This is a genomic window from Nonomuraea soli, assembly GCF_013761175.1.
In the GTDB taxonomy this organism is placed as follows: domain Bacteria; phylum Actinomycetota; class Actinomycetes; order Streptosporangiales; family Streptosporangiaceae; genus Nonomuraea; species Nonomuraea soli.
In genome coordinates this window covers 55,964-171,306 of sequence record NZ_JACDUR010000002.1, presented here as the reverse complement: position 1 = coordinate 171,306, position 115,343 = coordinate 55,964, and the positions used below count along the sequence as shown (strand labels likewise).

Below are 115,343 nucleotides of genomic sequence, written 5' to 3'. Positions count from 1 at the left end.
ACCGAGTTCCTCAAGCCGTGGCACACGCTCACCGGCCGCCAGCACTTCTTCCTCGACCATGACTGGATCCACGAGCTCGGCGAGGCGTTGCCGATCTACCGGCCGCCGCTCGACATGAACCGGCTGTTCGGCGAGCCGCGGATCGGCTCCGGCGGCCGGCGCGAGGTGACCGTGCGCTACCTCACCCCGCACAACAAGTGGTCGATCCACTCCGAGTACCAGGACAACCTGTTCATGCTGACGCTCTCGCGCGGCGGCCAGGTGATCTGGATGTCGGTGCAGGACGCCGAGGCCATCGGGGTGAAGGACAACGACTGGATCGAGGCGGTCAACCGCAACGGCGTCGTCACCGCCCGCGCGATCGTCTCCCACCGCATGCCCGAGGGCACGGTCTACATGCACCACGCGCAGGAACGCACCGTCGGCGTGCCGAAGGCCGAGACCACCGGCAAACGCGGCGGCATCCACAACTCGCTGACCCGGGTGATCCTCAAGCCGACACATCTCATCGGGGGGTACGGGCAGCTGAGCTTCTCCTTCAACTACCTCGGTCCGACCGGCAACCAGCGTGACGAGATCACCGTCATCCGCCGCCGCGACCAGAAGGTGGAGTACTGACATGCGTGTCATGGCCCAGATCGCCATGGTCATGAACCTCGACAAGTGCATCGGCTGCCACACCTGCTCGGTGACGTGCAAGCAGACGTGGACCAACCGCTCCGGCATGGAGTACGTCTGGTTCAACAACGTCGAGACCCGTCCCGGCCAGGGCTACCCGCGCCGCTGGGCCGACCAGGAGCAGTGGAAGGGCGGCTGGAAGCTCGACAGGCGCGGCCGCCTGCGCCTGCGCCAGGGCGGGCGGCTGCGCAAGCTCGCCGAGATCTTCGCCAACCCGGTGCTGCCGACGGTCCACGACTACTACGAGCCGTGGACCTACGACTACGCCAACCTGCACGAGGCCCCGCTGGGCGACGACTACCCCGGCGCGCGGCCCCGCTCCCTGCTGTCGGGCCGGCCGATGGAGATCGAGTGGAGCGCCAACTGGGACGACAACCTCGGCGGCGCGACCGAGCTCGGCCCGCAGGACCCGGTCATCCAGAAGATCCGCGAGCAGGTGGGCGAGAAGGTGCGCTTCGCCTTCGAGCAGGCCTACATGTTCTACCTGCCGCGCATCTGCGAGCACTGCCTGAACCCGGCCTGCGTGGCCGCCTGCCCCTCCGGGGCGATCTACAAGCGGGTCGAGGACGGGATCGTCCTGGTCGACCAGGACCAGTGCCGCGGCTGGCGGCAGTGCGTGACCGGCTGCCCGTACAAGAAGATCTACTTCAACCACCGCACGGGCAAGGCCGAGAAGTGCACCTTCTGCTACCCGCGTGTGGAGGTGGGGCTGCCGACCGTCTGCTCGGAGACCTGCGTGGGGCGCCTGCGCTACCTGGGGGTCATGCTCTACGACGCCGACCGGGTGACGGAGGCGGCCTCGGTCGCCGACGACAAGGACCTCTACGAGGCGCAGCTCGGCGTCTTCCTCGACCCGCACGACCCGGCCGTACGGCAGGCGGCCGCGCGTGACGGCGTGCCGCACGACTGGATCGAGGCCGCGCTCAGGTCACCCGTCCACGCGCTGATCTCCACCTACCGGGTCGCGCTGCCGCTGCACCCGGAGTACCGGACGATGCCGATGGTCTGGTACATCCCGCCGCTGTCGCCGATCGTCGAGGCCGTCGCCGAGACCGGCTTCGACGGCGAGGACGCCGACGTGCTGTTCGGCGCCATCGACACCCTGCGCATCCCGGTCGAGTACCTGGCCGAGCTGTTCAGCGCGGGCGACCCGCTGCCGGTGCAGATGTCGCTGGCCAAGCTGGCCGCGATGCGCCACCACATGCGGGCCATCAACGTGGGCGACCCGGTCGACGAGGACGTCGCCTCGGCCGTGGACCTGACCGCCCAGCAGATCCAGGACATGTACCACCTGCTGGCGATCGCCAAGTACGAGGACCGCTACGTGATCCCGACGGCCGCGGCGGGCGACGCCAGGCGCCTGGAGGAGTCGGTGATGCCCAACGAGTGCAGCGTCGGCGTCGTCGAGGGCGAGCCGGGGCCGCTCGGCGACGACTCGGGGCGCAGAAACCTGCCGATGGTCTCCCTGGAGACCTTCCACCTCACCCGCAAACGCCAGACCGCCGACCGCGAGGAGGAGCTGTGACCGGCCACCGGGAGCGCGTGCTCCACCAGGCCGCCTCGCTGCTGCTGGCCTACCCGGGCGGCGACCTCGCGCTCGTGCGCGACGCCCTGGAGGCCGCTCCCAGCAGGCCTGCCCGGCTGGTGCGGCCCTTCCTCGACTTCGCCGTACGGCTGACGCCCGCCGAGCTGGCCGCCCACTACGTCGAGGTCTTCGACTTCAACAACCGCCACAGCCTCTACCTGAGCTGGTGGCAGGACGGCGACACCCGGCGGCGCGGCGTCTCGCTGGTGGCCTTCAAGCAGGCCTACCGTGACCACGGGCTGCGCCTGTCGGGCGAGGAGCTGCCCGACTTCCTGCCGATCGTGCTGGAGTTCACCGCCGCGACGGGCGACACCTCGCTGCTGCTGGAGCACCGCCCCGGCCTGGAGCTGCTGCGCCTGGCGCTGGAAGAGGCGGGCACGCCGTACGCCCACGTGCTGGCCGCCGTCTGCGCCACCCTGCCGGGGCCGTCGCCGAAGGACCGGGCCCAGGCCCGCGCCCTGGCCCGCAGCGGGCCGCCGCGCGAGGACGTGGGCCTGCGGCCGTACGGCCACCTCGACCTGCTGCCCGTCCTGTCACCCGGGAGCACCCGATGAACACCTTCCTCTGGGGCGGCCTGCCCTACCTGGTCCTGGGCATCCTGGTGACGGGGCTGATCTGGCGCTTCCGCTACGACCAGTTCGGCTGGACCACCCGCTCGTCGGAGAGCTACGAGCGCAGGATCCTCCACATCGCCTCGCCGCTCTTCCACTACGGCATCCTGGCCGTCCTCGCCGGGCACATCATCGGGATCTTCATCCCGGCCTCGTGGACGGACGCGGCCGGCGTCAGCGACAAGACCTACCACCTGTTCTCGCTGATCGCCGGGACCGCCGCCGGGATCCTGGCGATCGTCGGCATCGTCGGGCTGGTCTACCGGCGCAGGAGGTACGCGCCGGTCTTCCGCGCCACCACCAAGAACGACAAGTTCATGTACGTCTTCCTGGTGGGCAACATCGCGCTGGGCCTGTGGGCGAAGTTGTCGCACGCCGACTACGACTACCGCTCGACCATCGGCCCGTGGGCGCGCAGCCTGTTCGTGCTGCAGCCCGACGTCGAGCTGATGACCAACGTGCCCACGGCCTTCCAGATCCACGCGCTGATCGGGATGGCGCTCTTCGCCATCCTGCCCTTCACCCGGCTGGTCCACATGTTCAGCGCCCCGGTGAAGTACCTGTTCCGCCCGTACATCGTCTACCGCAGCCGTGACCCGAAGCAGCTGGCCGAGGGCCGGACGCGGCGCGGCTGGGAATCCGTGGAGCCCTGAGCATGCGCGCACTGACCGTCGTCCCGGGCAGCGCGGGATCGCTGGCCGTCACCGACGTGCCCGACCCGGAGGCCGGCGACACCCGTCTGCTGGTCGACGCCATCGCCCTGGGCGTGTGCGGCACCGACCGCGAGATCACCGCGGGCGAGTACGGCTGGCCGCCGGAGGGGCGGGAGCGGCTCGTCCTGGGTCACGAGTCGCTCGGCCGGGTCGGCACGGCGCCGCCCGGCAGCGGCTTCTCCCCCGGCGACCTCGTCGTCGGCATCGTGCGCCATCCCGACCCGGTGCCGTGCGGGGCGTGCGCCCGCGGCGAGTGGGACATGTGCCGCAACGGCCGCTACACCGAGCACGGCATCAAGGAGGTCGACGGCTTCGGCTCCGAGCGGTGGGCGATCGAGCCCGGCCACGCGGTGCGCCTCGATCCCGGTCTCAGCGGCGTCGGCGTGCTCATGGAGCCGACGACCGTCGTCGCCAAGGCGTGGGAGCACATCGAGCGGATCAGCGAACGCGCCTGGTTCGACCCGCGGACCGTCTTGGTGACCGGCGCCGGCCCGATCGGCCTGCTGGCCGCCCTGCTCGGGCGGCAGCGCGGCCTGGACGTGCACGTACTCGATCGCGTCACCTCCGGCGTCAAGCCGCAGGTCGTCGAGGCGCTCGGCGCGACCTACCACTCGGGACCGGTGGACGAGGTCACCAGGGCGCTGCTCCCCGAGATCGTCATCGAGGCCACCGGCGCGACCCAGGTCGCCATGGAGGTCATCGCGACCAACGCGCCCGCCGGCATCGTCTGCCTGACCGGCGTCTCCCCCGCGGGCCGCCGGCTGGTGATCGACGCGGGCGCGTTCAACCGCAACCTCGTCCTGGAGAACGACGTCGTCTTCGGGTCGGTCAACGCCAACCGCCGCCACTACGAGCAGGCCGCCGAGGCCCTGGCCCGGGCCGACACCGCCTGGCTGGAGCGGCTGATCACGCGCAGGCTCCCGCTGGAGCGGGCGCACGAGGCCTTCGAGCCGGGCGACCACGACGACATCAAGGTCGTCATCGACCTCGGCGGCCGGATCGGTTAGGGCACGAAGCGGTAGCCCATGCCCGCCTCGGTGATGAAGTGGGCGGGCCGCGCCGGGTCGCGCTCCAGCTTCCTGCGCAGCTGCGCCATGTACTGGCGCAGGTAGTGCGTCTCCTTGACGTGGTGGCGTCCCCACACCTCGGTCAGCAGGTGGCGCTGGCTGACCAGCTTGCCGGGGTTGCGCAGGAGGATCTCCAGCAACCCCCACTCGGTCGGGGTCAGGCGCACCTCGCCGGAGATCGACTTGGTGTTCAGGTCGATCGTGTGGTCGCCCACCTGGATCCTGGCCAGCTCCTCCTCGTGCAGCCCCACCCTGCGGGTCACCGCCCGGATGCGGGCGAACAACTCCTCGATGTCGAAGGGCTTGGTCACGTAGTCGTCCGCTCCCGCGTCCAGCGCCTCGATCTTGTCCTGGCTGCTGAAGCGGCCGGTCAGCACGAGGATGGGGACGCCCGTCCAGCCGCGCAGGCCGTGGATGACGTCGACGCCGTCGAGGTCGGGCAGGCCGAGGTCGAGCAGGACCAGGTCGGGGTGCGACTCGGCCGCAAGGCGCAGCGCCGTGCCGCCGTCGGGGGCGACGGCGACCTCGTAGTGGCGGGCGGCGAGGTTGATGCGGAGCGCGCGCAGGATCTGCGGCTCGTCGTCGACGACGAGGATGCGCGTCATGGCTGCCTCCGGAGAGAAAGGATCATGGTGAGGCCTCCTCCTGGGGTCTCGTCGGCGACGAGCGTGCCGCCCATCGCCTCGGCGAGCCCGCGCGACAGGGCCAGGCCGAGCCCGACCCCGGTGTGGTTGTCGCGGTCGCCCAGGCGCTGGAAGGGCAGGAAGACCCGGTCGTGCGCCTCTGCCGGGATGCCGGGGCCGCGGTCGATCACGCGGATCTCCACGTGCTCGCCGTGCCGGCTCGCGGTGACCAGCACCGCGGCGCCGGGCGGGCTGTAGCGGACCGCGTTCGCCATCAGGTTGACCAGGATGCGCTCCAGCAGCGCCGGGTCGGCGACCACCTCGGGCAGGTCGAACGGGATGTCGCCGTCGATGCGGTCGCCGAGGTGGCCGAGGTCGTCGACGGCCCTGGGCACGACCTCCTCCAGCGCGGTCGGGTGCAGGACCACCCCGAGCGCCCCCGCCTGCAGCCTGCTCATGTCGAGCAGGTTCTCCACCAGCCGGTCGAGCCGTACCAGCGATTCTCCGGCGGTGGCCAGCAGTTCGCGCTCGTCCTCCTGCGACCAGTCGATCTCGGTGTTGCGCAGCGACTCGACGGCCGCCTTGGCGGAGGCGAGCGGGGAACGCAGGTCGTGGCTGACGGCGGCCAGCAGCGCCGTCCGCGTCCTGTCGGCCTCGGCCAGCGGCCCGGCCCTGTCCGCCTCCTCGCGCAGGCGCCGCTGGTGCAGCGCGACGGCGACCTCGGCGGCGAACGCCTCCAGCACCCGCCGGTCGCCGGCCTCCAGCAGCCTGCCCCGGGCGGCGAGCACCAGGTCGTCGCCGACGACGACGTCGGTGTCGCCCTGGCCAGGGCACAAGACGGGCGGCCCGCCCGAGGTCGCCAGGATGCGCCAGTGCCGCGGTGCGGCCCGGTCGTCGGGCTGGGGCGCGCCCGCGCGCTCCAGCAGGGTGACGGAGGTCAGGCCGAACGTCTCGCGCGTGCGGTCCATCAGCGTGGGCAGCGCCGCCTCGCCGCGCAGCACGTGCCCGGCGAGCGTCGACAGCAGCTCGGCGTCCGCCCCGGCCTGGGCGGCCTCTCTGGTACGGCGGGCGGCCAGGTCGACGATGGTGCTCACGGCGGCGGCCACGAGCACGAAGACGATCAGGGCCAGGAGGTTCTCCGGGTCGGCGATGGTGAACCGGCCGAGCGGCGGGGTGAAGAACCAGTTGAGCAGCAGCGACCCGCCGACGGCCGCGGTGATCGCCGGCCAGGTGCCACCGGCGAGCGCCACGGCGACCACCGCGCACAGGAAGATGAGGATCTCGCTCGGCAGCGACAGGACCTCGCGGAAGGGGCTGAGCCCGGCCGTGAGCAGCGGCATGCCGGCGACGGCCAGCACCCACCCGGCGATCCTGCGCCTGCGGGTCAGCGCCGCGCGGGAGCGGGGGCCGCGGCGGCGTCCCCTCCTGGCCTCGGCATGGGTGATCATGTGGACGTCGATGCTGCCCGAGCGCGCGGTCGTCTCGACGCCCACGCCCCGGGAGAACAGCTGGGCCAGGCGCCCCCGGCGCGAGGCGCCGAGCACCAGCTGCGTGGCGTTGACCCCGCGGGCGAAGTCGAGCAGCGCCCTGGGGACGTCGTCGCCGACGACCTGGTGGTAGGTGCCGCCCATCGACTCCACGAGGGTGCGCTGCCGGGCCAGGTCGGCCGGGTCGGCGCCCGCCAGGCCGTCGGCGCTGGTGACGTGGACGGCCAGCAGGTCGGCGCCCTTGCCGCGGTCGGCGACGCGGGCGGCCCGCCTGACGAGCGTGTCGCCCTCCGGGCCGCCGGTCAGGGCGACCACGACCCGCTCGCGCGCCTCCCAGGTGCCGCTGATGCCGTGCTCGGCGCGGTAGCGGTCGAGCTGCTGGTCGACCTTGCCCGCCACCCACAGCAGGGCCAGCTCCCGCAGGGCGGTGAGATTGCCCTCGCGGAAGTAGTTCGACAGCGCGGCGTCCACCTTCTCCGGGGCGTAGACGTTGCCGTGCGCCATGCGGCGGCGCAGCGCCTGCGGGGACATGTCGACGAGCTCGACCTGGTCGGCGCGCCGTACGACCTCGTCGGGGACGGTCTCGCGCTGCGGGATGCCGGTGATCTCCTCGACGACGTCGTTGACCGACTCCAGGTGCTGGACGTTGACGGTCGAGATCACGTCGATGCCGGCGTCGAGGAGCTCCTCGACGTCCTGCCAGCGTTTGGCGTGCTTCGAGCCCGGCACGTTGGTGTGCGCCAGCTCGTCGACCAGGGCGACCCTGGGCGCCCTGGCGATGATCGCGTCGACGTCCATCTCGGTGAAGCTCGCCCCCCGGTGCGTCAGCAGCGCGCGGGGGACGACCTCCAGGCCTTCGAGCAGCTCGGCGGTGCGGGGGCGGCCGTGGGTCTCGACCAGGCCCACGACCACGTCCCTGCCGCGCTCCCTCGCGCGGCGTCCCTCGCCGAGCATGGCGAAGGTCTTGCCGACGCCGGGGGCGGCGCCGAGGTAGACACGCAGCCGGCCCCTGGTGCTCACGGCCTCGTGTCCAGCGCGAGGTTGAGTTCGAGCACGTTGACGGCGGGTTCGCCCATGAAGCCCAGCGCCCGGCCGGTGGTGTGCCGCTCGATCAGCGCCCTGACCCCGGCCAGGTCCAGACCGCGTTCTGCGGCCACGCGCGGGGCCTGGAGCTCGGCGTAGGCCACCGAGATGTGCGGGTCCAGCCCGGAGCCGCTCGCGGTGACGGCGTCGGCGGGCACGACCGCCCTGACGTCGCCTCGGACGGGGACCGTACGGCCAGCGGCGTAGTCCTCGCCGGGCTCGGCGCACTCGACCGTCAGCCCCTCGTAGGTATCGGTGAACGGCCGGGCGGGGCAGGCCTGGTTGACGCTGACCGCCCGGTCGGGGAAGACCTTCAGCACGGCGCCGACGCCGTCGCCCGTGCAGTACGGCCGGGCGCCGCTCACGCCCTCCAGCTCGCCGACCGCCCGGGAGCGGGCGCAGACCTGGGTGAGCAGCGACGGGCGGTCGGGCGTGTCCAGCACGTCCTCGGGACCGAGGTTGCTCGCGGCGGTGGAGAGCATGTCGTAGCCGTCGCCCGCGGCGCTGGGCCGCGACTGGAAGTACTCCCTGTGGCCTTCGAAGGACTGGCCGACGAGCGCGCTGCCGACGGTCCTGCCGTCCTTCTCGATCAGCGAGCCGTTGGCCTTGCCGTGGAACAGGGCCTGGGCGACACCGGTGGTGACGAGCGGATAGACGAGGCCGAGCAGCACGGTCATGACAGCGACCGCCCGGAGCGCGGCCAGGTGCGGGCGGATCCAGGCGTTTCTCACAGCAGTCCCCCGATCAGCAGGTCGATGAGCTTGATGCCGGCGAACGGCGCGATGATGCCGCCCAGGCCGTAGAGGCCGAGGTTGCGGGACAGCAGCTTCGAGGCGCTGCTCGGCCGGTAGCGCACGCCCCGCAGGGCCAGCGGGATCAGCGCGACGATCACCAGGGCGTTGAAGACGACCGCGGCCAGGATCGCCGACTGCGGCGAGCCCAGGCGCATGATGTTGAGCGCGTCGAGACCGGGATAGACCGCCGCGAACATCGCCGGGATGATCGCGAAGTACTTGGCGATGTCGTTGGCGATCGAGAAGGTCGTCAGCGCGCCGCGCGTGATGAGCAGCTGCTTGCCGATCTCCACGATCTCGATGAGCTTGGTCGGGTTGGAGTCGAGGTCGACCATGTTGCCCGCCTCCTTGGCGGCGCTGGTCCCGGTGTTCATCGCGACACCCACGTCCGACTGGGCCAGGGCGGGGGCGTCGTTGGTGCCGTCACCCGTCATGGCGACCAGGCGGCCGCCCTCCTGCTCCTTCTTGATCAGGGCGAGCTTGTCCTCGGGTGTCGCCTCGGCCAGGAAGTCGTCGACTCCCGCCTCCTCGGCGATGGTCTTGGCGGTCAGCGGGTTGTCACCGGTGATCATGACGGTGCGGATGCCCATGCGGCGCATCTCGTCGAACCGCTCGCGCATGCCCTGCTTGACGACGTCCTTGAGGTGGACGACGCCCAGGACCCTGTCCTTCTCGGCGACCACGAGCGGGGTGCCACCGGAGGCGGAGATGCCGTCGACGACGCGGCCGACCGCCTCGTCGGGGGCGCCTACCCACGCCATCACCGCGGTGGCCGCGCCCTTGCGGATCCGGCGGCCGTCGACGTCGACCCCCGACATGCGGGTCTGGGCGGTGAACGGCACCCACGCGGCGCCCCGCAGCTCCCGCTCGCGCAGGCCGTAACTCTCCTTGGCGAAGACCACTATCGAGCGGCCCTCGGGGGTCTCGTCGGCCAGCGACGAGAGCTGGGCCGCCTCGGCGAGCTCGTGCTCGGTGACGCCCTCGGCCGGGACGAACGCGGCGGCCTGGCGGTTGCCGAGGGTGATGGTGCCGGTCTTGTCGAGCAGCAGGGTGCTCACGTCGCCTGCCGCCTCGACCGCGCGGCCCGACATGGCCAGGACGTTGCGCTGCACGAGGCGGTCCATGCCGGCGATGCCGATCGCGGACAGCAGCGCGCCGATCGTCGTCGGGATGAGGCAGACCAGCAGGCTGACCAGGACGATGCCCGACACGCCGTCGCCGGTCAGGGCGAGGGAGTCGGCGATGCCGGGGTTCTCGGCCTTGGCGTGGATGGCGAACGGCTGCATGGTGATGGTGGCGACCAGGAAGATGATCGTCAGCGCGGCCAGCAGGATGTTGAGGGCGATCTCGTTCGGCGTCTTCTGCCGGTCGGCCCCCTCGACCAGGGCGATCATGCGGTCGACGAAGCTCTCGCCGGGCTTCTGGGTGATCTTGACGACGATCTCGTCGCTCAGCACTTTCGTGCCTCCGGTGACGGCGCTCCTGTCGCCGCCCGACTCGCGGATGACCGGGGCGGACTCGCCCGTGATGGCCGACTCGTCGACGCTGGCGATGCCCTCGATCACGTCGCCGTCGCCGGGAATGATCTCCCCGGCGGCGACCACCACGACGTCGCCCTGCTGGAGCTCGGTCGCGGCGACGGTCGTGCCCGAGCGCAGCCGGGCCATGGTGTCGCGCTTGGCGGCGCGCAGGGTCGCCGCCTGCGCCTTGCCGCGGCCCTCGGCGACCGCCTCCGCCAGGTTGGCGAAGAGCACGGTCAGCCAGAGCCAGGCCACGATCGCCCAGGCGAACAGGCTCGGCTCGACGACGGCCAGGACGGTGGTGAAGACGGCCCCGGCCTCGACGATCAGCATGACCGGGTTGCGCCAGAGCGTGAACGGGTTGAGCTTCCTGAAGGCGTCGAGCAGCGACGCGACAGTGAACATCAGAGCAGTCCTTCGGCGATCGGGCCGAGCGCGAGCGCGGGCAGGAAGGTGAGCGCGACCAGGACGACGGTGACGCCGACGACCAGGCCGACGAACTGCGGCCGGTGCGTGGGCAGCGTGCCCGCCGACTCGGGGACCGGCTTCTGCGCGGCCAGCGATCCGGCCAGGGCCAGCACGAAGATGATCGGCAGGAACCGGCCGAGCACCATGCACAGGCCGAGCGCCACGTCGTACCACGGGGTGTTGACGGTGACGCCGCCGAACGCGGAGCCGTTGTTGTTGGAGGCGCTGGTGAAGGCGTAGAGGATCTCCGAGAAGCCGTGCGGGCCGTCGTTCAGCATCGCCTTGACGCCTTCCGCGTTGCCCATCGCGACCGCGGTGCCGGTCAGCACCAGGAGCGGGGTGACCAGGAAGTACAGCGAGGCCAGCTTGATCTCGCGGGCGCCGATCTTCTTGCCCAGATACTCAGGGGTGCGGCCGACCATCAGGCCGGCGACGAAGACGGTGATCACCGCAAGGATCAGCATGCCGTACAGCCCGGCTCCGACACCGCCGGGGGCGACCTCGCCGAGCATCATGTTGACCAGCGTCATCATGCCGCCGAACGGCGTGTAGCTGTCGTGGAAGGAGTTGACGGCGCCGGTGGAGGTGAGCGTGGTGGCGGCGGCGAAGGTGGCCGAGTTGGCGACGCCGAAGCGCACGTCCTTGCCCTCCATCGCGGCGCCCACCGCCTGCGGCACGGTCGCGTCGCCGGCCAGCTCGAAGACGTTGGTGAGCACGACGCTCGCGATGGCCAGGGTGGACATGACGGCGAGGATCGCGTGGCCCTGCCGCACCTGGCCGACCATGCGCCCGAACGTGCGCGTCAGGCAGATCGGGATCAGCAGGATCAGGAAGATCTCGAACCAGTTCGTCCAGGCGGTGGCGTTCTCGAAGGGGTGGGCGGAGTTGGTGTTGTAGAAGCCGCCGCCGTTGGTGCCCAGCTCCTTGATGACCTCCTGGCCGGCCACCGGGCCGCCGGTCAGGTTCTGGGTGCCGCCGACGAGGGTCTCCACCGAGTGCGGGCCCGTGAAGTTCTGCACCACGCCGCCCGCGACCAGCACCAGGGCGCCGACGAAGGCGATCGGCAGCAGGATGCGCAGGGTGCCACGGACGAGGTCGACCCAGAAGTTGCCGATGGTGTCGCTGCCCCTGCGGGCGAAGCCCCGCACCAGCGCGATGGCCACGGCCATGCCGGCACTGGCCGACACGAAGTTCTGTACGGCCAGCGCGGCCATCTGGGTGAGATGGCCCATCGTGGACTCGCCCGAGTAGGCCTGCCAGTTGGTGTTGGTCACGAAGCTGATCGCGGTGTTCCACGCGATGTGGTCGGGCACCGCGTCGAAGCCCAGGCTCAGGAGGAGCTTGTCCTGCAGCCGCTGCATGCCGTACACGAACAGGACCGAGACCACCGAGAACGCCAGCAGGGCGCGGGCGTAGCCGCCCCAGCGCTGCTCGGTGTCGGGCCGCACGCCGAGCAACCGGTAGACGCCCCGCTCGACCGCCGTGTGCTTGGCACCGCTGTAACAGCGGTACATGTGGTCGCCGAGCGGCCGGTAGACCAGGCCGAGAGCGACGATCAGGGAGAGAATGAAGATCCAGCCCATGGTCAGAACCGCTCCGGGAACAACAACGCGGCGACCATGAAGATCACCAGAACGATCGCGGCGGACAGGCCGATGGCGTTGACAGCGCTCACAGCCGCTCCACCGCCTTCACCACGAACCCGAAGATCACGAAGATCGCGATCGTCAGGGCGACGAAGATGACGTCACCCATGTGCAGCTCCTCAGCTCGATTCGGCCGCCGTGGACAGGCGGTCACAGATCCAGCTAAGTGGGGTTTATGTGGCGTTTGGCCGTTCTTGACGGCTTCCCGACGCCCGCGCCGGAAAAACTGACGCGTTCCATACGCCTCAGGCGCGCAACAGCACCAGCGGCACGGGTCCGCCCGGCCGGGCGTCCTCCGGGACGGCGGCCAGGGCGTCGCCGAGCGCGGCGCCGTTGAGGAAGGCCGGGCGGTCGCCGCCGAGCGGGCGCACGCCGTCGCCGTCCCACACCACAGGGACGATCCGGGTACGGCCGGGCGCCGGGCGCACCGGGACGGTCAGCGGCATGCGCGGCAGCGCGGCGAGCGGACGGCCCGACAACCCCGCCAGCAGCGGGCCGAGGACGGTGTGGGCGGCGGCCAGCGCCGCGAACGGATGGCCCGGCAGGCCCACGACGTACGGGCCGCCGCGCGGGCGCGCCAGGAGCTGGGGATGGCCGGGACGGCACGCCACCGCGTCCACGATCCACTCGGCGTCGTGCGCGGCCAGCAGGCGGCGCAGCCCGTCGGTCGTGCCGACCGAGGTGGAGCCGGTGACCACGACGACATCGGCGTCGCCGGCGGCCTCGACCGCCCGCCACAGGGCCGTCTCCGGATGGTCGGGCACGTGGACCAGCCCGGCGGGCTCGCCCCCGAGGCCGGCGATCAGGGAGGGCAGCAGCGGCCCGAGTGCGTCGCGGACCGTGCCCGGCGCGGGCACACCGGAACGGGCCAGCTCGTCACCGGTGACCACCGCGCGCACCACCGGCCTGCCACGCACGAGAAGCTCGTCGTACCCGCAGGTGGCGGCCAGCCCGATCAGGGCGGGACCGACCGGCGTGCCCGCGTGCGCCAGCCGCTCCCCCGCACCCGCGTCCTCTCCCGCGGCACGCACATGCCTGCCGTCGGGCAGCTCGGGACCGGACACCAGGTCACCCGCCCCGCCACCCGGCCCGCCACCTGCCCCGTCACCCGCCCCGTCACCCGGCCCGCTACCCGGCCCGTCACCTGTCCCGCCACCCGGTCCGCCATCTGCCCCGCCACCTGTCCTGAGGGCGACCTCCACCGGGAGCACCGCCCGCGCGCCGGGAGGCACGACCGCCCCGGTCGAGATCTCCACGGCGCACCCCGGCGCCAGCCGGGCGCCCGGCCACGAGCGGCCCGCCCGCGCGACGCCGACCACCCGCCACGGGCCCGTGCCCGCGACCGCGTAGCCGTCCATCGCCGAGGTGTCGAACGCCGGGAGCGGCGTCGCCGCCAGGAGCTCCTCGGCCAGCACCAGCCCGGCCGCCGCGGCCAGCGGCACCCGCTCGGGCGGGGCGGGCTCGGCCGCGGCGTGGGCGAACTCCCTCGCCGCCGCCCAGGCGACGTCCTGACGGGTACCCGGTTGCGCGGTGGTGACCATGCTCCAGGGTCTCATCCGCGCGTTTCGCCTGCAGGTCGGCACGCTCACCGCCGAGACAGGCGGCGGCTGCCGGTATTTGTACGCGGTGGCCCGATCACCCCTTACCTACGCTTGCCGATCGGTGCACCTCCGTGCCGTGCGACGCCGCCTCCGCCGCCGCGACAGGTGTCAGGTGGTCCGCGCATCCCGCGCGGACGATTCCAGCCTTCCGAAGGGATTCACCATGTCCAACCTGACCACGTACGCCCGCAAGTCGCTGCGCCTGCTCGCGCTCGTCGCCGCCCTCACCGCGGGGGCCGCCGCCCCGGCACTGGCCGACCCCGGCGCCGGTCCCGGCGACGACGCCGGAACCGCGAGAGCCGCCCTGCCGCCCACCGATCCCGGCATGTGGTGGATCATGAACAACGGCTTTCCGCTGCAGGACAACGCGGTCGCGGGCGTACGGCTGACGCAGCTGCCGCCGGGCTCCAACCCGGTGTTCTTCGGAGTCCTGTGGCATTTCACACCCGTCCCCGGCAAGGCGAACACGTACTTCGTGGAGAACCACAACGCCGGCTGCCTCGACATCGCCGACGGCATCTCCCAGAGTGCCGGCGCCGGCATCGAGGTGAACGCCTGCGACGGCACCCTCAGCCAGCAGTGGGTCACCCCGTTCCACGGCGGTGTCCGCTACGGCATGACCAACGTCTGGAGCAACCTGGCCGCCACGGTCAAGGGCTCGCCGGTCCCCAACGCCAAGCTGCACCAGCAGCCGGTCAACGGGTCGGCGGCGCAGAGCTTCGACATGCCGTTCTTCGGTTTCTGACCCGATCCGGGCGATCAACCGGTTTGAAAGGCGGCGGCCCTATGCTTCCCCCATGCGTCTGGCCGCCTCCCTCCCCCTGTTATCCCTGGCTCTCACCGGCCTCTTCCTCACCGCTCCCCTCGCGGGCACCGCCCACGCCGCCACGTGCTCGCGCGGCAGCGGCCCCGACCTGTCCGGTCGCGACCTCACGCAGGCGACGCTTCCCGAGGATCTCAGCTGCGCCAACCTCCGGGGCGCGAAACTGGCCGGGGTGCGCCTGCCGTCCACGCTCGTCAAGGCCGACCTGCGCGGCGCCGACCTCGCCGAGGCCGACCTGTCCGGCGCCGACGCCCGCTCCGCGCTCTTCACCAAGGCCGACCTGCAGGACGCCAAGCTGTACAACGCGCGCCTGGAAGGAGCCGACTTCCGCCAGGCGCGGCTCGACCGGGCGGCGCTCTACTCCGCGCAGCTCGACGGCGCCCGGTTCGAGGGCGCGAGCCTGGTCTCGGCCTCGCTGTACGGCGCCGACCTGAGGAAGGCCGACTTCAGCAAGGCCGACCTCGGCCAGGCCGGCATGTACGGCAGCCTGCTCATCGACACCGTCATGCGCGAGGCCACGCTGACCGAGGTGATGCTCTACACCTCCACGATGACCGGCACCGTCTTCGACGGGGCCGACCTGACGCATTCGCGGCTCGACGGCTCCGACCTCACCGGCGCCACCTTCAAGGGCGCCACCGTCAGCCGCGTGGACCTGCGCGGCTCGCGCGGTCTCGACCTCGCGGGGAGCAAGGGCATGCCCGCCGACCTGCCCGAGGCGCCCGCCGACTGCACGCCGGGCAGCGGCCACGACTTCTCGGGGCAGGACTTCACCGAGATCACCGAATTCCCCGACGATCTGAGCTGCGCCGACCTCACCGGCGCCAAGCTCGACGGCGTCGACCTGTCGTCGATCAAGTTCCGCAAGGCGGTGCTGCGCGACGTGTCGGCCAACGGGGCCTCGCTGCGCTACCTGACCGGCGCCGACCTGAGCGGCGCGCGGCTCGCCGGCGCCCAGTTCGTCAGCGGCAAGCTGGAGGGCGCCACGCTGGTCGGCGCCGACCTCACCGACACGCGCTGGACCAGCGCCGACGCCCGCAAGGCCGACTTCCGCAGCGCCACGCTGATCCGCGCGCGTTTCCAGAGCGCGATGCTCGCCGGCGCCCGCTTCGCCGGCGCCGACGTCACCGACCTCGACCTGGGCCGCGGCGACACCGGCGCCGACCTGTCCGGCTCGCACTCGACCATGTCGCTCGGCTGGAAGATCTTCTGGGGCGTTCTCGGCGCCGTGCTGCTGCTGATCGGCTACGGCATCGTGCGCGGCTCCGCCAGGCGCCGCCGCGCCCTGCGGGAACGTGAGGCCCGCACCGCGGCCAGGCTCGCGCAGGTCAGGGAGGAGCTGGCGGAGGAGGTGACGCGCTTCGGCGAGGCCATCGACGCCGCCGACGGCCGCACCGGCGAAGCGGGCACGGCCGGCGCGGCCGACTGGCACCGGATCCTGGACGCCTACGAGCAGGCCCGGGACCAGGTGGAGAAGGCGAGCGTGATCGGGGAGCTCAACCAGGCGCGCGAGACGCTCAACCGGGGGCGCAAGGCTCTCAAGCGCCTCACGAAGGGCTGAGTCACCAGGTCACGGAGAGCGACTGCACGCCGTACACGGCGCTGAAGGCGCGGAAGGCCACCTTCTCGTACGGCTCGGCCAGCGCCAGCCCGGGGAAGCGCCGCAGCAGGGCGGGGAAGGCGATGCGCATCTCCATGCGCGCCAGCGGCGCCCCCAGGCAGTGGTGGACGCCGTGACCGAACGCGAAGTGCCCGATGGCGCCCCGGGTGACGTCGAGGCTCTCCGGGTCGTCGATGAACAGCGGGTCGCGGTTGGCGGCGGGCAGCGAGACGATCACCAGCGAGCCCTCCGGCAGGATCTGGCCGCCGATCTCGACCTCGGCCGTGGTCGTGCGCGGCGGCATGGTCTGCACGATGGACAGCCATCGCAGGAGTTCCTCCATCGCCGCTTCCATCCGCGCCGGGTCGTCGCGGACCATCGCCAGCTGCTCCGGGTGGCGCAGCAGGGCCAGGGTGCCAAGGCCCAGCATGTTGGCGGTGGTCTCGTGGCCGGCCAGCAGCAGGAGGCCGGCGATGCCGACCAGCTCGTCGGCCGACAGGTCGTCACCGTGTTCGCGCACGAGCATGCCGATCATGTCCTCGCCGGGTTCGGCGTAGGCGCGCTCGACCAGGCTCGCCATGTAGTCGCGGTCCTCGCGCTGGGCGGCCGCGCGTTCCTCCATGGGCAGCGAGAAGTCGACCAGCCGCGACGAGCGTTCGTGGAACTCGGCACGGTCGGCGTACGGCACGCCGAGCAGCTCGCAGATCACCAGCGACGGCACCGGCAGCGCGAAGTGCTCGACCAGGTCGGCCGGTGGCCCGGCGCGCTCCAGGTCGTCGAGGGCCGACTCGACGATCTCGGCGATGCGGGGTTCGAGCCGTTTCATCCGGCGGGCGGTGAACTCGCCGGTGAGCATCTTGCGCAGGCGGGTGTGCTCGGGCGGGTCGAAGCCGATCAGCTGCCCGGCCCTGAGTCTGGCGCGCTCGTCGGGGTCGAGCTTGTCGACGCCGGGGAAGGAGGTCCTGGCGCTGCTGAAGCGCGCCGGGTCGGCGAGCACCTGGCGTACGTCCTCGTGCCGGCAGACGACGTACACGGGCTTGCCGAAGGGCGAGTCGAGCCGCAGCATGCCCTCGCCGTCGCGTACGCGGGCCAGTTCGCCGACCGGTCCGAACCCTTCGCGCTGCATGTGGAGCGGCAGTTCTGGCGTCATCGCCTGTCCACCCATCTGGGAGTCGAGGGACTTTCGCGGCGTGCGCGTTGATGCCCGCGCTTCTCGGGAGGCAAACCGGATCCGGGGTGATCGTCTCGGGCGCGCACACGCCGGCCTCGCGGACGGCCGCGGCCGGGTCCTGCCGCCAGCGGCGCCCTCCAACCAGGTGAGACGGCGCCCTGCCCGGTCCTGAGAAGGTCAGTCGCGCTCGAGCCGGTCGAGGTAGGCCGTCAGCAGGGTGCGGCCGTGCGCGAGCATGGCCGGGTCGCCGTCGCGCGAGTGCTGGAAGGCCAGGCGCAGAGCCACCCCCGCGGCCTCGATGGCCAGCCGCATCGCGCGCAGCGGGTCACGCAGCGGCGGCAGCCCCGCCTCGTCGATCGCGAAGGCGTACAGCCGTTCCGCCAGGATGTCGCCGCCCTCCTGGGTCTGGCCGGCCGGCAGGAAGGAGGCGCCGCCCGGCCGGGTGTCGGCGAAGTCGACGACGGTGAAGCCGGGCACGGTGCGGCGCATGCCGGCCGTCTCCTCCAGGACGATCTCGGCGGCGCGGCGCCAGGTGAGGTCGTGCTCGGCGGCGGCCCTGCGGCGCAGCCGTACCAGGAGCAGGTCGAGGTTGCGCAGCGCCAGGGCGCGCATCATGCCCGGCTTGCCGTCGAAGAACTGGTAGACGGTCGCGGCGGGCACCCGCGCGCGCCTGGCGACCTCGGCCGTGGTGAGGGCGTCGAAGCCGACCTCGTCGAGCAGGCCGGCGCAGGCGTCGAGGATGCGTTCGACCCGCTCGATGCTGCGCCGCTGGACCGGCCTGCGCCGGACGCCGGAATTCTCCATCGCGCTCTTAACATAACACCTCGTCATGTTCTAACGTGATGCTCCGTCATGTTCGCGGAGGCAGCGTGTGAGCGACGTCAGGATCGGTGATCCGCCGAGGGTCTCCTTCGGCTGGATGGCGTTGCTGTCCCTGGCCCAGATGGGCGTCATCATGGCGGCCACGGTGGGCGGCCAGATCCTGCTGCCCTCCCAGGTCGCCGCGATCGACCCGGTGACCAAGGAGGCCTCGCTCGCGGTGGTGCTCGCGGTGGCCGCCGTCTGCACGGCCGTGGCCAATCCCCTGTTCGGCGCGATGTCCGACCGGACAAACTCCCGCTTCGGCCGCCGCAGGCCGTGGATCGTGGGCGGCGCCCTGCTCAGCTCGGCCGCGCTGGCGTTCCTGGCCTTCCAGGAGACGATCGCGGGCCTGGTGGCCGGCTGGGCGGTGGCGCAGCTGGCCTTCACCGCCGCCCTGGCCACAGCCATCGCGACCGTGCCCGACCAGGTGCCCGTCCTGCAGCGCGGCAAGGCCTCGGCGCTGGCCGGGGTGGGGCAGCTCAGCGGGCCGCTGCTCGGCGGGGTGGTGGCCACGGTGCTGCTGACCGGTTCCCGGCCGGCGTTCCTGGCCATGGCGGTGCTGGTGCTCGCGCTGATCCTGCCGTTCGGGCTGTTCACGCGCGAGCCGCGCACCGAGCCGTGCCCGCCGTTCTCGATACGCGACTTCGCCCGCGGCTTCTGGGTCAGCCCGCGCCGCCATCCCGACTTCGCCTGGGCCTGGCTCAGCCGCCTGATGATCACGCTCACCCTCGCGATGGGCATCGGCTACCTGCAGTACTTCCTGCGCGACGCCGTCCACTACCCCGCCGACTCGGTGGAGCAGGGCGTGGTGGTGCTGGTGGCGGTCTTCACGCTCGCCAGCGTGGCCCCGACGCTGCTGGCCGGATGGTTGTCGGACCGCACCGGGCGGCGCAAGCCCGCCGTCTTCCTCGGCGGGCTGACGATGGCGGCCTCCGCCCTCGTGCTCACCGCCGCGACCACCTGGGGCGCCGCGATCGCCGCCGCCGCGCTCCTGGGCGCCGGATACGGCATGTTCGCCGCCGTGGACCAGGCCATGGTCACGCAGCTGCTGCCCGCCGACGCCGACCGCGGCAAGGACCTGGGCATCGTCAGCCTGTCGAACTCCGCGTCGAACACGCTCGGCCCGGTCATCGCCGCCCCGCTGGTCACCTCGGCCGGCGGCTATCCGCTCATGTACGCCGTGGCGGCGGCCTTCGCGGTCGCCGGGGCCTGCCTGGTCTGGAGGATCCGCGGTGTCCGCTGACCGCCCGTGTGACCGCCCGTGTGACCGCCCGTGTGACCGCCCGTGCTGACTCGGTGGGGCCGGGCGCTCGACCCCGATGCCGTGCTGCCCGAATACCCCCGGCCGCAGCTGGTGCGCGACAGCTACGTCAACCTCAACGGCCGCTGGGAGTACGCCTTCTCCTCCGATGACGATGAGGAGCCGGAAGCCTACGAGGGCGAGATCATCGTGCCGTTCTCGCCCGAGGCGCCGCTGTCCGGGGTCGGACGGCAGCTCAGGCCCGGCCAGACCCTGTGGTACCGGCGCACGCTGCGCCTGCCCGACGGCTTCGCGGTCCCGGGCGGGCGCGTGCTGCTGCACTTCGGCGCCGTGGACCAGGAGTGCGCGGTCTTCCTGGACGGCGTCGAGGTGGGCGCGCACGAGGGCGGCTACCTGCCCTTCACCTGCGACATCACCGGCAACCCTGAGGGCGTCCTGGTCGTGAGGGTGCGCGACGACACCGGCGCCGGTGCGCGCGGCAAGCAGAAACTGGAGCGGGGCGGCATCTGGTACACCGCCCAGTCGGGCATCTGGCAGACCGTGTGGGCCGAGTCGGTGCCCGCCGTGCACGTGGAGCGGCTGACGCTCACCCCGGACCTGCCCGGATCGGCGGTCGCGGTGACCGTGCACGCGCCGGAGGGGAACGCCCTGGTCGAGATCTCGGCGCGGGGCACGCCCGTCGCCTCGGCGACCGCGCAGGCGGGCACGCCCGTCGTGGTCCCGGTGCCCGGCGCCCGGCCGTGGAGCCCGGAGGACCCGTTCCTGTACGACGTCACGGTCACGCTCGGCCAGGACCGCGTCCGCGGTTACTTCGGCATGCGTTCGTTCGGGGTGGGCCCCGACGCCGACGGCGTGCCCCGCCTGCTGCTGAACGGCCGGCCGTACTTCCACGCCGGGATCCTGGACCAGGGTTACTGGCCGGACGGCCTGTACACCGCGCCCTCCGACGAGGCGATGATCCACGACATCGCGACCATGAAGCGGCTCGGCTTCACCATGCTGCGCAAGCACATCAAGGTCGAGCCGCTGCGCTGGTACCACCACTGCGACCGGCTCGGCATCCTCGTCTGGCAGGACCTCGTCAACGGCGGCGAGCCGTACCGGCCGTGGGTCGTCACCGCGCCCGTGCTGACCCCGCTGCGGCTCGACGACCGGCGGCACCGCGTGTTCGGCCGCGGCGACGCGGCCGGGCGGGCGCGGTTCGAGTCCGAGGCGCGCGCGTGCGTCGAGCACCTGCGCGACGTCGTGAGCCTCGCGCTCTGGGTGCCCTTCAACGAGGGCTGGGGCCAGTTCGACGCCGCGCGGGTCGCCGCCGAGCTGGCCGCCCTGGATCCGACCCGTCCGGTCGACCACGCCAGCGGCTGGCACGACCAGGGCGCCGGCGACCTGCGCAGCCTGCACGTCTACTTCCGCCGCTTCCGCCCTCCGCGGCCCGACGGGCGGGTGCTGGCCCTGACGGAGTACGGCGGCTACAGCCTGCCCGTCGAGGGCCACGTCTGGGGCGGCGGCCGCTTCGGCTACAAACGGTTCGACAGTGCCGTACGGCTCGGCGCCGCCTTCGCCCGCCTGCATCGCCGCGAGATCCTCCCGGCGATCGCCCGCGGCCTGAGCGCCACCGTGTACACCCAGCTCAGCGATGTCGAGGACGAGCTGAACGGGCTGCTCACCTACGACCGCGAGGTAGTCAAAATGGACGAGGACCTGGTCCGTTCGATCAACGAGAGGCTGAAGCTGGCGTGACCCACGAGCGCGAGATCACCGAACCCGTCGACCTGTGCCTGCCCGGCGGGCGGCTCAACCCGGAGGCGGTCGGCTGGACCAGGCGGCCGCTGCACCGCGCCAACCTGCGCGGCTGGGGCCGGCGCAAGCGCTGGGAGTACTGGGGCATCGTCACCCCCACCCACATCGTCGGGCTGGTGGCGGCCTCGCTCGACTACGCCGGGCTGCACGGCCTGTACGTGCTGGACCGCGCGTCGGGACGGGAGAGCACCAAGGACGTGGTGGTGCCGCTGGCGCGCGGCGCGGTCATGCCGGACCGCAGCGGCGCCGGCATGGCCTCGGTGTCGGGCGGCGGGCTCCGCATCGACCTGGCCGACCATCCGGGCGGCACCACGATCCGCGCGGTCTCGGAGGCGATCGAGCTCGACGTCGAGGTCGGCAGGCCCGGCGGGCACGAGTCGCTGGGCGTGGTCGTGCCGTGGGGCGCCGACCGCTTCCAGTACACCGTCAAGGACCTCGGCCGCCCCGCCCGCGGCACCCTCAGGGTCGGCTCGCTGACGCACCAGATCGTCGACGCGTTCGCGGTGCTCGACCACGGGCGCGGCAAGTGGCCCTACTCCGTCGTGTGGAACTGGGCGGCGGGCTGCGCGCCCGGCCGCGCCATCCAGCTCGGCGGCAAGTGGACCGACGGCACCGGCTCCACCGAGAACGCCCTGTTCCTCGACGGCCGGCTGCACAAGATCGGCGACGAGCTGGAGTGGCTCTACGACCGCCACGACTGGAAGCGGCCCTGGCGCATCACCGGCCCTCGTGTGCAGGCGGAGTTCCACCCCTACCACGAGAAGATCGCCAAGACCGCCCTGCTGGTCGTGGCGAGCGAGACCCACCAGTGCTTCGGCCACTTCACCGGCCGCGCCCGCGCCGACGACGGCTCGTGGATCGACCTCGACGGCCTCACCGGCTGGGCCGAGGAGGCACGCAACCGCTGGTGAGCTAGATCCGTGACAGGGCGCGATCGCTGACGAAGCACAGCAGGCCGAACTCCCGCGCCCTGCGGTGCGCGAACTCCGCCAGCTCGCGGCTGTCGGCGTAGTCGAGCGCGTAGACGTCGACGTCGAGCTGCAGCAGCTTCTCGGCGATCGACGCGTGCGTCTCCAGCACGTCGTCGGGCCAGGGCGCGTAGTGCTCCTTGTCGGTCCAGCGGGCCGAGAACGACTCGAACAGCACCCCGTCGACCAGCTCGGCCAGCCTGGGCAGCAGGGCGAACCCCCGGTTGGCCAGCAGGTAGTCGGGCCTGGCCTCCTCCCTGATCGCCGCGATGAGGGTGAGCAGGTGGGGCAGGTCCTCCGGGTAGGTGTACTCCAGGTTGAGCGTGTCGAGGAAGAGCCCGGCGAACCCGGCCTCCATGGCCCTGCGCGCCTGCCCGATCACGTGCGCGGCCCAGCGCGGGTCGCCGACGTGGACGTAGGCGCCTCCCCAGTCGGGGTTGCGCTCCTGCCGGTGCCAGGGCGCCTGCGGCCCCGGATCCTCCGACAGGGTGAGGTAGCCCAGGGGCCGCACGCCGCGCGAGCGCAGCCACGCCAGCTCGCCCGGGCTGTAGAAGCCGGCCTGCAGGACGACCATCTCGAATCGCGCCAGGCTCTCCAGCCGGTCGGCGCCGTAGTAGAAACCGATGGGCTCCGTCATCCGTGTTCCTCGCTGATCCGGTCCAGGGCGAGCACCGTGACGTTGCCCGCGAAGCCGTACTTCCGGTAGAGGGCCCGCGCCGAGCGCACGTTCTCCGGCCGGACGGCGTAGTCCGTGGCGAGCACGGCCTTGCCCCGGCGCCGCAGCGCGAGGGCCTCGGCGAGGTTCTCCTCGCACCAGTCCTCGACGCAGCGCCGGTCGGTGGCCTGGAAGAACAGCTCCTCCATGCCGATCCCGTCGATGGCCTCGGTGTAGCCGGAGAAGTGCCGCAGCTCGGGCGAGTTCTGCGGGACGATCAGCATGCCCGGCCTGCGGGCCTTGGCGTAGACGCTGATCCTGATGATGAGGTCCGCCATCCGGCGGCCCAGGCTCTCGCGGGTCTCGCCGCGCACCAGCTTCAGGTCGAGCTCCTCGTAGGCGAGGGGCGTGTCGAGGTAGACGCCGTCGAACCCGGCCGCGATGGCCTGGTCGACGCGCGGCCTGACGACGCTCTCCCACCACAGGTTCTCCCAGTAGCGGACGAAGTGCTCGTCGGGCCAGTCCTGCCAGCGGTTGAGCACCAGCCCGGAGTCGCGCACGCCCGGCCACTCGTGACGGAACTCCTCGATGGAGCCGATCTCGAAGTAGGCCAGCACCAGCTTGGCCGAGCCGCGCAGCCGGCCCACCTCGTCCGCGCCGAAGTGGCCGCGCGTGCTCCCGTCGCGGGACAGGTCGATGATCGCGAGCTGGTGGCCCGAACGTTCGAGCTCCTCCAGCCACCCGCTCCCGTACCCCTGGAGCTGGTAGGCGAAGGACGTCACGGAGTCCAGGGCCGGTGGCGGCGGCACGGGCGGCACCGGCGGCACGGCCGGGCCGGTGGAGCATGACATCATCGCGAGGGCCAGCACGCCCGCGGTCACCGAACCCGCTCTCATCTCACCTGGTTCCTCGTGTGGCCGGGTGGCGCCGGGGTTGCGGCGCCGGGATCAGCAGGGTGCGGATCTCCTCGAAGCGCTGGTTGGCCTCGTCGTAGTCGTCGGGGCGCCCGATGTCGAGCCAGTAGCCGTCGTACTCGAACACCCGCGGCGGGTCGCCGGCTGCCATCAGGTCGAGCACGAGCTCGTCGAAGCCGAGCGGCATGCCCTCCGGGTACGAGGCGATCGTCTGCCTGGACAGCCCGTAGACGCCCATGCTGACCAGGTAGCTCAGCAGTGGCTTCTCGCGGAAGGCGGTGATCTTCCCCTGGTGGGTCTCCAGGACCCCGAAGTCGACCTTGACGATGCGCGGGGCGGTGGCCACCGTCAGCGGCGCGCCCGAGCCGAGGTGGTGGTCCAGCACCTCGGCGTAGTTGAGGGTCGTCAGCACGTCGCCGTTCATGACCAGGAAGTGCTCGGGCAGCCGGTCGCGGATGGCGAACAGCGGGCCGATCGTCGACAGCGGCGCGGACTCCTCCGTGTAGTCGACGTCGATGCTCCAGCGCGAGCCGTCGCCCACGAACGCCCTGATGAGCGGGCTGAGGTGGCCGACGGCCAGGGTGGCGCGGGTGAACCCGTAGGCCCGCAGCTGCTGCAGGATGATGTCGAGGATCGCGTATTCCTCGCCGATGGGGACCAGCGGCTTGGGCAGCGCGGAGGTGTATGGGCGCAGCCGTACACCCCGCCCTCCCGCGAGGATGACCACGTGCATGAGGTGCCTCCTGTTAGCCGTATTGCTGGACGTGCCGCAGACTCGCCAGGGCGAATCCCAGCAGGATGAGCAGGAACAGCACGCTCGCGCCGAGGAACACGGCGATGTCCGCGAGCGAGGTGCGCGCGGCCGGCAGGACCAGCCACACCCCCGGATGCGCTGCGAGGGCCAGTCCCTGGGCCACGCAGAGCTGCCGGATCTTGCCCTGGTTGGCCAGGACGAACGACAGGAAGTAGGCACCGCCGACGACCACGTGGGCCACCGCCATGAGCGCCACCTCCGGCGCCACGGGATCGGCCCGCGACAGTACGGCCAGCAGCAGCGCGGCGAGCGCGCCGAGCGCTCCCAGGCATTTCAGCAGCCCGCGTCTGAGCAGCCTCCGGCTGCGCAGGACGAACTGGCGGGGATACCTGACCCGTCCCATCAGCGCCCGCGCGTCGTCCTCGAACCGGTGGGTCCGGTACTCCAGGATGCCCATCCCCAGCACCAGCGGCACGCCGGCGATGGCGATGTCGGCCCGGTCGAGCACGTACCTGGCCTCGGCCTGGAGCAGGAAGACCGCCGAGGCCATGCTGTAGACCAGCGGCAGCAGCATCGCGGCCAGGTCGGCCCCGGCCAGGGGCCGTCCCGCCGTGGCGTCGTCCCCGGCGCGGCGGGTCATGACCAGGGCGGCGACGAAGATCCCGGTGATCGAGCAGATGCCCAGTCCCACCGCCGCCAGCGCGGCGCGCGGTCCCGAGAGGGCGAGGTAGGCCACGCCCGCGATCACGCCGGGGGCCATGAGGACGGCCAGGCGGATCTCGGCCCGGTAGAACAGCAGCACGGCGGAGGCCATCTGGAAGGCCATCTGCCCCATGCAGAGCACGATCAGCCCGGCGCCGCCCCCGTACCACACGGCCAGGGAGCCGATCATGACCATCGCGGCGGCGACCCCGCCCAGCATGGTGATCCGTAACGCCCGCCCCGCCGCCGCGGGCCGTCCCCTGCCGAGCAGCCCGTAGGCCGCCCTGGCTCCCGTGCTGCCCCAGATCCACCCGACGGCCGTGGTCAGCACCAGGCCGGGCATCAGGTAGCGCACGCCCACCAGCGCCGACGCGGCGGGCAGCAGCGCGGCGGGCATGGCGTACAGCAGCCCGTGCGCCATCTGCGCGAACGGCCTGGCCTGACGGGGAGCGGCGTCGGGGACGACGGGACCGGCGACCACGGCGGGCAGCCGCGCGAACGCGGCCTGGGCCAGCTCGAAGACGTCGTTGAAGCCGTAGCTGTCGCGCGCGATCCTGTCGGTCACGCCGTCCGACTCCAGCGCCGCCGCCACCTGCAGGGGCTCGACGGCCCACTCGATCCGCGGCAGCATGCGCCGCACCAGGTCGTCGACGGAGGCCAGGTCATCGGTGAGCGCCGTCATGGGACCAGCTCCCGGTAGACGCGGCGGTAGTCGTCGAGCGACTTCTCCAGCGTGAAGCGCTCCAGCATGCGCTCGCGGGCGGCCTGTCCGAGCTTGGCCCGCAGCTCGGGGTCGCGCAGCAGCGTGAGGCAGGCCTCCGCCACACCCTGCGGGTCGCGGGGCGAGACGATCAGCCCGGCCTCCCCCACCGCCTCGGCCAGCCCGCCCACGTTGGTGGCCACCACGGGCCTGCCGCAGGCCATGGCCTCCACAATCGTGTAGGGGAAGCCCTCGGAGATGCTGGTCAGCACGACCAGGCTGCCGGCGTGGTAGGCGTCCACCGGGTGGTCGACGCGGCCCGCCAGCGTGGCCACCCCCGACAGGCCCAGTTCCCCGATCAGCTCGGCGCAGCTGCGCGCGTAGACGTCGCCCTCGGGATAGCCGCCGAACATGCGCAGCCTGGCCTCGGGCAGCTCCCTGTGGACCAGGGCGAAGGCGCGGATCAGGGTGTGCAGATCCTTGAGCGGGTCGATGCGGCCCATGAACACGATGGTCGGCTCGTGCGGCTCGCCCTGGGCGACGGGGAAGTCCACCGGGTCGACGCCGTTGTACATCGTGCGGATCCTGGCCAGGTCGGCACCGTTGCGCAGCTGCCAGCGGCTGTTGTACGACGAGTGCGGCGCGATCCGGTCGGCCACCTGGTAGGCCGCCCCGACGAGCCGCCGGTAGAAGCCGAGCAGCAGCACCCTGATCCCGTGGGAGACGGGCTCGGCCAGGTACTGCAGGTATCTCTCGCGCAGCCACACCCCGTGCTCCGACAGCACGATCGGGGTGCCGTGCCGCCACTTGGCGGCCATGCCGATGAGGGCGCTCACGCCGTTCATGGCCAGGTGCACGATGTCGGTCTCGACCGGGGTCACGGTCAGCGGGCGCAGCATGCGGCCCATCAGCCGGGCGGCGATCACCGCGTCGTGCAGGCTGATGCCGTCGCCCCTGTTCCAGTACCAGGCGTCCATGAGCTGCGTCAGCGACTCGTTGGTCGACAGGGCGCCGATCAGGTCGCCGCCGTCGTTGGAGTAGCAGAACAGCCGGTGCAGCACCGACAGGAACCGGTCGCTGTCCTCGCCCAGGACGGCGGGCGTGAGCATGACCTCCAGGAAGTCGGCGTAGATGTGATGGAAGGCGTCGCCCGCGTACGGCTTGGCGATCCGTGGCGGAACCGGCTCCCAGATCGGCATGGAGACGACGTTGCGCAGGTTGGCGGGGGCGCTCCAGATCGGCTGCTCGCTGCCGTCGACGGTGAGCGTCACGACGTCCCAGTCGTAGTCGGGCATGCCGCGGATGAGCTGGTCCATCCAGACGCTCACACCGCCCATGGCGAAGGGGTAGGTGCCCTCCGACACCAGGGTCACCTTCACGGCAGCACGCTCGCCGGGACGGTGACGGGGGTGGCGGCCGGCAGCGTCACGGTGGAGATGGAGTCCCCGCCGTAGCTCGCGTATCCGGTGGCCTGGGCGCCGGTCAGGTAGACGGTCCCGGCGGAGGGGGAGGTGACGGTGACGGTCCCCGCCGCCCGGTCGTGAACGGCGTCGGCGCCCGCCGACAGCGCGGCGAAGTGGGCGTTGCGGCTGGCGACGTAGCCGGCCAGGTCGGGCCAGGCGGGTGTCAGCAGCGGCGCGCTGTAGTAGAGGGCGTACTTGTCGAGCACCTTGTTGAGCCAGTCGAAGACCAGGCTCTTCTGGTTGTTCTCGTAGGCGCGCAGGTTGCCCTGGTGGAAGGTGTGCACGTAGACCGAGCCGGTCATGACGTGCTGCAGCGCCACGTCGGACTCGTGGCCGAGTATCTGCGTGTAGGTCTGGTCGGCGGGCCAGTAGGGGAAGCGGCCGTTCGGGCCGTAGTAGGAGTTGTAGAACAGCGTCTCCTCGGCCGGCGTGGTCACGTGGTAGGCCACGTTGGTGGGCCAGTCGGGCACGATGAGCAGGCTCGGCTCGAGCGGGTGGTGGATGCCGCAGTTGAAGCAGCCCGGCTGGTGGCTGCCGAACGACATGTTGCCGTGCAGGTACAGCACGCCGGCGTCCTTGGCGGCCTGGAGCAGGTTCTGGTTCGAGGCGGCCAGGCCGTAGTCGGTGGGCGGGCCGATGTCGTCGTTCGGGTCGGGGTTGTAGACGCCCAGCCCGGAGTACTCCCCGGTCTTCAGCACGGTCGCCGGGACGGGCAGGCCGACGGTGGTGTTGTGGGTGATCTCGTAGTGGCTGGTCGCGTAGTCGGTGAAGTTCATCTTCGGGTGGGTGAAGGTGTGGTTGATCCACCGGAAGTCGGCGGCGCGGCAGCGCGAGTAGCTGGTCAGCCCGTCGGGGTTGGTCGAGGTGCAGGAGTTGGGGGCCAGGGGGTCGTAGCCCTCGCCGTTGTAGGCGAGGTTGAGCCGGAAGTCGGAGGTGAGCGGGCGGTTGCGGAAGGTGTTCTGGGCGTTCCAGGACCGTACGGCGTCCGCGCGGGTCAGCCGGTAGCCCGGGTCGGTCTCCAGGGTGCCGTTGGCGTAGAGGTGGTCGGTGTGGTTGAACCAGTCGTCCACGTCGGCCGACAGGTAGCGGCGGTGCTCGCCGAGGAACAGCCCTCGTGAGGCCCAACGGAGCGCGCCGTACACGAGCAGGTTGGCCTGGAGCAGGTACTGGTTGGAGGTGAAGGTCAGTGCCAGCCGCTCGCGGCCGTCGGCGGAGGTGGAGCGCACGCCGAGCACGTTCGCGCCCGACTGCAGGACGGGGTCGGCGGCGCAGCCGGCCTGGAGGGAGGTCCGGTAGACGTAGGAGTAGGTGATCGGGATCACCGCGGCCGGCTTGACGTAGCCGAAGACGCCTGAGCCCTGTGCCGTGAGGGTGGCGTTCAGCGGCGTGCCCTCGACCCCGCCCTCGCTGACGCCGCGCAGGCAGTAGTCCTCCGGCCAGGTGCCGTAGCTGGTGTAGAGGGAGACCTGGCGCACGGCGTAGTCGCGCTCGTAGGCCCACAGGGTGTTCCACTCGGTGCCGTCCAGGCCGCTGACGTAACCGGAGCCGTCGAAGTAGAGCTGCGAGTGGTTGGTCAGCAGGATGGCGTTGTACTTGCCGGCGCCGCCGGGCCGGATCAGGGTGGCGCCGGTCAGCGGCTCCGTCCTCGTCCTGATCACGTCGTACGAGGCGCCGACGCGGTCGAGCGTGGCCTTCCAGGTGGCCAGGCCGAAGTCGTCGTCGTCGACGGCGACGATCAGGGCGCGCAGGGCGACCTGGTCGGTGGCGGCCGGGGTGGTCAGGGCGGTCGCCGCGGCCTTTCGCTGCGTCTCGACCTTCACCTTGCCCGTCTTGATCGGGAGGCGGCCGGGCGTCGTGGCGGGTCTGTCGGGGGCCACGCGAGCCCGGACGGGATCGCCGTGGGAGTGCCCTGGTTCCGGCTGTCCGGCACCGGTCACCGTCAACAGGAGCGGCAACACCAGGAGGGCTTGGAACGATCTAAGTAACGACGTGCGCTTACGCATTTTCCCACCCCTTGATCGATGACCTCGACCAACAGAGGGAGTCTGAATTAGAGCCGTTTCTTCTTGATTTCTCCTACGTTTCACACAACGCTGATCGTAGACTCGCCCACCGAGGATCCGCCGCGGAGGAACTCATGAACTTCTCCATTCTGGGAGGACTTGAGGTTGTCCGCGAAGGGACGTTAATTCCCATACGTTCCGTGAAACAGAGCATTCTTCTCGCAATCCTTTTGTGTCGAGTGGGCGAGTTGACTCCGACCGATGTTCTGGTCGACGCCCTCTGGGGTCCCGACCACCAGGAGGGCAGCGCCACCCGGCTGCGGCTCCACATCCACCGCCTGCGCCGCCTGCTCGGCGACACCGCCCAGATCACCTACCGGGCGCCCGGCTACGTCCTGCACGTCCCGCCGCAGACCATCGACAGCTGGCAGTTCGAGGCGCTGGCGGGCGAGGCCAGGCGCTTCATCGACACCGGCGACCCCACCCGGGGCAGCGACCTGCTGCGCTCCGCGCTCGACCTGTGGCGCGGGCCCGCGCTCAGCGGGCTGGAGGGGGTGCCGCTGCTCCAGCAGGTCGCGGTACGGCTCGCCGAGAAGCGGATCAGGGCGCTGGCCCTGCGCATCGACGCCGACCTGGCGCTGGGCCGCCATGCCGACCTCATCGGCGAGATCCACGGCCTCGTCCAGGAGTACCCCCTCCAGGAACGTTTCCGGGCCCAGCTCATGACCGCCCTCTACCGCGACGGGCGCCAGCCCGAGGCGCTGCAGATCTACCGCGAAGGACGCGATCTGCTCCGCACCGAACTCGGTTTGGAACCTTCCATCGAGCTGAGCCGCCTCGAGCACGCCATCCTCAACCGCGACCCCTCGCTGCTGCCGCGCGTGACGGAGAGGGAACCCGCCCCGCCCTTCCAGGCCGGATTCGTCGGCCGCGCCCGCGAGCTGGTCGAACTGTCGGTGGTGGTCCGCCGCACCCCGCTCGTCACCCTGGTCGGGCCGCCCGGCGTGGGCAAGTCTAGGCTCGCCCGCGAGCTGGGCGAACGCGAACACCTCAGCTATCCGGGCGGCATCTGGACCGCCGACCTGGCCAACGTCTCCCCCTCGTCGCCGACGTTGTGGGCGACGGCCACCGACCGCGACGGGAACACGCTGCCCCTGGCCGAGCTGCTGTGGCGGTTGTCGGCCTCGCCCGCGCTGCTCATCCTCGACAACTGCGACCCGCTGCGGCAGGAGTTCGCCACGCTCACCCGCGACCTCCACCACACCCTGCCCGAGCTGCGCATCGTGGCCACCTGCCGGCAGCGCCTGCCCGCCGAGGGTCAGTCGGTCTGGCGCGTGGCGCCGCTCGCCCTGCCGTACGAGCAGACCGTGCAGGCCGTGCGCTCCTCGCCCGCGGGCCAGCTGTTCATCGAGCAGGCGTCGTCGGTGGACCGCGAGTTCACGCTGTGCAAGCACAACGCCGCCGAGGTGGCCCGCATCTGCCGGGCCGTCGACGGCATTCCGCTGGCCCTGGAGCTGGCCGGACAGCTGACCGTGTCGATCCCCGTCGAGCAGCTCGCCGTCCGGCTCGACCGGCAGCTCGACCTGCTGGCCAGGTCCGGCGGCGACACGCCGCGGCACGCCTCGCTGCGCGCGGCGATCGAGTGGAGCTACGCGCGGCTCAGCGGCGAGGAGCAGAGGGCCTTCGACCAGCTGTCGGTGTTCACCAGGCCGTTCAGGATGGAGGACGCGCGTACGGCCCTGGCCAGGGGCGGGATGGGCGTGACGGCCGAGCGTATGCGCGATCTCGTGGGCATCTTCATCGAGCATTCGCTGCTGTACGTGGAGCGGGCTCAGGACGGCACGCGGTACCGGCTGCTGGAGATGTTGCGGCAGTACGCGGCCCAGCAGCTGGCCCGCTCACCGGCGGGGTGAGGCACAGGGGCGAGGCCTAGGGCCGCTCCATCGGGAACAGGATCGGGCTGAGGAGGTAACGTCCGCGTTCGGCGGTGGCCGGGTGCGCGAGCCGGGGCACGATGACCTCGCGCAGGTCGGCGATGAGGTCGCGCACCTCGCCGGGGTCGAGCCAGACCGCGTGCTGCCGGTATCCGACGAGGTCGGCCGCCGGGTCGGCGCCCTCGCGCTCGAGATAGGCGTTGAACTCGGCCTGCATGATCGCCATGGCGGTGGCGAATCCGCGCCGGTAGTCGTCGCTCGTCATCGAGGCGACGGCCTCGGCGTCGATCACCGCCCGCTCCTCGCGCAGGCGGTACTGCCGCTCCACGGCGCCGCGCACCCTGCGCTCCTCGGCCACCTCCAGGATCCCGCCCGCCGCCAGCAGGTCGACGTGACGGTAGAGCGTCGCCTTGGAGACGTCGGGGATGCGTTCGCCCAGCTCGGACGTGGTCATGAGGCGGTCACCGCGCATGGCGTGAACGATCCGCAGCCGCACCGGGTGCGCCAGGAGCTCCAGGGTGTCCATGGTTCTATGTTCTCACATCTGCTACCTTTCTCAACTATGAGAAAGGAATGGATCGAGCAAGAGGTGGTCCTGGACGCCGGGCCGCTCGCCGTGCCAGGAACGCTCACATTGCCGTCCTCGGGCCCGGCCGGGGCCGGAGCCGTGCTGCTCAGCGGCGGCGGGCCGTTCGACCGCGACGCCACCGTCGGGCCGAACAAGCCGCTCAGGGACCTGGCCTGGGGGCTGGCCTCGCGTGGCGTCGCCGTACTGCGTTTCGACAAGGCGACCCACCTCGACATCACCCTGATGACCTCGCCGGGCTTCACCATGACCGAGGAGTACGTGCCGCACGCCGTGGCCGCGCTCGACCTCCTGCAGGAGCACGCCCGCCGGGTCTTCGTGGTGGGGCACAGCATGGGCGGGAAGATCGCGCCGCGGGTGGCCGCCGCGCGTCCGGGCGTCGCCGGCCTGGTGACCCTGGCGGCCGACGCGCAGCCCATGCACCGGGCGGCGGTGCGGGTGCTGTCCCACCTGGCCTCGCTCGGCGACGATCCCGCCGTCAAGGAGCTGGCCGAGACCGTCGCCCGGCAGGCCGCCGTCGTCGACGACCCGGGCCTGTCGGCAGCCACGCCCGCCGGGGACCTGCCGCTCGGGCTGCCGGGCTCGTACTGGCTCGACGTGCGCGACTACGATCCGGTGGCCGCAGCGTCCGCGCTGGAGCTGCCGATGTTCATCCTGCAGGGCGGGCGCGACTACCAGGTGACCGTCGCCGACGACCTGTCGTTGTGGAGAGCGGGGCTCGGGCATCGGCCCGACGTCACGATCCGCGTGTACGAGGCCGACGACCATCTGTTCTTTCCCGGAGAGGGACCCTCCACGCCGGAGAGTTATCTCGCGGCCCAACATGTCGATCCCGTTGTCGTCGAGGACATCGCCGAGTGGCTGCGGGAAAACATTTAGGCGAATACAGAACGCTACTCGGTCGTTAAAATGCGCGATAAAGCACTATAAATCCGTCAATTGCCTTACCCGACACCACCCGAAATGCGGGTAAGGATGTCACGGATCGCACGAACGACGTCGCCGGCGCCGCGCCAGGGCAGCGACGCGTGACCGGCCCCGGCAACCGGCCGGTTCTCGCCGCGGGGGACGGAGGCGGCGAACGCGTCGTAGAGCCGTCGCTTGGCGTCGATCTCGGCGAGCATGAGCGCCTCGGACTCCCCCGCCGACACGGCGCGCTTGAAGTCGTCGACGCCGGTCGCGGTCAGCACGATGAGCGGCAGGTCGGGCAGCGGGCCCGCCTTGCCGACCTCGTCGTAGTACCCCTTGACGGCCTTGACCGCGCGGAAGCCGTCCGATAGCCACTCGCGGCCGAGATGTGCCTCGACGAGAGGCTCGCGCACGTCGGGGGGCCAGCCGGCCATCATGCGGCCGAACAGGTCGCGGTAGAAGCCGATGATCTCGGCGGGCAGTTCGTCCGGCAGTTCCATGGCCTCGGGGTCGAAGGAGGCGCGCAGGTCCTGGAGCTCCTGCGGCATGGAGGTGTCGTAGTCCTCGTGGGCGGGATCCATGAGGACCAGCCCCGCCACCTCGCCGGGGAAGCGGATCGCGTAGAGGCGCGCGAACAGCGCGCCCAGCGAGTGGCCGACCAGCACGTACGGCCCGGGGACGCCCGCGACCCGCAGCAGCTCGCGCAGTTCGTCGACGGTCTCACCGGCCTCGGGCAGCCGCCCGGCGGAGCGATCGCTCCAGCCGGTGCCGGAGCGGTCGTAGACGACGGCGGTGGTCAGCTCGGCGACCCGTTGCTGCAGCCCCCAGTAGTCGAGCCCGGCCGCGCCCGCCCCCGCCAGGAACACCACGGACGGAGCCCCTGCGCCCGCGCTCCGCATGTACAGGCGGCGTCCGTTCACTTCGTGATCCATGACCATCCCACCGTTTCCATTCTTGGAAACGGTACCAGATATGGGAATATCAGGGAATGGACCTGCTGGAACTGCTCCTGCACCCCGTTCGCATGCGCATCGTGCACGCCATGTCCGCCGGCCGGACGCGAACCACCACCGAGTTGTGCGCGAGCCTGCCCGACGTGCCCAAGACGAGCCTGTACCGCCAGGTCGCCCTGCTGGCCGAGGGCGGGGTACTGGAGGTCGACGGCGAGCAGCGGGTGCACGGCGCGGTCGAGCGGCGCTACCGGCTCAACCGCGACCGCGCCTCGATCGGCCAGGAGGCGGCGGCCTCGATGTCGCTCGACGACCACCGGCGCACCTTCGCGCTGGCGATGACCGCCCTGATCGCGGACTTCAACGCCTACCTCGACCAGGAGGGCGCCGACCCGGCCGCCGACTCGGTCGGCTACCGGCAGCTCGCGTTGTGGCTCGACCCGGAGGAGCTCGCCGGGCTGCTGGCGACGGTGATCCCGGCGGTGCTCGCCCACGCCCGCAACGGTCCGGGCGAAGGGCGGCGGCTCTACCAGCTCAGCCCGATCATCTTCCCCCTGCGGCGCGAGTAGCGGCGCTCAGCCGAGCGCGTCCACCTTGCGCAGCAGCAGCGTGCGCTCGCGGTCGTTGCCGCACATCCCGGCCGCCCGCTCCAGCTCCTGCCTGGCCTCGGCGGTACGGCCCAGCCGGGCCAGCAGCTCGCCCCGCACGCTCGGCAGCAGATGCGAGCCCGACAGGCGCCCGCCCGCCGCCAGCGCCTCCACCATCTCCAGCGCGGGCAGCGGCCCCTCGGCCATCGCGACCGCCACCGCCCGGTTGAGCTCGACGACCGGCGAGGGCGCCACCCTGCCGAGCGCCTCGTACAGCAGCACGATGCGTTCCCAGTCGGTCCGCTTCACCGATTCCGCTCTGGCGTGGCAGGCGGCGATCGACGCCTGCAGGCCGTACGGGCCCAGACCCCGGCCGAGCGCGGCGGCGCGGCCGAGCGCGGCCTCGCCGCGGCGGATCGCCGAGCGGTCCCACAACCGCCGGTCCTGATCCTCCAGCAGGACGGCCTCGCCGTCGGGACCGGTGCGGGCCGGGAAACGGGCCGCGGTGAGCTCGAACAGGGCCAGCAGCCCGTGCGCCTCCGGCTCGGCGGGCAGCAGCGCGGTCAGCATCCTGGCCAGCCTGACCGCCTCGTAGGCGAGGTCGTGGCGCACGAGATGCTCGCCGGCCGTGGCCGTCGAACCCTCGGTGAAGATCACGTAGAGCACGCTCAGGACGCCGCCGAGCCGTTCCTTGCGGTCGGAGGCCGGGGCAGCTCGAACGGGACGCCCGCCGCGGCGATCGTCTTCTTGCCGCGGGTGCTGCGCGCCCGGATCGTCGGGACCGGCACCAGGAAGGCCGCGCGATCTCCTTGCCGGTGGTCAGGGGCCGTGCGTCCGACCCTCTCACCCCCAGGTCGAAGAGGTCAGCGGCGGATCGACATCGCGCGCGAGAGATTTTCCCGGCCGGGTGGGACCGGCGACGACGCCCCCTTGGCCAGCAGCCGCGGCTGCCCGCCGCCGTCGGCCGCGACCGCCCAGACATCGCCTGCTCTGCCGTACATGACCGTGTTCCCGTCGAGCCAGGCCGCCTGGTCGTCGACCTCGGCGGTCTCGGCGAGCGGGGTCTCGCGCATGGTGGCCAGGTCGAGCAGGTGCAGCCGCCACGCGCCGCTGGACATGCGCTTCTTGAACGCCAGCCTGGTGCCGTCGGGAGCGAGCGACGGGCACTCCACGTTCTGCCGCAACGTCCTGGCCCGCCAGGCGGTGTAGTCGCCCTCGACGAGGTAGGTGCGGCCCTTGGTGGAGACGGTGGCGTAGAAGCGGTTGTCGTCGGCGGCGAAGCTGACGCCCCAGTAGTTGACGTCGACGGAGTAGTGGCGTTTCCCGTCGATGAAGAGCGGGATCTCCTCCATGTTGGTGACGAGGTAGCCGGTCCTGGTGTCGAGGATGCCGGTCCAGGTGGAGAACCCGCCGCTGTTGTAGGAGTCCCCGGTGACGAAGACCGTCCAGGAGACCATGCGGCCGCTGGCCGACACGCGGGCCCTGCTGGGGATGCCCGCGATCCGCACGCGCCGTACCTCGCGCATCTCCGCGTCGAGGATGAGCGCGTAGGTCTTCGGCACCGCTCCCGGCTCGACGACGAGGCAGACCGCCGTGCCCGCCGCCTGGTAGAAGCGGTCGCAGCGCCGGTCGGTGCCGGTGATCATGCCGGAGGCGGTGTCCCTGACCCGGATGGCGTCGACCTCGCGCGGCGCCGGGGCCGAGCGCCACCACGCGTAGCCGGTCACGCCCAGGCCGAGCAGGAGTGCGGTCAGGCTGACGATCAGCAGACGTTTCATCCCAGCACCGTCCAGAGTGCGCCGAACAGGATCGAGGAGAGCATGCGGGCCACCGCCTGGCCGGTCTGGAGCCACGCCAGGCCGCTGGTGCGCGTGGCGTCCGGCAGGAGGGGGCCGGCCGCCGCCATCAGGACACCGTCGGTGGCGGCGTAGAACAGGCCGAGCAGCACCAGGATCACCAGTGCGTGAGCCTGCCACGCGAGCAGGCCGTAGAGGGCCAGCAGGAGTCCGTGGCCGGCCAGGAAGACCGGCATCCTGCCGTACCGGTCGGCCAGCCGTCCGACCGGGACGGCCGTGAGCAGGTAGACCAGGGCGGTGCCCAGGGGCAGGAGCGGGAAGAACTCGGGCGCCACCCGGTCCTGCAGCAGCAGGTAGATGAACGCGTCGCTGAGGGTCAGCAGGCCGAGCAGGCAGGCCAGCAGCAGGATGCGGCGGAAGCGCGGGTCGGCGGGCAGTCGCAGGCCCGGCCGCCGCTCCGACGGTGTCATCGACGGCGTCATCGACGGTGCGGAGGGCGCCACCCCCGAAGGCGCCGCCCCCACCAGCGTCAGCGGCGCCGGGGTGCGGTGGTCGCGCACGTAGAGCACGAGCAGCACCACGCCCAGCAGCCCGAGCGCGAAGCTCGCCACGAAGACCAGGTCGTAGGCGCCGCCCAGGGCCAGCAGGCCGAACGCGGCCAGCGGGCCGAGGAAGGCGCCGATGGTGTCCATCGCCCGGTGCACGCCGAACGCCTGTCCCTGACGCCCCGGCTCGGCGCTGAGCGAGATCAGCGCGTCACGCGGCGCCGTGCGCAGGCCCTTGCCGGCCCGGTCGACCGCCACCGCCGCGCCCAGGGCGGGCACCGAGGCGCCCGCCGCGAGCAGCCCGAGCCGGGACAGCGCCGACAGGCCGTAGCCGATCCCGGCCACGAGCTTGCGCCGCTGCCACCGGTCGGCGGCATACCCCGCGCCCAGCCGTACCAGCGCCGTGACGCCGAAGTAGAGCCCGTCCACCAGCCCGTAGGCCAGCGGGCTGAGCCCCACCACCAGCACCAGGTAGTACGGCAGGATCGCGGTGATCATCTCGGAGGAGATGTCGGTGACCAGGCTGACCGCTCCCAGCGCGGCCACGTTTCCGGGGACGGCCAGGAGCAGTCTGAGCCTGCTCAGCTGCGGTGTCGCAACGTACATCAGTGGCAGGCGTAGGTCGGGCCGGAGTCCTTGACCGAACCGTCCAGGCCGATGAGCTGGGTCTGGAAGGAGTCGGGGCCCAGGTTCAGCTTGACCACGCCGTAGGTGTCGGTCAGGCGCTTGAGGCTGTTGGGCTGGACGTTCTCGATGGCGTACGGCGAGGCTCCGCCGGTGCCGCCGATGATGGACACGATGCCCTGGGTGTCGGAGCCGCCGTTGGCGTTCTGCGGGCCGAACCGCTCGTAGTGGTGGTCGTGCCCGCCGAGCACCAGGTCGGCGCGGGCGTCGTAGAGGGCCTGGAAGGTGGCCCTGGCGACCGGCTGGTTGCCGTGCTCGCCCGAGCTGTACAGCGGGTGGTGCCAGTAGGCGGCGACGCACTTCTTGGTGTTGGCGGCCAGGTCGGCCTTGAGCCAGTTGAGCTGCGTGGAGCCGAAGTCGTTGGAGTCGAGCGCCACGAAGTGCCAGTTGCCGTGGTCGTAGCTGTAGTACGGCTTGCCGTTGGGGTAGGCGATCGACCCGAAGTAGGCCTTGTATCCGGCCAGCGAGCCCGCGGGGTCGTAGGTCTCGTGGTTGCCGGGGCTCGGGCGGGTCTTGCTCTTGAACGCGCCCCACGACTTGTCGTAGTAGTTGCGGAAGTCCGAGATCAGGGCGTCGTCGTACTGGTTGTCGCCCATGGTGATGACGAATTCGGGGTTCATCGCCTGCACGAGGGCGGCGGTCTTGGGGTGGATGCAGGAGCTGGAGCTGGCGGTGCACTGCTGGGCGATGTCGCCCGCCGCGGCGACGACGAAGCTGGTGCCGCCTCCGCCGGTGTCGGGGGTGACGTCCAGGCGGTCGATGTTGGGGCCGCCGTCGGTGCCGGTGGCGGTGGCCCGGACGGTGTTGGCGCCCGCGTTGAGGGTGACGGTGGCGGCCTGGGTGGTCCAGGTGGTCCACGCGCCGGTCGGCGGGAAGGTCAGGGAGGCGGCGTTCGCGCCGTTGACCGTGACCGCGACGGGCCGGTTGCCGGTGGCGGAGTTGTTGGCGTAGCGGAAGTCGAGGCGGTGGGGTCCCGCGGCGGCCGCGGTGACGCTCCACTCGATGTAGCCGCCGGTCGTGTTGACGTAGTCGACGAAGCCGGTGCCGGTGTACCCGGCGTGCTTGGTGTCGACGAACGCCTGGGACAGGGTGGCGTTCTCGGCCTGGTAGCCGGGTGCGGGGCCGGTGCCGCCCTCGCCGTACACCTGCATCTCGTAGAGGGAGTAGCCGTAGGAGGTGCCGCGCTGCGTGCCGTACATGCGGACGTAGCGTGCGGTGCCGGTGACGGCCGCCTCGTCCACGCCGCCGTCGCCGGTGCTGGTGGAGTAGGCGTCGGTCCAGGTGGAGCCGTCGGCGGAGAGCTGGATCCTGTACGTCTTGCCGTAGGCGGCCTCCCACGTGAGCTTGACCCGGCTGAGCTGCCGGCTCGCGCCGAGGTCGACCTGGAGCCACTGCGGGTCGCTGCCTTCGAGCGAGGCCCAGCGGGTCGTGGTGGTGTCGCCGTCGAAGGCGAGGGAGGCGGGGAAGGTGGCGTCCTCGACGGAGGAGGCCGTGGCCGGCTTGCCCTGCGAGAGCAGGGTCTCGGCGGCGGCCGCGGAGGCGGTGCCGCCGTTGAGGAGGGGGACGAGCAGAACGAGGGGTAAGAGCAGTCGTCTCATGAAGGATTCCCGGAAGTCAGGCAGGGGGACTTCAGGGCCGGGGCAGCTGAGACAGCTGAGCACGTCACGTCCCCGTGGGACGCCGCGCCAAGCCCTTCACTCCGCGATCCTGCAAGCACGCCGTGGCGTTGTCAAGAAAGTTAGGAAACATTCCTAACCTGAGGAGAGTTGGGCCTTGTGTGCCGATTCCCCACCCCATACTCTCCGCTGAGAGTTAGGAATCTTTCTTAACTAACCTGGAGAGTCCGTGAAAGTCTTCCTCGCCGTCGCTCTGGCGTTACCGATGCTGGTGAGCGCCACAACGGCCGACCCTCTGATCTCGCGCGGCAAGCCCGCGTCAGCCTCCTCCATCGAGGCCGCCGGCTTCGAGGCGGGCAAGGCGGTGGACGGCAGCACCTCGACCCGCTGGGCCTCGCTGGAGGGCAGCGACCCGCAGTGGCTGCGCGTCGACCTCGGCTCGTCGCACACCATCAGCCGGGTGCGCCTCAACTGGGAGGCCGCCTACGGCAAGACCTACAAGATCCAGACGTCCAACGACGGCGGCACCTGGTCCGACGTCTACTCCACCAGCGCGGGCGACGGCGGCGTCGACGACCTCACGCTCGCAGGCACCGGCCGCTACGTCCGCGTGCACGGCACGCAGCGCGGCACGCCGTACGGCTACTCCCTGTGGGAGTTCGACGTGTACGGCACGCCCGCGGGCGGCTCCGACACCACGCCCCCCAGCACCCCCGCCGACCTGCGCAGCACCGGCACCACGTCGTCCACGGTGAGCCTGGCCTGGAGCGCGTCGACCGACAACGTCGGCGTCACCGGCTACGACGTCTACCGCGGCGGCACCCAGGTGGCCAGCGTCACCGGCACCACCCACACCGACACCGGACTCACCGCCTCGACGTCCTACAGCTACACCGTCAGAGCCAGGGACGCCGCGGGCAACACCTCCAGCGCCGGCAGTTCCGTCACCGCCACCACGCAGCCCACCGGCAGCGGGCCCGCCGTGCCCTTCGGCAGCCACAGCCGGCCCTACGCCTCCGGCATGCTGCGGCCCTCGGGCAGCCAGGCGTCCCTGGACGCCCAGGTCATCGACTACTACAAGCGCTGGAAGGCCGCCTTCGTCCGCCAGAACTGCGGCAACGGCTGGTACCAGGTCATCTCCCCCGACGCCGACCACCCCTACGTGGCCGAGGCCCAGGGCTACGGCATGGTGATCACGGCGACGATGGCCGGGGCCGACCCGGACGCCAAGAAGATCTTCGACGGCCTGGTCAAGTGGAAGATCGACCACCCCTCCTCGATCAACCCCGACCTGCTGGCCGCCGAGCAGAACACCTCCTGCGTCAGCGTCAACGGCACCGACGCCGCCACCGACGGCGACATGGACGTCGCCTACGGCCTGCTCCTGGCCGACCAGCAGTGGGGCAGCTCCGGCACCTACAACTACAAGCAGCTGGCGATCAGGCACATCAACGCCATCAAGAAGGACGAGATCAACCCCTCCACGAACCTGCTGAAGCTGGGCGACTGGAGCAGCTCGGGCGGCGAGCACTACTACATCAGCCGCACCTCCGACTGGATGGCCGACCACTTCCGTGCCTTCCGCAAGGCCACCGGCGACGCCGCCTGGGACACCATCCGCAACAAGCACCAGAGCGTGCTCACCTCGCTGCAGTCCGGCTACGCCTCCGGCACCGGGCTGCTGCCCGACTTCGTGGTCAACACCAACACCAGCCCCAGGCCGGCCCCCGGCGAGGTGCTGGAGTCGGCCAACGACGGCCAGTACTACTGGAACGCCTGCCGTACCCCCTGGCGGATCGGCGACGACGCGGTCACCAGCGGCGACTCCCAGTCGCTCGCCGCGGCCCGCAAGCTCAACACCTGGATCAGGAGCAAGACGGGCGGCGACCCGAACAAGATCGCCATCGGTTACAAGCTGAACGGCACGCAGATCTCCAGCGGCAGCTCGGCGGCCTACTTCGCGCCGTTCGCCGTCGCGGCGATGACCGACACCGGCAGCCAGGCCTGGCTCGACGCGCTCTGGAACAAGATGGTCAGCACCGGCATCGACTCCAGCAGCTACTTCGCGGCCAGCATCCAGCTCCAGGTCATGATCACCGTCACCCACAACCACTGGGTGCCCTGACCTGTCCGCTGCCGTGGCAGGTGCGCGCGGTCGAACCGGTTCGACCGCGCGCACCACGGCTCAGAAGGCGCCCGTGCTGGTGCCTCCCGATCCGGTCGCCGGGGTGGTGACCGTGTTGTTGCCTCCCGGCTCCCACGCGTCGGCCGTGTCGGGGAAGTTCGCCTCCTGCCGCTTGACGCACTTCCACTCGACGGTGGTGTTCGGCGGCAGCTTGGAGATCGTCCCCGTCCACGTCGGGTAGGAGGTCGGCGACAGCTTCACCGCGCTGGCCACCGACCAGGCGCCGAGCTGGGGCACGTTGCCCACCGCGTACACCGACTGCCCGCTGGTGGTGGTGCCGTTGGAGCAGGAGAAGGTGACCGAGACCGGCGCCTGGCCGAGGGTGAAGGCGAAGGTCTTGGCCGAGGTGACCGCCGTCGAGGCCGACTTGGCGACGATCAGGTTGCCGCCCGCGTTGTACCAGCCGCTGGAGGCGGCGTCGAAGGCCGCCTTGGTGGCGTGCTGGGTCAGGGCCGAGCCGTTGAGCGTGACGGCCGACGCCTGGGTGTCGGCGACGAGCTCGACGACGTTCTGCCGCGAGGACGGCGCCCCGGTGTAGGTGCCGCTGGAGGCGGCGACGGTGACCGTGGCGGTCGAGCCGCTGAGCTGCTGGCTCAGCTGCGTGGTCCGTACGGCGCCGCCCTGGTAGGCGGTGCTGGCGCCGTCGTCCTCGTAGAGGGTGAAGCTGCTGGTGCCTCCGGCGTACACCCGCGCGACGAGCTCGTTACGGGTGGTGGCGTCGGTGCGCTTGCCCATGACGTTCATCGTCTTGTCGTCGACGAACATCTTGGGCAGGATCGCCCCGGCCCGCGCGAAGGCGGGCAGACGGAAGGCGCCGTTGACCCACAGCGGCCGGTCGGTGAACCACTGGCCGGTGCTGGTGAGCTTCTCCCCCGTGGCGTAGTCGTACCAGGTGCCGGCGGGCAGGTAGACGTCGCGTTTGCGCTCGCCCGCCCCGGCCACGACGCCCACGAGCAGGTCCTTGCCGATGAGCTTCTGGTGGCCCATCTCCCGCACGTTCGCGTCGTTCTGGTAGTAGTACGCCAGCGGCGGCACCACCGGCTCGCCCGTGGCGTACGCCCGGTGGGCGAGCGAGTAGTAGTACGGCGTCAGCTCGTAGCGTTGCCGCAGGCTGGCCAGGTTGCTGGCGGTGTGGCCGATCTGGTCGGGCGAGGTCTGCGCGCAGTTGCACAGGTTCTCGGTGTGCGGCCTGATCGGCACCTCGAACCAGGCGCCGTTGGCGAACCACTGGGTGTAGAGCTCGTTGAGGTCGGAGTCGAGCATCTCGCGGCGGAAGCCGCCGATGTCGGAGCCGTAGTAGTCGATGCCCGACATCGACATGTGCATCTGCGCGTTCTGCTGCTGGGCCAGGGCGGTCAGCTTGGAGCCGATGTCGGCCGACCACATCGCCACGCCGTGCCGCTGCATGCCGCCCGCGCCCGAGCGGGCCAGCATGAAGGGGCGTTTGGTGCCGGAGGTGTAGCCGCGGGCGATGCTCTGGGCCCACTTGAGGTTGTAGACGTTGTGGTAGTCGGCGTGGGCGTGCTTGCCGGGCAGTACCCCCGCGGTCCAGTCGGCCGCGTCGTACATCTCCGGCTCGCCCAGGTCGAGCCAGTGGCCGAGCACGCCCTGGTTGATGAGCGGCTGGCGCTTGGTGGTGTGCCAGTAGTCGCCCGCCGCGTCCTGCGTCCAGTCGATCATGCCGCCGCGCCCCCACCAGTCGTTGGTGGTCAGGTAGGTGGGCGCGCACGAGGAGCATCCGGCGCGGACCAGGTAGCCGCGGGTGGCCATGTCGGCGTGCTCGGCGTTGTTCTTGCCGATGTACGACTCCTCGATGGTCATCAGCCCGAGGCCCTCGGTGGACGCCAGGGAGGAGATCTTGGTGGCCGGGTTGGGGAAGTTCGCGGTGTCCCACGCCAGCGTGCCCATCCGCGTGTTGTCGGATCCGGCCGTGACGCCGCCGAACCACTGCAGGTCGAGCACGAAACCGTCGACGGGGAACTTCGCGGTGCGCAGCGTGGCCAGCCGGTTGTCGATCTCGGTCCAGTTGTCGTAGCCGAACTCCGACACCCACATGCCGAAGGCCTTCTTCGGCGGCACCGGCGGCCTGCCGGTCAGCTCCATGTAGTCCTTGCGCAGGTCGGGCAGGTCGGCCCCGGTCATCGTGTACCAGCGCACCTGGTCGCCCCAGGTGTCGACGGTCCACGGGTCGCCGGTGAGGTTCCACTCCTGCTTGTAGACCTGGTCGAGGAAGAAGCCGTAGTTGAGGTTGGAGGCGCCGACCGCGAACAGCACCGGGATCTGGGCGTTGCCGACCGGCCCGTTGTCGGTGTCGTAGGCCATGGCGTTGCCGTAGGCGCCGCCGGGTGTGCGGGTGCGGCCCACCCAGTCGCCGTCGGCGCTGCCGCCCATGAAGAACTGCTCGCCCAGGCCGTAGGCGTTCTGGATCGAGCCCTTCGTGATCGACAGGCCCTTCCACGCGGCCGACAGGTTGCGCGGGCAGGCCTCGTACAGCAGCCGGGTGGGGTCGGAGACCTTGACGCAGAGCGTGCCGGCCGTGACCTCGACCTTCATCGAGGCCGTGGTGAGGATGTTGCCGCTCTGGTTGAAGCTGGTGGGTCCTGTGTAGGTGGTCTTGGCCACCTGCGGTGTGGTGAACAGCGGCGACGAGGTGCCGGGGCTGGTGCCGTTGGCCAGTTCGAAGTGCACCAGGTCGTCGTCGAGGAACTCCACGATCAGGTAGGTCGAGCCGCTGGTGAACTGGACCCGCTGCACGGCCGCCTGCGCGGGCTGGGCAACGAGCAGCGGCAGCAGCAGGGCTGCCAGCAGGAGCAGGGTGCGTCTCATGGGCGTGCCACCACCAGGTGGTCGAGGTTGACGCCGCCGCTGCCGTACAGGATCTTGATCGATCTGGCGCCGGCGGTCAGGGTCGCCGGGATCGAGGCGGTGGCCCAGGTGTCCCAGTTGCCCGTCGACGGCATCGAGAGGGTGCCGACGCTGACGCCGTCGACCTGGACGGTCGCCGTGGCGGTGGTGGCGACGCCGTTGGAGTAGCGGAACTTCAGCGAGTGGCTGCCCGCGGCGTCGGCCTTGACGCCGAAGGTGAGCGCGTCGCCGGAGGCGCTGAAGCCGTCGGCGAAGCCGGTGCCGGTGTAGCCGGGGTGGTTGGTGTTGGTCGTGGTGCCGGTGCCGGTGGCGAACTCGGCCTCGTAGCCGGCCTTGTCGACGCCGTTGAGGGTGACGGTCCTGCTGGAGGCGGAGGAGGCCAGCTTGACGTGGGTGAGCTGCTGGACCGGGTCCCACCACCAGCCTTCGGCGGCCGCCTTCAGCGCGGCCAGGCTGGCACGGGCGGTGGCGCCGGTGACGCTGCTGGGCTGGGTGGAGGCGACCTGCAGGGTGCTGGTCGTGGTCAGGGCCGGTACGGTCACCGTCGCGGTGTGCGCGGCCCAGTTCTCGGCCGAGCTGATGGTGCGGTTCACCGCGGCGGCGTCGTCGAAGTAGGAGTAGGACGTCGAGCCGGCCGGGTAGATGCGGAAGACGAGGTTGGTGTAGCTCGTCACGCTGTTGCCGATCGTGCCGCCGAGCTGGTAGTCGGCGTTGAGGTTGAGCGGGATGATCGCTCCCGGCCTGGCGTAGACGGGGATGCTGTCGAGACCGGCGTAGTAGGACTTGGTGACCGGTCCTGTGACACGCCCGCCGTTCCACAGGTCGTACCACTCGCCCGCGGGCACGTAGACGTTCTTGGTCGTGGCGCCCTGGGTGGTGATGGGGGCGACCAGGAGCTGCGAGCCGAACATGTACTGCTGGTCCAGCGGCGCGGCGGTCGAGTCGCCGGGGAAGGCGAAGCTCATCGCCCGCATCATCGGCACGCCCGTCGCCGAGCCGGCCTTGGCCTCGGTGTAGAGGTAGGGGATGAGGTTCATGCGCACGTTGGCGAACTTGCGGAAGGTCGGGATCACGGTGGTGTCACCGGTGCGTGCCTGCACGTTCCACGGCGTGCGTGCCTCGGAGACCGCGGGGTTGGCCTTCTCGGAGTGGTACTGCATGATCGGCGAGAAGGTGGCCTGGGAGGTCGAGCGCAGGAAGAGCTCGGCGCTGGGGAAGGTGCCGGTGAACCCGGCCAGGTCCCACGCGGTGTACGGCACGCCGGACTGCCCGGCGCTGAGCTGGGCGCGCACGGCCTCCTGGAAGGCGGAGAAGCTGGAGTTCTGGTCGCCTGCCCAGAAGATGGAGTACTGCTGCGCCCCGGAGGTCCCGGCCCTGCTGAAGATCGTGTTCTGGGCGTTCTTGCCCTTGACGTAGGTGTTGTAGGCGCTGGTGTAGCTGTTGGGGTAGGCGTTGTGCATCTCGTCGCCCTTGCGCCCGTCGGCGAAGGTGACGTTGCGGCCGAAGATGGCCTCGCTGCCGTCGGTCTTGAAGCCGTCGACGCCGATGTCGAAGAGGTAGTCGCGCTTGCTCATCCACCAGTTGGTGGCGGCGGTGCCGGTGAAGTCGGGCACCAGCGAGTCGCCGAACCACTGCCCGGTGGGGATGCGGTAGTTGGGCACGACGTAGTTCTGCGCCTGGGCGTAGGCCTTGTCGTTGAGGTGCTGCTGCGGCGGGGTGGAGGGGTTGGTGTCGAAGTTCTCCTTCAGCACCGGGATCTGCCAGAGAATCACCTTGATGCCCTGGTTGTGGGCGTTGGTGATCATCTGCTGGGGGTTCGTCCAGGCCGTTCCCGCGGGGAAGGTCAGATCGGAGTAGGCGAGTTTCCCGCTGCCCGGTTTGGCGGTGTAGGTCGCGCCGTGCCAGACGTAGAAGGTGGCCTCGTCGCTCCACTGCTCCAGCACGAGCGCGGTGTGCGGGATGTTGTGCGTGGTGACGTTGCCGAGTTCGGTGGCGACCTCGGCCTGCGTGTTCCACTCGTTGGCCGACATCCACACGCCGAAGGCCCACTTGGGCGGCAGTTGCGGTCGGCCGCTGACGGCGGTGTAGTCGTCGACGATCTCGGCCGGGGAACCGGCGAAGAAGTGGTAGTCGAGCGTGGAGTTGAGCGCGCCGCCCGTGTCGACGGTGAACCCGGCCAGGTCGCTCAGGTGGGTGCCGAGGTTGAAGATCGCGTAGCGGGTGCTGGGCAGGTAGACGCCGTAGCCCGCGGAGTTCAGGAAGAACGGCACGCTCAGGTAGGTGCGGCGGGTCGCGCCCTGGTCGCGGTACTGGTTGTAGACGTAGTTGTGCACGTCGGTGCCGCGCTGGTCGAGCCGGTCGTAGCGTTCGCCGAAGCCCTCGAAGCGCTCGCCCGCCGGTGACAGCAGGTGGTCCTCGATCTTGGTGATCGTGGTGGCGCCGTCGCTGGCCCAGCCGATGTTGCGGAAGACCGCCGGATCGTACTGGCGGGTGATCAGCGTGGTGCCGTCGCCCTTGTAGACCGACAGCCGGTACGGCGTCTTCTGGATCTTCAGCACCAGCGAGCTCGTGGACAGGGTCAGCGTGCTCGCCGAGTTGGTCACCGTGTAGCCGCTCACGCCCGAGATGTTCAGGCCGCTGCCGCTGGGGGCGATCTGGGTACGGAACCGGTCGAGCGCCGGGAAGGCGAAGCGGATCTTCGGCGTGAAGCTGCCCGCGCTGTCGCCGGTGGTGACGTCCACCGAGGTGCCGTTGTTGGTGTAGCCGGTCACGTTGGTGACCGTGCTCCACGACGTGACGGTGAAGGAGAACGGGCCGGTGCTGCGCTGCCCGCCGCCGTTGACGTCGGCGTTGACCGTGTAGGAGATCTGGTCACCCCGGGCGAAGGTGCCCAGGGTGAGCTTCCAGTAGGTGTTGTTGCCGTTGTTGTAGTCGAAGGCGGCGCCGATCGGGGTCTGGGCGACGCCGTTCCTGGTCCACGTCACCCACACCGTCTGACCCGGCTCGATCGGCCACGTCGTGGCCTTGATCTGGACCGATTCCCCGGCCATCGGGTCGCGCGGCGCGCGCTCGGTGGCCTCGGTGGAGTAGAGCTCGTCGATGCCGGTGGGGTTGTGGAAGACGCCGTCCAGCGCGTAGGCCGGGGCGTGGATGAGGGAGGCGAGCAGGACGATGATCGCGACGACGGCGCCGGACCGTAACCGTTTCACGTTGGGGGTGCTCCTCGTTCAGGCGCGGAAGACGGGTGACAGCTCGGGCCAGCGCTCGGCCAGGCAGAGCACCGGCGGCCGGTCCAGGGGCGCGGCGAGCGTCAGGGATCGCCCGCCGGAATGGGTCTCGCCGGTCCAGACGTCCACCCACTCGCCCTCGGGCAGGTAGGCCTCGACCTGGTCGACATCGGGTTCGGTGACGGGCACGACGAGCAGCGCGTCGCCGAGCTTGTACTGCAGCGGGTAGGCCCAGGCGGCCTCGTCGCCCGGGTGGTCGAAGAACAGGGCGCGCATCAGGGGCGCGCCGCCGCGCACGGCCTTGGCCGCCTCGCCCGCCAGGTACGGCACCAGCCGCTCGCGCAGCTTGGCGAAGGCGCGGAACATCGGGATGACGCGCTCGTCGCCGCTCTGCCCGGCGATGTTCCACGGGGTGCGGTCACGCCTGGGCGTGCGGTGGTGGTTGAACTCCGAGTGGTACTGCATGATCGGCATGAACACGCTGGTGCCGGCGGCCCGCAGGTACAGCTCGGCGCCGGGCACCGGGCCGGAGAAGCCGGCCAGGTCCCAGCCCCAGTAGACGATGCCGCAGGCGCCTGCGGTGATGCCGGCCCTGATCGAGGAGCGGAAGGCCTCCCAGGTGGAGTCCTCGTCACCGGCCCAGAACGCGCCGTGCGGCTGCGACCCGGCGAACCCGGCCCTGCTGAAGGTCACCGGCGCCTTGCCCGACTCGCGCAGCAGGTCGCCGAAGGCGCGGGCGTAGTGCACGGGGAACAGGTTGTTGCCGTCGGCTCCCCGCCGGCCGTCGGCGTAGCGCAGGTCGTGGCCCCAGGCGTGCTCGCCGCCGTCGGTCTTGAACCCGTCGACGCCGACCTCGTCGACGAGGTAGCGGCGCTTGGCCGTCCACCACGCGCGCACGCTCGGGCTCGACAGGTCGGGCATGAGCGCCAGCGGGAACCACCAGCCCCGGTTGCGGTAGGGCCGGCCGTCGGCCTCCCTGACGCCGTACCCCCGTTCGACGAGCTGCCGGGCGTCGACGGCGGCCTGATGCGTGGGGTGGGGGCGCGTCTTCTGCAGCGGGATCTGCCACAGCAGCACCTTGATGCCGCGCTCGTGCAGCTCGTCGACCATGCCCTTGGGGTCGGGCCACGGCCCGTCCGCCGGGAAGGTGTAGTCGGCCAGGGTGTGGGGCTCCTCCCCCGGCTCGTACTGCGCGCCACGGAAGGCGGTGAAGGTGCTCTCGTCGCTCCACGCCTCGATGACCAGCGCCCCGACCGGCACGTCGTGCTCGCGGTGGGCGTCCATCTCGGCCATGACGCGAGCCTGGGTGTTCCACTCGTTGCCGCTGGCCCACAGGCCGAACACCCAGTCGGGCAGCTCGGCGGGGCGGCCGACGTCGTCGAGGAAGGCGTCGAGGATCCGCGCGGGGCTGCCCTCGTAGAAGGTGACGTTGAGCTCGTCGCCCTCGGCCTCGACGGTGAGGGTGTCGCCCACGTCGTACCAGGTCCTGCGGGAGGTGGCCACGTGGAAGCCCCAGCTGCGCCCGCCGCCGACGACGATCGCGAACGGCATCGGCAGGTAGGTGCGGCCGTGGGCGCCCTGGGCCTTGTACTGCTCGAAGACGACCGAGTCGAGCGAACGGCCGCGCTGGTCGACGCTGTCGAAGCGCTCGCCGAAGCCGACGACGTGCTCGCCGGGGGCCAGGGCGATCTCGAACCGGCCGCGCAGCACGCCGTCGCCGTCGGCCAGCCAGCGTGCGCTGCCCGGCACGATGCGGTCGGCGCCGCGCGCGGTGAGCTTGCCGCCGCCGTCGTGCCAGCTCGCCGCGGTGACGTCGAACCACCGGCTGGTACGGCCTGCGCCGGTCTCGGTGGTGGCGACGAAGCGGTAGCTGTAACGGTGACCGCCTGCCAGGGGAGGGGTGGTGACGCTCCACGAACCGGAGGCGGCCCGCGCGGCCCTGGCCTGCGCGGCGGCCAGATGCCCGCCGTCGAGCTGCCCTTCCTCCGCGCCGTCCTGCGCGGAACCCGCCCTGGTCAGCCGGAGCTCGGTCTCGTCGCGCCCGTCGACGCGCCACTGGCAGACGATCTCGCGCACCGACGCGGCGGCGCGCACCCGCAGCTCCACCGGCTGCCCGTCGAGGGGGGTGACGGGCAGGCGCTGGTCCTGGGTGTCGGCGTACGGGTGGCCCGAGCCGTACGGTCGATGGGTGATCATGCGCGGACCTCCAGCGCGTCGGCGAGCATCAAGTACATTCCGTGCGACCACAGCAGCGGCTGCGCGACCGGCCCCCACCGCTGCAGCCACTCCTGCAGCCGGGGCGGCGCGAGCAACACGTCGGAGACCTGCTCCGGCAGCTGACCTGCCGCGTCGGCCTGGGCGGCCATCCAGTCGAGGTAGCGCAGCGCCTCGGCGCGGCGTCCCGCCGCGGCGTGGTTGAGGCCCAGGAAGCCCGCCAGCAGCACCCAGCGGCCGCCGCCGTAGAAGGTGTCGGCGCGGAAACGGTGCACGCCTCCGTCGGTGGCGAGCTGGCGCTCCACCTCGGCCACCGTCGCCACGGCCACCGGATGGTCGACCGGGTAGAGCCCGAACGGCGCCACGCAGGCCAGCAGCGAGGCGTCGACGGCGTCGCCGCCGAGCCCCTGGGTGTCGAGGTCGTGCAGGGGCGCGACGGCCTCGCCCGGGTCGACGAGCGCCACCGTTCCCTGCCCGGACGGCAGCCACTTGCGCAGGTGCCCGGCGGGGGCGACGCCCTGCTCGGCCACCAGCGCGGCGATGTCGGCGACCGCCCGCTCGGCGGCGGCCGCCTCCTTGCGGGCGAGCAGGCCGCCGTCCACCGCGGCGCGCAGGCCCGCGTGCACGGCCCCGAGCGTCGAGACGTGCCGCTGGTCGACGTGCTCCTCCCACCAGTCGTAGCAGGGCTGGTTCCAGAACCAGGTCAGGTAGCGGGCGGCGACGCGGACCGCCTCGTCGGCGCCGGGCACGCGGGCCCCGTGCCGGGCGGTGTGCTCGGCCAGCGCCCACAACCACGTGCCGTAGCCGTCGAGCTGGTGGTCCCACCACTCGTCGGCGCCGTCGCCGCCGTCGAGGGTGAACCGGGTGGGCAACATCTCCGCCGCCGACACCGCGAGCCCGGCGCGGGCCCGGGCGATCAGGCCCGCCACCTGGTCGTGGCGGGCGCCGATCACGCGGGCGCACCAGGCGTGGAAGGCGCTCGCGCCGTCGGCCTGCCCTGACCGGCTCATGCCTTCGGCGATGAACGCTCCGTCACGCAGCCAGGCGTAGCCGCGATAGGCGGAGAAGGTGGGACTGGCTGGGTAGGCCCCCGACGGCGACTGATGCGTGCTGATCACATCGATGCTGCGCGCGACGAGCTGCGCCCGCGCCAGGTCGCTTCCTACGATCACTGAGTCAGTTCTCCTGAGTGGTGGGGGTTCAGCCGAGCAGCGCGTCGACCTTGGCCGCAGCCGCGGTCAGCGCTTCCTGCACGGTGGCGCGGCCGGCGGCGGCGTTGCCGAGCTCCTGGGTCACGGCGTCCTGCATCTCCTGCTGGCGCTTGATGACCGGCGGCAGCGCGATCGACTTGAGCGAGTCGAAGACCGCCTGGCGGTTGGCCGGCTTGGGGTCCTTCAGGTAGCCGTCGAGCACGGCCTGGTCGGAGACGGGCGGCAGCTCCCACGACGACTCGATGCGGGTGGTGGCCGCGACGTTCGACGACGCGAGGAACTTCGCCCAGGCGTAGGCCTCCTTGCCGTGCTTGGTGCCGGCGGAGGCGGCCACCGAGTTGTGGAAGACCGCGCTGGCCTTGGTCGCGTCACCGGGCTCGACGACGACGTCCCACTCGAATGGCACGTCCTTCAGGCCCGCGAACTGCCAGATGCCGTTGTGCCACATGGCGAGCTTGCCGGACTTGAACAGGTTGGTGTCGTAGTCGGCGGTGCCGCCGATCTCCGCCTCGGTCGGCATGGTCTTGCCGACCTTCGACACCAGCCAGGTCGCCGCTTTGACGCCCTCCGGGCTGTTGAAGGTCGACTTCTTGCCGTCGTCGGACAGGAACGTCCCGCCCGCCTGCTTGAGCGCCTTGTAGAACTCGAAGAACTGCACAGGCTGGAAGTCGCCGTAGACCTTGGCCTTCTTGTCGGTCAGCTTCTCGGCGGCGGCCTGCTCGTCGGCCCAGGTCCAGTCGGCGGTGGGCAGCGCCACGCCGGCCTTCTCGAACAGCTCCTTGTTGTAGAACAGCACGACGGTCGAGAACGAGGCGGGCAGCGCGAACTGCTTGCCCGCGTGCTTGAAGGAGTTGAGCGACTCCTCGGCGAAGCCGGTCGGCGCGGTGTCGCCGGCGACCGTGCCGAGGTCGAGCAGCGAGCCGGCGCTGGCGTAGGTGACGAAGTTCTCGTAGTTGAGCTCGAAGGTGTCGGGCGCGGTGCCGCCGGCGATGCTGGTCTGCAGCTTGGTGAAGTACTGGTCGTACGGGGCGGTCTCGACGACCACGTCGACCTTCGGGTTCTCCTTCTCGAAAGCCTGGACGATCTTGTCGAGGTCCTTCTCGTGGTCGGGGGCGGCGGAGAAGGTGAAGTAGCGCAGCGTCACCTTGCCGCCCTCGGCCGGGGTGGTGTCGCGGGTGGCGGAACCCTGGGAGCAGGCGGTGGCCAGCACGGCGAGCGCCAGGAGCGCGATGGTCTTCTTCATGGGGGGTGGTCCTTACTTGAGGCCGGACTGGGCGACGGAGGCGATGACGTGTTTCTGGGCGAAGAGGTAGAGGATGAGGATCGGCACGACGCTGACGACCGAGCCGGCCATGACGACGTTCCATTCGGTGGTGAAGCGGCCGTGCAGCTCGGCCAGGCCGAGCGGCAGGGTGAAGAACTCCGGCGAGCGCAGGATCACCAGCGGCCACAGGTAGCTGTTCCAGCTGGCCATGAAGGCGAAGATGGCGAAGGTGGCCAGCGCCGGCCTGATCAGCGGCAGCACCACGAAGGCGAAGATCCGCAGGTGGCCGGCGCCGTCGAGCACGGCGGCCTCGTCGAACTCCCTGGGCACCTGCTGGATGGCCTGCCGCAGCAGGAACACCCCGAACGCCGAGGCGACGGTCGGCGCCAGCACGGCGAAGTAGGTGTCGGTCAGCTGGAAGGTGCGCATCTCGATGAACAGCGGCACGATCAGCACCTGCAGCGGCACCATCAGCGTCGCCAGGTAGACGGCGAACAGCGCGCCCCGTCCCGGGAAGGGCAGGCGGGCGAAGGCGTAGGCCGCCATCGCGCTGGTGATCAGCTGCAGGGCGGTCGAGGCCAGGCCGATCCAGAGGCTGTTGGCCAGGATCCGCCAGAAGGGCATCGCCTCCAGCAGCCGCTCGTAGGCGCCGAGCCCGGCGCCCTCCGGGGTGAAGTCGGGCGGGGAGGCGAGCACCGCGCCGTCGGGGGTCAGCGAGGTGATGACCGCCCACGCGAACGGGAAGAGCATCACCAGCGCGCCCGCCACGACCACCAGGTACTTCAACGCCTTAGCCATAGTTCACCCACCTGCGCTGGCCGCGGACCTGGACGAGCGTGACCAGCAGCACCACGGCGAACAGCAGCCACGACAACGCCGAGGCCGCTCCGGCCCGGCCGTACTCGAAGGTCATCTTGTAGACCTGCTCGACCGCGACCTGGGTGGCGCCCCCCGGGCCGCCGCCGGTCATGACATGCACCTGGTCGAAGACCTGGAAGCCGTTGATGAGCGAGATCACCACGACGAAGAACGTCGAGGGCGACAGCAGCGGCAGCGTGATGCTGCGGAAACGCTGCCAGGCCGAGGCGCCGTCGACGCGGGCCGCCTCGTGGTACTCCCCCGGGATGGCCTGCAGCCCCGCCAGCAGGATGATCATGACGAAGCCGAGGTCCTTCCACGCCGAGGCGAGGATGATCGAGGGCATCGCCCAGGTCGGATCGGTCCACCAGCCGGGCCCGTCGATCCCCAGCAGGCCCAGCGCCCAGTTGACGATGCCGCTGGCCGGGTTGAGCAGCCACTTCCACATCAGCGCCACGACCACCCAGCTGGTGATCACCGGCAGGAAGTAGACGGCGCGGAAGAGGTTGCGGCCCTTCATCGCCCGGTTGAGCAGCATGGCCAGGCCCAGCCCGCCGGCGTACACCAGCGGCAGGTAGCCGGCGATGAAGTACAGGGTGTGCAGGAAGGCGGCCCTGGTCTCCTCCTCGCCCAGCAGTTCGACGTAGTTGGCCAGGCCCACCCACCGCATCGGCTGCAGCAGGTCCCACTCGTGCAGGCTCACCCACAGCGACCCGGCCATCGGGACGAGGGTGAACAGGGTGAGCGGGATCAGGCTGGGCAGCAGGAAGATCGCGACGGTGCCCGCGTACCGCCAGCGCTGTCCGGCCGTACGGCGGGGCGGCGCGGCGTGCCGCCTGACCTGCGGCGGCGCCTGCTCGGTGGCCAGGCTCATGACTGGGCCCCGATCAGCCGGGCGCGCACCAGCCTGCCCTGCTCCCCGGCGGCCCCGGCGGCGTCGAAGGGGGTGGCCAGCACCAGCGCCGCAGCGCCCTGCGCCCAGCTCGTCTCGTCCCAGCCCTCGACCTCGATGGAGATGTCGCGCCTGCCCGGCATGAGCTGGGCGCGCACGGCGCGGTCGAAGCCCGGCTGCCAGAACGGCCAGTGCGACACTCCCTCGCCGAGCACGACCACCACCTCGGGGTCGACCACGTTGATCAGCCCGGCGGCGGCGCGGCCCAGGATCGCTCCCGCCTCGGCGAAGACGTCGAGCGCCTTGCGCGACCCCTCGGTGGCCGCCCTGCCCAGCTCGTCGACCGACGCCGGCCCGGCCGCGCCCAGGTTCTTGGCCGCGGCGGCCGACAGCAGCCCCGACGCGCCTACGAAGGCCTCCAGGCAGCCGTAGGAGCCGCATCCGCAGGGCGGGCCGTCCTCTGCCACCGGCACGTGCCCGAACTCGCCCGCGCCGCCGCGCGCCCCCCGGTACACGCGCCCGTCGGTGACGATCGCGGCGCCGACGCCGCGCCCGATGGTGAGCACCAGGAAGTCGCGGTGCGTACGGCCCCTGCCGTACAGCCGCTCGGCCGCCGCCAGCGCGTTGACGTCGTTCTCGACCAGGACGGGCAGCTTGAGCCTGCGGCGCAGCCGCTCGCCGACCGGCATGCCCTGCCAGCCGAGCGTGGGCGCGTTGACGGTGCCGACCGCCTGGTCATCGACGGCTCCGGGCACCCCGACGCCGACGCCGAGCAGGGGCGGCCCGTCGCTGAGCGAGTCGAGCGTCGTCTCCACCGCCGCGGCCAGCTCGTCGAGCGAATGCGGCGAGGCCGGGTCGAAGGGGCGCTCCCACGAGCCGAGGACCACGCCGTCGAGGCGCACGTCGACCAGCACGAGGTGGTCGGCGGTCACCTTGACGCCGAGGGCGCGGCCCGCCGCGCCGATCAGCCCGAGCAGTTGGGCGGGACGGCCGCCGCGCGAGGGCTTGAGGTCGAGCTCCTCCAGCATGCCCGCGCCGATCAGCTCGCGGGTGAGCTGGGTGACGCTGGCGGGGCTGAGGTCGAGCTCGCGGGCGATGTCGGTACGGCTGAGCGGTCCGAGCGTGCCCAGGAGAGCGAGGATCGCCGTCCTGGTCAGGTCGCCGCGGTCAGTGCCTGCCATCAGGGGGTAACCAGGCTTTCTTCGAAAATAAAGTTAGTGGTGAAAATATGCGACCCGGCTTCGCCCGTTGTCAAGACTCCGACATCGTTCCGAAACCTAGCGGCGCGCCTCGGCTGACAGCCGGTCCAGGGCCTCCTGCCGCGTCAGGGCGGCGCCCAGCCGGAAGGCCTTGCGGTAGCCGTCCTCCCCGAGGTCCTCGCGCAGGGCCTCCACCAGGGCCCGCACCTCCGGATCGCCCTGGGCAAGCGCGCCTCGGACGACCTCGCTCACGCCCAGCCAGGTCGCCGCTCCGGCGGGGTCGCCCTCCAGTCGCAGCAGCCACGCGACGAGTTCCGCCCCCCAGCCCAGGCCGTTCGCCTGGGCCTGGGCGAACAGCGGCGGCACCACCTGCGGCAGCAGCGCCCGCGCGGCCTGCGCCTGGCCCAGCACGAGCCTGTTGCACATGCGAAATCCCGCGACCGCGTCGCTGGGCAGGCCCTCGAACGACGGCAGCCTCGCGGCCAGCGCCTCCATGCGGTCCAGATCCGCCTCGGCCTCGGCCACGTCGCCGCCCAGGCGATGCGCGATCGACACCCACGCCCACAGGTTGGTCTCCGTACGGCGGTGCCCGCGCTCCCTGGCCTGCCGCAACGCGGCGTGCAGGTCGCTCAGCGCCCCCTCCAGATCGCCGCAGTTCATCCGCGCCCGCGCGAGCCTGAGCCTGCTCCAGAGCTGGTGCATCTCGGTGCCCAGCTCGGCCGCGGCCACGACGGCGCGCTCGGCCGCGGCCAGCGACTCCAGGTGCTCCCCGCGCAGGGAGTGCTCGCTGCTGATGCGCATCAGGCACATCACCATCCCCCACCGGTCACCCACCGCCTCGAACAGGCGCAGCGCCTCGCGCCGGTCCTCGACCCCCGACCAGGGGTCGCCCTGGTTGACGCGGATCTCGTCCAGGGCGATGAGGGTGCTGGCCTTGACCCAGAGGTCAGGCGAGCGCATCGCCTCGGTCAGGTGACGTTCCTGGTCCTCCCGGCGGGCCAGCCTGGCCATGTGGAACATCGGCAGCGCCGGGTGGAAGGTCTGGGTCAGCGGCGCGGCGTCGTCGTCGCCGAGCTCCCGCAGCTCGCCGCCCACGCCCAGCGCCACGCTGAAAGCGGCGTGCACCTGGACGGGCAGCGCCTCGCCGAACCTGAGCACCTCGGTGATCGAGGAACTGAACTGGGCCGTCATACCCTTGAGCCCCCAGTACCACAGCATCGCCCTGACGAACCGCGTCGCCGCCGGGACGTCGGCCGTGTCGAGCGCGGCGCGCAGGCCGAACGCCAGGTTGTCGTGCTCGGCGTCGAACAGCGCGATGGCGCGCAACTGGTCGCCGGTCCGCAGCAGCGGCTCGTGCTCCTCCGCCAGCGCCAGGAAGTAGGCGGAGAAACGCGCGGGCGTCTCCTCCTCGGCCTCCGCCAGCCGCGCGGCCGCGTAGGCGCGGATCGTCTCCAGCATCTGGTAGCGGTCGCCGGACTGCTGCACGATCGACTTCTCCACCAGGGAGCCGATCACGTCGACGACGTCGGAGGAAGGCAGGCAGCCGTCGGCGCACACCGCCTCCAGCGCCTCGAGGCGCGCCCCGCCGGGAAAGGCCGACAGCCTGCGCGCCAGGACCCGCTCCGGCTCGCCCAGCAGATCCCAGCTCCACTCCACCACGGCCAGCAGGGTGCGCTGGCGCGGAAGCGCGGTCCTGCTCCCCGAGGTCAGCAGCCGGAACCTGTCGTCAAGACGCCGCGCGATCTCCTCCACCCGCATTGCCCGCAACCGCGCCGCCGCCAGCTCCAGGGCCAGCGGCATGCCGTCCAGCCTGCGGCAGATCTCCACCACGGCCGGGGTGGTGGAACCGTCCAGCACGAACTCCGGCCGCACGCTCGTGGCACGGTCGAGGAACAGGCGGACCGCGTCGGTATCGACCACCTCGTCGGAGGGCAGCTCCAGCGGGCCGAGATGGCACAACGTCTCGCCGGTGATCGCCAGGGGCTCGCGGCTGGTGGCCAGGATTCTCAGCTGCGGCAGCCGGGTCAGCAGCCGCTCGGCCAGCTCGGCGGCGGCCTCGACCACGTGCTCGCAGTTGTCGAGCACGAGTACCGCGTCGCCCGCGTCGAGCCGTTCCGCGAGGCGGGCGACGGGCTCGCTCCGGCCCGACTCCGCGTCGCCGTACGTCGTGGCCAGGATGCCGAGGACCGCCTCGGCGAGCGAGGCGGAGCCGGGCACGCCCGCCAGCTGCACGAACCACACCCGCCTGGGCTCGCGGTCGGCGGCCTCCAGAGCCAGCCTGGTCTTGCCCGCGCCGCCGGGACCCACGACGGTCACCAGCCGCGAGTCCGCCAGCAGCCTGCCGATCTGGCCGAGCTCGCGTTTCCTGCCGACGAAGCTGGTCAGCCGGGCGGGCAGCCGGTTGGCATGGGCGGCCGCGCCGACCGTCGCGGGGCGGTCCAGCTCGCCGCGCAGCAGCGCCAGATGCGTCGCCCGCAGATCGGACGACGGGTCGACGCCGAGCTCGTCGCCGAGCCTTGCGCGGATCTCCTCGAACGCCGCCAGCGCCTCCGACTGCCGTCCCGCCGCCGCCAGCGCCCGCATCAACAGCTCGGCCAGGCGCTCGCGCAACGGGTGCTCCGCGGCCGTCGCGCCGAGGTCGGCCAGCATCTCGGCGTGCCGTCCCAGCCGCAGCTTCGCCTCGAACCTGTCCTCCGCCGCCGCGAGCCGCTCCTGCTCCAGCTTGGTGGCGGCGTTGCGGGCGAAGGCGGCCGGCACGTCGGCCAGCGCCCTCCCGCGCCACAGGGCCAGGGCCGCGTCGAGCAACGCCAGGGCCTCGCCGCAGCGGCCCGCGGCCAGCTCGCGCCTGCCCTTGGCGGCCAGCTCCTCGAAACGGCGGGCGTCGACGTCGCCGTCGCCGATCGGCAGCCGGTAGCCGGCCGCCACCAGTTCCACGCTCCCGGCCCCGCCCAGGACCTTGCGCAGCCGCGAGACCAGCCCCTGAAGCGCGGCCCCCGCGCCACCCGGCGGATCGTCGTCCCACAGGTCGTCGATCAGGGTCTCGGCCGAGACCGGACGCCCGCCCGCCAGAGCCAGCCGGGCCAGCAGCGTGCGTAACCGCCCCGCTGAGACGTCGACGGGCGTCGTGTCGTCCGCTTGCGCCTCAACCGGACCAAGGACGGCAATTCGCACAGGGGCAGCGTGCCAGAACCTCCCACCGGCCGCCACCCGCATGGACGCCACGTCCCCGGGTAGCGGAGGCCGCATGTCACAGATGCTCGCGGGGCGCTACCGCCTGATGTCCGAGCTGGGTCGTGGCGGGATGGGGACCGTGTGGCACGCTCACGACGAGCTCCTCGACCGCGAGGTGGCGATCAAGGAGGTCGCCGGCAGCGCCGTCCGCCTTCGCAGGACCGAGCGGGAGGCCCGGCTGGCCGCCCGGCTCGACCACCCGAACATCGCCGCCGTCTACGACATGGTGCGCGAGGCCGAACGGCTGTGGATCGTCATGCGGCTGATCCACGCGCGCACGCTCGGGCGGGTCATCGCCGAAGACGGCCCGCTGCCGCCCAGCAGGGTCGCCGCGGTCGGCCTCGACGTGCTGGCCGCGCTCCAGGCCGCGCACGAGGCGGGCATCGTGCACAGGGACGTCAAGCCCGACAACATCCTGCTGCCCGAGGGCGGAGGGGCGGTGCTGACCGACTTCGGCATCGCCGCCTCCCTGGGCGACGACGGCGAGCTGACGCAGACCGACGTGGTGCTCGGCACACCCGCCTTCATCGCCCCCGAACGAGCCACCGGCGCCGCCTCCGGGCCTGCCGGCGACCTGTGGTCGCTGGGCGCCACCCTCTACACGGCCGTGGAGGGCAGGCAGCCGTTCGCGCGGGCCAACGGGATGGCCACCCTGGTCGCCGTGGTGCACGATCCGCCGCTGCCGTGCCGGCGGGCGGGCGAGCTGGAGGAGGCCATCACGGCCCTGCTCCGCAAGCAACCGGCCGCCCGGCCGGACCTCGCCGAGACGCGCGACCTGCTGCTACGGGCCAGGATCCGCTGGCAGGAACCGGGCGTTACCGGGATCGCCACCGGGACCGCCACCACCGGGACCGCCGAGACCGCTGGCGGGACCGCCGCCGGGACCGCTGCCGGGACGGCTGGGGCCGCCACCGGGAACGACCCGGCCGTGATCGGAACCGGCCCGGCCGTGACCGATCCGGCCGCGGCGGCCCTGATCGAAACGGGCATGATCGACACGGGCCTCCCCGGATCAGGCGAGCCCGAAGCCGACGTCACCGGAGCCGGGAGCACCGGGGCCGGGAGCGCCGGGGCCGGGGCGGCCGGAACCGGAGCCACCGGGCCCCGGGCCACCGACCCCAGGGCCACCGGAGCCGGGAGCGCCGGCGCCGGGGCGGCCGGGACCGGAGCCACCGCACCTCGGGCCACCGGACGCAGAGGCACCGGAACCGACGCCACCGACTCCAGGGGCGCCGGAGCCGGGGGCGATGGAGCCGGCGTGACCGCGCCCGCTTCGGCGCCGGTCCCTGCGCGGGGTGGGAGGTCGCGGGGTGGGCGGTCGCGGGGGCGGGCGCTGCATGTGGCGGCGACGATCCTGATCCTCGCCGCCGCGTTCGCCGCCGCCGCGGTGATGTCCGACGACCGGGCCGCGCACGGACCGATGGCCGTGCGCCCCTCAGACCCGCCGCCGGCGGCGGTCGCCGAGGTGGACCCCGGCGTACGTCGGCTGGACCCCGTGCGCAGGTCGGAGGCCACCCCCGACAGGACGGTCCGGTCGACGGGCGGCACGACCACGGTCAAGCACCCCAAGGCCAAAACACCCAAGGTCACGATGCCCAAGGTCACGACACCCAAGGTCAAGACGCCCAAGGTCAAGGCCCCCAACGGCAAGGCCTGGGGCCACGCCCAGGGACACGGCAACGGCAAGGGCAAGGGCCGCAAGGGCTAGCGCTGCGGCCAGAAACCCGATCACCGGCTTGGCGGGCGGCTCAGGCTGCCATGGCGAGCGTGCACCCACCCCAGCCGATCCCCTCCTCACTGCGGGAGTGGGCGAACCGCCTATCGGGGCGGGATAGGGGCGCCCGTAGGAGCGATTAAGCCTGGCATTTAGGGGCCGATCGCAGTAGCTAACGCACAACCCCGTGGGTTGGAATGAGGAACTGAAAAGAGCAGGCGCGTTGAGTTCATCGGCTTCCTTGCATTATTGCCGAGAGGAAATGCGGCGACGTGACTCTGACCACGGAACACAGCTGGAAAACTGCTCTGACCTTACGGGGAAGAATCGCCGGACTCGGAATGATCAAAGGTCAGGCACACGGGGATGACAGGCGGCGGGCCGCCGAGGGACGGCATGCCGAGGGCAGGCACACCGTTCGTGAACGCCTGGATCCGCTCTTCGAGGTAGGGAGCTTCGCCGCCTGGGCGACCGCGCCGACCCGCCATGATCGCCAATTGCGCACTCTCACAGCACTCGTCCCAGAGAAGGAGAGTCCCATGAGTTTCGGAATAGCCGAATTCGGCTACGCATTCGGTGAGACGCAGGAGGTCGCGTCTGTCGCGGCCGACTATGTGCCGGACCCGGCGCGCATTATGAGGTGGGGCTACACCAGCTTCCACCGCGCGCCCAAGGATGTTCACGCCGTCCAGCTCGCCGCGCAGGCGGCCGAGGATGCGCTCAAGCGGGCGGGCATGACGGCGGACGAGCTGGGCATGGTCGTGTACGCCTACTCGGATCAGCCGGAGTACCCGCACTGGGACTCCTCGGCGGCGCTGGCCCGTGAGCTGCGTACTCCGCCGATCCAGACGCTCCTGTTGAGCGAGGGCTGCGCGTCGGGTGTCACGGGCCTGGGGTTGATCGCCGGTCAGCTGGCCGTTCAGCCGGAGCTGGACAACATCCTCTTCGTCGCGGTGCACCGTACGAGCGAGTTCCATCGCAACCGCATGACCGTCAACGATTCGGTGCACAGCGACGCGGCTGTGGCGGTGATTCTCAAGCGTGGCCACGAAGGCAACCGCTGGCTGGCCACCTCGCAGATCACCGACCCCGATCTGTGCGACTTCTTCCGCAGTGAATACGGCGGAAGCGTCGCCCCGCTCCCCCCGGCGGGCTGGGACAGCAGGACCGCGCCGAACGGCATGCTGCGCGTGCAGAACCATTTCGGCCGCAACCCCAAGCGGCTGGTGGCCTTCGTGGGCGTTCTGGAGGAGCGTGTGGTGCAGGTCGTCGACGACGCCTGCCGCCGGGCCGGCGTCAAGCGCGCCGACCTGGCCCGGGTGATCTACATCAACGACAACCAGTCCTCCATGCAGGCGATGGCCAACGCCCTGCAGATCCCGGTCGAGCGCACCAACGCCGCGCTGTCCGCCCTTCACGGGCACATGGGCGTCGCCGACCAGCTGATCTCGCTCGGCGAGCACCTGGAGCGTGGTGAGGTCGGCAAGGGCGACCTGGTGGCGTTGTGCGGCATCGCCAGCGGCATGCGCTGGCACTGCTCCCTCGTCCGGATCTGATGGGTGGCGAGGACACCATCATGAACGCCACTCAGTTGATCGAGGCGGTCCGCTCCGCGGTGGCAGGGGGCCGGGCGCCGGATCCCGCCGTGCGGCTGGCCCTTGCCGTCGAAAGGGATCCCACCCTGTTGCGCCGGGTGGGCGCGGCGCTGAGGTCCCTGGATCCGGAAGCCTCCGGCCTGCGGGCCGTCCGGCTCTCGGTTCTGGGCACCGGGACCCTGGGCGCCCTGCCCGACCTGCTTCGCGCCACCCTGGTCTCGTCCGGGCTGGCCCCGCGCATCCAGGTGGGAGAGTACGGCCGGTTCGAGATGGAGCTGGCCGTCGGCGCCTTCCAGGAGGAGCGGCCCGACGCGGTGTTGTGCATGCTCTCGCAGGAGTTCTTCCTGCCGGCCGTCCCCCAGGGCATGCCGGTCAAGGAGGTCGTCGCCCACATCGAGACCAGGCTGGACGAGCTGTGCGGGCTGCTCGCCGGAGCGGCCGAGCGCACCTCCGCCACCCTGATCCTGAACACCGTGCCGCTGTCCCGCTCGGTACGGGACTCCTTCATCGCGGTCCGCGATCGGGCTCTGCTGGCGCAGGCGTGGCACCGGCTCAACGCCGACCTGCTGGGGCTGGCGGCAACGGAGCCGCAACTGGCCGTCGCGGATCTGGCGGGGCTGCTGGCTCTGGAGGCGGCGACCGCCCGGGACCGGCGGCTGCACTCGTACGCCGACCTGCCGTACACCGACGCCGCCCTGCTGCTTCTCGCTCAGGAGACGCGCCGCGTGCTCCAGGCGCAGTGCGGGCTGTCGCGCAAGGTCCTGGCCCTGGACGCGGACAACACGCTGTGGGGCGGGGTCCTCGGCGAGGACGGCGCCCATGGGGTGAAGCTGGGCGGCCTTTACCCCGGCAAGGCCTACAAGGAGCTGCAGCAGACGGCCTGCGGCCTGCGCGAGCAGGGCGTGGTGCTGGTCCTGGCCAGCAAGAACGACGCCTCCCTGGTCGAGGAGATGCTCTGCGGCCATCCGGACGCCGTGCTGCGGCCTGACACGTTCTCGGTGCTGGCCGCGAACTGGGACCCGAAGGCGGGCAATCTCAGCCGGGCCGCCGACTCCCTGGGACTGGGCATCGATTCCTTCGTCTTCATGGACGACTCCCCGTACGAGCGGGAGCACGTCGCCTCCGAACTGCCCCAGGTGGCGGTGGTTCCCGCCGACGGCGATCCGGCTCACCTGATCGAGCGGCTGCTGCAGCAGGGCTGGTTCGACGTGCCGGAGCTGACGGCGACCGACCACCAGAGGGCCGACCTCTACAGGTCGCGGGCCCTGCGAAAGGACTACTCGGGGGCGTTCAGCTCCTCGGAGGACTACCTCCGGGCCCTCGGCATCACCCTGACCCCCGCCCTGGCCACGCCCTTCACCACGGCTCGCATCGCCCAGCTGGCCGCCCGCACCAACCAGTTCAACCTCACCGGCGTGCGATTCGACGAGATCGCGACGGGCGAGATGCTCGACTCCGCCGACCACCTGGTCGCCTCGTTCTCGGTGTCCGACCGGTTCGGCGACGAGGGCATCGTCGGTGCCGCCTGGATGGCGTGCGAGGCGCACGAGTGGCGGGTGCTCAACCTGGTGCTGAGCTGCCGGGTCCTGGGTCGTGGAGTGGAGCTTGCGATCACGGACTGGCTGTTCGATCGTGCGGCGGAGGCGGGCGCCGCCCGGGTCGTCGCCTCGTTCGTGCTGTCGGCCAAGAACTCGGTCGCGGCCGACACGTGGGAGCGGGCCGGTATGACGCCGCTCTCCGAGGAGGAGGACGGCACCCGGACCTTCTCCGTCGAACTCGCCGGCCGTCCGCCGGTCGCCCCCGCCTGGATTGCCCTTCCCTCTACCGATGATCAGGAGAACTCCCTATGACCACGACCTCGTTCCACATGGACGCCACCGCCACCACCGTTGTCGAGATCCTCAGCGGCGTCCTGGAGACCACGCCGGACGCGCTGGTCGAGGAGCCGCTGCTGGGTGCCTACGACTGGGACAGCGTGGCCATTCTGGAGGCTCTGGTCGCCCTCGAGGGCGCGTTCGGCGTCGAGATCGACCTGCAGGCCCTCCACCACCAGCTCACCGCCGGTGACCTCATCGAGCTGGTGCGGGCGACGCTCACCGAGCACCTGGGCGCGAGCTGACGGACGATTCGCCGGCGCCAGGAGCTCACCGCACCCCGGAGGACTCCGCGTTGTCGATGAGCAGCCGCGCCTGCCGGGGCGAGAACAGGTAGGTGTCCTCACCGCCGCAGATACCGTCCGACTCCCCCGGCCGCTTGATCCACAGCAGCGCGGCCAGCCCCGGCGCCACCACCTCGGTCGTCGGCTCCTGCCCGAGCGCCTGGCGGCGCGGATTGCACCACTCGTTCTCCGGCGGCGGCCCCAGCCCGTTGCGCGAGGTGTCGATGACGAACTCGCGCCCGCCGACGAGGCTGGACAGCTCCCTGCCCCACCGGTAGCTGTCGTCGGTGGTCTGCCGGTTGGAGACGTTGACCGCGAATCCCTCGGCGTGCTGGATGCCCGAGGCCAGCAGGCGCTCGGCCGTCTCGCCCGTGGTGCGCCAGGCGCTGTGCCCGGCGTCGATGTAGACGTGGTGGCCCGCCTCGGCCAGGCGCCGCACGCTCGCGGCGATCAGCGTGCCCCGCTCGCGGGTGAAGCAGTCGGCGGCGACGGCGTCGGGTTCCATGATGATCGCCGCGTGGGTGGCGCCGAGCAGCCTGATGAGGCGCCCGATGTAGCGCTGGTAGGCCGCCTCGCCGCGGGCGCCCTGGTCCTTGGCGCACCCGCGGTGGGGCAGGTAGTACGCGACCAGCACCGGCAGCGTCCTTTGCAGGCGTGCCTGCGCGGCGACGGCGCGCAGCGGTTCCAGGTCGGCCGGGCCGTTGATCCAGCGTGCCTGCGGGCGCCCGGTGATCGGCGCCAGCCATGCCGCGCCGTTGGCCAGCCGGTATCGCATGGCCGCACTGTCGGTGTCGCGATGGAGGTCGGCGCCCTTGAACGGATGGCGCAGCGGAGCGTAGGCCACCTGCGGCGGCCACGGCTTCAGCGTCGTGTCCGGTGCCCGCGCGCATCCGGCGAGCACGATCAGCAGGACCACGATCAGCATTCTCATCAGGGTTTCCAGAAGTCGCTGACTCGGTAGACGCGCACGCCGTTGTCGCCGGCGCCGAAGGCGATCTCCACGACCGCGTGCTTGCGGGCCTCCAGCAGCGTCGGGTAGCGGGCGGCGTCGGGGCTGTCGTAGTACCAGTTCGGCACCACGAGGTAGTCGATGCGTTCCAGGGCGCTGACCACCGCCGGGTCGGTGTCGAGCTTGTAGGCGATGATCGGGCGCGGCGAGAAGCCCTTGTAGTGCACCAGGTCGGTCCAGATGGCGTCGTGCACCACGAGCACCTTGTCGCGCGGCACGTTGTCGGCCACCCAGGCGGTGGCCGAGCGCAGCGGCGGGGGTTCCCGTACGGTCATCATCGGCCACAACGCGGGCGCCCAGACGACGGCCAGCGCCACCGCGCACGCCCCCGCCGCGGCCTGCCGCGCGCCGCGCGCCCGTTCGATGGCCAGCCGGAGCGTGCCGCCGACCTGCTCGGCCGCGCCGGCGAGCAGCAGGGCGCTCCACGGCAGCAGGGTGATGACGTGCATGTACGGCACGTAGCCGCCCCTGACCAGCAGCAGCCATTGGATGACCAGGGCCAGCGCGGCGGGACGCAACCTGCGCGCGACCAGCGCCGCCGGCAGCGCGACGAGCCCGCCCACCAGCAGGTAGGGGTCGAGCCCGAACCAGCTGTCGACGAGGGAGCGGGCGGGGCTGCCGGGGTCGAGCGCGGATCCCGAGGGCTGGCGGCCGGCCAGTTGCCAGTACGCCGTCTCCAGCAGGCTGTTGTGCCCCTGTCCCGGCAGCAGCTCGCCCTTGTAGATCGCGAACAGCGGGTAGAGCGCCATCAGCAGGATGCCGGCGAAGGCTGCCATGACGATGACCTGAGGCCGGTTGCGCCGGTCGAGGTTCTGCGCCATCGCGTAGGCGAAGGCGGGCAGCAGCACCAGCGCGGTCTCCTTGGTCAGCGCCGCCATCGCGAAGGCGGCCGCGGCGCCCATGGCCGCGCCGATGGTGCGGCGTGGCGAGTAGGCCAGGACGAAGGCCAGCAGCAGCCACGGGGTGACCAGGTTGTCGAGAAAGGTCCAGCGTGTGTAGGTGAGGGCCAGCGGGCTGAGCGCGAGCAGGAGCGCGCCCGCCGCCGATCCGACGCGGCTGAGCCCGGCGCGCCTGCCCAGCGCGAAGATCAGCGCGCACGACACCAGTTTGGCGATCAGCATGCACTCGTTGCCGAAGTCGATGGCGCTGTCGTGGCGGTTGAACCCGTTCGTCAGCACCGACCACAGGGCGATCTGCAGCCAGCCCGCCGGGGTGTGGTCGTAGAAGTAGGAGTAGGGCGACAGGGCCAGCAGGTACTGCACCGACCAGGCCTGCGACAGGTAGGTGCCCGGGTCGTCCACCCAGCGCGGGTAGGTCGCCATGCCCCACGCGTGGATCGTTCCCGCCACCACCAGCACCGGCGCGAGCAGCAGCAGGCTGCGCCGGTGCAGCCGGAGCCAGGCACGGCCGAGGCCGAGCAGGCGGTGCCTGGCCGAGACCCGCTGGCGGATCTCCGCGGTGTTCTCCAGCATGATGCTCATCGCGTCACCAGCACCCTGTCCGTGTCGAGGTGGGCGCCCTGGTGGGTGGTCTTCACCCAGTCGGTACGGCGGCGCAGATGCCTGATCATCGCCCACAACGCCGCGTACGACAGGGCCAGCTGGTACGGCCAGGCGCCCAGCACCAGCCCGACGTAGTCGCGCAGCCGTACCCTCTCCCCGAAGGTGCGGCCGAACTGCGCCAGCAGCTGGATGTCGAGCAGCGAGTTGAGCAGCGTGAGCGCCAGCGGGAGGGTCGCCAGCAGGGTGATCGCCTCGGGCGCCTTGTGCAGGAGCGCCAGGAGCAGCGCGACCGGCGCCAGGACGGCGACGAACGCCTGGAAGAACTGGAAGCCGAGCACGTACACCGCCAGCACCCGCTGGGTCCTGGTCGGCAGGCGCAGCCACTCGCCGGTGAGGAAGACCTGGATGAAGCCCTGCATCCAGCGCACCCGCTGGCGCACCAGCGCGCGCAGGCTCTCCGGCGTCTCCTCCCTGGTCACCATCTCGTCGACGTAGACCACGTCGACCGGGTAGCGCAGCACGGAGGCGGCGATGCCGATCTTGCAGTCCTCGGTGAGGCAGTCCTCGTCCCAGTAGGAGCCGTATCGCTCGCGCAGGTCCTCCAGCAGCTGGCGGCGGAAGAAGACGGTGTTGCCTCCCAGGGGCATCACGCCGATTCTGGCCTGCATCTTCAGCCGCGACTGGAACCATTTGAAGTACTCCAGGCAGTTGGCCGCCCGCCACCAGGCACTGGTGTGCGCGTGCCACCATCCGCGGCCCGCCACGGCGTGCGGGGCGCAGCCGAAGTTCATCAGCTGCACGCCGCACTGCACGATGCCGGCGCCGCTGGCGCGGAAGCGGTGGTCGACCATGCGCAGCAGTCCCGGGTGGAACAGGTCCTCGGCGTCGGCGACCCCGATCCACTCGAACCTGACGCCCTGGTCTTCGAGCATGCGCATGGCGGCGTTGAGCGCGGTGGGTTTGTTGTGCACCTCGGTGTCCTCGGGGTAGGCGCACACCAGGATGCGTCCCGGGTGCTCGCGTGCCTTGGCGTGGGCGATGGCCGCGGTGCCGGGGTCGTCGGCGTGGTCCACGATCGCGACCACGGTGTAGCCGGGGTGGTCGAGGGTGGCCAGCCGTTCCAGGGTGTGGCCGGCGACGGCTTCCTCGAACCGCATCGGCACCAGGATCACGCCAGGCAGGCGCGGCTCGCCGGGGTCGCCGTAGCGGTGGGGGTCGTTGTGCTCGGGCCACCACCACTTGTAGAGCTGGAACGTCACCGTGGTCCCGGAGACCAGCAGCATGAAGAGCGAGACGCCGATCAGGAAGTAGTCGGCGAAGATGGCCGAGGCCAGTACCAGCAGGACGGTGGCCAGCCCGCCGAGCAGCACTCGCGGGTGGGCCAGGGTGCTGCGGCGCCGTGGCGAGAACGACCAGTACTTGTCGGAGCAGAAGTTGACCACGGCGCAGGCCACCACCAGCCCCCAGTAGGCCGTGGCGGTGCCGACGGCGGGTGCCAGGAAGGGGAAGGCGACGGCGTTCAGCACGGCGCTGGCACCGCGCGCGAGCTGGTAGCGCCGCCATCTCGTGCCCAGGCTCACGTCCGAGCCCGACACGCGTGGATGCCAGGTCAGCGCGTAGTTGGCGGCGAAGCTGATCTGGAGGGTGATGGCGAACTGCAGGACGTTCGCGACGGCCGGCTGCAGGCCTTGGCGGATGAACAGGGCCAGGAGCAGGTGGCCGAGGACGGCGACGGAGAGGCCGACGAAAGCGAACAGCACATGCTCGCGACGCACGGGGACACGCACGGAGGAAGCTCCTCACGGCAGGAAGCGTCGGAAGCCGGTTCCGCTACCCCGCCGCGAACCGCTCTAGACATTGACCAAGAAACTTACACATAGTCAGGCGACTTGCGCCTCGACTGATCCGGTGCCAATCTTGCTCACATATGAACAGTTGCTCATATGTGAGCAGCTTCCCCCGATCCCCGCAGGAGGCTCCAGCATGGGCGCCGGACATGGACACGGACACGCCGCAGGACGGCACCGGTGGCGGCTGGCGCTGTCCTTCGTGCTCGTCGGCGCGTTCTTCGTCGTCGAACTCGTCTACGGCCTGGCCTCCGGCTCCCTCGCCCTGCTGTCGGACGCCGGCCACATGGCCGCCGACGTCGTCACGCTCGGCGCGGCCCTCGTCGCGACCAGGATCGCCACCCGCCCCGACACCACGGGCCGCCGCACCTACGGCTCCTACCGCGCCGAGGTGTTCGCCTCGCTCCTGGCGGTCGTGCTGATGATCGGCGTGGCCGTCTACGTGGTCGCCGAGGCGATCGGCCGCATCGGCGGCCCGGCGGAGGTCTCCTCGGGACCGATGCTCGTCGTGGGAGCCGCCGGCCTGGCCGTCAACCTCGTCGCCCTGTTCCTGCTGCGCTCCGGCGCCGGTGAGAGCCTCAACGTCAGGGGCGCCTACCTGGAGGTCCTCGCCGACACGGCCGGCTCGGCCGGCGTCATCGCGGCCGGCTGGCTCATCGCCGCCACCGGCCAGGCCTTCTGGGACACGGTCGTGGCGCTGGCCATCGGCGTCTTCGTCGCCGTCCGCGCCGTCGCCCTGGGCCGCCAGGTCTTCGCCGTCCTGGGCCAGCACGTCCCCGAGGACCTGGACGCCGCGGCGGTCGCCGCCGACCTGGCGGCCCTCGACGGCGTGCGCGACGTGCACGACCTGCACCTGTGGACGCTGACCTCCGGCATGAACGTCGCCACCGCCCACCTGGTCACCACGGCGCCCGAGGACGGCCACGCGGTGCTCGACCGCGCCCGCGACCTGCTCCGCAGCAGGCACGGCGTCGCGCACGCGACCCTCCAGGTCGAGCCGGGCGACCACCGCGGGTGCGACGAACTGGACTGGTGACCAGGCCCGGCCCCCGCCCGTCAGCAGACCTTCATGTAGTCCTGCCCCGGCAGGTACCGCCGCCACTCGCCGGCCGTGAGGGAACGCCCCGCGGCGGCGCAGACCGCGGCGAACGGGTCGGGCACGGGGGTCACGTCCCACAGCCGGATCCTGCCGTCGTCCGCCCCCGTGGCGAGCCGGTCGCCCTCACGGTTGAAGGCCACCGCCCTGACCGGCTTCGGATGCCAGAGCGGCGGCCCGGTCTGGAGCTGGGTGGCCACGTCCCAGAACCGGACCGTGCCGTCCTGGCCCGCGGTGACCAGGGTGGAGCCGTCCGGGCTGAAGGCCAGGCCGTTCAGGTAGCCGTCGGCGTGGCCCGTCATGCTGTGGCCCCGCTGGCCGCGAGTGCCGATGTCCCACAGGCGTGCCGTGCGGTCGTCGGCCACCGTCGCGATCAGATCGCCACGGGGGTGGAAGGCCGCGCCCTTCACCCAGTTGTGGTGCCCGCCGAGGGGCGGCCCGAGCTGCTTGCCGGTGGCGGTCTCCCAGAGCAGGATCGTGTTGTCGAGCGCGGTCGTGACGAGTGTCCTGCCGTCGGGGCTGAAGGCGACCGATTTGACCCACGTGATGTGGCCGACGAACGGCTCGCCGACCTCGCTCCGGGTCGCCAGGTCCCACAGGTGGGCCTTGTTGTCGAATCCCGCCGTCGCCATGAGCGGCGCCACCGGGCTGAAGGCGACCGCCGCGACGACCGGCCCACCTGCCGCGAGAGGCGGGCCGAGCTGCTCGCGCGTGGCCAGGTTCCACAGCCTGACGTCGCCGTCGCCGTTGCCCGGCGCGAAGCCGCCCTCGGGCAATATCGGGCGCTCCCCCGAGGCCGCCGCCAGGAGCTCGCCGTCCCTGCTGATGTCGACGTTGAGCACCTCCCAGGGCAGCTGGTACGGCGGGCCGATCGGAATCTGCTCGGCCACGTTCCACAGCCCGAGCCGTCGGTCGGCTCCCGCGCTGGCCAGCGTCGCGCCGTCGGGGGTGAAGACGAGGTCGTTGACCTCCGCCGTGTGGTCGCCGAAGGCCGTGCCGATCTGCCGGCGCACCGACACGTCCCAGATGCGCACGGTCCGGTCGGCGTTGGCGGTGGCCAGTTCCGGCCCCTCAGGGCTGAAGGCGAGGCCGAAGATGCGGTCGGTGTGCCCGGTGAGCGGCTGCCTGACCGGGCGGCCGCTCCGCACGTCCCACAGGCGGGCCTCGCGGTCGTCGCCGCCGGTCGCCAGCAGCTCGCCGTCGCGGTCGAAGGCGAGCGCCCTGACCTCGCCGGCGTGCCCGCTCAGCTCGGCGAGCCGCTCGTGGGTGCGGGTGTCCCACAGGCGGGCGACGCCGTCGGAGTGCGCGGTGGCCAGCACCGTCCCGTGCGGGCCGAAGGCGACGGCGTTGACCCGCTGACCTGCCGGAACGGGCAGGTGGGCGAGGCTCTCGCGGGTGGCCACGTCCCACAGGTGCGTGCCGTCGGAGCCCGCCGCCGCCAGCCGGCTGCCGTCGGGGCTGAAGGCGACGCCGTAGAACACCTGGTTCGTGCGGGTGAACTCGGCGAGCTGCCGGTGGTCGGAGACCCGCCACAGCCGGACCGTGCCGTCGGTGGCGGCCGTGGCCAGCGTCGCGCCGTCGGCCGTCAGCGCGACCGAGTGGATCTGCGCCGGGCGCAGGTCGATCGGATCGCCGGCCTGCCGGCGCGTCGCCACGTTCCACAGCCGCGCCGTTCCGTCGAGGCTGCCGGAGGCCAGAGTACGGCTGTCGCGGCTGAACACGACCGAGGTCACGTGCTCGACGTGGCCGGCCAGGGGCGCGCCGAGCTGCCCGTACCCTCGGGCGTCCCACAACCGCACCATGGTGTCGCCGCCGCCGGTCGCCATGATCCCGCCCGTCCGCGCGTAGGCGACGGAGTACACCCAGTAGATGTGCCCGGCCAGGATCTGGCGTGCCGGGTTGGCGAGCGTGTCCAGCATCGCCTGCCTGGCCTCGTCCGTCGGGGAGACGCGCCAGGCGGTCGCCGACAGCCGGAGCGCCGTGGCCGGATCGGTCTCCGCCACGAACTTCGTCTGCGCCGCGAGCTGTCTGGACACCGCCTGCGCGGTCTGCGCCCTGGCGTCGCCGTACAGCAGGACGGCCGCCACCGCGGCGATCAGCGCGACCACCAGCGAGCCCGCCAGCACCGCGGTCGTGGCGCGGCGGCGCCTGGAACGCCGGGCGTCGGCCCGGCGCGCCTCGTCGAGGAAACCGGCCGCGACGGCGCCCACCTCCCGCAGGGCCAGCGCGCCGCTCAGGCGGGTGCTCGCGTACAGGTAGGCGGGGTCGCGGCCGCTGGCCTCCCAGTCGGCGGCGTCGGTCGCCAGCCGCTGCCGCGTCAGCAGTTCCGCCCTGTCCTCCTCCAGCCACAACCGCAGGCGCGGCCAGCCGCGGATGAGCGCCTCGTGGGCGATCTGCACGCTGCGATGGTCGACCGTCAGCAGCCTGGCCCGGACGAGATGGTCGAGCACCTTCCGGGTGGGCTCGCCGTCCTGTTCGTCGCGCACCGCGTCGTCCAGCGGCAGGCGCCGCGCGGTGTCCGGCGCGTCCGCGCCGAGCTGGACCAGGCGCGTCAGCAGGCGGCGCGCCGCCCTCCTGCCGCCCAGGCCCAGCTCGTCGACCGCGGCGTCGGCGGTCTGGGCCAGCGACCGGTTGATCCCGCCGGTGGCGCGGTACCCGGCGAAGGTGAGCGTGCCGTCCTGGCGGTGGTGCCACGTCTGGAGCAGGGCGTGCGAGAGCAGCGGCAGCACCCCGACGGCGTCGGCGTGGTCGCGGTCGCTGCGCAGGTCCTCCAGGAGCAGCTCGGCCAGGCCGTCCTCCAGCCTCAGCCCGGCCACGCGGGCGGGGCCCTGGATGACCTCCAGCAGGCGGTCGCGGTCCATCGGGGCCACGACCACGGGCTGTTCGAGGGCGGGCACGAGTTCTGGGCAGGCGGCGCACTGGCCGAAGAAGTCGGCCCGGACGCCGAGGACCACCGCCTGGGCGCCGCCCGTACCGGCCAGCACCGCCAGCGCCGCGAGGAAGGCGCGGCGCTGGTCGTCGGGGGCCGAGAAGACCTCCTCGAACTGGTCCACGATGACGACCTCGCCCCTCCACCTGCGCCGAGCCCGCTCAGCGAGGGCTCCGACAGACGAATCGGCGGGCGGATCGCTGGCTGTGCCGCCGAGCAGGCGGCGCAGGGAGGCGAGCGGGTCGTCGCCGGGTTCGAGCAGGACCGTGCCGCGGTTGCCCGCGCGGGCGAGCGCCGGGACCAGGCCGGCCCGTAACACCGACGACTTGCCCGCGCCCGACGCGCCCGTGACCACCAGCAGGCCGCCGTCCCCCGCCCGGTCCATCAGCGCCTCGACCAGGTCGTCACGGCCGAAGAACCACCGCTCGTCGGCCGAGCCGTACGACTCCAGTCCCCGGTACGGCGCGGCCTCCGCGGCCGCGCGCGGCGCCCTGGCCGCCTTCGGCCGGGCCTCCGTCTCCTCGCGCAGCGCCTGGTACGCCTCGTCCCAGCGCCCCCGATCCGCGAGCTCGGGCGGCAGCACCCGCCCGGTCTGGGCGGCCACCCGCAGGCAGGTGTCGACGAACACCTCGAAGTTGTGCCGTTCCGGACGGGTCGGGGCCCGGCGGCTGGTCATGCCGTCGATGGTGCTGCTCGCGAGCTGGATCGCATCCTCGCCCGGCCGCCTCCGGGGCGTCCTGGCGCTGGCGATCTCCAGCCCTCGCACGGTCAGCCCCGCGGCCGTCCTCAGCTCGCGCAGGCGGGCCGCGAAGCGAGTCCTGGCGTTCTCCACCACGCGACTCCGTCCGGAAGCCGAAGATGTCCGGAGGTACCGGACACGGAAGCACTCGCACAGAGTAGGCGGTGACCAGCCGGTAGCGGAGGGTTTCTCCGCCAGGTGTCCGGACCCGGTCGCCGGACACCCCGCCGGGCGGCGACGGTCGGATCTCCAAGCAACGGAAGGAGTCGACCGTGACCCATCTCCGATCGGCGCGGCTGCTGGTGGCGCTCGCCGGCGCCGTCTGCGTGACCGCTGTCCTGCCCGCTCCCGCCCACGCCGCCACCGGCGTCTACTTCAACAAGGAGTGCGTCAGCAGGTTCAACTGCACCTACTACCTGCGCCCGCACGCCACGCAGGCGGTCGCGGGACATCTCGACAGGCACGGCTGGACCGCCGACGCCGCCGCCGGTCTGGTGTGCTTCCGGCTGCCTCCGCTGGCCGCCGCGGCCTGCGGAGTCGCGATCGGCATCCCGTACCGCCGGGCGCTGCCGCACCTGGAGACGGCGGCGCGGGAGGGCGGCTGCTTCACCATCCGGGCCAAGCTGCCCATCGCCCGCTTCGGCAGCGCGACCACGGACGACCCCGCCTGTTCCTGACCCTGGCCGAAACGCCGGCGAGCCCGGCCGCGCCATGATGGCGCGGCCGGGCTCGCAGGACGGGGTGAACGGGATCAGGCCAGGTCGAAGCGGTCGAGCTCCATGACCTTGGTCCAGGCCGCGACGAAGTCGGCGACGAACTTGTCACGGGCGTCCTGCGAGGCGTAGACCTCCGCGAGCGCGCGCAGCTGCGAGTTGGAGCCGAAGACGAGGTCGACCGCGGTGGCGGTCCACTTCACCTCGTCGGTGGCCACGTCGCGGATCTCGTACACGTGCTCCTCGGACTCCGACGCCTTCCACCGGGTGCCCGGGGCCAGCAGGTTGACGAAGAACTCGTTGGTGAGGACGCCGGGCTGCCCGGTCAGGACTCCGTGCCGGGAGTCGCCGACGTTGGCCCCGAGGGAGCGCAGGCCGCCCACCAGGACGGTCATCTCCGGCGGGGTCAGGTTGAGCATGTAGGCGCGGTCGAGGAGCAGCACCTCCGGCTGGGTCTTCTCGCCCGCCTGCAGGTAGTTGCGGAAGCCGTCGGCCCGAGGCTCGAGGACCGCGAAGGAGTCGACGTCGGTCTGCTCCTGCGTGGCGTCGGTGCGGCCGGGACGGAAGGGCACCGTCACCGTGGCGCCGGCCTCGCGGGCCGCCTTCTCCACGGCCGCGGAGCCGGCCAGGACGATCAGGTCGGCGAGCGAGATCTTCGCGCCGCCCGCCTCGTTGAACTCGCGCTGGATGCCCTCGAGGACACTGAGGACGGTCGCGAGCCGGTCGGGCTGGTTGACCTCCCAGCCGCGCTGCGGCTCCAGGCGCAGGCGCGCGCCGTTGGCTCCGCCGCGCTTGTCGGTGGAGCGGAAGGTCGCGGCCGACGCCCAGGCGGTGGAGACCAGCTGGGCGGTGGTGAGGCCGGAGTCGAGGACCTTCGCCTTCAGGGCGGCGATGTCGGACTCGCCCACGAGCTCGTGGTCGACCGCGGGCACAGGGTCCTGCCACAGCTGCGGCTCGGCGACCCACGGGCCGCGGAAGCGGCTGACCGGGCCCATGTCGCGGTGCAGCAGCTTGTACCAGGCCTTGGCGAAGGCCAGCGCGAACTCGTCGGGGTTCTCCAGGAACCGGCGGGAGATCTTGAGGTACTCGGGGTCGACGCGCAGCGACAGGTCGGTCGTCAGCATCGTCGGCCGGTGCTTCTTCGACGGGTCGAAGGGGTCGGGGATGATGGCCTCGGCGTCCTTGGCGACCCACTGCTTGGCCCCGCCGGGGCTCGTGGTGAGCTCCCACTCGTAGCCGAAGAGGATCTCGAAGAAGCGGTTGCTCCACTGGGTCGGCCGGTCGGTCCAGGTCACCTCGAGGCCGCTGGTGATCGTGTCGCCGCCCTTGCCGGTGCCGAAGCTGCTCAGCCAGCCCAGGCCCTGCGCCTCCAGCGGCGCCCCCTCGGGCTCGCGGCCCACGTGGTCGTCGGCGATGCCGGCGCCGTGGGTCTTGCCGAAGGTGTGGCCGCCGGCGATGAGGGCGACGGTCTCCTCGTCGTTCATCGCCATGCGCGCGAAGGTCTCGCGGATGAAGTGGGCCGCCGCGGCCGGGTCGGCGTTGCCGCGCGGGCCCTCGGGGTTGACGTAGATGAGGCCCATCTCGGTCGCGCCCACGTTGGGCGCCATCGTGCTGTCAGTGACGTAGCGCTCGTCGCCCAGCCAGGCGTCCTCGGGGCCCCAGAAGATCTCCTCGGGCTCCCAGACGTCCTCGCGGCCGAAGCCGAAGCCGAAGGTCTTGAAGCCCATCGACTCCAGGGCGACGTTGCCGGCGAGCACGAGCAGGTCGGCCCACGAGATCTGCTGGCCGTACTTCTGCTTGACCGGCCACAGCAGGCGGCGGGCCTTGTCGAGGTTGGCGTTGTCGGGCCAGCTGTTGAGCGGGGCGAACCGCTGGCCGCCGTCGCCCGCTCCGCCGCGGCCGTCGTGGATGCGGTAGGTGCCCGCGGCGTGCCAGCTCATCCGGATCATCAGGCCGCCGTAGTGGCCGAAGTCGGCGGGCCACCAGTCCTGCGAGGTGGTGAGCACCTGGATGATGTCCTGCTTCAGCGCCTCGACGTCGAGCTTCTCGAGCTCCTTGGCGTAGCTGAAGCCCTCGCCCAGCGGGTTGCCCCTGGAGGAGTGGGCACGCAGCACCGAGAGGTCGAGCTGGTTGGGCCACCAGTCGCGGTTGGTGCGCGGGCGGCCGCCGGTCTGCGGGGTCGGCGAGTCGATCGCCGGGTTCTCGCTCTCGCTGCCATGCGCGGTCACGGAGTCGTGCGCTACCGGGCAGCCGCCCGCTCCAGTGACGTTCGCGTCGTGGTTCTCGGTCATGGGAATCCTTCCGGATCAGCTGGCGGTGGAACAGGTGAGGCACGTACCCCAGAAGATGACCTCGGCCTCGTCGATCACGAACCCGTGATCGTCGGACGCGGTCAGGCAGGGCGCCTCACCGACCGCGCAGTCGACGTCGACGACGACACCACACGATCGGCACACGATGTGGTGGTGGTTGTCGCCGACGCGCCCTTCGTACAGGGCGGGACTGCCCGGCGGTTCAATTCGGCGGACGAGCCCCGCGCCGGTGAGGGCGTGCAGGGCTTCGTACACGGCTTGGAGGGAGACATGGCCGACCCGGTCGCGCACGCCCGAGGCGAGCGCCTCGACGCCGAGGTGGTCACCGTTCCTGACGGCCTCGAGCAGCGCGACACGAGCGGCCGTCACCCGCAGGCCGGCGCCACGCAGCTCCTCGGCGGTGGTCGGCGGCTGGGATGAGGTCATGACTCCAACGTACACATCCAAAAACATGAACGGTTAAAGGAAGTGAATGATGTCGGCCTGAACTCGTTGATCGATCTCTCAGAGCAGGAAGGTGAACAGCGGCGAGCCGGGCGGGATGCGCTCCACCGTGAGCGGGCTCGCCTTCATCCTGTGCAGCAGGCTCTCCAGGTCGCCGGCGCGCTCCAGCTCGATGCCGACGAGGGCGGGGCCGGTGTCGCGGTTGTTCTTCTTGACGTACTCGAAGGCGATGATGTCCTCGCCCTCGCCCAGCACCTCGTCGAGGAAGTGGCGCAGGGCGCCGGGACGCTGGGGGAAGGTGACCAGGAAGTAGTGGCGCAGCCCGATGTGGACCAGCGAGCGCTCCAGCACCTCGCCGTAGCGGCTGACGTCGTTGTTGCCTCCCGACACCACGCAGACCACCGGGCCCGGCGAGCCGTACGGCATGAGCTCGCGGGCGGCCGCGCCGGCGAGCGCGCCGGCGGGTTCGGCGATGATGCCGTCGCTCTGGTACAGATCCAGCATCTCCGTGCAGATCGCGCCCTCGTCGACTGCCACGATCTCGTCGACCAGATCCTTGACCAGCGGGAAGGTGAACTCCCCCACCCGGCCGACGGCGGCGCCGTCGACGAAGCTGTCGATCTCGGGCAGGGCGACGGGGCCGCCGTGGTCGAGGGCGGCGCGCATGCTGGCCGCTCCGGCGGGCTCGGCCCCGATGATGCGGGTGGCGGGCGAGTGTTCGCGCAGCCACACGGCGACGCCCGCGATCAGGCCGCCGCCGCCGACCGGCAGCACGACCGTGTGCGGGCGTCGCGGCGACTGGGCCAGGAGCTCCAGGCCCACCGTGCCCTGACCGGCCATGGTCCTGACGTCGTCGAAGGGGTGCACGTAGACGGCGCCGGTGCGGTCGCTGTCGGCGTGCGCGGCGGTGCTGGCCTCGTCGTAGGTGCCGCCGCCGACCACGACCTGCACGCGCTCCCCGCCCAGCGCGGCGATGCGCTCGCGCTTCTGCCGCGGGGTCGTGGACGGGACGTAGACGCGCCCGTCGATGCCCAGCCGCGCGCAGGCGAAGGCGACGCCCTGACCGTGGTTGCCCGCGCTGGCGCAGACGACGCCGCGGCGCTGCTCGGCCTCGGTGAGCGAGGCGATCAGGTTGAACGCGCCCCGCACCTTGTAGGAGCGGCAGATCTGGGAGTCTTCGCGCTTGAGCAGCACCTCGGTGCCGAGCAGGTCGGACAGCCGCTGGTTGGACTCCAGCGGGGTGCGCCGGACGACGGGCCGCAGGCGTTCGGCCGCCTGGCTGATCATCGCGGCGGTGAGGCGCTTGGTCATCCACGGATGCTAGCAATGGGGCGGGTGTGGCTCGCACGGAACCCGCGCCAGGTCAGCGGTTCCTGTCGCGTGATGTGATCACGAAGGTGAGGCCGTCGAGGAGGCGTTCGAGGCCGAAGGCGAACAACGATTCCAGGTCGAGCTCCGCCTCGGCCCCCTCGATCCTGGCGATCAGCGGCCCGTCGGCGGAGAGCCTGGCCCTGCCCCACTGCTTGCTGGTCATCCCCGTGTCGAGCTCGGCGGCGGCCTCGCTCTCGATGGTGAACGCGGTGCCGCGCACGTAGTTCACGAGCGTGGCGTAGACGTGCATGCGGGTGGTGGGGTCGAGCCCGAGGCCGTCGAGCGCGCGCAGGGTCCACTCGCCGTACGCGAGCTGACCCGGCAGGACGGCCGGGCGGGTGATGGACACCAGCCTGGGCAGCCAGGGGTGGCGCTGGTAGGCGGCCCATTGCAGGTGCGCCGCGACCCGCAGGTGGGAACGCCAGCCGGGCGGCGGCTCCGGGTAGTCGATCTCGGCGAACGCGGCGTCGGCGATCAGCTGCGTGAGCTCCGCCTTGGCCTCGAGATGACGGTAGAGGGTCATGGTGGCGACGCCGAGCTCGGCCGCCACCGCCCGCATGGACAGCCCCGCCAGCCCGCCGGCGTCGGCGATCCCCATGGCCACGCGGACGACCCGGTCGCGGTCGAGGCCCCCGGCGGAACGCGAGGGCAGCCGCCTGGAGGCGACGACCGCGCCGACGCGGGAGGTCGACTCGATGGTGCCCGCCTGCTTGAGCGCTGCCAGGGCCTTGCTGGCCGTCGCCATCGCCACGCCCCACTCGCCCATGATCGCCCTGGTGGTGGGGACGGGCTCGCCCGGCCGCAGCTCGCCCTCGGCGATGCGCCGCTCGATGTCGGCGACGATCCGGAGGTAGGGCGGTCGCGGATCGTTCACGAGGCCATGCTGCCACGCCGGCGCGCCACTGCCACGCCTCAGTGGTCGGGCAGCCAGTTGCCGTGCAGGCCGAGAGGCACCCTGCCGGGCAAGTGCACCCGGGCGACGGGCTCGCCGGTGAAGTCCTGCGCCGAGAGGATCACCAGGTCACCGGCTCCGCGCGAGGGGTTATGGACGTAGGTGAGCAGGAAGCCCTCGTCCTCGCCCTCTCCGGTGGCGGCGAACACGGCCTCGCCCGCCGCCTCGTCACGGCCGAAGGCGTGCACCTCGGCCGTCCCGCGCTCCAGGTCGTGCTTGACCAGGGCATTGACGAAGGCGTCGTCCGGGGGCGGGCCCTCGGGGGCGAACGGGATGCCGTAGAGCGCGGTCGCCGCCGAGTAGCCGTAGCGATAGGGCCGGGTGAGGCGCGCCTCGTTCACCCTCGGGAAGTCCTGCGGCCGGTCGTCGATGCGGCGCTGATGGACCCGGTCGGGGCCGATCGTCCAGCGGTCCAGCACGGGCCTGATGGCTCCCGGATCGGCGGGGTCGAACGGCCCCTGCGCGGTGACCAGGTCGACCACGACCGTGTCGCCGTCGTCGTAGGCGTTCAGCGTGTGGCTCACGTGCACCGGGCCGATCTCCTGCCAGCGCACCCGGCCGCCGGTGCGCGGCATGACGCCCACCCTGGTCGGGTGCCCCGGCAGCCACCGGCAGTCGAACCCGTCGAAGCCGAGCGGCGTGTCCCACACCACCATGTGGTTCTCGGTGAGCGCGAAGTCGTGCATGAACGGCGTGCGTGTCATGGGGATGGAGGTGGTGCGCACCACCTGTCCCCCGGCGTCGGTGACGATGTGCTGCACGAGCTCGACGCCGACCATGTACGACAAGGAGTGCAGTTCCCCGGTGCGAGGGTCGTGCTTGGAGTGCGCTCCAGCCGTGAAGCCGTCGGCGGTGCCGCCCAGGGCGCACGGGCCCACGGTGTTCAGGTCGTCGTCGAGCTCGGCGGGCGGCAGGCCGCCTTCCGCCAGGGCGAAGGTCCGGCGGGCGTGCTCGATCACGTTGACCATGGGCGCGAAGCCGGGCGTGCGCACGAACCGGTTGCGGTACCACTCGGCGCGGCCCTCGCGCAGCCGTACGCCGTGCACCATGCCCTGGCCCATGCCCCAGATGTGGACGGCGGGGTCCTCCACGCCCAGGGCGTTGGGCCCGTTGCGCAGGTAACGGCCGTTGAGCTCGGCGGGGATCCGCCCCGTGACGGGCAGGTCGAACGCGGTGATCTCCTCGGTGACAGGGGCGAACGCCCCTTCCAGGTATCTCATGTGGACACCGTACGCAGCAGAGTGGCGAATCCCCCTTCCACAAGGCGAAAGGGCATGCTGTGCACTAGTGCAGAAGGCTACGGCCAGCTGGCCGGGCCCCAGCCGTCCGCGGGCGGCTCCCCTGCCGCCTCGTTGAAGGCGGCCATCGCGTCGATCAGCGCCTGCCGATGCTCCGGTGCCATCCGGGAGACGATGAGGCGGATCTCCTCGCGGCGGTGGGCGTTGACCCTGTCGACCACGTCCTGGCCCTCGGGGGTGAGCCGCATCAGCGACTCGCGCCGGTTGCCCGGGTTCACCGTACGGACGATCAGCCCGGCCCCGGCGAGCCGGTCGGCCATGCGCATGGCCGTGGAGGAGTTGACGGCCAGTTGCTCGGCCATGGCGACCAGCTTGGTCTCGCCCCGGGCCGACAGGACGACGAGCATGCGCAGCTGCGGGAGCGTCACCCGGTGCCCGACGGCCGACAACGACCGTACGGCGATGCCGACCAGGACCCGGGAGCCGGTCAGCACCGCCGAACTCACCGGGTCGGGCTCTTTCGTGCCGCCGTTGTCGTTCACCTCAGCTCGGCCAGGGCCTCGTGCGTGGTGGGGAAGATCTGGAAGTGCGAGATCAGCCCCGTGACCTCCAGGACCCTGGTCAGCCGCCCGCCGACGCAGCTGAGCGCCAGGTGTCCTCCGGCCGCCTTGGCCAGCCCGTAGCCGCTCAGCAGCACCGAGACGCCGCTGGAGTCGCAGAAGGTCAGCCGGGAGGCGTCGACGACCACGATCGGGGCGTCGAGCTGCGACAGCGCCACGGCCAGGCAGTCGCGAAGGGTCGGCGCGGTGCGCAGGTCGAGTTCGCCGTGCAGGCGGATGACGACGATGTCGCCGTGTCGGTCGAGGTCGACGGTGAATTCGTCCATGGGGGATTCCTCAGTAGCCGTGCCGCCGCAGGAGCAGCATGGCCGCGTCGTCGGCCAGCGGGCCGCCGGCATGATCGATCAGGTCTTCGCGCAGGGCGTCGAGCGCCTGCTGGGGATCGCCCTCGTTGAGCAGCTCGGCCCGGTCGATGAGCGGGTAGAACGCCCCGTCCGGGTCGCGGGTCTCGATCACGCCGTCGGTGTAGAAGAGGATCTGGTCCTGCTCGCCGAAGGTGCAGGTGTGCGGCTTGGGGGTGGCCGAGGTCATCGCCGAGAGCCCGAGCGGAAGGCTCTCCTCCGGCGGGGTGACCAGCTCGATGTGACCGTCGCGCCTGAGCATGAGCGGGGCGGGATGCCCGCAGTTGAGCAGTGTGAGCTCGCCGTCGCCGATCTCGGCCAGGATGGCCGTCACGAACGATTCCGCGCCCAGGTGGCGGGTGAGGGTGGCCTCCACGCGCTGGGCCACGCAGACGAGGTCGGGCTGGTCGTAGGCCGCTTCGCGGAAGGCGCCGAGCACCCAGGCGGCGGTCTCGACCGCGCCCAGTCCCTTGCCCTGCACGTCGCCGACGATCAGGCGCACGCCCATCGGCGTGGTGACCACCTCGTAGAGGTCGCCGCCGATGTGCGCCTCGGCGGCGGCCGAGGTGTACGACAACGCCAGGTGCACGTCACCGGCCCGGCGCGGCACCGGGCGCAGCAGCACCCGCTGCGCGGCCTCGGCCACCAGCCGCACGTTGGCCAGCTCCCGTTCGCGCCTGAGCCGCAGATGGGCGGCGAGCATGCTCGCCCCGGTGACGCTGATGAGGGTGGCGAGCGTGAGGTTGTTCTGCCACGTCAGCAGGGTGCCGCTGTAGGCGGCCAGCGGGATGCAGATGACCAGGGCGAGCGCGCCGACCGCCGCGGTGCGGCGCACGCTGCCGGAGACCGACGCGAAGGTGGGGCCCAGGGTGAGCAGCGAGAGGAACGCGAGCGCGGGCCCGGCGACGAGGTCGGCCACGGCGACCAGGGCCATGACCGCGAACGGCAGGCCGCGCAGCACGAGCTGCGACCGTGTCCCGGCGCGCCTGCGCGAGGTCGCCATGGATCAGCCTCTTCTCGTCGTCGCGGCACGTTGCCGACCAGACTTCCCGGCATCCCGATCCACCGTAGCAAAATCATTGCTCCATGCAAGGGTCAATTCCGCAGCCTTCCCGTGCTGTTCCCCACGCAGTAACGTCGTTTCCACAGCCCCCGCGCAGGGAGTCCGACGTGCCCATCCCCCGCTCGATCCTCACCAAGGGCGACCTGCCCGACCTCGAGCTCACCGTCGCCGGCGGAACCTGGCCGGACGACATCCGCGGTCACCTGCTGATCAGCACCTCGGACCAGCGCACCCACCCGCTGCACGCCTTCTTCGGCGACGGCGTCATGGTGAGGCTGTCGCTCGGACCCGGCCCGGGCGGAGGCTTCGCCTGGACGCCACGGGTGATCGACTCCCCGTCCGTCCGGCTGCGCCACAGGCGGCCCGATCTGTTCCGCGCCGGCCCGGTGGGAACCCAGTCGCCCTTCGGAGGAGTCAACGCCGCCAACACCGCCCCGCTTCCCTGGGGCGACCGGCTGTTCGCCACCTGGGACGCCGGTCGCCCGGTCGAGGTGGACCCGGCCACCCTCGCCTTCGTGGCGGAGGTGGGGCACCGCGACGACTGGGCCCCGGTGCTGGACGCGCCGGCGCTGCCCTCGATCCTGTCCACCGCGCACCCGGTGATCGACCCCGAGCGCCACTGCCTGTGGTCGGTCACGCGCGACCCGATCACCGGCGCGCTCTCGGTGGTGCGCTACGACGGCGACGGCAGGCACGTCAGCCGGTGGCCCGTGGCGGGGGTCACCTTCCCGCAGGCCACGCACACGATCACGCAGACCCGCGACTGGCTGGTCCTGGCCGACACCGCCTACAAGGTGGACCTGGACGAGGTGCTCGGCGCGGGCGACCGGCGCGTCGCCAACAATCCGGACGGGCCGCTCGTCCTGGTGCGCAAGGACCACCTGGAAGCGGCACCGAGCGGCGCCGCCGTACCCGGCCGGGTCCTGCGCCTGGCGCCCGAGGTCAACCACTTCTACGCCGCCTACGACGACACCGGCGGCATCCGGGTGGTCATGGAGCACACGCCCGGCGTCGACATCGGGCTCTACCTGCGTGAGGACGACGTCGACGTCTTCGGCAGGCCCGTCGACCCGGCGCTGCGCGGCATGTACTGCCACGGCGCGAGCCCCGCCGTCGTGACGCTGCTGGAGATCGACCCCGAATCCGGGCGCATCACCGACCTGGCCCGGCTGCGCGACCCGCAGCGGTACTGGCAGGCCGAGCTGTCGGCGATCGACTGGTCGTTCGAGGGACAGCTCGCCCCGACCCGGCACCACCTCGTCTTCCAGGGATTCCACCCCGAGGCGATCAGCCGGCGGCTGCTGCGCAACTACGGCGACCGCGTCGACGCCTCGCTCTTCCCCGCCGAGGAGACGCCCTCGACGCTGGTCACGCTGGAGCGCGACACGCTCAAGCCGCTCGCCGAGTGGACCTGGTCGATGGACGACTACCCCACCTCACCCGTCTTCGTCCCGCGCGGCCAGGGCAGGACCAGGTACGGCGGAGCCGAGCCCGGCGGGCACGACGGCTATCTGGCCGTCATCGTGCACAACGACGCGCGCTTCCGCGTCGAGCTGTTCGACGCGGCCGACGTGTCGCGCGGCCCGATCGCGGTCCTGGCTCCGCCGCACGGCACCGTGATCCCCTTCATGATCCACTCGGCGTGGATGCCGTCCGCCCAGCCGTACGACCGCTCGATCGAGCGCCTGAGCTTCGCCGACGACCTGGACGAGCGCCTCGACACGCTCGACCCCGAACTGCGGGCGCTCGCCCACGAGGTCGCCGCGTCCTACCAGCCGTAGGAGGTCATGCGTCCGCGCAGACCGCCTGGGCCTGCGTGCCGTCCCCGTCCTCCATGGCGAACACCGAGACGGAACGGGCCGACGGGACCAGGACGTTCAGGACCACCCGGGCGTACGGCAGGGTCGCCGCCGTCCGCCCGCCGACGCCGAGCACGCGTGACGTGGGCGGAGTCGTACAGTTCGGTCACGGTGACCAGCCGCAGGCCTGGCGGCGGCTGCGCGCACACCGCGTGCGCCACGACCGGCCACTGCTGGGGGCCGAAGCCCTGGATCTCGTGGTGCGGGCTCACACCGTTGACGTCGATGATCGCCGTGAGCACTTGCGCAGACCATCTGTTTCATGGAAAAGCGAAGAGACAGCCCACCCGCCTAACCTCCCGGCTGTGCGAATCCGAACCAGAGCAATCCTGGCCTTGACGCTGGGAACGGCAACCCTGACCAGCGTCCCACCGGCCTCCGCCACCAGCGGGACCAGCCTCGCGAGATTCAGCAACTGGGCGACCCAGGAGTGCATCACCACCAACCCGGACCACCATCTGTTCAGCAGGTACTGCTACGTGGCGGGTGACTACAAGTACGCCTACCAGCAGTGGTACCTCCAGCCCTCCATGTGGGCGGGCGCCTGGCAGCTCAGCAACCGCAAGACCGGGCGATGCCTCGAGCTCGTGGACGGCGACAACGGCCAGGACAACGTCGTCACGGCTCCCTGCGAGCCGGGGAACCCGCTCCAGCTCTGGATCGTCGAGAACCAGAGCATCGTGAGCGCCGTCCACAAGGCGATCCTCTACGACCACGGCGCCACCACCGACATCCGCGCCACCTGGGGCGGATCCGTCAACCCGCCCGCCTACGGCCGCTGGTCGCAGATCAGCTGATCCACCGCCCCGGCCGAGGCGACCCCGGCGCTGGACGATCCCGGCCGAGGCGATCCCGGCTGGGCGATCCCGGCTGAGGCGCCCCTCCGTCCGAGGCGACCCTCCGGCCGGCGCGATCGCAGCCAGGGCGATCGCAGCCGAGACGGACCCGCCGCGGCGGCCGTGGCCGCGGCTCACGGCGCGGCGGTCCCGGCCGGGCGGTCCCGGCCGGGCGGTCATGATGTGGCCGGGGCCGCCCTGTCCGTGGTGGTCAGCGCCGCCTGGACGATGCGGAGTGCCTCGCCCGCGTCGATGCCCACGCTGGCGATCACGGCCGCGTAGTCGGCGGCGGCGCGGCGGGCCCGTTCGCGGCCCTCCTCCCCCGAGGACGACACGAACGACCCCGCCCGCCCCCGCGTCTCGATCAGCCCCGCCTCCTCCAGTTCCCGGTAGGCCCGGCCGACCGTGTTGACGGCCAGGCCGAGGTCGGCGGCGAGGTGGCGGATGGTGGGCAGCCGGGCGCCCACCGCCAGCGTGCGGTCCTGGATCTGCCGGGCGAGCTGGGCCCGTAGCTGCTCGAAGGGCGGCACCGGTGAGGCCGCGTCGATGACGATCATCGCGCCCCCATCGCCTGCCTGGCCGCCACGGCGCTCGACGGCATCCTGCGCTGGATGGCCACGAACGCGCCGAGCCCCACGAGCACGTAGGCGACCGCCGCGGCGCCCCACCACGCGGGCGCGAACCCGAACACCAGCACCATCGGCAGCGACCACTGCACGCTCGGCATGGTCAGCTCGCGAGCGTCCTCGATGCGCATGATGACGTCGGCGGTCAGCGATTCCTCGTCCTCCGCCACGACCGGGCGCCTGAGCAGGTGGCGCAGTTGCAGGACCATGACGGCCGACCCGCCGAGCAGGCAGATCAACAGCACGACGGCCATGTGCCGCACGGTCGGGTCGGGGACGCCCAGGGCGCTCCCGGCCAGCGCCATCGCACCGGCGACGGTGGCGGCGACGAAGGCGGCGTACGGCCGCCCGAGCACCTCCTGCCAGCCGGGCTGGATCGAGTGGGCGGCCCTGCGGGACAGCGTGGCGCCCGCCCGCTGGTCGACCCGACGCACCCACCAGTCGAGCAGCGACTGCCCCACCAGCAGCCCGGCCACGAGCGCGGCCAGTGCCAGCATCGGCAGCGGCTGCGGCCGGAAGCCGCTGAGCGCCGCGACGAGCGAGCTGCCCATGATCAGGGCGGCGAGCATGATGTGGGTGCCGAGGCGGGCACGTCTGCGGACGGCCAGCCTGCTGGCCAGCACCGGGGTCACGCGGGTGCCGATCAGGTCGTGGCGGGTCAGCCAGTCGCCCGCCGAGCGCAGGTCGGCGGGACTCGCGAGCGGGCCGAGGCCGGGGTGGGGGGTACTCATCACAGCACGCCTCCTTTGTCGCAAGCTTTGTAGCAACATGATGCGACATGACTTACGACAAAGTCAACGCTCGGCCCCCGGCGAGCGGCACCTGGTCTAGCCGTCGGTGGTGATTCCCGGCCTCCAGCGCCCGATCTTCTTGGTGACGAGCTCGGCCCCGATGCGGAGGTAGAAGCGCTGCGCGGCGACGTTGGCCTCTGCCACCTCCCAGCGGATCAGCCGGCCCCCGGCCGACTCGGCGGCGGCGAGCATGAGCTGCTCCCCCACCCCCTGGCCTCGCTCGGTGGCGGCCACGAACAGGTCGTCGAGCGCGCAGTAGTCCTCGCCGGACCAGAAGCTGACCCGCTGCAGCCAGGAGACGTAGCCGACGGCCCGGCCGTCCCGCTCGGCGACGAGGTAGGTGACGTCGGGGCGGGCCAGGAGCCCTTCCAGGGTCTCGACCGTCACGCCGATGGCCCAGGCCTGATCCTGGGTCTCGGCCAGGGCGCGCATGAGGGCGTGCACGGTGGCGGCGTCTTGCGGTGTGGCACGGCGAATCTCGATCACGGCTGTCCTTCCAGGGGCCGAACGCGTCCGGGCGTCACCAGGGCGGCGACGACGATGCCGATCGCCGCGGCGACGGCCGCCACGGCGAATCCCCCGGCGAAGCCGCTCAGGGTATCTCCTACCAGGCTCGCGGCCGCGACGCTCGAGACGACGGCGGCGCCGAGCGAGGCGCCGAACTCGTGGAAGGTGCTCACGATGCCGGAGGCGATCCCGGCCTCGTGCGGCGCCACCTGGCCAAGCGCGGTCGCCGAGGCGACGACGAACATCGCGCCCGTGCCGGCCGCCGCGACGGAGACGCCCGCCACGACGCTGACGGGGTGCATCGACAGGGCCGGTACGGCCATGCCGGCGGCCGCGACCGCCAGGCCGGCGACGGCCAGGGCCCGGCCTCCCCACCGGCCGATCAGGCGTCCGGTGAGGTTGGCCCCGATCATCGTGGCCACCGCCACCGGCAGGAACAGCAGCCCGGCCCGCAGGGCGCCGTAGCCGAGCGCCTGCTGGAAGTAGAAGGTGCCCAGGAAGAACACCGCGATCATCAGGGCCGTCGCCATGAGGATGAGGAACGCGCCGGTCGCCACCGGGCGCCGCACCAGCAGCCGCACGTCCATCAGCGGCGAGCGGGCCCGGCGCTGCCACAGCACGAACACCGCGTATCCGGCCGCGGCGGCCAGGACGAGCCAGCCCGTGAGCGGGGTGAGCCATCCGCCCTCCCCCGCGGCGATGAGCGCGTAGATCAGCGCCGCGGAGGAGGCCGTCACCAGGGCCGCGCCGAGGAGGTCGAGCCGGGGCCGGTCGGTCGTCCACGGCCGCACGTCGGGCAGGAGAACGGCGAGCACGGCGGCGATCACCAGCCCGATGGGCACGTTGACGTAGAAGACCCACGACCAGCCGGGCCCGGCGGTGAGCAGGCCGCCCAGCAGCACGCCGAGGGCGGCACCGCCCCCGCCGAGCGCCGACCACACGCCCAGGGCCCGGTTGCGCTCCTCGCCGTCGAACAGCGCCACCACCAGCGACAACGCGGCGGGCGACAGCAGGGCCGCGCCGACGCCCTGCGCGATGCGCCCGCCCACCAGCATGGCCGCCGATCCGGCCAGGCCGGTGGCCAGCGACGCGGCGGTGAAGACGAGGAGCCCGGTGAGCATGACCCCCTTGGCGCCGACGAGGTCCGAGATCCTGCCTCCGAGCAGCATGAGCCCGCCGAAGGTGAGCGTGTAGGCGCTGACGGTCCAGGTCATCGCCTCGCGGGTGAGGCCGAGCTCCGTCTCGATGTGGGGCAGCGCGATCGCGACGACGGTGACGTCGAGGATCAGCATCAGCTGGGCCACGCCGAGCAGGCCGAGGATGCGCCATCGCGCGGGGTGCGCGCCTGACTGGTTCATGGGTGCCTCCGGGGGCGATAACTCGTACTCCATGTACGAGCTTTAGCCAGACTATAACTCGTACATACGCGTACGCGTTAGAGTGAGGGCATGGTCGATTCAGCCGCACGCCCCAAACGCCGGGCCGACGCCGAGCGCAGCATCGCCCGCATCGTGGCCGCCGCACGCGAGCTGCTGAGCTCGGACCCGAACGCGAAGACCGACGACATCGCCAGGGCCGCGGGCGTGGGGCGGATGACCCTGTACGGCCACTTCGCCACGCGGGCCGAGCTCATCGACGCGGCCTTCGTGGAGGCGCTGCGGGCCGGTGACGCGGTGCTGTCGTCGGTCGACCTCGGCGGCAACGCCCGCGACGCCATGGCGCGGCTGCTCGACTCCAGCTGGCAGGTGGTGGCCGAGTCGGCGGCACTCCTGGCCGCGGCCGAGGAGGTCCTGCCCGCGGGGCGGGTGCGCGAGCTGCACGAGGAGCCCGTCCGGCGCATGACGGAGCTCATCCGCCGGGGCCAGGACCAGGGGGTCTTCCGTACGGACATGCCGCTCGACTGGCTGGTCAACGTGGTCCACTACATCCTTCACGGAGCGGCGTCCGAGGTGCGCGCGGGACGGCTGGCGCCCTCGCGCGCCGCCGACGTGGTCACCCGGTCCGTGCAGTCGGTGCTGGCCTGCCCGTAGGGAAGAAGCAGGCCCGTAGAAAAGAAGCAGATAATCCAGAACGAAACCAGTTGCTAGACTCGGGCCATGACCGCCATGGCGCCCGCACGCACCGAGCCGGACCTCTCCTACCTGCTCGACCACACCAGCCACGTGCTGAGAACCCGGATGGCGGCCGCCCTGGCCGAGATCGGCCTGACAGCGCGCATGCACTGCGTCCTCGTGCACGCCCTCGAAGAGGAGCGCACGCAGATCCAGCTCGCCGAGATCGGCGACATGGACAAGACCACCATGGTGGTGACCGTCGACGCCCTGGAGAAGGCCGGTCTGGCGGAGCGCCGCCCGTCCAGCACCGACCGGCGGGCCAGGATCATCGCCGTCACCGAGGCGGGCGAGGAGGTGGCCAGGAGGAGCCAGGAGATCGTTGATGGCGTGCATCGGGCGGCCCTGGGCGCCCTGCCAGACGACGAGCGCGAGGTGCTGCTCCGGGCGATGAACCGGCTGGCCACCGGCCATCTGGCCAGTCCGGCCGAGGCGCCGCAGGGGGCCCGGCGGGCACGACAGAAGGGATAGAAGGACCGAGATAGATAGTCTGCAACGAAACTATCTGTTAAGGTCTCTCCTGTACCCCTCAAGAGGTCAGGAGTAGCCCCATGTCACCTCGTTCACCCTGGTCGGCCCTCGCCGTCCTGTCGGCCGCGATGCTGATGACCATCCTCGACGGCAGCATCGTCACCGTCGCCATGCCCGCCATCCAGCGTGACCTCGGCTTCTCCCCCGCCGGGCTGAGCTGGACCGTCAACGCCTACCTGATCGCCTTCGGCGGGCTGCTCCTGCTGGCCGGCCGGCTGGGCGACCTGATCGGCCGCAAGACGATGTTCCTCGCCGGGAACGCGGTCTTCACCGCGGCATCGGTGCTGGCCGCCGTGTCGACCGGGCCGGGAATGCTGGTCGCCGCCCGGTTCCTGCAGGGCGTCGGCAGCGCGATGGCCTCCGCCGTCATGCTGGGCATCCTGGTGACGCTCTTCACCGGCGCCGGGGAACGTGCCAAGGCGATCGGCATCTTCAGCTTCACCGGCGCCGCCGGCGCCTCGATCGGCCAGGTGCTGGGCGGAGTTCTGACCGACCTGCTCAGCTGGCACTGGATCTTCCTCATCAACCTGCCCATCGGGCTGGCCACGATCGCCCTGGCGATCCGGGCGCTGCCCGCCGACCGCGGCGCGGGACTCGCCGCCGGAGCCGACGTCATCGGCGCCGCGCTCGTCACCACCGGGCTGATGCTCGGCATCTACACCGTGGTCAAGGTCGAGGAGTACGGCTGGCTCGCCACCCACACCCTCGTGCTCGGCGCGGTCTCGCTCGCCCTGCTGGCCGCCTTCGTCCTGCGTCAGGCGAGCACCGGGACGCCGCTGATGCCGCTGCGGATCCTGCGCTCCAGGAACGTCTCCGGCGCCAACCTGGTCCAGATCCTCACGCTGTCGGCCATGTTCGCCTTCCAGATCCTGGTCGCGCTCTACATGCAGAAGGTCCTCGGCTACGGCGCGCTGGAGACCGGCCTGGCGATGCTGCCCGCAGCCCTGGCCATCGGCGGCGTCTCCCTGTTCGTCTCGGCCCGGCTCAACACCCGCTTCGGCGAGCGAGCCGTCCTGCTGACCGGCCTGGCGCTGCTGCTCGGCGCGATGCTCTGGCTGTCGCGCATCCCCGTGGAGGCCGACTACGTCGCCGACCTGCTCCCGGTGATGCTGCTCATCGCGGGCGGCGGCCTGGTCCTGCCCGCCCTGACCTCTCTCGGCATGTCGGGCGCCAAGGCCGACGACGCGGGCCTGGCGTCAGGACTGTTCAACACCACCCAGCAGATCGGCATGGCCTTCGGCGTCGCCGTCCTGTCCACGCTGGCCGCCACCCGCACCGAGGAACTCCTGGCCGGGGGCCGCAGCCAGGCGGCCGCGCTGACCGGCGGCTACCAGGTGGCCTTCGCCGTCGCCGCGGCGCTGCTCGTGGCCGCCTTCGCCGTCGCGCTCCTCGTCCTGCGCCAGCCCGGCCGCGACACCGCCGCGCAGGCGCCGCAGCTCACCCCCGTAGCCTGACCCTTCGTTCCGCCCTACAGACAGGATGTGATCCCCGTGACCTCCAGCCCCGCCGAGCCCCGAGTCCTCACCGACGCCGAACTCAGCGCCTTGCTCTCCGCCCAGCAGTTCGGCGTTCTGGCCACCGTCAAGCGCAGCGGCCACCCCCACCTGTCCACCGTCCTGTACAACTGGAACCCCGCCGAGCGTGTCATCCGGGTCTCCACCACGGCCGACCGGCTCAAGGCCCGCCACGTGCGCAACAACCCCCACCTGTCCCTGCACGTGAACGGGCCGGACATCTGGTCGTTCGCGGTCGCCGAGGGCGACGCCGAGGTGTCCGAGGTGACCACGCAGCCGGGAGACGCGGTCGGCAAGGAGCTCCTGGCCCTCGTCCCGGCCTTCGACGACCCCGCCGCGCAGGCCGCCTTCCTGCGGCAGCTGGTCGACGAGCGCCGCGTGGTGATCAGGCTGCACGTCTCGCGCCTGTACGGCACGGCGCTGGACATCGCCACCGGCGAGTGAGCCCCCGCACGCCGAGGGCTCACCTGGGCTGGTAGCGGCACAGGCGCCCGGTGTGGATGGTGACGTTCAGCTCTCCGCCGAGGACCGGGTCGGCGGAGGCGATCCTGTCGATGGCGCGGCGGATGGCCTTGCCGACCGAGATGCGGGCACGCTCCTCGTTGCCCGTGAAGCTCCTGATCCGCCCGTCCAGCCCGGTGGCCGAGGCCAGCCCTTCGAGCAGCCAGTCGCGCTCCACCCGCAGCTGCTCGGCGCGCACGGTGTCGTGGGCCGACTCGTGGTCGTCGATCTCCTCCTGCAGCTGCGACAGCCGTTCGCGATAGGCCCTGACGGCGGTCTCGTCGAGCGTCGCCTGGGTGATCCCGGCGGCGGCGGCCGCCTCCTGGCTGGGCGCCGGCCCGGCGGCCAGCTCGATGGCGGCGACCTCGTAGCGGGGATTGGCCAGCAGCACGGCGAGGTACTCCATGCCCACGCTGTGCTTGACGTCGACGCTCCGGGCGCCGAGCCCGACCCGCCACCACCGGCCCTCGCGCCGGCATTCGAGCAGCGGCCGCTGCCCGTGCGGCACCGCGTTCATGATCGCCGCGTGCAGCTCCCGCTCCCCCGGCACGCTCATGCCCAGCCCGGCGGCCTCGCAGGCGGCGGCCTCCAGCTGGCGTCCCGCCTCGGCCGCGTCACCGGTCCTGGCCCTGAGCATCAGCGCCTGGGCCCAGCGCACGCGCGACAGGACGGCGGCCGGCCAGTGACCCATCGCCAGGTTGCCCCGGACGGCCAGCTTGAGGTGCTCGATCGCCCGCTGCGGGTCGCCCGTGGTCAGCGCGGCCACACCGAGCGCGTGCTGGGCCGAGCCGAAACACGTGACGCCGAGGCTGGCGACGAGAGGAAGATGGGCGTACGGCATGAGCAGCTCGTAGGCTGCCGCGGCGGTCTCGGCGTCGCGTAACAGGTTCGCGGCCTCCACCACGCCGAACATGGTGGCGAGCCACGTGCTCGACCGGGGAAGCGAGGCCAGGCCCGATCGGCGCAGGCGGGCGAGCGCCCCAGCGGCCTGCCGGTGCTCCCCGGCCTCGGCGGCGGCCACGGCCAGCGCGGCCAGGTAGGAGTTGTCGACCGCGCTGAGATCGGGCGACGCGGCCACCGCGGCGAGCAGGGGCACCAGTTCCGCCATCCGGCCCTGGTACCAGCGGATGGCCACCATCTGCCCGCCGTACCAGCTCGTGGCGTCGGCGTCGCCGACGGTCCTGCCCCGCTCCGCGCACGCGGCGGCCCTGGTCTCGGCCTCGCCGAGCCGTCCGGCGCGGATGGCGAGCATCACGTCGATCGCCTCCAGCACGAACCCGATCGCCTGGTGGTCCTCGTGCTCGAGCTGTCCGCGCAGCTCCGCCAGGGAACGTTCGGTGTGCGGGTGGGCGTCGAGGATGTGGCCGATGGTGCGCCACAGCAGGCCCATCAGCAGGTCGCTGCGGCACGAGGTCTGGAAGCCCGCGGCGAGCAGTTCCCTGGCGAGCTCGTGGCGCAGCGGGGCGTGGCCGGGGCCGAGCAGGCACTGGTGGGCCAGGCCCGCCGCCTCGGCCAGGGCGGCGGAGTCGCCGTACGCCCTGGCTTCCTCCAGGACGGCGAGCACGCTCTGGTGCTCGCCCGACCGGTAGTCGGACTCGGCTGCCAGCCGGACCCGGAGCCGGAGGGCCAGCGGGGAGCCCGGGTCCACGGCCGACAACGCCCGCCGCAGGCGTACCTCGATCGACGTGCCCGCCGAGAATCCGCGATGGTCGTGGATCCACAGACCGGCCAGGCCCAGCGCCGCCACGGCCATGGCGGGGCCGTCGCCCGCCTCCTCGGCCTTGAGGTAGGCCGTCTCGAACCGATCACGGCCGGACCGCAGGTCCTCCTCGGCGTACCAGGCGTGCACATCGCAGTGGCGGCTCCGTCGACGGACCATGCGCCGCTCCCAGGTTCTTCCGGTGGTTGCTTCAATTTTGAACCACCGTAGGAATCCTGTCTTGAACATTTCTTGCGAGAGCCCTACCAGCGACCCTTGACCACGTTGGAGCTCTTCGACATCCGCTGGTAGCCGGGACCGTCGAAGACGACCTTGACGTAGATCTCGTCCCCTTCGGTGTCGAAGTTCTCCGGACCGTCCTCGTCGAGGCGGTAGCACGGGACCGAGGGCTGGCCGGTGATGATGAGGCCGCCGTCGTACCTGCTGGCCGTCATCGCCGCGGGCAGGGCCTTGAAGAGCCGGTTGTCGTAGACGAGGTCGTCGGCCCAGACCTCGATCCTGGCGCTCGCCCCGTTGTCGATCTGGTACTGCGCCTGGGCCTGCGACATGCCGACGCTGGTGATGACGGTCAGCCGGCACTGGCCCGCGCTCTCGTTGATCGTGAGGCGGGGCGTGGCCATCGTGCCGGGCCCGGTCGCGGCCTGGGCGGGCGCCGTACCGACGCCGAGGGTCACGGCCGCCGCGACGGCGGCCACACGCGTGAACATCTTCATTTCTCCTCCGTTGACAGGTGATCGGCCAGCCATGCGACGGCCGCGGGGGCTCCGGCGAAGGCGCCGGAGAGATGGTCGTCGGCGACGACGTCGGCCCAGCTCACCCGCGCGCCGAGCGCGGTGTAGTCCGCGTACAGCTCGCGGCCCAGGGCGGTGGGCACCAGCCCGTCGTCGGCGACGTGGTAGAGGTGGACCGGCGCCCGCGGGGCGCGGCGGCCGTTCTTCTCCCGGTCGAGCAGCGCGCGCCAGACCGGCTCGTCCCACGGCTCCTCGCGGACGGTGTGGTGGTCCATGGGCTCGGGGAACTCGATGATGAGCCTGACGACGTCCAGGGTCGCGGCCCGCGCCGCGGCCGCCTTGCCGCGCTCGGTGAGGATCGCGTCGAGGGCGGGGTCGCGGTGGGCGTGCGACAGGCCGACGAGGACCGCGAGCCCGAGCCCTGAGAAGGGCCCTCCGTCGATGGCCTTGGCCACCGCCCGCAGGTCGGAGGGGACCCCTCCGGCCGCCACGGCCCGCAGATCCAGTTCGGGGGCGTAGGTGGGCTGGAGCTCGGCGGCCCAGGCGGCGTAGCGCCCGCCCTCCGAATACCCCCAGACCAGCACGGGACCGGCCAGGTCCCGGTCGAGGCCGGGAGCGGCCCTGACGATGTCCAGCATCGCGTGGCCGCCCGACCGGCCCGCGCCGTAGGTGTGGGGGCCCGGCATGCCGAGCCCTTCGCCGTCGGTGACCGCGACCGCCCAGCCGCGCGCCAGCGCGTGCTCGATCATCGTGATCTCGATCTCGTCGCCCGTGCGCAGCAGGTAGCTGGGCGCGGCGTCGCGGCCCAGGCCGTGCACGCCGACGCCGTAGCTGAGCAGCGGCCGCGCGCCCGGTCCCCGCCAGGGCGCGGACGGGACGAGCACGGTGCCGGAGACCGCGACCGGCCTGCCGCGCGAGTCGGTCGACACGTGGACGACCTGCCAGGCGGCGGAGACCTCTTCGCTCTTGATCTCGACCTCGCGGGTCCTGAGCAGTTCGCCGGGACGGCCCAGACGCCCGGCCGGCGCGTAGAAGGGATCGGTACTGGGAACGGGAATGAGCACAACGCACCTCTCTTGACGTGTCATGACGTGGCCACCGCGACGGCGAACGCCGCCGCGGCCAGGACGCCGGCGATGGCGAACCCCTGCGCGAACCCGGCCATCAGCGCCTCACCCGGCGCGAGCGCCGACGCCAGCGCCGCCTTGGTCTCCGAGGCCGCCTGGGCGGCCAGCACCGCGACGCCGACCGTGCCGCCGACCGCCTGGAAGGTGCTGAGCAGGCCGGAGGCGATCCCGGCGTCGGAGTCGCCGACCTCGGTCATGGCCGAGGCGGCGTTGGCGACGAACGTCGTCCCGACCCCGGCGCCCAGCCCGACCAGCGCGGGCAGCAGCAGCGCGGCGTAGGAGCTGCCGGTGTCGAGCATCACCAGGCACAACGCCGCGACCGCGGTGACGGCGGTGCCGCCCAGCACCAGCGCCCTGGATCCGGAGACGTGGACGAGCCGCCGCGTGACGAGCGCGAAGACGAGCACCCCGGCCCCGATCGGCAGGAACCTGAGCCCCGCCTCGATCGGATCCTGGGCGAGCACGTCCTGCAGCGCCCGGCTGAGGAAGAAGAACGACGGGTAGAGGCAGGCGAACAGCAGCGCCGCGATGAGATAGGCCCCGAGCCGGCGGCGATGGGCCAGCAGCCGCAGCGGCAACATCGGCTCGGCGACCGTGCGCTCGATCTGGACGAAGGCCACCAGCAGCAACGCCGAGACCCCGAGGGCGACCGAGGAGACCAGGTCGCCCCAGCCGTCGGAGCCCGTACGGATCACCCCGTACACCAGGAACGCCAGCGCTCCCGTCCCCACGACCGCGCCCAGCACGTCAGGACGGCGCCTGACCCCCCTCGACTCGGGCAGCACGCTCCGAGCGCTCGCCAGCAGCACGACCCCGATGGGCACGTTCACCAGGAACACCCAGCGCCAGGACGCCAGCTCGGTCAGGAAGCCCCCCAGCACCAGCCCGAGCGTGATCCCCAGGCCCGCCATCGCGCCGTAGGCGACCATGGCCTTGGTCCGCGCCGCCCCCGGCGCGTAGAGCGTCGTGATCAGGGACAGGGTCGTGGGGGTCGCCAGCGCCGCCCCCACCCCCTGCCCGGCCCGCGCGGCCAGCAGCAGCCCAGCGTCGTGGGCCAGCCCGCCGAGCAGGGACGAGAGCGTGAAGACCAGGATTCCGATCATCAGCGTCCTGCGGTGACCGGCCAGGTCCCCCATGCGCCCGCCCAGGAGCAGCAGCCCCGCGTACGCCAGGGTGTAGGCGTCGATCACCCAGGCCAGGCCCGCGTTCGACAGGCCGAACTCCCGCTGGACGGCGGGCAGGGCGAGATTGACGATGGTCACGTCCAGCGTCGCCATGAGCTGGGCCGTGCAGATGAGCGGCAACGCGAACGGGCTGAGCGCCCGGGTCGATAAATGAGCGGTGGAACGTGACAAGGTGACCCCCGTGGGAAGCGTCGCGAGCGATGACTAACCCTGGAGGTGTTCCATCCCGTTCCACGGATGTTCCAGCGGCGCGGCGGTAAGAAAGCGGTAAGTCCTCCGCGCCACAGTGATGACACCCACCAAGGAGGAACACCATGAAGCTCACCGTGACCATGTTCATCACCCTCGACGGCGTCGCCCAGGCCCCCGGAGCCAGGCAGGAGGACCGCGAGAACGGGTTCGAGCTCGGCGGCTGGCTGGTGCCGCACCTCGACGAGGACTTCAACGAGGCCACCGAGCGCTGGGCCTCCACCGTCGACGCCTTCCTGCTCGGCCGCAAGACCTACCAGATCATGGAGACCTACTGGCCGCACGTCGACCCCGAGACCGACACCATGTCCGACCAGCTCAACAACCTGCGCAAGTACGTGCCCACCCGCACGCTGACCGAGGCCTCCTGGGCCAACACGACCCTGCTCACCGGCGACCTGGTCGCCGAGGTCACCAAGCTGAAGGAGCTGCCCGGCCGCGACCTGCAGGTGCACGGCAGCCCCACGCTGGTCCAGCAGCTGCTCCGGGCCAGGCTGGTCGACGAGCTGCGCCTGCTGGTCTTCCCCGTCGTCCTCGGCACCGGGAAGAACATGTGGCACGACATCGCGCCCACGGGGCTGCGGCTGGCCGAGTCGAAGGCGAGCAGCACCGGCGTGATGCTGCAGGTCTACCAGGTCGCGGGCGAGCCGCTGACCGGCGCCCTGGACCCCGCCTGAACGGGGGGCGGGGCGATGCGGGCCGGAATCCTGATCCTTCCCGACCAGCGGTGGCGGGTCGCCGCCGGGCGGTGGCGGCGGGCGGAGGAGTACGGCTTCGCCCATGCCTGGACCTACGACCACATCGGCTGGCGTGACCTGGCCGGCGGCCCCTGGTTCGACGCGGTGCCGACGCTGGCCGCCGCCGCGTCGGTGACCTCGCGCATCCGGCTGGGCACCATGGTCGCCTCTCCGAACTTCCGGCATCCGGCCCATTTCGTCCGCGAGATCATCGCGCTCGACGACCTCAGCGGCGGCCGGTTCACCCTGGGCGTCGGGGCGGGCGGCGTGGCGGGACACGACACGCGGGTGCTCGGCCAGGCGCCCCTGACGGCCGGCGCCCGCTTCGATCGGTTCGCCGAGTTCGTCGGCCTGCTGGACCGGCTGCTGCGCGGCGAGCACGTCACCGAGCACGGCGGCCACTTCACCGTCGTCGACGCCAGGAGCGCACCCGGCTGCGTGCAGACGCCGCGCGTGCCGTTCGTGGTCGCCGCGCGCGGGCCGCGCTCGATGCGCCTGGCGGCCAGGTACGGGGCGGCCTGGGTGACCACCGGCCTTCCCGCCGATGACATGCCCGGCTGGTGGGCCACGGTGGAGGCGGCTGCCAGGCAGTTCGACGACGCCCTGGCCGCCGAGGGACGCGACCCGGCGACGGCCGGGCGTTTCCTCCTGCTCGACCCGGCCGCGCCGGTGTACTCCCTGTCGAGCGCCTCCTTCTTCGCCGACGCGCTGGCCAGGGCGTCGGGCCTGGGCTTCACCGACGCCGTCACCTACTGGCCGCGCGAGGCCGGCTGGTTCGCCGGGTCGGAGGCGACCCTGGAAAGGGTCGCCTCCGAGGTGCTGCCCGCCTTCTCGTGAACCCGGCTCAGTCCACGTCGGCCGCGGCCTGGGCGAACTGGGCGGAGTACAGCCGGGCGTAGGCGCCCTGCGCGGCCAGCAGCGACTCGTGCATGCCCTGCTCCACGATCCGCCCGTTCTCCATGACGAGGATCAGGCCGGCGTCGCGGATCGTCGACAGCCGGTGGGCGATCACGAAGCTGGTGCGCCCCTCGCGCAGCGAGCTCATCGCCCGCTGGATGAGCACCTCGGTGCGGGTGTCGACCGAGCTGGTGGCCTCGTCCAGGATGAGGATCGCCGGCTCCGACAGGAACGCGCGCGCGATCGTGATGAGCTGCTTCTCCCCCGTGCTGACCGTGGCGCCCTCCTCGTCGATCACGGTGTCGTAGCCGTCGGGCAGGGTGAGCGCGATGCGGTCCACGTGGGCGGCCCGTGCGGCCTCCTCGATGCGCTCGCGCGTGGCGTTCTGCGCGCCGTACCCGATGTTCTCCGCGATCGTGCCGCCGAACAGCCAGGTGTCCTGCAGCACCATGCCCATGCCGGCGCGCAGTTCCTCCCTCGACATCTCGGCGATGTCGACGCCGTCCAGCGTGATGCGGCCGCCGGTCACCTCGTAGAAGCGCATGATGAGGTTGACCAGCGTGGTCTTGCCCGCTCCCGTGGGTCCCACGATGGCCACCGTCTGGCCGGGCTCGACGGTGAGCGACAGGTTCTCGATGAGCGGCCGGTCCTCGGCGTAGCGGAACGACACGTTCTCGAACGCGACCCTGCCCCTGACCTGCGCGGGCCGGGCGGGCTCGGCGGGCTCCGGCGACTGCTCGGGCGCCTCCAGCAGCTCGAAGACCCGCTCGGCCGAGGCCACGCCCGACTGCACGAGGTTGGCCATGCCGGCCACCTGGGTCAGCGGCTGGCTGAACTGCCGGGAGTACTGGATGAAGGCCTGCACGTCGCCCAGCGAGATCGAGCCGGAGGCGACCTTGAGCCCGCCGACGACGGCGACCAGCACGTAGTTGAGATTGCCGATGAACATCATCGCCGGCTGGATGATCCCCGAGATGAACTGGGCGCGGAAGCTCGAGGTGTACAGGGCCTGGTTGTGCTCGGCGAAGGTGGCCGCGGCCTCCTCCTGCCGGCCGAACACCTTGACCAGCGTGTGCCCGCCGTACATCTCCTCGATGTGGCCGTTGAGCTTGCCGGTCGAGGACCACTGCTTGATGAACTGCGGCTGCGACCGCTTGCCGATCACCGCGGTGATGTAGACCGACACCGGTACGGTGACCAGCGCGATGAGGGCCAGCAGCGGCGAGATGACGAACATCATCACCAGCACCGCCACCACGGTGAGCAGCGACGAGATGAGCTGGCTCATCGTCTGCTGCAGCGACTGGGCGATGTTGTCGGTGTCGTTGGTGGCGCGGCTGAGGATCTCGCCGCGCGGCTGGCCGTCGAAGTAGCTCAGCGGCAGCCGCGACAGCTTGGCCTCGATCCGCTCGCGCAGCCGGGCCGCGGCCCGCTGGACCACGACGGTGGTCAGCCGGAACTGCAGGATCCCGAAGGCCGCCGCCACCAGGTAGATCACCAGCACCCAGGCGAGCACGTGGGCCAGCGAGGCGAAGTCGATGCCCTGGCCGGGCACCACGTTCATGGAGGCGACCATGTCGGCGAAGGTGCCCTGCCCGGAGGCGCGCAGGCCGACCACGGCCTGGTCCTTGGTGAGGCCCGCGGGCAGCTGCGCGCCGATGATGCCGGAGAAGATGAGGTCGGTGGCGTGGCCGAGCAGCTTGGGCCCGGTCACGGTCAGCGCGACGCTGACGATGCCGAGCGCCAGGACGACGGCCAGCAGCCCGCGCTCGGGCCGCAGCAGCCGCGCCAGGCGGCGCAGGGTGCCGCCGAAGTCGAGCGCCTTCTCGGCGGGTCCGCCCATCATCCTGGCCGGTCCGAAGCCGGGCTGGGGGCGGCGGGCGGGTGTCTGCGTGGTCATGCCGCCTCCTGTTCGGTGAGCTGGGACAGCACGATCTCCCGGTAGGTGGGGCAGGTGGTCATCAGCTCGGCGTGGGTGCCGGTGCCGACGACGCGGCCCTCGTCGAGGACGACGATGAGGTCGGCGTCGCGGATGGTGCTCACCCGCTGGGCCACGATCACGATGGTGGCGTCGCTGATCTCCTCGGCCAGCGCGGCGCGCAGCCGCGCGTCGGTGGCGTAGTCGAGGGCGGAGAAGGAGTCGTCGAAGAGGTAGATCTCGGGCCGGTGCACGAGGGTGCGGGCGATGGCCAGGCGCTGGCGCTGGCCGCCGGAGACGTTCGTGCCGCCCTGGGCCATCGGCTCGTCGAGGCCGCCGGGCATCGCCTCGACGAACTCGCGGGCCTGGGCCACCTCCAGCGCGCGCCACAGCTCCTCGTCGGTGGCGTCGGGCTTGCCGTACCTGAGGTTGGAGGCCACGGTGCCGGAGAACAGGTAGGGCGCCTGCGGGACCAGGCCGACGGCGCGCGAGAGCGCGGCGGGGTCGAGCTCGCGCACGTCGACGCCGTCGACGAGCACCTGGCCCGCCGTGGCGTCGAACAGGCGCGGCACGAGGTTGAGCAGCGTCGTCTTGCCGCTGCCGGTGCTGCCGATGATCGCGGTCGTACGGCCGGGCCGCGCGGTGAAGCCGACGCCGCACAGCACCGGCTCCTCGGCGCCCGGGTAGCGGAAGTCGACGTCGCGCAGCTCCAGCTCGCCGAGGTGGTGCAGCGGCGCGACCGGCCGCTCGGGCCGGTGGACGCCGGGCTCGGTGCCGAGCACCTCCTCGATGCGCTCGGCGCACACCTCGGCCCGCGGGATCATCATGAACATGAACATCGCCATCATCACCGACATGAGGATCTGCATCAGGTAGGAGATGACCGCGGTCAGCGCGCCCACCTGCATGTCGCCGCCGGCGATGCGGTCGGCGCCGAACCACACCACGGCGACGCTCGACAGGTTCACCACGAGCATCACCGAGGGGAACATGATCGCCATCAGCCGGCCGACGCGCAGCGACACGTCGGTCAGCTCGTCGTTGGCCACGGCGAAGCGCTCCTGCTCGTGACGATCGCGGACGAAGGCCCTGATGACCCGGATGCCGGTGATCTGCTCGCGCAGGACCTGGTTGATCCGGTCGATGCGCACCTGCATGGTGCGGAACAGCGGCCGCATCCGCACCACGATCACGCTCACCAGCGCGATCATCACCGGCAGGGCGACGAGCAGCAGGGACGACAGCGCGACGTCCTGGCGCAGCGCCAGGACGATGCCGCCGACGCCCATGATCGGGGCGGTCACCACCATCGTGAACGTCATCAGCACCAGGAGCTGGACCTGCTGCACGTCGTTGGTGGTGCGGGTGATCAGGGACGGCGCGCCGAACCTGTTGACCTCCTGCACCGAGAAGTCCTGCACCCGGTGGAAGATCGCGGCGCGCAGGTCGCGGCCCAGGGCCATCGAGGTCCTGGCGCCGTAGTAGACGGCCACCGTCGAGCAGATGATCTGGACGAGCGTCACGCCGAGCATCACCAGGCCGATGCGCATGATCGTGGCGGTGTCGCCCTTGACGACGCCGTCGTCGATGATGTCGGCGTTGAGGGTGGGAAGGTAGAGCGTGGCCAGCGTCTGCACGAACTGGAAGAGGACGACGAGCGTGATCTCTTTCCCGTACGGCCTGAGCTGGGCCCGCAGCAGGCGCAGCAGCATCAAGTGGGACTTTCTGTCGAGTCGGTGACGACGGACGCCACGAGCAGCCCGTCGAGCAGGGTGGAGACGATCTCCTCGTCGTCCATGTCGTCGAAGTCGGCGCCGTGGCCGAATCCGCGGTGCACGGTGACCGCGATCAGCATGAGCAGCAGTTGCGCGGCGGCCTCGGGGGAACGGCGCAGCCGGTGGCGGTCGGGTTCGACCAGGGCGGCGATCCCGCCTACCAGGCGGCGTCTGCCGTCCAGCATGCGCTCGTGGAAGTCTGCGTCGTCGGCCATCAGGTCTCGGGGCGCGGTCATGAGGTTGGCGTTGGCGCTCATCCGCGAGCGCAGGAGCGTTACCGCCTCGCGCAGCCGGGTGCGCAGCTCGGTGTGCCGCGTGCCGAGGTCGGCCAGCGCGTCGAGGGCCGGCTGCGGGTCGAAGGCGCTCACGACCGCGGCGCGCAGGAGCGACGCCTTGTCGGGGAAGACCCCGAAGATCGTGCCCTCGGCCACTCCCGCGGCCTCGGCGATCTGCCGGGTGCTGACCGCGGCGCCGTGCTCGCGCAGCAGGGGGATGGTGGCGGCGATGAGCGCGGCGCGGCGCTCCTCGGGCGCCATGGCCGGGATACGTCGCCTTTTCATCATGCTTCGAGAGTAATGAGCGAGTACTCACTCATACAAACCGTTTTCCACCTTGGCGAGAGACCGACCGGCCGGTATGTTCCACGGCATGCCGACCTTCACCGCCGACGACGGCGTCGACATCGCCTACCAGGTCTGGGACGGGGACCCCGGGCAGCCCCTGGTCCTGCTGCACCACGGGTTCATCGCCAACGGCCACGTCAACTGGGTGGCCCCCGGCGTCGTCGCCGCCCTCACCGCGACCGGACGCCGCGTCGCCACCATCGACGCCCGCGGCCACGGCGCGTCCGGCAAGCCCCACGACCCGGCCTTCTACGGCGAGTCACGGATGGCCCAGGACGTGCGCACGCTGGCCGACGTGCTCGGCGAGCCCGTCTACGACCTGGCCGGCTACTCGATGGGCGCGATCGTCTCGCTGCTCACGGCCGTCTCCGACCCCCGCGTCCGCCGCCTGGTGATCGGCGGCGTCGGCGCGGGCGTGGTGGAGCTCGGCGGGGTGGACACCCGCGTCGTGCGCCGCGACGCGCTGCGCCACGCCCTGACCACCGACGATCCCGCCACGATCACCGACCCGTCCGCCGCGGCCTTCCGCGCCTTCGTCGAGGCCGTGGGCGGCGACAGGACGGCGCTCGCCGCCCAGGTCGCCGCGGCGCACAACCGGCCGATCCCGCTCGGCGAGATCACGGCCCCGACGCTCGTGCTGGCGGGCGAGCGTGACAACCTGGCCACCAGGCCCGAGGCGCTCGCCGCCGCCATCCCCGGATCCACCCTGCGGGTGGTGCCAGGCGACCACCTCGGCGCGGTCCGCGAACCCGCGCTCATCCAGGCGCTGGTCACCTTCCTCAACACCGGAGCCCCCGTATGACGATCACCCTCGACGTGCGCACCCGATCCGGCAGGGTGCGCGGCCTCGAGGTCGGCGACGGCGTCCTGGCCTGGCGTGGCCTGCCGTACGCCGCGCCGCCCGTCGGCGACCTGCGGCTGCGCCCGCCGCAGGAGCCGCCGTCGTGGGAGGGGATCAGGGACGCCACCCGCTACGGCTCCCCCTCCCTCCAGCCTCCGCCCGCCGTACCCCTGCCCGTCCCGGGCGGCGCCGAGATCCCGCCCGCGTCGGAGGACTGCCTCTTCCTCAACGTCATCGCGCCGGCCGGCGCCGAGCGCCGCCCGGTCCTGGTGTGGTTCCACGGCGGCGGCTACCAGATCGGCCACGGCGCCGACATGGCCGGCGACGGCGGCGCCTTCGTACGCCACGACGGCCTGGTGGTGGTGACCGTCAACTACCGGCTCGGCGCCCTGGGCTTCCTGGCCGTCGACGGGGAGCGGCCCACGGGCGCCCACGGCCTGCACGACCAGATCGCCGCCCTGCGCTGGGTGCGCGACAACATCGCGGCCTTCGGCGGCGACCCCGGCCAGGTGACCGTGTACGGCCTGTCGGCGGGCGCCAAGGCCGTCACCAACCTGCTGGCCTCCCCTCTGGCCAGGGGGCTGTTCCACCGGGCGGCCTCGTCGAGCGGCGGTTCGTACGTGGCCACCCCCGAGCAGGCCGCCGACGTGGCCGGCCGCTTCCTCGGCGTGCTCGGCGTGAAAGCCGACCGGGTACGGCATGTGCCCGCCGGGGACGTGCTCGCCGCCCAGATCGCCACGGGCGACGGCCTGGAGTCCACGTGGTTGTGGCGCCCCATGATCGACGGGGTCGCGCTGACGGCCGACCCCCTGGCGGCCGTCGCGGCCGGATCCGCGGCGGGTGTTCCGCTGCTGGTGCAGACCTGCGTCGACGAGTGCGGCCTGTACCAGTTGCTCGCCCCCGACGCCGCCGACCAGGCCGAGCGGGTGCTGACCGGCTACTTCGGCCACGACCGCGCCGAGCGCATGCTGGCCGCCTACGCCGCCGCCCGCCCCGGCCTCGACCCCGAACGGCTGCGCGTCGAGGTGATGAGCGACGAGCGCTACGTCATCCCCACCATCCGCCTGGCCGACGCCCAGTCCGTCCACGCGCCGGTCTGGCGTTCCCGCTTCGACGGCCCGGTGAGGGGCTTCCCCGGCGGCCCGCTGCCCGCCATGCACGGCACCGACGGGACGGCCGTCTGGACCGGCGCGGGCGGGATGGGCAAGCGCATGCGGCAGGCGTGGACCGCGTTCGCCCGCACGGGGAATCCCGCGGTGGAGGAGCTGCCGAGCTGGCCCGCCTACGACAGCACCCGGCGCGGCACCATGATCTTCGACGCGGCCGGGCCGTACACCGCCGACGATCCCCTGGGAGAGCAGCGCGCGGCGTGGGACGGGCTCGGCTGGCAGCCGGGCACCTGGTGGCCCTGACGCGAAGGGCGCCCGATTCGCGCGCTTTCTGGCGCTGTGTAAGGTCATGCCGTGATCGCACGTGCGGGCCGGATCGTGTCGCCGATGCTGGTGGCGCGCGAGGGCGAGCTGGTCAGGCTGGCGGAGGCGGTGGCCACGGCGCCCTCCGTCGTCGTGGTGGAGGGCGAAGCGGGGATCGGCAAGACGCGGCTGGTGGCCGAGCTGGCCCTGCGGCCCGAGACCGCCGGGCGGCGGTGGCTGAGGGGCGGCTGCGGCCAGGTCAGGGAGCCGTTCCCGCTGGGTCCCGTGGTGGAGGCCCTGCGCGGGCAGGCGCCCGCGCTGGACGGGGCGGCCCTGTCCCCGGTCACGGGCGCGCTGGGCGCGCTGCTGCCCGAGTTGCAGGCCGTGCTGCCGGAGGCTCCGGCGCCGCTGGAGGACCGGGCGGCGGAGCGGCACCGGGTCCTGCGCGGCCTGGTCGAGGTGCTGTCCGCGCTGGGCCCCGCGGTGCTGGTCCTGGAGGATCTGCACTGGGCCGACCAGCAGACCGTCGAGTTCCTCGCCTACCTGGTGCGGGCGATGCCGAACGCGCTGTCGGTGGTGCTGACCTATCGGGGCGAGGAGGCCGATCCGGCGTTGCGCGCGGCGACCGCGCGCCTGGCCGACACCATCACCGGCGAGCACATCACGCTGAGGCCGATGGACGTGGCCGGCACCCGGGCGCTCGCCGCGGCGATCCTGCAGACCGAGGAGGTCTCCCCCGAGTTCGCCGAGCACCTGTGCGCCCGCTCCTCCGGGCTGCCGCTGGCGATCCAGGAACTGCTCGCCATGTTACGGATGCAGGGCAAGCTCATCCGCTGGAAGGGCGGCTGGGCCCGCCGGGCCCTGGACGAGCTGGACGTGCCGGAAGGCGTGCGGGCCCCGGTGCGGGAGCGTGTGGCCAGGATGTCGCCCGCCGCGCGCTCGGTCATGGAGGCGGCGTCCGTCCTGCGGCTGGCCGTCCCCGCCGCCACGCTCGCCGGGGTGGCGGGGGTGAGCGGCGCGCTCGCCGGGGTGGAGGGGGTGAGCGGCGCGCTCGCCGGGGTGGAGGGGGTGAGCGGCGCGCTCGCCGGGGTGGCGGATGTGAGCGGCGCCGAGGCCCTCGACGAGGCACTCGACTCGGGCCTGCTGATCGAGCAGGGCTCCCTCGTGGCCTTCCGTCACGTGCTGGCCGCCGAGGCCGTCTACGAGGGCGTCCCGATGGGCCGGCGGCAGGCGCTGCACGCCGCCGCCGCCGCGGCCACCCGCGGGCTGCGGCCGGTCCCGCTCGGCCAGGTCGCCCACCACCTGCGCCACGCCGGCCGCCCCGAGGAGTGGGTGGCGGCCGCGGTGGCGGCGGCCGAGCACGCGACGGGGCTGGGCAACGACGCCGAGGCGGCGCGCCTGCTGGAGGAGGTGCTGCGGCACGCGGGCCTCGACCCGGTACGGCGGGCGGAACTGACCATCCGCCTCGGCTGGGCGGCCACCTACACGCTGCGCATCCCCGCCATCGGCGAACTGCTCGAGGAGGCGCTCGGTCACGAGCTGCCACGGCGCCTGCGCGGGGAGCTGCGCATGCTGCTGGCTCTGTATCTCGACACCATCAGGGTCGACGACCTGCGGGTACGGCAGGCGTTCGCCGACGCCGTTCCCGACCTGGACGAGCTGCCGGAGCTGGCCGCCTGGGCGATGGTGGGCCTGGGCGTGCCGACCACGACGGACGTGCCGTTCGCCGAGCGCCTGCCCTGGCTGGAACGTGCTCTGGAGACCGTGCCCGCCGACGGTGAGCCGGGGCCGAGGGTGTTCGTACTCGGCAAGATCGCGATGATCTTCGCGAGTTCCGGTGAGCCTCGCTGGTGGGCGCTGACCGAACGGATCCTGGCCGAGACCGGGGGGCGCCCGTCCAGCCGCCAGGAGGTGGGCGCCTACCGTTCCATCGGCGGCGCGGCGGTCGACGCCGGGCACCACCAGGTGGCGACCCGGCTGCTGGAGGCGGCGCTCGACGCCGGCCGGGGCGCGAGCGGCTCGGCGCGCGACGACCTGACGCTCCGCGCCAGCCTGGCCATGGCCCGCTACTACGGCGGCGCGTGGACGGGGCTGCGCGAGGAGCTGGCCGCACTGCGCGAACAGTGCGACAACCGCCCGTACGAACGCCTGCACATCGACCTCATCGCGGCCTGCCTGGCTCCCGCTCCCAGCAGGCTCGACGCGGCCCGCGACATGCTCGCCGGGCTCATCCGCGACCTGCGTGTACGCGGTGACCTCGACATGGCGGCCGCTCCGGTGACCACCCTGCTGCGGCTCGCCTGCGCGCGCGGCGAAGCCGGTGCGGCGCTCGCCGAGACGGCCGACGTGGTCGCCGGATGGGAGGCCAGGGACCTGTGGCCGATCGGCGTGCGCGCTGTGGCCGCGGTGACCGAGGCGCTGCTGTCGGCGGGCCGGCCGGGGGAGGCCGCCGACCTGGTCGGCCGCTACGAGATCCGGACGCGCGGCCTGGACGCGCCGCTCGCCGTACCCGCTCTGGCACTGGCGCACGGGCACCTCGACGCTCACGCCGGACGCTGGGCGCGGGCCGCGCGGCGCTACGGCGAGGCGGCCGCCGCCTACGCGAAGCTGCCGGCCGTCTACGACGCGGCGCAGGCCGTCGAGCAGCAGGCGGCCTGCCTGTTCGAGCGCGGCGACCCGGAGGCGGGCGCCACGCTGACGCGGGCCATCGAGACCTACACCCAGCTGGAAGCACGCTGGGACCTCGATCGGGCCACGCAGCTGGCCCGCCGCCAGGGGCTGCGCCCCACGAGCCGGATCCGGGCGAGCCAGGACGGCGAGGCGACGGGCCTGACCGCCCGGCAGGCGCAGGTCGCCAGGCTGGCCGCCGACGGGCTGACCAACCAGGAGATCGCCCGGCAGATGTTCCTGTCGCCCAAGACGGTCGACAAGCACCTGGGCGCCGCCATGCGCAAACTCGGCGCGCGCTCGCGCGTCGAGCTGGGGCGGCACCTGGGAGGCACCCCAGGGGCCTGACCAGAAGTTGGGGTGTTCACCCCATAGCCGCCCCATACCTGCGTCTCCAGGGCGCGCGCGACCCTTTCCTCATGCCCGACGACACGCCGGCAGGCACCGGTCACGTGCCCGGTCCACCGCACCCCGAGCTCCCACCGGACGAGCCCGAGAGCGCGCAGGAGGTGTCCGAGGACCCCGCCGCCGAACCCGCCGCCGAACCCGCCCGGCCACCGGACGGCTTCGAGCCGCTCTGACCCGACCCGAAAGGCGAACCCCCTCATGAGCAGCAGCCCCACACGGGGAGGTGCGGCGTGAACCGGCTTCGGCGCGGATCACTCGCACTCTCCTCGGTTCTCGCGCTGGTCACCGCCACGCTGGCGGCCCAGCCCGGCGCCCCCGCCCAGGCCGAGACCCGGACGTCCCCGCCGGTGACCCTGAAGGGCGTCGGCAAGGGACCTCACACCGTCACGCTCATCACCGGCGACAAGGTCACCCTGACCGCCACCGGCACGGGCCAGTACACGATCGACCGGCTGGGCGCCCCGCGAGCCGACGGCCGCACCGCCTCGCTGTTCGTCCGCACCGGCCCCGACGGCGTCTACGTCCTGCCGGACGACGCCTTCCCCGCCATCCAGTCGGGCCTGATCGACCGGGAGCTCTTCAACGTCACCTACCTGGCCGAGAACGGCTACACCGACGCCGAGACCCGGCAGCTTCCCGTCATCGTGCAGTACCCGGAGGGCTTCGCCTCCGCCAGGAGCTCGGCCGACGCCCTGCCCGCCAGCGCGCCCACCGCCACCCTGGAGAGCATCGGCGGCGCCGCGCTCGACGTCGCCAAGGCCGAGGCGGGCTCGTTCTGGGCCGCCCTGTACGGCAAGCCCGACGCCAAGGGGGCCGCGCGGCTGCAGGGCGGCGTCTCCAAGGTGTGGCTGGACCGCAAGGTCAAGGCCGACCTGGCCGAGAGCGTCCCGCAGATCGGCGCGCCTGAGGCGTGGAAGGCTGGGCACGACGGCGCCGGCGTGACCGTCGCCGTCCTCGACACCGGCGTCGACGCGGGCCACCCAGACCTGGCCGGCAAGATCGTCGAGGCGCGCTCGTTCGTCCCCGACGAGACCGCCAAGGACGGCCACGGTCACGGCACCCACGTCGCCACCACCATCGCCGGCTCCGGCGCCGCCGGCAACGGCGCGAACAAGGGCGTCGCGCCCGGCGCGCGGCTGCTCGTCGGCAAGGTGCTCGACGACGGCGGCTCCGGAGACTCCTCCGGGATCATCGAGGCGATGGAGTGGGCCGCCGCCTCCGGCGCCAAGGTCGTCAGCATGAGCCTGGGCGCGAACGCCACCGACGGCACCGACCCGATGAGCCAGGCCGTCAACGACCTGACCGCCGCCACCGGCGTGCTGTTCGTCATCGCCGCCGGCAACGACGGCGGCCAGGAGACCGTGGCCACGCCCGGCACCGCGGACGCCGCGCTGACCGTGGGCGCGGTGGACAAGGCGAACCAGCAGGCGCCCTTCGCCAGCCAGGGCCCGCGCGTCGGCGACGGAGCGCTCAAGCCCGACATCACCGCCCCAGGCGTCGACATCGCCGCGGGCCGCGCGGCGGGCACCGCCATGGGCACGCCTGTCGACGACTTCTACACCAAGGCCTCCGGCACCTCCATGGCCACGCCGCACGTGGCGGGCGCGGCGGCGATCGTCGCGCAGGCCCACCCGGAGTGGACGGCCCAGCAGCTCAAGGCCGCGCTGATGTCGACCGCCAAGGACATCGGCGGCACCGTCTACGAGCGCGGCGCGGGCCTGGTCGACGTGGGCCGCGCCGCCTCCCAGCCGGTCGTCGCGGTCACACCGAGCCTCGACTTTCGCCTGATCGACACCTCCGGCAAGCCGCTGACCCGCGAGCTCACCTACAGCAACCAGGGCGACCAGCCCGTCACCCTGGCCGTGAAGCCGGCCATGGACCGGCTGAGCGTCGCCGACGCCACCCTCACCGTGCCCGCCAAGGGCACCGCCTCCACCACCGTCACGCTCACCACCGAGGGACTGCCCGTCGGCATGTACGGCGGAGCCGTCACGGCCGAGGCCGGGCAGCTGCGCCTGACCACCCCGGTCGGCGCGGTGCGCGACGTGCCCACCGTCGAGCTGACCATCCGCACCATCGGCCGCGACGGCAAGCCCGTCACCCCCTTCGCCCAGGACGTCATCGACCTCGACGGGCGCAAGGGCCAGCTCGGCCCGCACATGATCGTCGATCACGGCGTCGTGGTCACCCGCGTCCCGCAGGGCACGATCAGCGTGCTGCAGATCGTGGAGTGGACCGACGCCGACAGCAGGCGCAACCGGGCCTGGCTGTTCGAGCCCGAACTCACCGTCACCGGCGACACCGAGATCACCTTCGACGCCCGTGAGGCCACCCAGGTGCGCTTCAGCACCCCCAAGCCGGCCGAACCGCTGAACAACGGGTACAACGCCTTCTACCAGCGCACCAACGCCAAGGGCCAGGCCTTCTCCGGCTTCCTGATCAACGGCGTGCCCACCGGCTCGTGGGGCAAGCTGTGGGTGACGCCCACCAAGCAGGTCACCAAGGGCTCCTTCCGCTTCTCCACCCAGTGGACGCTCGGCCGCTCCGAGGTCGCCATGAGCGTGCTCGGCCGCCGCGGTGCGACCGAGCTGGACCCGGCCGTCAACCTGCACTGGCAGGGGAAGGTCAACAGCCATCCCGATTGGAGGCCCTTCACCGGCACCGCCGACCTGCGGGTCGCGGACGTCGGCCAGGGCACCCCCGAGGAGATCGCCGGGCGCGACCTGCGCGGCAAGCTCGTGCTGATGGCGGCCGAGGGCGTGGCCGACATCTTCGGCAACCCGGAGTGCGGGGTGCAGATCGACCGCGTCGGCCCCCTCAGGGACGCCGGAGCCGCCGCCGTGCTGGTCTACCCCACGGCCGACGTCGCCTGCCCCGTCCCGCTGCCGATGTGGCAGCCGCCGTTCACCGGCGAGCCCAAGCCGATCGGCGTCCCCATCGCCTACCTGTCGACCAAGGAGGGCCTGGCGCTGCAGGCGCAGGCCGGGCGCGGACCGGTCACCGTCCGGGTGGAGGGCCACAGGTACTCGCCCTACACCTACGCGCTCACGCCGTACGAGGAGGGACGCATCCCGGCCTCCATGCACTACACGATGCGTGAACGGGACCTGGCGCGCGTGGACCTGGACATCCGGGCGCCCCAGGCGAAGGGGTTCTGGGAGTGGACCTACGCCTACAAGGTCGACGACGTCGCGCGCTGGGGTATCTCGCCCTCCGAGTCCGACCTCGTCGGCGTGGCGCCGCAGGTCCGCACGGAGTACGTGTGGCCGGTCGACCCCTCGATCCTGCGGCTGCGCGGCATGGCGCCCGACCCCGCGGGCACCGAGGGCGTGAACAGCCGCTACGTGACCGAGGTCTTCGCCCGGCCCGGCCGTACCCAGCAGGTGTGGTTCGCGCCCGGCACGCCGGGCGCCGGGACGGTGCCGGACGCCGCGGCGTCGCTGCACGACCCGAAGGGCGGGGTGCTGGAGCAGCAGCCGCTCGGCATCAACTGCGCGATCTGCGTGCAGGGCGACACGTTGTGGGCCGACTTCTCCGAGGTCTCCGGCGTCGGCGCCACCCGCGTCGACAGCGACGCCTACTGGTCGACCGCGCAGCCGTTCACGCCGAACTACGAGACGCGCCTGTACGTCGACGGGAAGGAGATCACGCGCGAGGGCGTGGAACCGCTGGCACCCAACGCGCCCCGCTACACGGTGCCGAGCTCCCCGGGCGTGTACCGGCTGACCGCCAAGAACGCCACCCACGACGTCGAGTGGACCTTCACCGGCCCGCCCGCCGCGGACGCCGTCCAGCCGGGCGTGGCGTGCAACTCGTGGTTCATCGAGGGATTCGGTGAGCAGTGCCGTCCCACGCCGGCGGTGTTCGTCAGCTACGCCTTCGGCGGCGGCCCCGACAACGCCGTGCGGGCGGGGCGGGGGCACACCTTCCAGGTCGAGGCCTACCACTCGCGGTCGACGGCGCCGATGCCGAAGATCGCCGGGATGAAGGTGTGGGCGAGCACCGACGACGGCGCCACCTGGCAGCCCGTCACGCTCAAGCGCGACGGGGGCGGCCTGTACACCGCCAGCGTCCGCTACCCGCACCTGCGGGCCACCAGCGGAGCGGTCAGCTTCCGGGTGGAGGCCTGGGACGAGGCGGGCAACCGGGTCAAGCAGACCAGCACCCGCATCCTGCCCCTGCGATAGCCGAAGGCCCGGGTCCGCTCGCCGAGCGGACCCGGGCATCGCCGCGAGCCGCGGTCCCGCGCGGCCGGGTGGTTCAGCCGCGCACCCGGAGCAGGGCCTCGCCCGAGGGTCGCGGCCGGTTGGTTCAGCCGCGCACCCGGAGCAGGGTCTTGCCGATCGTGGCACGCGACTCGATCGCCCGGTGCGCCTCGGCCGCCTCCTCCAGCGGCAGGACCTGGCCGATGACCGGCCGCAACCGCCCCGCGGCGGCGAGGTCCAGCGCGTCGGCGATGAGCGCGCGGGTCTCGGCGGGACTCGGCGGGCCGGTGAGGCCGATGACGGCGACGGAGCGAGCACGCAGCGCCTCCCCGTCCAGCTCGGCCGCCGCTCCGCTGGCCATCCCGTAGACGCTCACCCGGCCGCCCTCGCGCAGCGCCCCGGCCGCCTCGGTGCCGATCCGGCCGCCGACACCGTCGAAGACGAGGTCGAGCCCGGCGCCGCCGGTGGCCTCCACCACCTCCTCCAGCCAGCCGGGCGCGGAGTAGTCGACGTAGCGGGCCGCGCCGAGGGAGGTGACCAGGCCGGCCTTGCCCGCACCCCGCGCCGCCCCGATCACCAGGGCGCCCTCCGCGGCGGCGAGCTGCACCAGCAGGCTGCCCACGCCGCCTCCGGCCGCTTCCACCAGGACGTGCTCCGACGGCCGCACCCGCGCCTGCCGGTGCAGCAGCAGAGCCGTCCGTCCGTCGGCCAGCAGCGCGACCGCCTCCCTCAGCTCCAGCCCCTCGGGAACCGGGACCGTGTCGTCGGCCCGGGCCAGCGCACGTTCCGCGTATCCCCCTTCGCCACCCGTCGTGGTGACGACCACCGTCCCCACCAGGCCAGGGTCCACGTCCTCCCCGACGGCCACGATGCGCCCGCCCACGCCGTTGCCCGGCGTGCGGGGAAGGGCGGGCCTGCCGAAGGGCCCGTCACCCGAGCGCACCTGCGTCTCGACGAAGGTGATGCTCGCGTACTCCACCTCGACCAGCACCTGTCCCGCCCCCGGGAGGGGATCGCCGACCTGCCGCACCCGCAGCACCTCCGGCCCGCCGAACTCTTCCATCACCACGGCCCGCATGACTCACCCCAAACGGATAGATTCGCTTCGCTTGGCAAGCTATAACGGAGTGAATCGCTTCGCAACACGGCTACAGTGAGCGGCATGACCCGCAAAGCCCCCCGGCACGCCGAGGCGGAACGCAACGACCAGGCCCTCCTGGAAGCCGCGAAGAAGGTCCTGGCCGTGGACGGGGCACACGCCTCGGTGGCGGCGATCGCGGCCCGCGCCGGCGTCGGCATCGCCAGCCTCTACCGCCGCTACCGCTCCAAGGACGAGCTCTTCCAGCACCTGTGCGCGCTCTCCCTCGACCAGTGGATCCAGGCGGCGCAACGCGGCCTCGCCCACGACGACCCCTGGGAAGGGCTGGCTCACTACGTCGGCGCGTGCGTCGAGTTCAGCGGCGGCTCCCTCGGACCGCTGGCGGGCACGATCGCCGTCACCGACGCGATGGCGGCCAAGTTCACCCGGTCCGACGAGCTGATGCGCGAGCTGGTGGAGCGGGCGCACCGGGCAGGAGTGCTCAGGGCCGACGCGGGGACGATGGACATCTCGCTGCTGATCGAACAGCTCGGCAAGTCACCCCTGATCGAGCAACTCGACCGGCAGGGCCGCACCGACCTGGTCGACGCCGCGCGCCGGGCCCGCCGCCGCACGATCGCCATCGCCCTCGACGGCCTGCGCGCCGGGCACCCCCCGCTACCGGGCGGCGAACCCGATCCCGCCCTGCTGACGGGCCGCTGGGAACACACCCCGCTGGACGGGGCTTCGGCCCCTGGCCGCCCATCCTGACGCGCGAGCCGGTGGTACGGATCCGGCCGCAGAAGATCACGGGGCGCCGGATCGTCGCCGCCTGAGCCGTACGGCGGACCGGTGTTCACGCGGGGTGCGGTCAGAAGCAGGACACCAGCGTGTCGGTGAGCGCGGCCGCGTGGCGGCCGTCCTGGTCGAGGTCGGGGTCGAAGATGGCGACGGTCAGCCCCAGGCAGCCGGGGTCGGCCAGCAGCGGCGCGAGCAGAGCGCGCAGCTCGCCGTGGGTCAGACCGCCGGGGTCGGGGCTGTCGACGGCCGGCATCACCTCGGGATCCAGCGCGTCGACGTCCAGATGGACCCAGAAACCGCGGGTGCCGCCGAGATGGCCGAGGATCGTGCCGGCGGCCTCTCCCCCGGCCTCGCGCAGCCGCGTGGTGGTCCAGGCCGGGATCTTCAGCTCCGCCAGCTCCTCCAGGTCGTCGTCGTAGTCGCGGATGCCCGCGATGACCATGTCGCTGTCGAGGATGTACGGCTTGCGCCCCTCCAGGTCGGTGAGGTCGTCCTGTCCGCGTCCCGTGACCAGGGCCGCCGCCTCGCCCCCCGCGGCGCCCACCCCGGAGGAGTTGCCCGGGTGACGGAAGTCGGAGTGGCCGTCGACGTAGACCATGCCGTGACGTCCCCGCCTGGCCAGCGCCAGCGCGGTGCCCAGGTCGATGCTGCAGTCGCCGCCGAGCACGACGGGAAAGCGGCCGTCGTCGAGCAGCGCGCCGACCCGGTCGGCCAGGCGCACACTGTAGGCGGCCATCGCGGCGGCATTGAACACGCCGTCGCCCTCCTGCCAGCCGGTCCTGTCGTAGCGGGGCGGCGTCACGCAGCCGCCGTCGGCCGCGCCCAGCCGCGCCACGATGCCCTGGTCCCGCAGCGCGCCCGCGAGCTTGTAACAGCCCGGGACGGTGCCGGGCGCGGGCGGACGCAGTCCGAGGTTGGAAGGGGCGTCGATCACGGTGCGGTCGGTCATGGGCTCAGCCTATGCGGCGGCCAGTTCGAGGCTGTCGCGCCCGACGAGGGAGGCGTAGTGGCCGCCGAGGGTCAGGAGCTCGTCGTGGGTGCCGAGCTCGGCGACCCGGCCGTGGTCGAGCACGACGATCTGGTCGGCGTCGCGGACCGTCGACAGGCGGTGCGCGATGGTGATCGTGGTGCGGCCCTGGGCGAGGATCTCCAGGGCTTCCTGGACGGCGTGCTCCGTCTGGGTGTCGAGGGCGCTGGTGGCCTCGTCGAGAACGAGGATCGGCGGGTTGCGCAGCAGCGTGCGGGCGATGGCCAGCCGCTGCTTCTCGCCTCCGGAGAAGCGGTAGCCGCGCTCGCCTACCACGGTGTCGTAGCCGTCGGGCAGCCCTGCGATGTGGTCGTGGATACGCGCGGCGCGTGCCGCCTCCACGAGCTCCTCGTCGGTGGCGGACGGCTTGGCGAAGCGCAGGTTGTCGGCGATGGAGGCGTGGAAGAGGTAGGTCTCCTGGGAGACCATGCCGACGGTCTCGGCGAGCGTCTCGAAGGTCAGCTCGCGCACGTCGGTGCCGTCGATGGTGACGCTGCCCCCGGTCACGTCGTAGAGCCTCGGCAGCAGGTAGCTGAGGGTGGTCTTGCCCGAGCCGGTCTCGCCGACGATGGCCAGGCTGCTGCCCGCCGGGATCGTCAGGGAGACGTCGTCGAGCGTGAGCGCCTCGCCGTACGAGAAGGAGACGTTCGACAACCGCACGTCGCCGCGCACCCGCTCCAGGGAGCGGCGGCCGGGCGTGATGTCGACGGGCAGGTCGAG

The 115,343-nt window shown here is 72.0% G+C and carries 91 protein-coding genes and 1 pseudogene (2 of these 92 running past the window's edge); 34 read left to right on the top strand and 58 right to left on the bottom strand.

Going from position 1 to position 115,343, the window contains the following annotated elements:
* The 5 genes in view from HNR30_RS08130 to HNR30_RS08110 are tightly spaced (at most 2 nt apart) and all read left to right on the top strand, a layout consistent with a single transcriptional unit that may run on beyond the window.
* Positions 1–618: the final stretch of a nitrate reductase subunit alpha gene (locus HNR30_RS08130; protein WP_181609133.1), read on the top strand. Its footprint begins 2,997 nt before the window's first position; the window shows 618 of its 3,615 coding nt (coding positions 2,998–3,615); its start codon lies off the left edge, out of view; it ends in the stop codon at positions 616–618.
* Between the two features lies 1 nt (position 619).
* Positions 620–2,203 (top strand): nitrate reductase subunit beta, encoded by a 1,584-nt coding sequence (gene narH / locus HNR30_RS08125; protein ID WP_181609132.1) that lies wholly within the window; start codon positions 620–622, stop codon positions 2,201–2,203.
* A complete protein-coding gene (gene narJ / locus HNR30_RS08120; RefSeq protein ID WP_312894285.1) occupies positions 2,200–2,817 on the top strand; it encodes a nitrate reductase molybdenum cofactor assembly chaperone in 618 nt (205 codons plus the stop codon). Before narH ends, narJ begins: the two co-directional genes overlap by 4 nt.
* A complete protein-coding gene (gene narI, locus HNR30_RS08115) occupies positions 2,814–3,527 on the top strand; it encodes a respiratory nitrate reductase subunit gamma (protein WP_181609131.1) in 714 nt (237 codons plus the stop codon). Before narJ ends, narI begins: the two co-directional genes overlap by 4 nt.
* Before the next feature lie 2 nt (positions 3,528–3,529).
* Positions 3,530–4,594, top strand: coding sequence for a glucose 1-dehydrogenase (locus HNR30_RS08110; protein ID WP_181609130.1), 1,065 nt, complete (start codon positions 3,530–3,532; stop codon positions 4,592–4,594).
* Here the strand turns inward: HNR30_RS08110 and HNR30_RS08105 are convergent.
* The 8 genes from HNR30_RS08105 to HNR30_RS08075 all read right to left on the bottom strand — a co-directional run bounded on the left by HNR30_RS08105 (position 4,591) and on the right by HNR30_RS08075 (position 13,831).
* Positions 4,591–5,259 carry a response regulator gene (locus HNR30_RS08105; protein ID WP_181609129.1) on the bottom strand — a complete coding sequence of 223 codons (669 nt, stop codon included), beginning with the start codon at positions 5,257–5,259 and terminating at the stop codon, positions 4,591–4,593. The two genes, HNR30_RS08110 and HNR30_RS08105, sit on opposite strands and share 4 nt — an antisense overlap.
* Positions 5,256–7,784, bottom strand: a complete 2,529-nt coding sequence (locus HNR30_RS08100) for a DUF4118 domain-containing protein (RefSeq protein ID WP_181609128.1) — start codon at positions 7,782–7,784, stop codon at positions 5,256–5,258. Before HNR30_RS08100 ends, HNR30_RS08105 begins: the two co-directional genes overlap by 4 nt.
* Positions 7,781–8,578: a potassium-transporting ATPase subunit C gene (locus HNR30_RS08095; RefSeq protein ID WP_181609127.1), complete on the bottom strand. Its 798-nt coding sequence runs from the start codon at positions 8,576–8,578 to the stop codon at positions 7,781–7,783. Before HNR30_RS08095 ends, HNR30_RS08100 begins: the two co-directional genes overlap by 4 nt.
* Complete coding sequence (gene kdpB, locus HNR30_RS08090) at positions 8,575–10,566, bottom strand: potassium-transporting ATPase subunit KdpB (protein WP_181609126.1); 1,992 nt, start codon at positions 10,564–10,566, stop codon at positions 8,575–8,577. Before kdpB ends, HNR30_RS08095 begins: the two co-directional genes overlap by 4 nt.
* On the bottom strand, positions 10,566–12,212 hold the full coding sequence (gene kdpA / locus HNR30_RS08085; RefSeq protein ID WP_181609125.1) for a potassium-transporting ATPase subunit KdpA: 1,647 nt from the start codon (positions 12,210–12,212) through the stop codon (positions 10,566–10,568). Before kdpA ends, kdpB begins: the two co-directional genes overlap by 1 nt.
* A 2-nt stretch (positions 12,213–12,214) precedes the next feature.
* Positions 12,215–12,304: a potassium-transporting ATPase subunit F gene (locus HNR30_RS08080; protein WP_181609124.1), complete on the bottom strand. Its 90-nt coding sequence runs from the start codon at positions 12,302–12,304 to the stop codon at positions 12,215–12,217.
* A complete protein-coding gene (locus HNR30_RS49125) occupies positions 12,301–12,429 on the bottom strand; it encodes a hypothetical protein (RefSeq protein WP_281389550.1) in 129 nt (42 codons plus the stop codon). The genes HNR30_RS08080 and HNR30_RS49125 overlap by 4 nt, the downstream gene beginning before the upstream one ends.
* Positions 12,430–12,520: 91 nt before the next feature.
* Positions 12,521–13,831 carry a molybdopterin-binding protein gene (locus tag HNR30_RS08075; RefSeq protein WP_246377945.1) on the bottom strand — a complete coding sequence of 437 codons (1,311 nt, stop codon included), beginning with the start codon at positions 13,829–13,831 and terminating at the stop codon, positions 12,521–12,523.
* A gap of 208 nt (positions 13,832–14,039) precedes the next feature.
* Between HNR30_RS08075 and HNR30_RS08070 the strand changes: the two genes are divergently transcribed.
* Together HNR30_RS08070 and HNR30_RS08065 are read left to right on the top strand one after the other, a co-directional pair.
* Positions 14,040–14,621: an RICIN domain-containing protein gene (locus HNR30_RS08070; protein ID WP_181609123.1), complete on the top strand. Its 582-nt coding sequence runs from the start codon at positions 14,040–14,042 to the stop codon at positions 14,619–14,621.
* Positions 14,622–14,673: 52 nt separating this feature from the next.
* Positions 14,674–16,260 (top strand): pentapeptide repeat-containing protein, encoded by a 1,587-nt coding sequence (locus tag HNR30_RS08065; protein ID WP_181609122.1) that lies wholly within the window; start codon positions 14,674–14,676, stop codon positions 16,258–16,260.
* 1 nt (position 16,261) lies between these two features.
* On the opposite strand, the gene HNR30_RS08060 is transcribed toward HNR30_RS08065, so the two are convergent.
* A complete protein-coding gene (locus HNR30_RS08060) occupies positions 16,262–17,449 on the bottom strand; it encodes a cytochrome P450 (protein WP_246377942.1) in 1,188 nt (395 codons plus the stop codon).
* 198 nt (positions 17,450–17,647) lie between these two features.
* Entirely contained in the window at positions 17,648–18,274 is a 627-nt protein-coding gene (locus HNR30_RS08055) for a TetR/AcrR family transcriptional regulator (RefSeq protein ID WP_181609121.1), read from the bottom strand.
* Positions 18,275–18,341: 67 nt separating this feature from the next.
* Between HNR30_RS08055 and HNR30_RS08050 the strand changes: the two genes are divergently transcribed.
* From HNR30_RS08050 to HNR30_RS08040, 3 genes are read left to right on the top strand one after another with little or no spacing between them, the layout of a single operon-like run.
* A complete protein-coding gene (locus tag HNR30_RS08050) occupies positions 18,342–19,574 on the top strand; it encodes an MFS transporter (RefSeq protein WP_181609120.1) in 1,233 nt (410 codons plus the stop codon).
* 42 nt (positions 19,575–19,616) lie between these two features.
* Entirely contained in the window at positions 19,617–21,332 is a 1,716-nt protein-coding gene (locus tag HNR30_RS08045; RefSeq protein WP_181609119.1) for a glycoside hydrolase family 2 protein, read from the top strand.
* Positions 21,329–22,303, top strand: coding sequence for a DUF2804 domain-containing protein (locus tag HNR30_RS08040; protein ID WP_181609118.1), 975 nt, complete (start codon positions 21,329–21,331; stop codon positions 22,301–22,303). Before HNR30_RS08045 ends, HNR30_RS08040 begins: the two co-directional genes overlap by 4 nt.
* A gap of 1 nt (position 22,304) precedes the next feature.
* Here the strand turns inward: HNR30_RS08040 and HNR30_RS08035 are convergent, their stop codons facing one another.
* From HNR30_RS08035 to HNR30_RS50000, 6 genes are read right to left on the bottom strand one after another with little or no spacing between them, the layout of a single operon-like run.
* Positions 22,305–22,997, bottom strand: a complete 693-nt coding sequence (locus tag HNR30_RS08035) for a putative glycoside hydrolase (protein ID WP_181609117.1) — start codon at positions 22,995–22,997, stop codon at positions 22,305–22,307.
* The gene (locus HNR30_RS08030) at positions 22,994–23,911 is read right to left on the bottom strand and encodes a glycoside hydrolase family 191 protein (RefSeq protein WP_181609116.1); all 918 of its coding nucleotides are present in this window, start codon (positions 23,909–23,911) and stop codon (positions 22,994–22,996) included. Before HNR30_RS08030 ends, HNR30_RS08035 begins: the two co-directional genes overlap by 4 nt.
* Position 23,912: 1 nt before the next feature.
* Positions 23,913–24,662, bottom strand: a complete 750-nt coding sequence (locus HNR30_RS08025; protein WP_181609115.1) for a sugar phosphate nucleotidyltransferase — start codon at positions 24,660–24,662, stop codon at positions 23,913–23,915.
* Positions 24,663–24,675: 13 nt separating this feature from the next.
* Positions 24,676–26,067, bottom strand: coding sequence for a hypothetical protein (locus HNR30_RS08020; RefSeq protein ID WP_181609114.1), 1,392 nt, complete (start codon positions 26,065–26,067; stop codon positions 24,676–24,678).
* On the bottom strand, positions 26,064–27,464 hold the full coding sequence (pelF, locus tag HNR30_RS50005) for a GT4 family glycosyltransferase PelF (RefSeq protein WP_181609113.1): 1,401 nt from the start codon (positions 27,462–27,464) through the stop codon (positions 26,064–26,066). Before pelF ends, HNR30_RS08020 begins: the two co-directional genes overlap by 4 nt.
* Positions 27,461–29,425 carry an Agd3-related carbohydrate deacetylase gene (locus tag HNR30_RS50000; RefSeq protein WP_181609112.1) on the bottom strand — a complete coding sequence of 655 codons (1,965 nt, stop codon included), beginning with the start codon at positions 29,423–29,425 and terminating at the stop codon, positions 27,461–27,463. Before HNR30_RS50000 ends, pelF begins: the two co-directional genes overlap by 4 nt.
* A gap of 260 nt (positions 29,426–29,685) precedes the next feature.
* Between HNR30_RS50000 and HNR30_RS08005 the strand changes: the two genes are divergently transcribed.
* Entirely contained in the window at positions 29,686–31,464 is a 1,779-nt protein-coding gene (locus HNR30_RS08005; RefSeq protein WP_281389549.1) for an AfsR/SARP family transcriptional regulator, read from the top strand.
* Positions 31,465–31,480: 16 nt separating this feature from the next.
* Here HNR30_RS08005 and HNR30_RS08000 read toward each other — a convergent pair whose 3' ends face one another.
* Complete coding sequence (locus HNR30_RS08000) at positions 31,481–32,011, bottom strand: helix-turn-helix domain-containing protein (protein ID WP_181609110.1); 531 nt, start codon at positions 32,009–32,011, stop codon at positions 31,481–31,483.
* 36 nt (positions 32,012–32,047) lie between these two features.
* Here HNR30_RS08000 and HNR30_RS07995 point away from each other — a divergent pair, with 36 nt between their 5' ends.
* Positions 32,048–32,950 (top strand): alpha/beta hydrolase family protein, encoded by a 903-nt coding sequence (locus tag HNR30_RS07995; RefSeq protein ID WP_246377925.1) that lies wholly within the window; start codon positions 32,048–32,050, stop codon positions 32,948–32,950.
* A 65-nt stretch (positions 32,951–33,015) separates the two neighbouring features.
* On the opposite strand, the gene HNR30_RS07990 is transcribed toward HNR30_RS07995, so the two are convergent.
* Complete coding sequence (locus HNR30_RS07990) at positions 33,016–33,912, bottom strand: alpha/beta fold hydrolase (protein WP_181609108.1); 897 nt, start codon at positions 33,910–33,912, stop codon at positions 33,016–33,018.
* Between the two features lie 56 nt (positions 33,913–33,968).
* On the opposite strand from HNR30_RS07990, the gene HNR30_RS07985 reads away from it, so the two are divergent.
* Positions 33,969–34,499, top strand: a complete 531-nt coding sequence (locus HNR30_RS07985) for a helix-turn-helix domain-containing protein (RefSeq protein ID WP_181609107.1) — start codon at positions 33,969–33,971, stop codon at positions 34,497–34,499.
* 6 nt (positions 34,500–34,505) lie between these two features.
* Here the strand turns inward: HNR30_RS07985 and HNR30_RS07980 are convergent.
* The 4 genes and pseudogenes from HNR30_RS07980 to HNR30_RS47470 all read right to left on the bottom strand — a co-directional run.
* Positions 34,506–35,314: pseudogene (locus HNR30_RS07980) on the bottom strand (RNA polymerase sigma factor); the annotation flags it as partial.
* 66 nt (positions 35,315–35,380) lie between these two features.
* Positions 35,381–36,295, bottom strand: coding sequence for a TolB family protein (locus HNR30_RS07975; protein ID WP_181609106.1), 915 nt, complete (start codon positions 36,293–36,295; stop codon positions 35,381–35,383).
* On the bottom strand, positions 36,292–37,464 hold the full coding sequence (locus HNR30_RS07970) for an MFS transporter (protein ID WP_181609105.1): 1,173 nt from the start codon (positions 37,462–37,464) through the stop codon (positions 36,292–36,294). The genes HNR30_RS07975 and HNR30_RS07970 overlap by 4 nt, the downstream gene beginning before the upstream one ends.
* Entirely contained in the window at positions 37,464–39,140 is a 1,677-nt protein-coding gene (locus HNR30_RS47470) for a discoidin domain-containing protein (RefSeq protein WP_181609104.1), read from the bottom strand. Before HNR30_RS47470 ends, HNR30_RS07970 begins: the two co-directional genes overlap by 1 nt.
* A 247-nt stretch (positions 39,141–39,387) precedes the next feature.
* On the opposite strand from HNR30_RS47470, the gene HNR30_RS47465 reads away from it, so the two are divergent.
* A complete protein-coding gene (locus HNR30_RS47465; RefSeq protein WP_312894284.1) occupies positions 39,388–41,283 on the top strand; it encodes a glycosyl hydrolase family 8 in 1,896 nt (631 codons plus the stop codon).
* A gap of 60 nt (positions 41,284–41,343) precedes the next feature.
* Here the strand turns inward: HNR30_RS47465 and HNR30_RS07950 are convergent, their stop codons facing one another.
* The 9 genes from HNR30_RS07950 to HNR30_RS07910 form a co-directional block, all read right to left on the bottom strand.
* Complete coding sequence (locus tag HNR30_RS07950) at positions 41,344–44,169, bottom strand: TIM-barrel domain-containing protein (protein WP_181609103.1); 2,826 nt, start codon at positions 44,167–44,169, stop codon at positions 41,344–41,346.
* The gene (locus HNR30_RS07945; RefSeq protein ID WP_181609102.1) at positions 44,166–47,417 is read right to left on the bottom strand and encodes a TIM-barrel domain-containing protein; all 3,252 of its coding nucleotides are present in this window, start codon (positions 47,415–47,417) and stop codon (positions 44,166–44,168) included. The genes HNR30_RS07950 and HNR30_RS07945 overlap by 4 nt, the downstream gene beginning before the upstream one ends.
* A gap of 18 nt (positions 47,418–47,435) precedes the next feature.
* Positions 47,436–49,631 (bottom strand): glycoside hydrolase family 31 protein, encoded by a 2,196-nt coding sequence (locus tag HNR30_RS07940; protein ID WP_181609101.1) that lies wholly within the window; start codon positions 49,629–49,631, stop codon positions 47,436–47,438.
* Positions 49,628–50,821: a glycoside hydrolase family 15 protein gene (locus HNR30_RS07935; RefSeq protein WP_181609100.1), complete on the bottom strand. Its 1,194-nt coding sequence runs from the start codon at positions 50,819–50,821 to the stop codon at positions 49,628–49,630. Before HNR30_RS07935 ends, HNR30_RS07940 begins: the two co-directional genes overlap by 4 nt.
* 28 nt (positions 50,822–50,849) lie before the next feature.
* Positions 50,850–52,103, bottom strand: coding sequence for an ABC transporter substrate-binding protein (locus HNR30_RS07930; RefSeq protein WP_181609099.1), 1,254 nt, complete (start codon positions 52,101–52,103; stop codon positions 50,850–50,852).
* A gap of 12 nt (positions 52,104–52,115) precedes the next feature.
* Positions 52,116–52,922 (bottom strand): carbohydrate ABC transporter permease, encoded by an 807-nt coding sequence (locus HNR30_RS07925; RefSeq protein ID WP_181609098.1) that lies wholly within the window; start codon positions 52,920–52,922, stop codon positions 52,116–52,118.
* The gene (locus HNR30_RS07920; protein ID WP_181609097.1) at positions 52,915–53,856 is read right to left on the bottom strand and encodes a carbohydrate ABC transporter permease; all 942 of its coding nucleotides are present in this window, start codon (positions 53,854–53,856) and stop codon (positions 52,915–52,917) included. The genes HNR30_RS07925 and HNR30_RS07920 overlap by 8 nt, the downstream gene beginning before the upstream one ends.
* Positions 53,853–55,055: an ROK family transcriptional regulator gene (locus HNR30_RS07915; protein WP_181609096.1), complete on the bottom strand. Its 1,203-nt coding sequence runs from the start codon at positions 55,053–55,055 to the stop codon at positions 53,853–53,855. Before HNR30_RS07915 ends, HNR30_RS07920 begins: the two co-directional genes overlap by 4 nt.
* Before the next feature lie 96 nt (positions 55,056–55,151).
* Complete coding sequence (locus HNR30_RS07910) at positions 55,152–58,244, bottom strand: AfsR/SARP family transcriptional regulator (protein WP_181609095.1); 3,093 nt, start codon at positions 58,242–58,244, stop codon at positions 55,152–55,154.
* 73 nt (positions 58,245–58,317) lie between these two features.
* Between HNR30_RS07910 and HNR30_RS49115 the strand changes: the two genes are divergently transcribed.
* The 4 genes from HNR30_RS49115 to HNR30_RS07890 all read left to right on the top strand — a co-directional run bounded on the left by HNR30_RS49115 (position 58,318) and on the right by HNR30_RS07890 (position 63,732).
* Positions 58,318–60,012, top strand: a complete 1,695-nt coding sequence (locus tag HNR30_RS49115; RefSeq protein ID WP_181609094.1) for a serine/threonine-protein kinase — start codon at positions 58,318–58,320, stop codon at positions 60,010–60,012.
* 545 nt (positions 60,013–60,557) lie between these two features.
* Positions 60,558–61,574: a 3-oxoacyl-[acyl-carrier-protein] synthase III C-terminal domain-containing protein gene (locus HNR30_RS07900; RefSeq protein ID WP_181609093.1), complete on the top strand. Its 1,017-nt coding sequence runs from the start codon at positions 60,558–60,560 to the stop codon at positions 61,572–61,574.
* A gap of 20 nt (positions 61,575–61,594) precedes the next feature.
* Positions 61,595–63,463, top strand: coding sequence for an HAD-IIIC family phosphatase (locus HNR30_RS07895; RefSeq protein ID WP_181609092.1), 1,869 nt, complete (start codon positions 61,595–61,597; stop codon positions 63,461–63,463).
* On the top strand, positions 63,460–63,732 hold the full coding sequence (locus HNR30_RS07890) for an acyl carrier protein (RefSeq protein WP_181609091.1): 273 nt from the start codon (positions 63,460–63,462) through the stop codon (positions 63,730–63,732). The genes HNR30_RS07895 and HNR30_RS07890 overlap by 4 nt, the downstream gene beginning before the upstream one ends.
* A gap of 25 nt (positions 63,733–63,757) precedes the next feature.
* Here the strand turns inward: HNR30_RS07890 and HNR30_RS07885 are convergent, their stop codons facing one another.
* The 3 genes from HNR30_RS07885 to HNR30_RS07875 are packed head-to-tail and all read right to left on the bottom strand — an operon-like array spanning position 63,758 to position 68,069.
* Positions 63,758–64,702: a glycoside hydrolase family 6 protein gene (locus HNR30_RS07885; RefSeq protein ID WP_181609090.1), complete on the bottom strand. Its 945-nt coding sequence runs from the start codon at positions 64,700–64,702 to the stop codon at positions 63,758–63,760.
* Entirely contained in the window at positions 64,702–66,261 is a 1,560-nt protein-coding gene (locus HNR30_RS07880) for a glycosyltransferase family 39 protein (RefSeq protein WP_181609089.1), read from the bottom strand. The genes HNR30_RS07885 and HNR30_RS07880 overlap by 1 nt, the downstream gene beginning before the upstream one ends.
* Complete coding sequence (locus tag HNR30_RS07875) at positions 66,258–68,069, bottom strand: glycosyltransferase (protein WP_181609088.1); 1,812 nt, start codon at positions 68,067–68,069, stop codon at positions 66,258–66,260. Before HNR30_RS07875 ends, HNR30_RS07880 begins: the two co-directional genes overlap by 4 nt.
* 196 nt (positions 68,070–68,265) lie before the next feature.
* Between HNR30_RS07875 and HNR30_RS07870 the strand changes: the two genes are divergently transcribed.
* A complete protein-coding gene (locus HNR30_RS07870) occupies positions 68,266–69,165 on the top strand; it encodes a cation diffusion facilitator family transporter (RefSeq protein ID WP_181609087.1) in 900 nt (299 codons plus the stop codon).
* A gap of 20 nt (positions 69,166–69,185) precedes the next feature.
* Here the strand turns inward: HNR30_RS07870 and HNR30_RS49995 are convergent, their stop codons facing one another.
* Positions 69,186–72,986, bottom strand: coding sequence for an nSTAND1 domain-containing NTPase (locus HNR30_RS49995; protein WP_181609086.1), 3,801 nt, complete (start codon positions 72,984–72,986; stop codon positions 69,186–69,188).
* 179 nt (positions 72,987–73,165) lie between these two features.
* Between HNR30_RS49995 and HNR30_RS07860 the strand changes: the two genes are divergently transcribed.
* Entirely contained in the window at positions 73,166–73,570 is a 405-nt protein-coding gene (locus HNR30_RS07860) for a hypothetical protein (RefSeq protein ID WP_181609085.1), read from the top strand.
* A gap of 74 nt (positions 73,571–73,644) precedes the next feature.
* Here HNR30_RS07860 and katG read toward each other — a convergent pair whose 3' ends face one another.
* From katG to HNR30_RS07820, 8 genes are all read right to left on the bottom strand, one after another.
* On the bottom strand, positions 73,645–75,897 hold the full coding sequence (katG, locus tag HNR30_RS07855) for a catalase/peroxidase HPI (protein WP_181609084.1): 2,253 nt from the start codon (positions 75,895–75,897) through the stop codon (positions 73,645–73,647).
* Between the two features lie 15 nt (positions 75,898–75,912).
* Positions 75,913–76,344, bottom strand: a complete 432-nt coding sequence (locus HNR30_RS07850) for a Fur family transcriptional regulator (protein ID WP_181609083.1) — start codon at positions 76,342–76,344, stop codon at positions 75,913–75,915.
* A 78-nt stretch (positions 76,345–76,422) separates the two neighbouring features.
* Entirely contained in the window at positions 76,423–77,673 is a 1,251-nt protein-coding gene (ilvA, locus tag HNR30_RS07845; protein ID WP_181609082.1) for a threonine ammonia-lyase IlvA, read from the bottom strand.
* Between the two features lie 52 nt (positions 77,674–77,725).
* Complete coding sequence (locus HNR30_RS07840) at positions 77,726–78,607, bottom strand: GntR family transcriptional regulator (protein ID WP_181609081.1); 882 nt, start codon at positions 78,605–78,607, stop codon at positions 77,726–77,728.
* Positions 78,608–78,645: 38 nt separating this feature from the next.
* On the bottom strand, positions 78,646–79,905 hold the full coding sequence (locus HNR30_RS07835) for a carotenoid oxygenase family protein (RefSeq protein ID WP_181609080.1): 1,260 nt from the start codon (positions 79,903–79,905) through the stop codon (positions 78,646–78,648).
* Positions 79,906–79,982: 77 nt separating this feature from the next.
* Positions 79,983–80,465 (bottom strand): MarR family winged helix-turn-helix transcriptional regulator, encoded by a 483-nt coding sequence (locus tag HNR30_RS07830; RefSeq protein WP_181609079.1) that lies wholly within the window; start codon positions 80,463–80,465, stop codon positions 79,983–79,985.
* A complete protein-coding gene (locus HNR30_RS07825; protein WP_181609078.1) occupies positions 80,462–80,809 on the bottom strand; it encodes an STAS domain-containing protein in 348 nt (115 codons plus the stop codon). The genes HNR30_RS07830 and HNR30_RS07825 overlap by 4 nt, the downstream gene beginning before the upstream one ends.
* 10 nt (positions 80,810–80,819) lie before the next feature.
* Entirely contained in the window at positions 80,820–81,887 is a 1,068-nt protein-coding gene (locus HNR30_RS07820) for a PP2C family protein-serine/threonine phosphatase (RefSeq protein WP_181609077.1), read from the bottom strand.
* Between the two features lie 167 nt (positions 81,888–82,054).
* On the opposite strand from HNR30_RS07820, the gene HNR30_RS07815 reads away from it, so the two are divergent.
* Entirely contained in the window at positions 82,055–83,728 is a 1,674-nt protein-coding gene (locus HNR30_RS07815) for a carotenoid oxygenase family protein (RefSeq protein ID WP_181609076.1), read from the top strand.
* Here HNR30_RS07815 and HNR30_RS49990 read toward each other — a convergent pair.
* Complete coding sequence (locus HNR30_RS49990; protein WP_181609075.1) at positions 83,716–84,048, bottom strand: hypothetical protein; 333 nt, start codon at positions 84,046–84,048, stop codon at positions 83,716–83,718. The genes HNR30_RS07815 and HNR30_RS49990 overlap by 13 nt on opposite strands.
* Before the next feature lie 63 nt (positions 84,049–84,111).
* Between HNR30_RS49990 and HNR30_RS49985 the strand changes: the two genes are divergently transcribed.
* Positions 84,112–84,603, top strand: coding sequence for an RICIN domain-containing protein (locus HNR30_RS49985; RefSeq protein ID WP_181609074.1), 492 nt, complete (start codon positions 84,112–84,114; stop codon positions 84,601–84,603).
* Between the two features lie 215 nt (positions 84,604–84,818).
* On the opposite strand, the gene HNR30_RS07800 is transcribed toward HNR30_RS49985, so the two are convergent.
* The 4 genes from HNR30_RS07800 to HNR30_RS07785 form a co-directional block, all read right to left on the bottom strand.
* Entirely contained in the window at positions 84,819–85,199 is a 381-nt protein-coding gene (locus HNR30_RS07800; protein ID WP_181609073.1) for a GntR family transcriptional regulator, read from the bottom strand.
* The gene (locus tag HNR30_RS07795) at positions 85,196–85,999 is read right to left on the bottom strand and encodes a hypothetical protein (RefSeq protein ID WP_181609072.1); all 804 of its coding nucleotides are present in this window, start codon (positions 85,997–85,999) and stop codon (positions 85,196–85,198) included. The genes HNR30_RS07800 and HNR30_RS07795 overlap by 4 nt, the downstream gene beginning before the upstream one ends.
* A gap of 96 nt (positions 86,000–86,095) precedes the next feature.
* Positions 86,096–86,545 (bottom strand): GNAT family N-acetyltransferase, encoded by a 450-nt coding sequence (locus HNR30_RS07790; protein WP_181609071.1) that lies wholly within the window; start codon positions 86,543–86,545, stop codon positions 86,096–86,098.
* On the bottom strand, positions 86,542–87,924 hold the full coding sequence (locus tag HNR30_RS07785; RefSeq protein ID WP_181609070.1) for an MFS transporter: 1,383 nt from the start codon (positions 87,922–87,924) through the stop codon (positions 86,542–86,544). The genes HNR30_RS07790 and HNR30_RS07785 overlap by 4 nt, the downstream gene beginning before the upstream one ends.
* 90 nt (positions 87,925–88,014) lie before the next feature.
* Between HNR30_RS07785 and HNR30_RS07780 the strand changes: the two genes are divergently transcribed.
* The 4 genes from HNR30_RS07780 to HNR30_RS07765 all read left to right on the top strand — a co-directional run bounded on the left by HNR30_RS07780 (position 88,015) and on the right by HNR30_RS07765 (position 91,166).
* On the top strand, positions 88,015–88,596 hold the full coding sequence (locus tag HNR30_RS07780; RefSeq protein WP_181609069.1) for a TetR/AcrR family transcriptional regulator: 582 nt from the start codon (positions 88,015–88,017) through the stop codon (positions 88,594–88,596).
* A gap of 66 nt (positions 88,597–88,662) precedes the next feature.
* Positions 88,663–89,148 carry a MarR family winged helix-turn-helix transcriptional regulator gene (locus HNR30_RS07775; RefSeq protein WP_181609068.1) on the top strand — a complete coding sequence of 162 codons (486 nt, stop codon included), beginning with the start codon at positions 88,663–88,665 and terminating at the stop codon, positions 89,146–89,148.
* An 80-nt stretch (positions 89,149–89,228) separates the two neighbouring features.
* Positions 89,229–90,662, top strand: a complete 1,434-nt coding sequence (locus tag HNR30_RS07770) for an MFS transporter (RefSeq protein WP_181609067.1) — start codon at positions 89,229–89,231, stop codon at positions 90,660–90,662.
* Positions 90,663–90,689: 27 nt separating this feature from the next.
* On the top strand, positions 90,690–91,166 hold the full coding sequence (locus HNR30_RS07765) for a TIGR03618 family F420-dependent PPOX class oxidoreductase (protein ID WP_312894283.1): 477 nt from the start codon (positions 90,690–90,692) through the stop codon (positions 91,164–91,166).
* 19 nt (positions 91,167–91,185) lie between these two features.
* Here HNR30_RS07765 and HNR30_RS07760 read toward each other — a convergent pair whose 3' ends face one another.
* The 4 genes from HNR30_RS07760 to HNR30_RS07745 all read right to left on the bottom strand — a co-directional run bounded on the left by HNR30_RS07760 (position 91,186) and on the right by HNR30_RS07745 (position 96,105).
* The gene (locus tag HNR30_RS07760; RefSeq protein WP_181609066.1) at positions 91,186–93,102 is read right to left on the bottom strand and encodes a hypothetical protein; all 1,917 of its coding nucleotides are present in this window, start codon (positions 93,100–93,102) and stop codon (positions 91,186–91,188) included.
* 83 nt (positions 93,103–93,185) lie between these two features.
* The gene (locus HNR30_RS07755) at positions 93,186–93,650 is read right to left on the bottom strand and encodes a hypothetical protein (RefSeq protein WP_181609065.1); all 465 of its coding nucleotides are present in this window, start codon (positions 93,648–93,650) and stop codon (positions 93,186–93,188) included.
* Positions 93,651–93,652: 2 nt separating this feature from the next.
* Complete coding sequence (locus HNR30_RS07750; RefSeq protein ID WP_181609064.1) at positions 93,653–94,738, bottom strand: lipase family protein; 1,086 nt, start codon at positions 94,736–94,738, stop codon at positions 93,653–93,655.
* Between the two features lie 20 nt (positions 94,739–94,758).
* Positions 94,759–96,105 carry an MFS transporter gene (locus HNR30_RS07745; protein WP_281389546.1) on the bottom strand — a complete coding sequence of 449 codons (1,347 nt, stop codon included), beginning with the start codon at positions 96,103–96,105 and terminating at the stop codon, positions 94,759–94,761.
* A 194-nt stretch (positions 96,106–96,299) separates the two neighbouring features.
* Here HNR30_RS07745 and HNR30_RS07740 point away from each other — a divergent pair, with 194 nt between their 5' ends.
* On the top strand, positions 96,300–96,911 hold the full coding sequence (locus tag HNR30_RS07740) for a dihydrofolate reductase family protein (protein WP_181609062.1): 612 nt from the start codon (positions 96,300–96,302) through the stop codon (positions 96,909–96,911).
* Positions 96,912–96,926: 15 nt separating this feature from the next.
* Positions 96,927–97,808: an LLM class flavin-dependent oxidoreductase gene (locus tag HNR30_RS07735; protein ID WP_181609061.1), complete on the top strand. Its 882-nt coding sequence runs from the start codon at positions 96,927–96,929 to the stop codon at positions 97,806–97,808.
* A gap of 7 nt (positions 97,809–97,815) precedes the next feature.
* Here HNR30_RS07735 and HNR30_RS07730 read toward each other — a convergent pair whose 3' ends face one another.
* Genes HNR30_RS07730 through HNR30_RS07720 form a run of 3 tightly spaced genes read right to left on the bottom strand, consistent with a single transcriptional unit; the run spans position 97,816 to position 102,124 of the window.
* Complete coding sequence (locus HNR30_RS07730) at positions 97,816–99,768, bottom strand: ABC transporter ATP-binding protein (RefSeq protein WP_181609060.1); 1,953 nt, start codon at positions 99,766–99,768, stop codon at positions 97,816–97,818.
* Complete coding sequence (locus HNR30_RS07725) at positions 99,765–101,498, bottom strand: ABC transporter ATP-binding protein (RefSeq protein WP_181609059.1); 1,734 nt, start codon at positions 101,496–101,498, stop codon at positions 99,765–99,767. The genes HNR30_RS07730 and HNR30_RS07725 overlap by 4 nt, the downstream gene beginning before the upstream one ends.
* Positions 101,498–102,124 carry a TetR/AcrR family transcriptional regulator gene (locus HNR30_RS07720; RefSeq protein WP_181609058.1) on the bottom strand — a complete coding sequence of 209 codons (627 nt, stop codon included), beginning with the start codon at positions 102,122–102,124 and terminating at the stop codon, positions 101,498–101,500. Before HNR30_RS07720 ends, HNR30_RS07725 begins: the two co-directional genes overlap by 1 nt.
* A gap of 85 nt (positions 102,125–102,209) precedes the next feature.
* Here HNR30_RS07720 and HNR30_RS07715 point away from each other — a divergent pair, with 85 nt between their 5' ends.
* From HNR30_RS07715 to HNR30_RS07695, 5 genes are all read left to right on the top strand, one after another.
* Complete coding sequence (locus tag HNR30_RS07715) at positions 102,210–102,986, top strand: alpha/beta fold hydrolase (RefSeq protein WP_181609057.1); 777 nt, start codon at positions 102,210–102,212, stop codon at positions 102,984–102,986.
* Complete coding sequence (locus tag HNR30_RS07710) at positions 102,983–104,437, top strand: carboxylesterase/lipase family protein (RefSeq protein WP_181609056.1); 1,455 nt, start codon at positions 102,983–102,985, stop codon at positions 104,435–104,437. Before HNR30_RS07715 ends, HNR30_RS07710 begins: the two co-directional genes overlap by 4 nt.
* Before the next feature lie 51 nt (positions 104,438–104,488).
* Positions 104,489–107,452, top strand: coding sequence for a helix-turn-helix transcriptional regulator (locus HNR30_RS07705; protein ID WP_181609055.1), 2,964 nt, complete (start codon positions 104,489–104,491; stop codon positions 107,450–107,452).
* Positions 107,453–107,523: 71 nt separating this feature from the next.
* Entirely contained in the window at positions 107,524–107,685 is a 162-nt protein-coding gene (locus tag HNR30_RS07700; RefSeq protein ID WP_181609054.1) for a hypothetical protein, read from the top strand.
* Between the two features lie 57 nt (positions 107,686–107,742).
* Positions 107,743–111,699: a S8 family serine peptidase gene (locus tag HNR30_RS07695; RefSeq protein ID WP_181609053.1), complete on the top strand. Its 3,957-nt coding sequence runs from the start codon at positions 107,743–107,745 to the stop codon at positions 111,697–111,699.
* A gap of 124 nt (positions 111,700–111,823) precedes the next feature.
* On the opposite strand, the gene HNR30_RS07690 is transcribed toward HNR30_RS07695, so the two are convergent.
* A complete protein-coding gene (locus tag HNR30_RS07690) occupies positions 111,824–112,795 on the bottom strand; it encodes a zinc-binding dehydrogenase (RefSeq protein ID WP_181609052.1) in 972 nt (323 codons plus the stop codon).
* Between the two features lie 84 nt (positions 112,796–112,879).
* Between HNR30_RS07690 and HNR30_RS07685 the strand changes: the two genes are divergently transcribed.
* On the top strand, positions 112,880–113,566 hold the full coding sequence (locus tag HNR30_RS07685) for a TetR/AcrR family transcriptional regulator (protein WP_181609051.1): 687 nt from the start codon (positions 112,880–112,882) through the stop codon (positions 113,564–113,566).
* A gap of 100 nt (positions 113,567–113,666) precedes the next feature.
* Here HNR30_RS07685 and HNR30_RS07680 read toward each other — a convergent pair whose 3' ends face one another.
* Together HNR30_RS07680 and HNR30_RS07675 are read right to left on the bottom strand one after the other, a co-directional pair.
* The gene (locus HNR30_RS07680; protein WP_181609050.1) at positions 113,667–114,545 is read right to left on the bottom strand and encodes an arginase family protein; all 879 of its coding nucleotides are present in this window, start codon (positions 114,543–114,545) and stop codon (positions 113,667–113,669) included.
* Between the two features lie 9 nt (positions 114,546–114,554).
* Positions 114,555–115,343, bottom strand: the final stretch of a protein-coding gene (locus tag HNR30_RS07675; protein WP_181609049.1) for an ABC transporter ATP-binding protein. 948 nt of this gene lie beyond the right edge of the window; the window shows 789 of its 1,737 coding nt (coding positions 949–1,737); its start codon lies beyond the right edge, outside the window; it ends in the stop codon at positions 114,555–114,557.

Coding starts and splice junctions, on each gene's coding strand:
- HNR30_RS07975 (WP_181609106.1), bottom strand. CDS start 36,295: ATGAAACGTCTGCTGATCGTCAGCCTGACCGCACTCCTGCTCGGCCTG.
- kdpB (WP_181609126.1), bottom strand. CDS start 10,566: ATGTTCACTGTCGCGTCGCTGCTCGACGCCTTCAGGAAGCTCAACCCG.
- HNR30_RS47470 (WP_181609104.1), bottom strand. CDS start 39,140: ATGAGACGACTGCTCTTACCCCTCGTTCTGCTCGTCCCCCTCCTCAAC.
- HNR30_RS07970 (WP_181609105.1), bottom strand. CDS start 37,464: ATGTACGTTGCGACACCGCAGCTGAGCAGGCTCAGACTGCTCCTGGCC.
- HNR30_RS07760 (WP_181609066.1), bottom strand. CDS start 93,102: ATGGTCCGTCGACGGAGCCGCCACTGCGATGTGCACGCCTGGTACGCC.
- HNR30_RS08000 (WP_181609110.1), bottom strand. CDS start 32,011: ATGGACACCCTGGAGCTCCTGGCGCACCCGGTGCGGCTGCGGATCGTT.
- HNR30_RS07795 (WP_181609072.1), bottom strand. CDS start 85,999: ATGAGTACCCCCCACCCCGGCCTCGGCCCGCTCGCGAGTCCCGCCGAC.
- ilvA (WP_181609082.1), bottom strand. CDS start 77,673: ATGACCAAGCGCCTCACCGCCGCGATGATCAGCCAGGCGGCCGAACGC.
- HNR30_RS08065 (WP_181609122.1), top strand. CDS start 14,674: ATGCGTCTGGCCGCCTCCCTCCCCCTGTTATCCCTGGCTCTCACCGGC.
- katG (WP_181609084.1), bottom strand. CDS start 75,897: ATGACCGAGAACCACGACGCGAACGTCACTGGAGCGGGCGGCTGCCCG.
- HNR30_RS07730 (WP_181609060.1), bottom strand. CDS start 99,768: ATGACCACGCAGACACCCGCCCGCCGCCCCCAGCCCGGCTTCGGACCG.
- HNR30_RS08105 (WP_181609129.1), bottom strand. CDS start 5,259: ATGACGCGCATCCTCGTCGTCGACGACGAGCCGCAGATCCTGCGCGCG.
- HNR30_RS07755 (WP_181609065.1), bottom strand. CDS start 93,650: ATGTTCACGCGTGTGGCCGCCGTCGCGGCGGCCGTGACCCTCGGCGTC.
- HNR30_RS07850 (WP_181609083.1), bottom strand. CDS start 76,344: ATGACCTCATCCCAGCCGCCGACCACCGCCGAGGAGCTGCGTGGCGCC.
- HNR30_RS08055 (WP_181609121.1), bottom strand. CDS start 18,274: ATGGAGAATTCCGGCGTCCGGCGCAGGCCGGTCCAGCGGCGCAGCATC.
- HNR30_RS07690 (WP_181609052.1), bottom strand. CDS start 112,795: ATGCGGGCCGTGGTGATGGAAGAGTTCGGCGGGCCGGAGGTGCTGCGG.
- HNR30_RS07880 (WP_181609089.1), bottom strand. CDS start 66,261: ATGAGCATCATGCTGGAGAACACCGCGGAGATCCGCCAGCGGGTCTCG.
- HNR30_RS07775 (WP_181609068.1), top strand. CDS start 88,663: ATGACCGCCATGGCGCCCGCACGCACCGAGCCGGACCTCTCCTACCTG.
- HNR30_RS07885 (WP_181609090.1), bottom strand. CDS start 64,702: ATGAGAATGCTGATCGTGGTCCTGCTGATCGTGCTCGCCGGATGCGCG.
- HNR30_RS49115 (WP_181609094.1), top strand. CDS start 58,318: ATGTCACAGATGCTCGCGGGGCGCTACCGCCTGATGTCCGAGCTGGGT.
- HNR30_RS08025 (WP_181609115.1), bottom strand. CDS start 24,662: ATGCACGTGGTCATCCTCGCGGGAGGGCGGGGTGTACGGCTGCGCCCA.
- HNR30_RS08020 (WP_181609114.1), bottom strand. CDS start 26,067: ATGACGGCGCTCACCGATGACCTGGCCTCCGTCGACGACCTGGTGCGG.
- HNR30_RS07685 (WP_181609051.1), top strand. CDS start 112,880: ATGACCCGCAAAGCCCCCCGGCACGCCGAGGCGGAACGCAACGACCAG.
- kdpA (WP_181609125.1), bottom strand. CDS start 12,212: ATGGGCTGGATCTTCATTCTCTCCCTGATCGTCGCTCTCGGCCTGGTC.
- HNR30_RS07680 (WP_181609050.1), bottom strand. CDS start 114,545: ATGACCGACCGCACCGTGATCGACGCCCCTTCCAACCTCGGACTGCGT.
- HNR30_RS08070 (WP_181609123.1), top strand. CDS start 14,040: ATGTCCAACCTGACCACGTACGCCCGCAAGTCGCTGCGCCTGCTCGCG.
- HNR30_RS07895 (WP_181609092.1), top strand. CDS start 61,595: ATGAACGCCACTCAGTTGATCGAGGCGGTCCGCTCCGCGGTGGCAGGG.
- HNR30_RS07870 (WP_181609087.1), top strand. CDS start 68,266: ATGGGCGCCGGACATGGACACGGACACGCCGCAGGACGGCACCGGTGG.
- HNR30_RS08030 (WP_181609116.1), bottom strand. CDS start 23,911: ATGAGAGCGGGTTCGGTGACCGCGGGCGTGCTGGCCCTCGCGATGATG.
- HNR30_RS07930 (WP_181609099.1), bottom strand. CDS start 52,103: ATGAAGAAGACCATCGCGCTCCTGGCGCTCGCCGTGCTGGCCACCGCC.
- HNR30_RS07920 (WP_181609097.1), bottom strand. CDS start 53,856: ATGAGCCTGGCCACCGAGCAGGCGCCGCCGCAGGTCAGGCGGCACGCC.
- HNR30_RS07820 (WP_181609077.1), bottom strand. CDS start 81,887: ATGGCGACCTCGCGCAGGCGCGCCGGGACACGGTCGCAGCTCGTGCTG.
- HNR30_RS07900 (WP_181609093.1), top strand. CDS start 60,558: ATGAGTTTCGGAATAGCCGAATTCGGCTACGCATTCGGTGAGACGCAG.
- narH (WP_181609132.1), top strand. CDS start 620: ATGCGTGTCATGGCCCAGATCGCCATGGTCATGAACCTCGACAAGTGC.
- HNR30_RS07925 (WP_181609098.1), bottom strand. CDS start 52,922: ATGGCTAAGGCGTTGAAGTACCTGGTGGTCGTGGCGGGCGCGCTGGTG.
- HNR30_RS07915 (WP_181609096.1), bottom strand. CDS start 55,055: ATGGCAGGCACTGACCGCGGCGACCTGACCAGGACGGCGATCCTCGCT.
- HNR30_RS08035 (WP_181609117.1), bottom strand. CDS start 22,997: ATGACGGAGCCCATCGGTTTCTACTACGGCGCCGACCGGCTGGAGAGC.
- HNR30_RS08060 (WP_246377942.1), bottom strand. CDS start 17,449: ATGACGCCAGAACTGCCGCTCCACATGCAGCGCGAAGGGTTCGGACCG.
- HNR30_RS07735 (WP_181609061.1), top strand. CDS start 96,927: ATGCGGGCCGGAATCCTGATCCTTCCCGACCAGCGGTGGCGGGTCGCC.
- HNR30_RS07940 (WP_181609101.1), bottom strand. CDS start 49,631: ATGATCACCCATCGACCGTACGGCTCGGGCCACCCGTACGCCGACACC.
- HNR30_RS07890 (WP_181609091.1), top strand. CDS start 63,460: ATGACCACGACCTCGTTCCACATGGACGCCACCGCCACCACCGTTGTC.
- HNR30_RS07780 (WP_181609069.1), top strand. CDS start 88,015: ATGGTCGATTCAGCCGCACGCCCCAAACGCCGGGCCGACGCCGAGCGC.
- HNR30_RS07715 (WP_181609057.1), top strand. CDS start 102,210: ATGCCGACCTTCACCGCCGACGACGGCGTCGACATCGCCTACCAGGTC.
- HNR30_RS07785 (WP_181609070.1), bottom strand. CDS start 87,924: ATGAACCAGTCAGGCGCGCACCCCGCGCGATGGCGCATCCTCGGCCTG.
- HNR30_RS08005 (WP_281389549.1), top strand. CDS start 29,686: ATGAACTTCTCCATTCTGGGAGGACTTGAGGTTGTCCGCGAAGGGACG.
- HNR30_RS07995 (WP_246377925.1), top strand. CDS start 32,048: ATGAGAAAGGAATGGATCGAGCAAGAGGTGGTCCTGGACGCCGGGCCG.
- HNR30_RS07985 (WP_181609107.1), top strand. CDS start 33,969: ATGGACCTGCTGGAACTGCTCCTGCACCCCGTTCGCATGCGCATCGTG.
- HNR30_RS08110 (WP_181609130.1), top strand. CDS start 3,530: ATGCGCGCACTGACCGTCGTCCCGGGCAGCGCGGGATCGCTGGCCGTC.
- HNR30_RS07770 (WP_181609067.1), top strand. CDS start 89,229: ATGTCACCTCGTTCACCCTGGTCGGCCCTCGCCGTCCTGTCGGCCGCG.
- HNR30_RS08075 (WP_246377945.1), bottom strand. CDS start 13,831: ATGAGACCCTGGAGCATGGTCACCACCGCGCAACCGGGTACCCGTCAG.
- HNR30_RS07700 (WP_181609054.1), top strand. CDS start 107,524: ATGCCCGACGACACGCCGGCAGGCACCGGTCACGTGCCCGGTCCACCG.
- HNR30_RS07710 (WP_181609056.1), top strand. CDS start 102,983: ATGACGATCACCCTCGACGTGCGCACCCGATCCGGCAGGGTGCGCGGC.
- HNR30_RS07720 (WP_181609058.1), bottom strand. CDS start 102,124: ATGATGAAAAGGCGACGTATCCCGGCCATGGCGCCCGAGGAGCGCCGC.
- HNR30_RS07740 (WP_181609062.1), top strand. CDS start 96,300: ATGAAGCTCACCGTGACCATGTTCATCACCCTCGACGGCGTCGCCCAG.
- HNR30_RS07835 (WP_181609080.1), bottom strand. CDS start 79,905: ATGAGATACCTGGAAGGGGCGTTCGCCCCTGTCACCGAGGAGATCACC.
- HNR30_RS07990 (WP_181609108.1), bottom strand. CDS start 33,912: ATGGATCACGAAGTGAACGGACGCCGCCTGTACATGCGGAGCGCGGGC.
- HNR30_RS07800 (WP_181609073.1), bottom strand. CDS start 85,199: ATGATCGTCATCGACGCGGCCTCACCGGTGCCGCCCTTCGAGCAGCTA.
- HNR30_RS07825 (WP_181609078.1), bottom strand. CDS start 80,809: ATGGACGAATTCACCGTCGACCTCGACCGACACGGCGACATCGTCGTC.
- HNR30_RS07950 (WP_181609103.1), bottom strand. CDS start 44,169: ATGAGACGCACCCTGCTCCTGCTGGCAGCCCTGCTGCTGCCGCTGCTC.
- narI (WP_181609131.1), top strand. CDS start 2,814: ATGAACACCTTCCTCTGGGGCGGCCTGCCCTACCTGGTCCTGGGCATC.
- HNR30_RS07725 (WP_181609059.1), bottom strand. CDS start 101,498: ATGCTGCTGCGCCTGCTGCGGGCCCAGCTCAGGCCGTACGGGAAAGAG.